Genomic DNA, 109,519 nt, shown 5'->3' on the forward strand with positions numbered 1-109,519 from the left:
ACAAGGGGGCGGAGCTCACAAAGACGAGCGAAATCCCTGCGATCCCGCCCCATCCAAACATCCCCGGTTACTGCGCAACAGGCCCACAAGGGGAGAAGGAAGGACGGTGCCGCTACCGCCCTTCGCGGTACCACATAGAGCCCATCGCCAAAAGCAGCAGGCCGAGTCCGAGGAAGCCACCGAACAGCGGCACGCGCGAGACGGCCTTGAGCACGCTGTCGTCGGTGGTGCGCAGGCCGATCCAGTCATTGCCGGAAGCCGCTCCCGAGGAGCGGACTGGAACGATCGAGGGCAGCGTGACCATGCTGGTGAGATTGCCAAGTGCCGAGGCCGGCGCCAGCCGGCGAACGCTGCCGCCGGTTGCCTCAGCCGGTGGTTTCAGCCGGTTCTCGGTGGAGACCACATCGGTGAATTCCGGGGCGTTGACCGGCCCGACATGGGCCAATGCCGTCAGGTCGCCATTGCCGACCTGGTAGAGACCGATTTCGCTGGTCTCGACGCTGCCGAGGAAGACACCTGGTTCGGATTTCTCGAGCCTGACGATCAGTGCCTTGCCGGATGGCGTGATGACTTGCGCCGGGCCGGGGTCGTCGCTCATTGTCTGGCGGCGGATTTCCAGCACCATGCCGCGGCCGTCGGCGGTCAGCCGCTCTTCCTCGAGTTCGGGCTCCTTCATCAGCCAGTGGGCGATGCGCCGGTAGAGCTGGACGTGGGGGCCACCGCCCTCGAAGCCGCGCGCCCACAGCCAGCCCTGGTCGGACAGAAGCATGCCGACGCGGCCTTCGCCCTTGCGATCGAGCAGCAGCAGCGGCCGGTTGTCGGCGCCCTTCATCACCACCTCGCCCTCGGGGTTCTCGACCCCGATGGTGCGGAACCAGCGGCTCCAGTGCGGCGGCTCGGTCGCGGAGCCGTCGAGCCCGCGCGTTACCGGATGACGCTGGCCGGTATCGGTGAGGCGCGGATAGAAGGCCTTGTCGATGACCTCGCCGGTCGGCATTGCCGGCAGCGCCGATATCAGCGGCGTGCGGGCGATCGAGCTTTCGCCGGCATATTCGGGGCCTGCCGCGATCAGCAGCGCGCCGCCCTTTTCGACATATTCGGAGATATAGTCGTAATAGAGGATCGGCAGTACGTCGCGGTGCTGATAGCGGTCGAAGATGATCAGGTCGAAATCCTTGATCTTCTCAACAAACAGCTCGCGCGTCGGGAAGGCGATCAGCGACAATTCGTTGATCGGCGTGCCGTCCTGCTTTTCCGGCGGGCGCAGGATGGTGAAGTGCACGAGGTCCACCGAAGCGTCGGATTTCAGCAAATTGCGCCAGGTGCGCTCGCCCGCATGCGGTTCACCGGAAACGAGCAGTACCCGCAGATTTTCGCGAATACCGTCGATCAGCGCGATGGCGCGGTTGTTGGTGTCGGTGAGTTCGCCCGGCTCGTGGTTGATGGCGAGTTCGACAATGTTGCGCCCGGCGCTGGGAATGGTCACCTGCAGCGGCATCGCCTGGCCGATGTTGGCGTGCTCGACCGATACCTGCTCGCCATTGACCGATACGCGGACATCGACCGGGCCGGTGTCGTTGTTGGTGGCGATGACGCGATAGGTCATGTCGAGCGGCTTGCCGACGAGGCCGAAGCGCGGCGCATTCTCGAAGCGAATGCGACGGTCCTTTTCATGCTCGTTGCCGGTAATCAGCGCATGCAGCGGGGCATTGAAGTCGGGTGTGCCGGACGGCGCGTCATGCACCTCGCCATCGGTGATCATGATGGCGCCGCCGATGCGCGATGGCGGCACGTCGCGGAAAGCATTTTCGAGCGAGGAAAACAACCGCGTCTCGGTGCGCTCGTCGGCGGCTTCGGACTTGCCGGCTTCGACGACACGGACGTCGAACTGCTTGAAGCGGCCGAGACGCTGCTGAAGCCCGGCTAACGCCGCGTCGGTCTGCTTGGTGCGGTCGCCGATATCCTGGCTCTGGCTGCGGTCGACGACGACGGCGACGATGCTTTTCAGCGGCTCGCGCTCTTCGTCGAGGAACACCGGATTGAGCAGCGCCGCAGCCAGGGCAATCAGGGCTGCCAGGCGGAAAATCGCACCGCGCTGGCGAAACCAAAGGCCGGCCAGCGCCAGCAGCAGCAGCGGCACCAGGACCACTGCGAGCAGCGGCCAGGTGATGAGCGGTTCGAAGGAGAGCGACCAGTTCATAGTCTACTGCCCCAGCCGTTCGAGCAGCACCGGGACGTGCACCTGATCGGACTTGTAGTTGCCGGTCAGCATGTACATCATGATGTTGACGCCGGCGCGCAGCGCATAGATGCGCTGCATCGGATCCGAAGGCACCGTCGGCAATAGCGGGTCGCCATTCTCGTCGACCGCCCAGGCGCCGGCGAAATCATTCGCGGTGATCATGATTGGCGAAACGCCGTCGCCGGTGCGCACCGGGCGGTTCTCGGTGTTGCTGGCTTCGAGCGATGCCTCGACCCAAAGCGGGCTGCCGGCAAAACGGCCAGGAAACTCCGGAAGAATGTAGAAGGATTTGGTCAGCACGTGGTCCGACGGCACCGGTTCCAGCGGTGGCACGTTGAGGTTGCCGAGGATGTCGCGCAGCCGCTCCGTAGCCGGGCTGGTCGAATCCGCACCAATGCCATTGGCGAACTGGTCACGGGTGTCGAACAAGACCGTTCCGCCCTGCTGCATATAGGCGTCGATGCGGGCGATGGCGGCCTCGCTCGGCATCGGGGCCGAGGGATCGATCGGCCAGTAGATCAGCGGGTAGAAGGACAGTTCGTCCTTCGAGATGTCGACGCCGGCGGGTGCTCCGGGTTCGAGCGCGGTTTTTTCGATAAGAAAGCGGGTCAGCCCTTCGAGCCCGGCGCGGCTGATCGAATCGACACCCGGTTCGCCGGTCAGCACGTAGGCGATCCGGGTCTTTGAAATGTCCCCGATCGCCTCTGTATCTCCCGGTTTGGCGTCGTCGGCACGCGCGACGTCCGCGTGGCCAATCAAGGCGCAGAGCGCAATCAGCAGGACGGCTGCCGTCGCCGCAGCGCCGGCACGGCGCGGCCGGCGCGACAACAGGCCGCCCATCCAGAATACGGCAAGCGTGTCGAGCACCATCAGCACCAGGGCGGCCGTGACAAGCGGACCTTTGAGGTTGCGCTGCTCGTCGAAGGCATACTGGATAGTGGTGACCGGCACCGTGATTTCAGGCCGGGCCAGCGGCGTGAATGCGCTGTCGCCACCGAGCAGATTGTGAGCGAACACTCCCGTCTCCGAGCCGTAGAGGCCGGGCGGGTTTTCCAGCGTCACCGGCAGCGGGCCGGCGCCGGGCACCAGAGGCCTGGCATCCGGCGTCGGCGGCACCAGCGTGCCGTCGGCGGCGATCATGCGATAGGGTGCCAGCGACGTGGCGGCTGCCTCGGCATTGGCGACCGCCGAGCCCTGGTTGCGCGACAATTGCACGATGCGCCGCAGCATCTCGACGAAGCTGCCGGAGATCGGCAGATTGGACCACGTCGCCTCGGGGGTGACGTGGAACAGTACGAGGGTGCCCTTGTCCTTCTTCATCCCGGTCACCAGCGGCGTGCCGTCGGCAAGCGTGGCCCAGGTGCGCTCGACAATGTCGGGCGTCGGCTCGGCCAGCACCTGCCTAGTAACGGTGACCTCGGTTGGCGGCGCGAGGTCGGCGAAGGGACCGGTTTTCGGGAATTCGGTGACCGGCTGCGGCGCCGTCCATGACAGCGCGCCGCCAAGCGATCGCTCGCCGGTGCGCAGCCGGACCGGCAGCAGATCGTCGTCATTGCCGGCAGCGGCCAGCCGCGAACCGGCAAAACGCACCAGTGTGCCGCCCTTGTCGACCCAGTCGACCAGCCTCTGCCGCGCCTGTTCCGGAATGGTGCCGACATCCGCCATGACGATCATCGCCGGTTTCTGGTCGAGCAGTTGCGGAATGGCGTCGGCGAGATCGACGCTCGACGGCTCGACGAGATCGGCGAAGGGCTGCAGGGCGCGGCGGATGTAGTAGAGCGGCGACAGCAGCGGTTGCGCCTGATCGGCCTCGGACTGCGACAGCAACCCGACGCGGCGGCGTTTTGAGCTCTCATCGAGCACGCGGACGGCACCGGCCTGGCGCTCGCCATCGAGCGCGATGTAGGCGAAGTCGTTGCGCAGTTCGAACGGCACCGCCATCGTGCCGGTTGCGGTGGTTCCGCCCGGGGCAAAGGTAAGCGTCGCGTCGGCAATGCGGCGGCCCTTGTCGTCGAACGCGCCGGCCGTCACCTGTGCAGGTGCTGGGTCGCCCGGTGCGCGAATGGCGGTCAGTGCGAAGCCGTCGACCTGGTTGTCGGCGCCGGTCAGGCCGGTCAGCGACAGCCGGTCGGAAACGGCCCAGACAACACGTGCCGCGTTCTTTGACAACAACGTGTCAAAGGCGGCTTCGTCGCCTTGCGCCGCCAAGCCATCGGCGAGCACTGCGACGCTGGCGCCCGGCAGCGAGTTCAGGGCTGATGCGACGCGGGCGTAGACGGCGGGGCGGTCGGTCGGGATCGGCCGCGGCTTTGCCGCGCGCAGCCGGTCGAGCGCGGCAGCGGCATCGAAGGGACCGATCTCGGCATTCGGCTTCTCGGCGGTAAAAGCGATGAGCACCGGCACGCCGTTCGAATTGGCATCGGCGATCAGCCGCTCGGCGGTGGCGACCCGCTTGCCCCAGTCGGCGGCACTTGCCCAGTCATTGTCGATCACCAGCGCCAGGGCGGCGCCCTCGGCCGGCAGCTTTTCGCGCGGGTTGAAGACGGGTTCGGCAAGTGCTGCCACGACAAGCGCGGCCATTAGCAGCCTGAGCAGCGTCAGCCACCAAGGGCTCTGCTGCGGCGTTTCTTCGCGCCTCAACACGCGGGCGAGAATCCTGAGCGGCGGAAACACCTCGGTTTGCGGCCTGGGCGGGGTCAGCCGCAGAAGCCACCAGATCACCGGCAGCGCCAGCAGGCCCCACAGCACCATCGGCGCCCCGAAGGAGAGCGGCAGCCAACTCATGCGCGGGCCCTCCCGGCAAAGCTGCCCTCGGCGGTCATCGCCATATGGATGCGCACCAGCGCCTCGGAGGCAAGGCGATCGGTATGATTGACGGTAAAGCTCCAGCCAAGCCGTTTGCACCAGGCGGCCAGTTCCTGGCGGCGGGCGGCATAAAGCAGGCGATAGCCCTCGCCCAGCATTTCGGCACGGCCGGCGGTCAGCTTGTCGCCGGTCTCAGGATCGGTGAATTCGGTGCGCCCGGCATAGGGGAAGCTTTCCTCGGCCGGATCGGCGACCTCGATCAGGTGTGCGCGCACGCCGTGGCGGGCGAGCACGTCCAGCCAGGCCATGGTGTCCTCGACCGGGTCGAGGAAATCGCTGACGAGGACGATGTCGCAGAAGCGACGAATGCCGGACAGGTCGGGCTTTGCCGGCAGGTCGCCGGCGTGCATCAGTTGCGCCGCGATGCGCTCGGCGCCATTGCGGGCGGTGAACGGGTCGGTCAGGCCGGGCCAGGCAATGCGCTCGCCGCTGCGCGACAAAAGCTCGGCCATGGCCAGCGTCAGCACAAGGGCGCGCGATTCCTTGGAAACGCTGGCTCCGGTCGATTTGTAGAGCATGGAAGGCGAGGGGTCGGCCCACAGCCACACCGTGTGGGCGGCCTCCCATTCACGGTCGCGGACATAGGTGTGGTCGTCGCGGGCGGAACGGCGCCAGTCAATGCGCGAGGAATCGCCTTCGACATAGGGCCGGAACTGCCAGAAGTTCTCGCCGATGCCGCGCTTGCGGCGGCCATGCCAGCCGGCAATTACCGTGTTGACGATGCGGCGCGCCTCGACCAGCAGGTCCGGCACCAGAGAAGCCCGCAACCGGCCTCTGGCGAGCGCATCGCGCGTCGCTGCCGGTACCTGCGCTTCACCGATGCGCGCCATCAAATCCCTTTCGCGAGCTTCGCCACGACGTCGCGAACCGTGGTGCCCTCGGCGCGGGCGGCGAAGGTCAGCGCCATGCGGTGCTGCAGCACCGGCTCGGCCAGTGCGCGGACGTCGTCGACCGACGGCGCCAGCCGGCCGTCATAGAGGGCGCGGGCGCGGGTGCACAGCGTCAGCGCCTGACTGGCGCGCGGGCCTGGGCCCCAGGCGACGTGCTTGTCGGTATCGGCGTTGCCCTGGCCGGGACGCGCAGAGCGCACCAGCTTGAGGATCGCCTCGACGACGCTTTCCGGCACCGGCATGCGGCGGATGAGCGTCTGGATGTCCTTCAGCCGCGCCGGCTGCAGCACGTTTTCAGCCTTGGCATCCTCGATACCGGTGGTTTCCAGCAGGATGCGGCGCTCCGCCTCGATCTCGGGGTAGAGGATGTCGACCTGCATCAGGAAGCGGTCGAGCTGTGCCTCGGGCAGCGGATAGGTGCCTTCCTGCTCCAGCGGGTTCTGTGTCGCCAGAACATGGAACGGTGACGGCAAGTCGTGGCGCACGCCGGCAATGGTGACGTGGTATTCCTGCATCGACTGCAGCAGCGCCGACTGGGTACGCGGTGAGGCGCGGTTGATCTCGTCGGCCATCAGCAGTTGCGCGAAGATCGGCCCGGAAATGAAGCGGAACGAACGCTTGCCGAATTCATCCTGCTCCATCACCTCTGAGCCGAGAATGTCGGACGGCATCAGGTCGGGCGTGAACTGGATACGGCGTGAATCGAGGCCGAGCACGATGCCCAGCGTTTCGACCAGCTTGGTCTTGGCTAGGCCGGGCACGCCGACCAGCAGTGCATGGCCGCCGGCCAGCAATGCGACGAGCGTGCGCTCGACGACGCTTTCCTGGCCGAAGATGACCCGGCCGACGCCGTTGCGAACCCTCGAAATGTCGGCCAGCGCTTTCTCGGCCTGCGCCACCATGTCCTTTTCGCTGATCGGGCTTTCCTTGATCATCACGCTCATGCAGCATCGATCCTTCTGGTTGGAAATACCGCTTGGCACAGTGGGTGCCGCAGAATGCCGCGATTCGGCCTCGCAGGGCGCCTGTCTTTGAATTTAAATCACAGACTTAGGCTGACAAGCGGAACAACAGTGACTATTTCGTGACCATGACGGAAGCCGCAGACAATCGTGAAGAGAGCCTGACGGCCGCGACCGAGGCGCGCGGGCTGCAAGCGCTGGTCTCGCGCGCGACGCGCGCCGGCAAGGGGCCGGCGCCGGTGGAACGCTGGAATCCGGCGTTTTGCGGCGATCTCGACATGGAAATCAAGCAGGACGGCACCTGGTTCTATCTGGGAACGCCGATCGGCCGGATGCCGCTGGTGCAGCTTTTTTCCTCGGTGCTGCGTAAGGACGAGGACGGCAGGACCTACCTGGTGACGCCGGTGGAAAAGGTTGGCATCCGCGTCGCCGATGCGCCCTTCATTGCCGTCGAGATGGACGTGTCTGGCGCGGGCGACGGACAAATCATCACCTTTCGCACCAATGTCGGCGACGTGGTCGAGGCTGGGGTGGGACACCCGCTGCGCTTCGTCGATGAGGACGAGACAGGTGGCCTGAAGCCCTATGTGCTGGTGCGCGGGCGGCTGGAGGCGCTGGTGGCACGGCCGGTGATGTACGAGCTGGTCGAGCACGGCGAAGAGATCGACATCAGTGGCAAGACGATGTTTGCCGTCCGTTCCAAAGGCGAGGTCTATCCAATCATGCCGGCTGAGAAACTGAAACGGCTGAGCGCATGATGGACCGCCTATGATGGATCAGGTGACGCAGTTGGCGTTTTCCGCTGCCGAGTTTCGCCAGCGCGTCGCGGCGCAGCCGCTGGCGCATGCCGGCGACGATTTTGGCGACCACCGCTTCAATCCGGGCCATCCCAGGCTGAAGCTGGCCAAGGCGCTGCGCGATGCCGCCGTTCTGATCCCGGTGGTCGACCATGGCCATGAAGCCACGGTCCTTTTGACCAGGCGGGCGGAGAAGCTGCGCAACCATTCGGGGCAGGTTGCTTTCCCCGGTGGCACCGTCGATCCAACCGATGCGAGCCCGGAAGCGGCGGCGTTGCGCGAGACATTCGAGGAGATAGGTCTCGATAGGGATTACATCGAGATCATCGGCCGTCTGCCGGACTACGTTTCCGGCAGCGGCTATCGCATCGCCCCGGTGCTCGGGATTGTGCGGCCCGGTTTCAGCCTGACGCTGAATTCCGACGAAGTCGATGCTGTCTTCGAGGTGCCGCTGGGTTTTCTGATGGACCCCGCCAACCACACCAGAGACAGTCGCATGTGGAACGACCTCGAATGGTTCTTTTACGAGATGCCCTATGGCGGCCAGCGCATCTGGGGCGTCACTGCGGGCATCATCCGAACGCTCTATGAAAGGCTCTATTCGTGAGCAATCCTGTGTCGATTGCTGGCAAGGCCGGCTGGCTCGGCGAAAGCCACTTGCAGCGCCTGCTCGCCGCGCTCACCGACGGCGGCGAGGAGGCGCGTGTCGCCGGCGGTGCGGTGCGCAACGCGCTCATCGGCCAGCCGGTCGCCGACATCGACATCGCCACCACGACAGTGCCCGAGGAAACCATCCGGCGTGCCGAGGCGGCGGGCTTCAAGACGGTGCCGACCGGCATCAAGCATGGCACGGTCACCGCGGTCGCCCAGGGCAAGGCCTACGAGGTCACCACGCTGCGTGCCGATGTCGAAACCGACGGCCGGCGCGCCAAAGTGTCGTTCGGCCGCGACTGGAAAGCCGACGCTGAGCGGCGCGATTTCACCATCAATGCACTCTATGCGGAAGCCGATGGAACGGTCGTCGATCTGGTCGGCGGTATCGCCGATATCGAGGCGCGGCGGCTGCGCTTCATCGGCGATCCGGAAGCGCGTATCCGCGAGGATTATCTGCGCATCCTGCGTTTCTTCCGTTTCTTCGCCTGGTATGGCGACGGCAGGCCGGATGCCGAAGGGTTAAAGGCTTGCGCCCGGCTGAAGCAGGGGCTCGACCAGCTCTCGGTCGAGCGCGTCTGGTGGGAATTGAAGAAATTGCTGTCGGCGCCGGATCCGTCGCGGGCGCTGCTGTGGATGCGCCAAGCCGGCGTTCTGACCGCCGTTTTGCCGGAAAGCGAGAAATGGGGCATCGATGCCATTCACGGGCTGACGAAGACCGAGAAGGACCTGGCCTGGGCGCCGGACCCGCTGCTCAGGCTGGAAGCCGTCGTGCCGCCGGATGCCGCGCGCATGAAAACGCTTGCCGAGAGATTGAGGCTTTCCGTGAACGAGGCAAGCCGTCTGCGGAATTGGGCGATCACGGCTGCCGTCGATCCGAAAACGACCGAAGGAGAGTTGGCGAAAGGGCTTTATTTTGGCGACCGCCAAGGCTTTGTCGATCGGCTGCGGCTGTTGCTTGCTTCCGCTCGAGCCCGCGCGGTCGAAGACAATGACGCACTGCTCGAAGCCGGTGGCTTCTCGCGCCTGCTTGCCTTCGCCGAAAAATGGCAGAACCCTGTTTTTCCGCTCAAGGGCGCCGATCTGACGACACTTGGCGCGTCACCGGGGCCAAAGCTTGGTGCAACATTGAAGAACCTCGAAAAGGAATGGGTCGAGTCCGGTTTTGCGCTCAACCGCGGCGCGCTGCTCAAGCGCGCCGCAGAGGCACTCGAATCCTGACCGTCACGCTGCGTCGCGGACCTTTTCGATGCGCGAGCGGATCGCCTCGATCATCGTCTCGCGAATCACCGTCTCGCCATGCGTCTCGCGCAGATGCTCGACGGCACGGCGCATGACCTCGGCCTCCTCCTCCGCGCGTGTGTGCCACTCGCAGCCGGGTACGAGCGACCCGCAATGGAATTCCTTCATCGGCTTCTCCTCATCTCCTCCTTGGAGCACCGCGCACTGACACGGAAGCTCCACACCTTTGATTGCGCGATCCGGAAACCGCGTCCGGTATCCGGGCTACATGCTGGCCAGGTTAGCATAACACGATCGAATGGTTTTGGTTGCCTTAGAGTGCCGTGCGTCCAAGCCGACCACGCGGTGATCGGGTTGCGAAAAGGCGGAGCATCGCTGCTCCGCCCTCTTACGCTACCTAGGAGTAAGACCTCGTCTTGCTCCAGCGGGCAGGACATCACTTCACGATCTTGACTGCCTCGGCAATTTTATCCTTGCCGCTCATATCCCACGTGACGCGGACCTTTTCGCCGACCTTCAGGCCAGGATCCTTGAAGGTCTGGGGCAACGTAAAGGTGGCTCCGTTATCCAGAACCAGGCTCATCGCCGTTCCATCAAAGCTTTTGATCGTGCCGGTGGTGTGCTTGGCCGCAGCGAATGCGGCAGTACCAGAGGCGAGAACGGCAGCGGCGGCTGCGGTCATAATAAGCTTGCGCATGGCATGCTCTCCTGGAAAATGCGGGCACCGCTTGGGAAAGGTGCCCCATTCAATCATGGGCCGTCCGGTCACGTCGGGTCGCGGCTCTCGGGAGTAACGAACCGCCGGCGTTTCCCGGCCCGACGCGACAAATAGCCCAATCTTTACAATGGTATATTAGACGAAAAAGATATTTTCTGGCGCGCCTTGCGCCACATTTGCCGTCAAATTCCGGGGATTTGGACCCGATTGCGGCTCACGTCGCGCTCACCGAGATTTTACGGCCATTTCACTTCTGGTGGCAGGCTGGACAGGATCGAGGCGACATTGCCGCCGGTCTTCAGCCCGAAGATGGTGCCGCGATCGTGAAGCAAGTTGAATTCGACATAACGGCCGCGGCGGATGAGCTGCTCGTCACGGTCGCCATCGGTCCAGTTGTCATTGAAGTTGGCGCGCACGAGATGTCCGTAGACGACGAGAAAAGATCGCCCGACGTCCTGGACGAAGTTGAAATCGGCGTCCCAGCCGCCTTTGTCCTCATCCGAATGCAGCCAGTCGAAGAAGATACCGCCGGTACCGCGTGGCTCGTCGCGGTGCGGCAGGTAGAAGTACTCGTCGCACCAGGCTTTGAATTTCACGTAGTCGGCGATCGCCGCGTTCTTCTCGCAGGCAAATTGCATCGCTCTGTGGAAGGCGATCGTGTCGGGGTCGTCCTGGCTGCGGCGGCGGTCGAGCACCGGTGTCAGGTCGGCGCCGCCGCCGAACCACTGGCGTGAGGTGACGACCATGCGCGTGTTCATATGCACGGCCGGCACGTTGGGGTTCCACGGATGGGCGATCAGCGAAATGCCGCTTGCCCAGAAGGACGGGTCCTCTTCGGCGCCCGGCATCTGCTTCCTGAATTCGGGCGAGAACTCGCCATGGACGGTGGAGGTGTGGACGCCAACCTTCTCGAAGACGCGGCCGTGCATCATCGACATGATGCCGCCGCCGCCCTTGCCGGCATCGCGTTGCCACGGCGTCTTTTCGAAGCGGCCGGGCGACCAGCTGGCCTGCGGCCCCCGCAGGTCCTGCTCGATCTGCTCGAAGCTGGCGCAGATGCGCTCACGCAACGTCTCGAACCACAGCCGTGCCTTCGTCTTCTTCTGTTCGATGTCGGCTGGCAGCCCCGCCGGTATTTCGGGTCGTTGCAAATCCTGTCTCCGGTTGCGGGCGTACCCCGACAAATGACTCGTCTTTTCCGGCCGCGATCCCTAATCTCTTAGGTGCAAGGGTCAAGTGTGAATGGAGTTCTTTCGTGCGCACCCCGGCAAGACCGCCGCTGGATGGCCTGAAAAAGAGGCTCGACCGTTCACGCGCCGAGAACGCGCGCATGCCGCGCGACGGTTTCCTGCGCGAGACCTTCGTGCTGCCGCGTTCCGACGCTCGTCTCAAGGCGAAGGAATGGTTCGAGCGCTTTCCCAAGCAGGCCTATTGGACCGAGATCGAGAGCTGGTTCGAGCGGCCGGGCGACGTCATCGAATTCACGATCAGGCGGCTGCCGGCGGCGGATTAACGCTCGATCAGCAAGCGCCTCGCGCCGGGCCCTCGGATGCTCAGCCGGTCGCCCTTATTCCGCAGCGGGCATTTGTCGATCGACATGCAGCCGCAGCCGATACAGTCGGTCAACCCGTCGCGCAGCTTCTTGAGCTGACTAATCTTCTGGTCGAGCTCGTCGCGCCAAGCCGTCGAAAGCAGGTTCCAATCCTCGCGGGTCGGCGTTCGTCCTTCGGGCAGCGATCGAAGGGCTGTGCCGATCTCGGCCAGCGAAATGCCGACCTCCTGCGCTACCTTGATGATCGCCACACGTCGCAGCACGTCGCGGCCGTAACGCCGTTGGTTGCCTGATGTGCGGTGGCTGCGGATCAGCCCGCGCGCTTCGTAGAAATGCAGCGCCGACACCGCCACGCCACTGCGCGTCGCCACTTGGCCGACCGTCAATTCCGTTGCCGCAGCCATCTCCGATTTTTCCGCTTGACCTCAAGCTAAGTTGAGCTTGTAGCGAAGAAGCCTCGAAGATGCAAACGGCAGGAGATGGCGATGGGCGTCTGGATTTAGAATGACCGGAGAGGACGCAGTGTTGCGTGAGGACGATGCCTTGGTCGCTGCGGCCGGCGATCGCGTACACGTCCTAGCGAAGCTGCCGGATCGCCTCGCCCGCCACCATCGCAACGGAAAGCGCGACGTTGATGCTGCGCGCTCCGGGCTGCATCGGGATGGTCAGGCACGCATCCACCGCCTCGTGGACGGCATCCGGCACGCCTGCGGATTCGCGGCCGAACAGGAGAATGTCGTCGCCGGCAAAGGCGAAATCCGTGTAGGCGGCAGCTGCTTTGGTCGACAGCAGCACCAGCCGCCGCTTGGCAAGCTTGCGCCAGTCCTCGAAGGCGTGCCAGTCGACATGCCGGGTGAGCGCCGCCATTTCGAGGTAGTCCATGCCGGCCCGTTTCAGCGCCCGGTGACCGAGCGGGAAGCCTGCCGGTTCGATGATGTCGACGCCGAGACCGAGGCAAGCGGCGAAGCGCAGGATTGTCCCGGTGTTGCCGGCGATATCAGGCTGGTAGAGCGCGATGCGGAGACGGTCGTTCATTTCCGCGTCTTTCTAATAAGTGGCAGATCAGCCACAGAGCTCTCGCGGTTTTGGAAATTCCTGGACTGGCGGGTGGTCATTTTCTGCGAAGTCGGTTATACGGCCAGCATTGTCAACCCGAACCGATGGAGGGGTAATTCATGATGGCCATGCACATCCACCACCTCTCTCGTGGGCTTACCAGCCCGACGGCGGTTTCGGTACGACGATTCTCCTGACCTTCTAGACTTCTAATCGCACCGATTCCCGCCGAAACCTTTTTCGGCCTTTGAAGGAATCCTGCGATGTTTTTCAAGCTGTGGAAGGGGCTGAACGCCCCGCCTGAACACAATTCGAGCGATGTCACCTTTGCCGCACCGCGCATGCCCGCGGCCTGGGTTGGCTCACCCTTCTATCTGCATCTTCAAGTGGAGGACGGACCGATGTTCGATCCCTGTAGAATACCCGGCTCAAGAAGCCTGCACGAGCGCAAGACTGCGACCTGGGCACTTTTGATCGGCGAGACCCACTCGTCGGCGGTTCACGCCGAGACCCGCCGGCGTCCGCATCGCGGCATGCTGCCGGACATCGATTTCTCGCGCGCCGTTCCGGACTATAGCCGGCCGTCGTTGGTGCGCCGGATCATCAGGCTGATCCGGCCTGGTGCAAAAACCGGCGCGAAAATCCGGATTGTCAAAACGTCGTCAGCATTGTCAAGCGAGACTGTCGGCGAAAGGCCCGCGACAACCTATATAGCGCGAAGCAGGGCCGGCGAGGCGGACGATACCGTATCGCCGGTTCTTGACGCCATGCGGTCTGGGCACCTCGTCCGTTCGCGTGCCGCGTGAGCGGGAAATTGTGAGCATCACTATGTTTAGCTGGTTTGAAAAAAGGCTCGATCCGTTCCCTGCCAAGGAGCCGGTCGAGCCGCCGCGGACACTGATCGCCTTCTGCGTGCATTACACGCGCGGCGCATGGCCCTACATCGCTCTCGATGCGGTACTGGTGACGGCCATCGCCCTTGCCGAGGTGTGGATGTTCGGCTTCATGGGCCGGATCGTCGACTGGCTGTCCGGACAGAATCGCGAGACGTTCCTGCAGACCGAAGGCTTGAAGCTGGCCGGCATGGCCTTCATCGTGGTTTTCGCGCTGCCGGCAACCGTCTGGTTCCATTCGCTGCTCAACCAGCAGACGCTGATGGGTAATTATCCGATGCGTATCCGCTGGCAGGTGCATCGGTACCTGCTCAAGCAGTCGATGAGCTTCTATCAGGACGAGTTTGCCGGGCGCATCGCGACCAAGCTGATGCAGACAGCGCTCGCCGTGCGCGAGTGCGTCATCAAGCTCATCGATGTGCTCAATTATATCGTCGTCTATTTTCTCGGCATGCTGTTCATTGTCGGCTCGGCAGACTGGCGGCTGGCTGCGCCGCTTGCCGTCTGGCTTGCCGGCTATGTCCTGCTGTTGCGCTATTTCATCCCGCGGCTGGGCAAGGTCGGCGAGGAGCAGGCCAATGCGCGCTCGACCATGACTGGCCGTGTCGTCGACAGCTATTCCAATATTCAGACGGTCAAGCTGTTCTCGCATGCGCGGCGCGAGGCATCCTTCGCCAAGGACGGTATGGCCGGCTTTCTCGACACCGTTTACCGATCGATGCGGTTGGTGACGCAACTCTACGGCCTGCTCTACGTCCTGAATTCGCTGCTGTTGTTTTCGGTCGCCTCGATCTCGCTATGGCTGTGGCTCGGCCAAGCCGTGACGATCGGCGCTGTCGCCCTGGTCATCGGCCTCGTGCTGCGGCTCTGGGGCATGTCGCAATGGATCATGTGGGAGATGTCCACGCTGTTCGAGAATATCGGCACGGTGCAGGACGGCATCGCCTCGATCTCGCTGCCGCGCCTCGTCGAAGACCGGCCTGGCGCCAAGGATATTGCCGTGACCAAGGGCGAGATCCGTTTTGAGGACATCCGCTTCCACTACGGCAAGCAGAAGGGTGTGATCGAAAGCCTGTCGCTGACGGTGAAGCCGGGCGAGAAGGTCGGCATTGTCGGTCGTTCGGGTGCCGGCAAGTCGACGCTGGTCAATCTTCTGTTGCGCTTCTACGACCTCGAAAGCGGCAAGGTCCTGATCGACGGCCAGGACATTGCGGCAGTGACGCAGGACTCGCTGCGCGCCCAGATTGGCATGGTCACGCAGGACACCTCGCTGCTGCATCGCTCGGTACGCGAGAACATCCTCTATGGCAGGCCGGACGCCAGCAACGAGATGCTGATCGAGGCGGCGCGGCGCGCCGAGGCGCTGGATTTCATTGCCGGCTTGTCGGACTCGAACGGCCGTAAGGGTTTCGACGCGCATGTCGGCGATCGCGGCGTCAAATTGTCCGGCGGCCAGCGGCAACGCATCGCCATAGCCCGTGTCATGCTGAAGGACGCGCCGATCCTCATTCTCGACGAGGCGACCTCTGCCCTCGATTCCGAGGCCGAGGCGGCCATCCAGGAGAATCTCTACAGACTGATGCAAGGCAAGACCGTCATCGCCATTGCGCACCGGCTGTCGACGATCGCGGCCATGGACCGGCTCGTGGTCATGGACAAGGGCCGAGTCATCGAGGAAGGTTCGCATGAGGAACTCGTTGCCAAAGGCGGGCTCTACGCCCAGCTCTGGCAACGTCAGTCGGGCGGATTCCTGCTCGACGACGGCCCTTCTTCCAACGATGCAGCCGCCAACGATGCAATCGCCAAGGGTGAAGCCGCCGAATGATGACTGCCATCTACCGCTGGTTCGAGAACTGGGTCTATCCATTCCGGGAGCCAGCGGACCTTCGGCCACCTGCTGGCGTCAGGGGTTTCCTCTGGCATTATGTCGGGCAGGCGAAGATCGCCTTCTTCGCCATGCTGGTGATCGGCGGCATCGCGCCGCTGGTCGAAGCCGGACTGTTCTATTTCGTCGGGCGGCTGGTCGACATCCTCGACCAGCTTCCCGGCGAACGCAGCTGGCACGCGCTGTGGACTGCCGCCGGCCCGGAGCTTGTCTTCATGATCGCGGTGGTGCTGGTCATCCGCACCATTGTCGTCGGCCTGTCGGCCCTGGTCGACGAGCAGACGATCACGCCGGGTTTCTATAATCTGGTGCGCTGGCAGGCGCATCGCCATGTCTCGCGCCAATCCTACGCCTTCTTTCAGAACGACTTTGCCGGGCGTATCGCGACCAAGGTCTGGCAGGCGGGACAGGCGACCGGCGATCTGATGGAAAGCTTCATCGAGGTCGTCTGGTTCATGGTCGTCTATACGGTGACGACGCTGGCGCTGGTCGCCGGGCTCGATCTCCGGCTGGCGGTGCTGGTGGTGATCTGGATTACCGCCTTCGGCTTGCTGGCCAGGCGCTATTTGCCGGCAATCCGCAAACATGCCGAAGCGACCGCCGAAGCCGGCTCGATGATCACCGGCCGCCTTGTCGATTCCTATTCGAACGTGCAGACGCTGAAACTGTTCTCGGCCGATGGCGACGACCATTACATCAGGAACGGCTTCGACATCTATCTCGACGCGCTGCGCCCGTTCACCCGCCGGCTGACAGGCGTGCGCATGGCGCTGACGATGCTGTCGGGCATCATGATCACGGCGATCGCCTGCTTTGCCGTTTATCTCTGGGTCGAGGGTTCGATCACAGTCGGCGCCGTGGCCTTCACGCTGTCTTTGGTGCTGCGGCTGAACATGCTGCTCGGCCGGCTGATGATGCAGCTCAACGGCATCTTGCGTAACCTCGGCGTGCTGGAGAACTCCAAGGCGCTGATCTCACAGCCGCTCGGCCTGACCGATGCGCCGGACGCGAAAGAGCTTGTCGTCGGCGGCGGGCGCATCGATGTCAGCAATGTCGAGTTCCACTACGGCAAGGGGTCCGGCGTGCTCAACGGCATCGACCTCGTCGTGCGGCCGGGCGAAAAGGTCGGCCTGGTCGGCCCGTCCGGCGCCGGCAAGACAACCTTGGTCAATCTGATCCTGCGCCTCTACGACCTCGAGAGCGGCAAGATCACCATTGACGGGCAGGACGTCTCCACGGTCACGCAGAATTCGCTGCGCGCCAATATCGGCGTCGTCAGCCAGGATACGGCACTTTTCCACCGCTCGCTGCGCGACAACATCAAGCTCGGCATGCCGGAAGCGACCGACGCCGAGGTGGTCGCGGCAGCGAAGAAGGCCGAGGCGCACGAGTTCATCCTCGGTCTGCGCGACAATCGCGATCGTATCGGCTACGAGGCCTATGTCGGCGAGCGCGGCGTCAAGCTCTCCGGCGGCCAGCGCCAGCGCGTGGCGATCGCCCGCGTCTTCCTCAAGGATGCACCGATCCTGGTGCTCGACGAAGCGACCTCGGCGCTCGATTCCGACATCGAGGCGGCGATCCAGGAAAATCTGGCAAGGCTGATGGAAGGCAAGACGGTCATCGCCATCGCGCATCGGCTGTCGACCATTGCGGCACTCGACCGGCTTGTGGTGCTCGACGAGGGCCGCATCGTCGAGCAAGGCACGCATGACGAGCTGGTCGGGCTCGACGGGCTCTATGCCAGGCTGTGGAAGCGGCAGTCCGGCGGCTTCCTGTTCAACGAGGAGAGCGCGCTGGCCGAGACCCGGCCGGCGGAGTAGTTTCTAAAAACCGGAGTAGACCATGGCGGTGAGAATGCCATCGAATTTCGGACGGTCCGGCGCGCAGGAGAGCGCGTTGGACCTGCTTGGCCATGAAATCCTCGGCGAGAAGGCGGCCGCGCTCGGCCGCGCCGGCCGGCGCGTCGAGGAAACATTGACGAGGCTGCGCGAGAATTGCGACAGTGTCGACCGTGCCCGGCTGCTCAGGGATGCAGCCGAAGCAGTGCACGGGTATTTCATCCAGCGTGAACTCTGCGGCCTGCGCAAGCACGACGCGGTGATCCGGGAATACAATATTCCCAAGGCCGTGCTGGCCAGGCTCGGCGCCAGCGCATGATCCGAACCGGAACTGGTTTGGAAAGTGTTATTCCAGCCACTCGGTGATGAAGCTGCCGTTCTCGTGTATGTCGGTGGTTTCCAGCGGGCCTGGCCCGAGATTGGTGAATTTGTGCGGCGTGTTCGGCGGTACGACCAGGATCTGGCCGGCTGTGGCCTCGATCTGCCGGTCGCCGACGGTGAACAGACCGGTCCCGGTTCGGATGATGAAAATCTCGCAATAGGGATGGCTGTGCAGCCTCGGGCCGCCGCCGGTCTCCGGCAGGTAGTTAAAGATCAGGCAACTGTTGGAGCCGTAAGGCCCGCATTGCAACTCGCCTTGCCAGTGGTCGGGCAACTGGTCGGGCGCTTTGGCCCATTTGTCGCGGTCGATGACATGCGCCATGGGGCGAGGATAAACCGGGCGAGCGTCCGCTGTCGAGGTGAACGCAGCCGTTTGGTTTTGCTGCTGTTTTCCAATCGTTCAGCTGGGCAAACTATGTCCCCGCGACAATCTGCCCTTGTGCCTTCGCCCGTCTGGACAAAAACAGGCTTCACGCATAAACCCAAGTCCCAAATGCCGGAGGAATTCGCTAGCCTGTTCGCCATGCGCTGTCGGGCCGGCGCGATTGAGCGGGGAACAAGCTCGGCCGCCGGCACGGAAGAGGCGAAAGGATCAGGCACCCGTGAGCGCAACCGACACCCAGGATCCCAACCGTCGTGATTTTCTCTACGTCGCCACCGGCATGGCCGCGGTGGTCGGCGCGGGCGCCGTTGCTTGGCCGTTCATCGACCAGATGCGTCCGGATGCCTCGACGCTGGCGCTTGCCTCGGTCGAGGTCGACGTCTCGTCGCTGACGCCAGGAATGTCGCTCGTCGTGAAGTGGCGCGGCAAGCCGGTGGTCGTACGCAACCGCACCGAAAAAGAGATGAAGGACGCCGAGGCGGTCAATCTCGCCGAACTCAAGGACCCAATCGCCCGCAATGCCAACCTGCCGGCCGATGCGCCGGCAACCGACGCCAATCGAACCACGCCGGGCAAGGAAGCCTGGATGGTGATGGTCCAGGTCTGCACCCATCTCGGCTGCATCCCGCTCGGCCAGGAAGGCGATTTCGGCGGCTGGTTCTGCCCATGCCACGGTTCCGTATACGATACCGCCGGCCGCATCCGGAAGGGGCCGGCGCCGGAGAACATGGCGGTACCGGTGTTCCAATTCGTTTCTGACACCAAGATCCGTATCGGCTGAGGCAGGGGATATTTCCATGAGCGAGGGACACTCGACCTATACGCCCAAGTCCGGCATCGGACGCTGGTTCGATTCGCGCATGCCGCTGCCGCGGCTGGTCTATGACAGCTTCATCGCCTATCCGGTGCCGCGCAACCTGAACTATGCCTGGACCTTCGGCGGCATCCTTGCGCTTATGCTGGCGGCGCAGATCCTGACCGGTATCGTGCTGGCCATGCACTATGCAGCCGACAGCACTCTCGCCTTCGATTCAGTCGAGAAGATCATGCGCGACGTGAATTCGGGCTGGCTGCTGCGCTATCTCCATTCCAACGGCGCGTCGTTCTTCTTCGTCGCCGTCTACATCCATATTTTCCGTGGCCTCTACTACGGCTCCTACAAGGCGCCGCGTGAGCTGCTGTGGATCCTCGGCTGCATCATCTACCTGCTGATGATGGCGACCGGGTTCATGGGCTATGTGCTGCCCTGGGGCCAGATGAGCTTCTGGGGCGCCACCGTCATCACCGGCTTCTTCACCGCCATTCCGCTGGTCGGCGACTGGATCCAGCAGCTTCTCCTCGGTGGCTTCGCGGTCGACAATCCGACGCTGAACCGCTTCTTTGCGCTGCACTACCTTTTGCCGTTCATGATTGCCGGCGTCGTCGTGCTGCACATCTGGGCGCTTCACGTCGTCGGCCAGAACAATCCGACCGGCATCGAGGTCAAATCGAAGACCGACACGCTCGCCTTCACGCCTTACGCGACCATAAAGGACGGGTTCGGCATGATCGTGTTCCTGTTCGCCTTCGCCTATTTCGTGTTCTACCTGCCGAATTATCTCGGCCATCCCGACAATTACACCGTGGCCAACCCGCTGAAGACGCCGGCCCACATCGTGCCGGAATGGTACTTCCTGCCGTTCTACGCGATCCTGCGCGCCATCACCTTCAATATCGGGCCCATCAACTCCAAGCTCGGGGGCGTGCTCTGCATGTTCGGCGCGATTGTCATGCTGTTCCTGGTGCCGTGGCTCGACACCTCGAAGGTGCGCTCGGCAGTCTACCGGCCCTGGTACAAGCTGTTCTTCTGGCTGTTCGTGGCCGACGCCATCCTGCTCGGCTGGCTGGGCTCGCAGCCGGCCGAGGGCAGCTATGTATTCATGGCGCAGATGGCGACGCTGTTCTATTTCGCCTTCTTCCTGGTAGCGCTGCCGGTGCTCGGGCTGATCGAAAAGCCGCGGCGGCTGCCGAATTCGATTACCGAGGCGGTGCTCGAGAAGAACAAGGGCGGCGGCGGACATCCGGCCGGTGCCACGACCGCGCCGGAAACCAAGGGCTGAGCATGATCCCGAAAAGTGGAAACCGGTACTCGGACAAGGTCATGCTCGAGACGATGACAGCGCGTCAGAGAATCTCAAGGGGAATTGGCATGAAAAAGATTCTCTCCTCGCTGGCGCTGCTTGGCCTTGTGGCCGCGGGCATGGGTGCCGCAAGCACTGGAGCCAGCGCCCAGGAAGAGGCGCACAATGAGGCGGCGCCGACGCATTTCCCGATACACGAACCGAAGGAAATGGACTGGAGCTTCGCCGGGCCATTCGGCACCTACGACAAGGCCCAGCTGCAGCGCGGACTGAAGGTCTACAAGGAAGTCTGCTCGGCCTGCCATTCGATGAATTTGGTGGCGTTCCGTACGCTGGAAGGCCTTGGCTATTCGGATGCGCAGATCAAGACGCTGGCGGCCGAATATACGATCCATGACGGCCCGAACGATGCCGGCGACATGTTCGACCGTCCCGGCAAGCCGTCCGACCATTTCCCGGCGCCATTCGCCAATGTCGAAGCGGCGGCGGCGGCAAATGGCGGCGCAGCACCGCCCGACATGTCGCTGCTGGCCAAGGCGCGCGGCGTCGAGCGCGGCTTCCCGCGCTTCGTGTTCGACATCTTTACGCAATATGCGCAGGGCGGCCCCGACTACATCCACTCGCTGCTGACCGGCTACGACCAGCAGCCGCCGGCTGGCATGGTCATACCGGAAGGCACGCACTACAATCCGTACTTCCTGTCCGGCGTGTCGCTGAAGATGCCGAAGCCGCTCTCCGACGGCCAGGTTACCTATGATGACGGCGCGCCGCAGACGGTCGACCAGTATTCGCGCGACGTGTCGGCCTTTCTGATGTGGGCGGCCGAGCCGCACCTCGAGGACCGCAAGAAGACCGGCTTTCGCGTGCTGGTCTTCCTGCTGCTGTTCGGTGCGCTGGTCTACCTGACCAAGCGCAAGGTGTGGGCCGGCGTGGCGCACTGAGCCCTGCGATATACGAGAATGCGAGGGCGTCGAAAGGCGCCCTTTTCATTGCAGGCATGTCGATTGATCGTAGCCGACGCTGAGCAAGGCTCTTTGCCGGACAATTTTCCGTCAGGCATCACATGGCGGTAGCCGGACTTGGCGGCGCCGGGTTACGATTGGCCCATTCCTTTCACGCCTTTCAGCCGAATCTGAATAGCCCGGAGAGCCGCTCGATGAAATCCTCGCTCGAAGAGACGCTGCTTGCCGCGATCCGCACCATTCCGGATTATCCCAAGCCGGGCATCCTGTTTCGCGACATCACCACGCTGCTCGGCAATGCGCGGGCCTTCCGCCGCGCCATCGACGAACTGGTGCATCCCTATGCCGGCCTGAAGATCGACAAGATCGCCGGCATCGAGGCGCGCGGCTTCATCCTCGGCGGCGCCATCGCCCACCAGCTCTCGGCCGGCTTCGTGCCGATCCGTAAAAAAGGCAAGCTGCCTTACGAGACAGTGCGGGTCGCCTACAGCCTGGAATACGGGCTGGACGAGATGGAGATGCACAAGGACGGTGTTTCTCCAGGCGAGAAGGTAATCCTCGTCGACGATTTGATCGCCACCGGCGGCACGGCCGAGGCGGCCGTCAAGCTATTGCGGCAGATCGGCGCCGATATCCTCGCCGCCTGCTTCGTCATCGACCTGCCGGACCTTGGCGGCCGAGAGAGGTTAGAGGCGCTCGGCGTACCGGTGAGGACGCTGATCGGGTTTGAGGGGCATTGAGCGTTTCTTCCTTCTTTCCTGTGGGAGAGGGGAAGAACTCCGCTCACTCCACCTTCACCAGCACGGCACTTTCGAATTCGATGACCTTGTCGCCGGTCGAATCGAAGGCCTCCGAGCGGAGCGTCAGCAGCCGCCAGCCCGGTCGCGAGGCGATGGGGCGATGGGCCAGCGCGGTGCGGGTGAAAGTCACGGTTTCCCCGGCATAGACAGGTTTGGGCCATTTGAGATTCTTGAAGCCGGGCGAGGGACCGAATTCCGGCACCGGCCCGGGGCCGGGCCAGCGGGCGACCTCTGCCTCCATGCCAGCCTGGAGGTTCAATTTCATCCAGGTGGCGGCGGTGTGCCAGCCCGAGGCGCAGAGCCCGCCGAATATGCTGTTCCTCGCCGCCTCTTCGTCGACATGGAATATCTGCGGGTCGTATTTGCGGGCGAACGCCTTGATCGCCTCCGGTTCGAATCGATGTGAACCGAGCGTGACGGTGATACCGATGCAGAAGAATTCGTCGAGGCTCACGCACTGCCCTCGCGGGTGAGGAACATGACGGTGTTTTCGAGCTCGAAAACACCTTCGCCGCGCTGGTTGAACAACTCGCTGCGCATGGTCACCAGGCCAAGGCGGGGCTTCGATCTGGACAGTCGCTTGGCAAGGACGGTGGTGCTGCCGCTCAACAGGTCACCGGCCAGGACCGGCCGTTTCCATTTGACCTGGTCGACGCCTGGCGCGCCCTGGGAGGTCGAGTCGAGCAGGAAGGCATCGCACAGCATGCGCATGAACATGGCGCAGGTGTGCCAGCCCGAAGCCGCCAGCCCGCCGAGGATGCTGGCCTTGCCCGCGGCCTCGTCGAGATGCATCAGCTGGGCATCGAACTCGTCGGCGAATTCTATGATTTCGGCGGCGCTTACCAGCTTGGTGCCGAGGTCGAGCGAAGCGCCCTCGACAAAATCCTCATAAGCCCAGGTCTTTGTGGTCATGGTCTGGAAATCCTGTTCAGGATTGTACAATCGCTACGCGTCGGCTCCCGGATGCAGGCAGGGCGGCATTTGGTCAAGCAATTTCTGGTGCGCCAGCCTGCTGTGCCCAAGCCGTAGCGCGCATTGACGACCCTATAGCCAGCCGCGACGGCGGAAATACCAGAAGGGCAGGATTGCCGAAAGCACCATCATGCCGATGGCGAAGGGATAGCCAAAGTGCCATTTGAGCTCAGGGATGATGTCGAAATTCATGCCGTAGATTGAAGCGACAAGCGTCGGCGGCAGGAAGATGACAGCGGCGACGGAGAAGATCTTGATGATGGCGTTCTGCTCGATCGAGATCATGCCCAGCGTCGCGTCGAGCAGGAAGCTGATCTTCTGCGACAGGAAGGTGGCGTGGTCGGCAAGCGACAGCACGTCGCGCGACAACGTTTTGATGCGGGCGCGGGTATCCTTGCTCATCTTGGTCTGAGTGGAGGCATGGGCGAGGAAGCCGGCAAGGCGCTGCAGCGAGATCAGGCTGTCGCGGACTGAGGAGGCGAGGTCCTCCTTGCGGCCAATGCCTTTCAACAGTTCCTGGAAGTCACGGTTGCGCTTGGAAACCTTGGTCGAGCGTGCCTCGAAGATGTCGCGCGAGATCGCCTCGACGTCGCGGCCGGCGCGCTCCAGAATGTCGGCGAGGCGGTCGACGATCGCCTCCAGCAGGCCAATCAGGATGGTGTCGCCGCTGGTGCAGCCGGTCGCCACCTTCTCGGCCCGCAGCGGAAAGGTCTTGAACGCCTTCGGCTCGTGGTAACGCACGGTGATCAGCCTACTGCCGGCGAGCACGAAGGTGACCGGCGACATCAAGGGATCATCCAGTTCGGTCTGAGCCGGCAGAATGGCGGTCATGAAGTAGGCGCCGTCCTCGACGTAGAGACGGCTCGAGATCTCGATCTCCTCCATCTCTTCCCGGGTCGGAACGGCAATGCCGAGCCAGGTCTCGATCGTGGTCTCTTCTTCCTTTGTCGGGCTGAGAAGGTCGACCCAGACGACAGCATCGCTGTTTTGCAGGAGATCGTCGACAAGGCGCAGGCGATCATTGTCGACGACGAAGGCCTTGATCATCGCCGGTCTCCCTTGCTGTTGCTAAAGAGGGTTTCGTTCGGAAGGGGCGCGTCACTCAGATCGCACTGACATGGCCATGTGAGGCTCGAGACCAGCGCAGAGGCCCCTTAGACCGGGCGTGACGTGCCGTCAAGCAGCGGCAAGACGCCGCCGCGATGCCTGTTATGACGTTGTGACCGAGCAACAGCCATTGTGGAGGCCGGGCGGGTCTCGCCGGGTCAGGTGTTGAATTTGAACAGCATGATGTCGCCGTCCTGGACGACATACTCCTTGCCTTCGTCGCGCGCCTTGCCGGCCTCCTTGGCCGCTACTTCGCCGCCCAGCCTGACGAAGTCGTCATAGGCGATGGTCTGGGCGCGGATGAAGCCGCGCTCGAAATCGGTGTGGATGACGCCTGCCGCTTGCGGCGCCTTGGCACCCTTGTGCACGGTCCAGGCGCGCGTCTCCTTGGGGCCGACGGTGAAATAGGTGATGAGCTGCAAAAGCTCGTAGCCGGCGCGGATCACCTTGTTCAGGCCGGGTTCGTCCAGGCCGAGCGTTGCCAGGAATTCCATTTCCTCTTCGTCCGAGAGCTGGGCGACTTCGGCCTCGATCGCCGCTGAGATCACGACAGTGCGGGCACCTTGCGCGGCGGCCATCTTCTCGACCGCCCTGGTATGCGCGTTGCCGGTGGCGGCGTCGGCTTCCGCGACGTTGCAGACGTAAAGCACCGGGTGTGAGGTCAAGAGATTCAGCCCCTGCAGGATGCGCAGATCCTCACCCGAGATGCCGTTGAGCAGGATGCGGGCGGGCTTGCCGGCCTGCAGCAGTTCGAGCGCCGCTTCCATCATCGGAAGTACGGTCGCTGCTTCCTTGTCCTTGCCGGCGGCACGCTTGCGGATCTGCACGATGCGGCGCTCGAGGCTGTCGAGATCGGCAAGCATCAATTCGGTCTCGACGGTCTCGGCATCGGCGACAGGATCGATGCGGCCCTCGACATGGGTAATGTCGTCATCCTCGAAGCAGCGCAACACATGGACGATGGCGTCGACCTCACGGATGTTGGCGAGGAATTGGTTGCCAAGCCCTTCGCCTTTCGAGGCGCCACGCACCAGGCCGGCAATGTCGACGAACGAGATGCGGGTCGGGATGATCTCCTTCGACTTGCCGATCGCGGCGATCTTCTGCAGGCGCGGGTCGGGCACCGCCACCTCGCCGGTGTTCGGTTCGATGGTGCAGAACGGATAATTGGCGGCCTGTGCCGCCGCCGTTCTGGTCAACGCATTGAAGAGCGTCGACTTGCCGACATTGGGCAAGCCAACGATGCCGCATTTGAAACCCATTTTTGTCTGGTCCTATCGGGAAATCGAATTTGATCAGGGCTATGGGCGAAAGCGCCGATGATCGTCAAGCCCTGAGCACTCATGCCCGCGGCGCTGACGGCGCCATGGCTCAGTCCTTGCCGCCAAAAAGCTTCTTCAGCATGGCCGCCATCGGGCCGGTTTCGGGCAGCTTGGCCGCCGGCTGCTGCGGCCGCGCCTGGCGGACGTGGCTTTGTGCCTTTGGCGCCTTGGGCGGCGGGCGGTCGTCGTCGCCCGTCGGCGTGAGCTTGTCGCGCAAGGCCAGCGTCACGCGGTTCATGAAGGAATTGTCGTCGCCCTCGGCAAGCAATCCGGCACCGTCGGCGATTGCGTCGAGCAGCACGTCCAGCCATTCGCGGTCGGCCTTGGCGAAATCGCCGAGCACATGGCCATGCACCATTTCCTTGACGCCGGGGTGGCCGACGCCGATGCGCACACGGCGAAAATCCTTGCCGACGTGCTGGTCGAGCGAGCGGATACCGTTGTGGCCGCCGGAACCGCCACCGACCTTGACACGCACCTTGCCGGCAGCAAGGTCGATCTCGTCATAAAAGACAGTCAGCGCCGAAGGGCCGAGCTTATAGAAGCGCAAGGCTTCGCCGACCGACTGGCCGGACAGGTTCATGAAGGTCTGCGGCTTGATCAGGATCACCTTTTCGCCGGCAAGCATGCCTTCGGCGATCAGACCCTGGAATTTCTTCGACCAGGGCGAAAAAGAATGGCGGCGGGCAATCGCGTCCGCCGCCATGAAGCCGACATTGTGCCGGTTGTTGGCGTATTTCGCGCCCGGATTGCCGAGGCCTGTAAAGACAAGCATCGTCGCCTCCGGGCGGGAAGGGGTTACTTCTCTTCGGCGGCAGGAGCCGCTTCGGGCGCAGCCGCTTCAGTCGTCTCTTCCGCTGCCTCCGGCTTCATCGCCGAGGAGCCGGCAATGGTCGCGATGGTGAAGTCGCGGTCGGAGATCACCGGCTTGACGCCGGCCGGCAAGGTGACGGCCGAAATGTGGATGGAATCGCCGATATCGGTGCCGGTGAGATCGATGGTGATGAAATCCGGGATCGCATTGGCCGGGCAATGGAACTCGACCTCGTGGCGCACGATGTTGAGCACGCCGCCGCGCTTGATGCCGGGCGACTTGTCTTCATTGATGAAGTGCACGGGCACGTCGACATTGACTTCGGTGTCCTTGCCGATGCGCAGGAAATCGACGTGGACCGGAAAATCCTTGACCGGGTCGAGCTGAAAATCCTTGGGCAAAACCTGGATCTTGTTGCCGTCGACATCGATCGTGGCGACCGTGGTCAGAAACCCGCCGCCATGGATCTTGTAATAGATGTCCTTATAGGTCAGCGCAATCGCCAGGGGAGGCTGCTTGTCGCCGTAAATCACTGCAGGCACTTTACCGTTGCGGCGAACTGCACGGGCGGACCCCTTACCGACCTGTTCGCGCGCTTCGGCCTTGAGCTCGTAAGTATCGTGGCTCATGGCATTTCCTTTCGCGTTGTTCTGGAGCGTTCGCGGCCAGCGTGGCTGGGCCGTAAACGTCGAAAGCCGCCGGGCCTGCATATCCGAAAGCGGCAGCCGCATAAGCAAGCGGACCTTTGTTCGGGATCACAAGGGAAGGCAGCCTTCCGCCGCGTTGCCTCCAAGGGTGTCTACGCGGGTGGCGGCTCTATAGCCGAAGGCGGGAAAGGGTGCAAGTCATGGCAGGCAAGGTCATGGCAGGCAGGTCTACAAGGGTTTCCCATGGCATGGCGATCACCCATGCCGGTGTCATCAGCGCCGACCTGCTGGCCTTCTTCAGGCCTTTAAGAACGTGACAAAAAACTGCCTTCTGGCGAGTGTCTTTTTTTGTCACGTCGTGCCGATGTCAGGCGATGCTCAAGCCGCCATCGATCAGCATTTCCGCTCCGACCATGAACGGGCATTCGTCCGAAGCAAGAAAAACCACTGCATTGGCAATTTCCTCGGCGGTTCCGAAACGACGGGCAGGCACCAGGCCGACCACAGCTTTCGCGCGCGCCTTCGCCGCTTCGGGGGCCAGCCCAAGTTTGTCGTTTAGCGGCGTGTCGATCGGACCCGGGCTGATCACATTGGCGCGAATACCCCGTTCTATCAGTTCGCCCGAGAGCGTCCGGGCGAGCGAAATCATGCCGGCCTTGGCCAGCGCATAGACGTGCGTTCCAGCCATTCCCATATGTGCGTTGACCGAGCCGCTGAGGATGATCGACGACGGGTTCGAAAACAGCGGAACGAGCGCCTTGACCAGGAAGTAGGGCCCCTTGAGGTCGACATCGATGCTCCTGTTAAACGCGGCCTCGGTCCAGTCGCCAAGCGGGCGCAGGTCGGCGATACCGGCATTGAGGAAGAGAATGTCGAGCTTGCCGAAGGTTTCCTCGATCCGCCGCGCTATGTCGTTCTGGGCAGCGGCATCTCCGGCGTCAGCGGCAATGACAAGTACGTCACTGCCGAGGGTGGTGCGCGCCTCCTCGAGACGGCTCGCATTGGTTCCGGTGATAGCGACGCGCGCACCTTCCTCGATGAAACGTTGTGCCGTCACTAGGCCGATGCCGCTGGTGCCGCCGGTAATCAATGCGGCCTTGCCTTTTAGTCTGGACATAAGCGAATTGCCTTTCCTGGCGCGGAGCGCTGCGCAGCATCAGGGGTAAGCCCGATATGTTCAACTTGGAAGCGTTGCTGACCACAATTTTGCCTTCAGGGGTGACCCTCTCTAATAGGCTTTTCACCCGGCGTATGGTGAAAGAATCATCAAGGGCGCGGCAACTGCCACGCCCTCCTATCAATTCCGAAAGATGAACTGACGTTTAGCTGGCCGCCGCCTCCAGCTTCGTCGCTGCCTTCATGTTAGGCAGGAGGACCGTCAGTAGCCCGAGCAGCGGCAAATACGAGCAGACCTGGAAGACGAAATCGATGCCTTTCAGGTCGGCGACGACGCCAAGCACGGCGGCGGCGATGCCGCCCATGCCGAAGGCGAAGCCGAAGAAGATGCCGGCGATCATGCCGACGCGGCCGGGCACCAGTTCCTGGGCGAAGACGACGATGTTCGAGAAGGCCGAGGACAGGATCAGGCCGATCAGCACGGTGAGAACCATCGTCCACTCGAAATTGGCGTAGGGCAGGGCCAGCGTGAAGGGCAGCACGCCGACGATCGAGAACCAGATCATCGCCTTCTGCCCGTAGCGGTCGCCGAACGGGCCGCCGAGCAGGATGCCCAGGGCAGAGGCGCCGAGGAACAGGAACAGCATGACTTGCGACATCTGCACCGAAACACCGAACTTATGAATGGAATAGAAGGTGTAGTAGCTGGCAAGGCTGGAAATATAGGCGTTCTTGGTCAGTACCAGCAGCGTCAGCACCAGCAGCGCTCCCATCACCTTGCGGCGCGGGAAGGGCGAGACGAAGCTTGCCGCCTTGCGGGCGCCCTGCGCGGCACGCAGCCGGCTGTACCAGCCGCCGACCTGCCACAGCACGATGATGCCGATCAGCGAGCCGCCGGCGAACCAGGCGATGCTGGTCTGGCCGAAGGGCACGACGATGAAGGCTGCCAGCAGCGGCCCCATAGCCTGGCCGAAATTGCCGCCGACCTGGAACAGCGACTGCGCAAGACCGAACCGGCCGCCGGAGGCGAAGCGGGCGATGCGCGAGGATTCCGGATGGAAGATCGCCGAGCCGATACCGATCAGCGAGGCGCCGATGAGGAGCAGGAAATAGTGTCCGGCGTAGGCCAGCACGACCAGTCCGATCAACGAGGAGGCCATGCCGTAGGGCAGCGAATAAGGCATCGGCCGCTTGTCGGTGATCGTGCCGATCACCGGCTGCAGCAAGGATGCCGTCACCTGGAAAGTGAAAGTCAAGAGGCCGATCTGCCAGAAATCGAGACCGTAATTGGCCTTCAGCAGCGGATAGATCGCCGACAGCAGCGACTGCATGATGTCGTTGATGCAATGACAGAAGCTCACCGCCAGGATGACGGTGAAGGCCGTCGCCTGAGCTGAGATGTGGCCGGCCGCTGCCGGCTCGCCCTCGGCGATTGCTGTGGTATCTGTCAAGGCATGCTCCGTGGTCTTTTTGGCGGGCACTTCCGCACGCGGTCTTATGGGGCCGCCTGCCTTATACGTCGCTTGTCACGCGACTTCTTTCGTGGTTTGGTCCAATAGTTTCGCAAGTGGGCCATAGCTGATGCCGCATGGCAAGGAAATGTTCAAGGCGGGCGACGCTGATCTCGGGCTGCTGCATGAGCGTCGCTGGCAATGGCTGGAGCAGGCCGTAGGGCCGGCAGTGGCGCTGCCGACCGAATATCCGGACGGCTACCATGTGCCACGGCACCATCACAGCCGCAGCCAGTTGCTGCACGCGCTGGTCGGGGTCGTGCTGGTAACGACGCGGCATGGGCGCTGGATGGTGCCTCCGGACCACGCGATGTGGATCCCCGCCGGCACCGAACATTCCGTCGAGATGCTGGGCGACGTCAGCATGCGGTCCGTCTATGTGATGCCGGAGGCCATTCCCGGCCTACCGGACGGGTTGCGTGTCGTGGGCATCACCGACCTGATGCACAGCCTGATCGTGGAATCGGAAAAGCTGCCGCAGGGCGCCGAGCTGGAGGGCCGGGGCGGACTGATCATGAAGCTCCTGCTGCACGAAATCCCGAACCTGCCGGAACGGCCGCTCGGCCTGCCGTTCCCGTCCGATGCAAGGCTGGCGACGCTGTGCCGGCGCTTCGTCTCGGCACCGTCACCGCATGCGACGATCGACCAATGGGCCGCTATCGTTGGCATGAGTCGCCGCTCTTTCACCCGCGCGTTCCACCGCCAGACGGGATTGTCGCTGTCGACCTGGCGTCAGCAGGCCTGCCTGTTCGCGGCGCTGCCACGGCTGGCCGACGGCGAGCCGATCACAAGGGTGGCGCTCGATCTCGGCTATGACAGCGTGCCGGCGTTCATCACCATGTTCAAGCGCATGCTGGGAGCCTCGCCACGCGGTTACATGCGCGGCGCCCGTGATCCTGGCGAAGGTGCGGCGAACAAGCGGTCCGGCTCGGCCTGAGTCGCAGCCCTGAAGGCGTCGCGTTCGACCCGCCTCATGCGATGCGCTTTAGGTTCTTGTTTTTATGCATGTCGTTATCGGAAAACCGCTGCACAGTTTTGCGCGACACGCATTAATCGAACAGGCTCGACACCGATTCCTCGGTCGCCGTGCGTGAGATCGCCTCGCCCATCAGTTCGGCGATGGAGATGACGCGGATATTGGCGGCGTCGAGCACTGCCTGGGTCGGCTGGATGGAATCGGTGATGACCAGTTCCTGCAGTTTCGAGGCGCCGATGCGGGCGATGGCGCCGCCGGACAAAACGCCATGAGTAGTATAAGCGGTGACGCTGGTGGCGCCGTCGGCAAGCAGCGCATCGGCTGCATTGCACAGTGTTCCGCCCGAATCGATGATGTCGTCGATCAACAGGCAATCCTTGCCGCGCACGTCACCGATGACGTTCATGACTTCCGATTCGCCGGGGCGCTCGCGGCGCTTGTCGACGATGGCGAGCTGGGCATCGATGCGCTTGGCGAGGGCGCGGGCGCGGACCACGCCGCCGACATCCGGCGAAACCACCATGACATTGGCAAGCTGCTTGTATTTCGCCTTTACATCGCGGGCCATGACCGGCACGGAAAACAGATTGTCGGTCGGGATGTCGAAGAAGCCTTGAATCTGGCCGGCATGGAGATCCAGGGTCAGCACCCTGTCGACGCCCGCCCTCGTGATCATGTTGGCGACCAGTTTGGCCGAGATGGGTGTGCGGCCCGAGGCGCGGCGATCCTGCCTGGCATAGCCGAAATAAGGAATAACCGCAGTGATGCGCTTGGCCGAAGAGCGCATGAAGGCGTCGATCATGATGAGCAGTTCCATCAGATGATCGTTGGTCGGGAACGAGGTGGACTGCAGGATGAAGACGTCCTCGCCGCGCACATTCTCCTGGATCTCGACGAAGATTTCCTGGTCGGCGAAGCGCCTGACGCTGGCCTTGCCCAGCGGAATGTTGAGGTAGCGGGCGACTGATTCGGCCAGCACCCTGTTGGAATTGCCCGCGAAGAGCTTCATGCACCGTTCCTGGCGAAGGATTGAGAGACTCCGATAGCACTCCAGCCTCTTAGTCGGGCTTTTAGCGGCCCGCGCCGGTATTGCAAGCGTCGTGAATGGGAATCCGCCGGCTAATCTCAATAAACGCTTACGGCTTGACGATGCGGCGATAGGTCCACTGCGATGCCGACGGAATCGGGGATAGCTCTATCTTTCAGTCTGAGCATGGTCTTTTCCGAAAACCGGATTCCACTTTTCGGAAATCATGCTCCAGGTCAGCCGGCGCCGCCGCCAAGCCAGGTGGCGAACTGGTCGATTGTCTGGTCGGCAATTGCCTGCATGGTCGCCGGCGCCACCGCCGCCCAGCCTTCACCGCCGCCGACGGAGGGTGCCTTCTGCTGGCCATTGATGCGATGCAGCCGGTTGCCGGCCGGGTCATAGATGTCCCAGACGTAGATGACGGTGGTGTCCTTGCCTTCCGTCATGGTCGAGAAATAGCCCTTGAGCACATGCGTTGGGGTCTGGTCGGTGCTGCCGGCCAAGGTGATGCCGCGCTGCCTGGCGCGTGTCTGAAGCTCGGCGGTCAGCGGTGTCGCGGCTTCTACCGAGGCGCCGACGATCGGCGCCACCTGCAGCCGGGTCCGCGCAATGGCAGCCGCGCTTTTGGCGGGCGGCACGGCTACTGCAGCCGAAGGCTGCGCTGTATCTGCAGTTTGCGCGGTGCCGGCAGGCCGAGCCGGAGTTGCGGGGGGCGTTGCGGCACTTCCGGCTCCGGAGAGCGATTGCGTCGATTGCGGGGCAATGGCCGACGGTTCGAGAACGTCCTTCGCATTGGTGCAGGCCGCCAGCGCCAGCGCCACGAGCAATGACACGGTCGTCACATGCGATCGTCTCATTAGCCTGAAAACTCCTTGGCGATGAACGCCCCTCACACTCTTTGCATTATGGATTCACTGCACGATCAAGTCGAGATCATGGCGGGACAGCGGCTTCGGCTGGGATTCGGTCGTCAGATAGGTGCGGCCAAGCGTCATCGCGGTTTCGGTTTCGGAGTCCATGATGATCATATGGGCGAACAGCGTCATGTTCGGCGCAATCGGTTCGGGATTACCCTGATAGAACATCGGCATATCCATCCAGGACGGGGTGAAGCGGGCGCCGAGCGAATAGCCGCAGGCATTAAGCCGGTGCTTGGTCAAATTGTGGACTTCGAGGGTGCGGGCATGGGCGTCGAACACGTCGCCGAACGTATTACCGGGCGTCATCGCCTTCTCGACTGCAAGTAGCGCGGCGCGGGCGGCATCGAACAATTCCTGGTGGCGTTTCGATACCTTGCCGGTCAACACCGTGCGCATCATTGCCGCATGGTAGTGGTGGAAGACACCGGCCCATTCGAGCGTCAGCTGGTCGTTCTTGGTGAGCTTGCGGCGGCCGGCTTTGTAGCGGCAAAGCAGGGCGTCGACGCCGGAGCCGATGATGAACTCGTTGGCCGGATAATCGCCGCCGCCGGCAAAGATGGCACCTTGCATGGCGGCGAGGATCAGCGCCTCATCGCCGCCCTGCTTGATCAGCGGCAGTGCTGCGTCCAGCGCGTCGTCGGCCAGATTTGCGGCTTTTTCCGCCTTGGCGATTTCTGCCGGGCTCTTGAACAGCCGTAGCCGGCTGACAATGCCGGAGGCATCCGCGATCTGCCCGAAGGTCTGCAACTGCTCGTCGAGGCGCCGGCCATTATAGGCGGTCAGGCCGTGGGTGTCGTATTCGACGCCGATGCGGGCACCGAGCAGGTCGAGTTCGTTGAGCAGGTTGCGCAGGTCTACCGCCGGATTGGCGCCGTTGCGGTCCGTCCACAAAACGATGTTGTCGATGATCGAGGTGTGGCGCGCCTGGCGCAAGTCGGCCGAACGCGTCAGCAGCACCATCGAGCCGTCGGCCTTGACCACCAGGCACTGGAAAAAGCAGAAGCCGAAGGTATCGTAGCCGGTTAGCCAATACATGCTTTCCTGGGCAAACAGCAGGACGGCGTCGAGCTTCTTTTCGGCGATCTCGATCATCAGTCGATCGCGCCGCGCGTCGAATTCCGAGCGTTCGAAATGCAGCGCCATCAGTCAGCCTCCAAAACGATTGCCGAAACCTGCCGCCCGTAGTCGGGCTCGTTGCGATGCGTGCTGCGCCGATAGGAGTAGAAAAGCTCTTCCTCGGCATAGGTGCAGCGGCCAAGTCCTTCGGCGTTGACGCCAGCCTTGGTCAGCCGGTCAACCGTGTAGCGGTTGAGATCGAACATCGCGTGTCCGGCATTTGCGGAGGGCGCGAAATAGCGAGCATTGCAGGCATCGGCGTCGACGAAACGGGCGACGAATTCCGGTCCGACTTCGTAATTCCGTGTGCCGATCGAAGGACCGAGCACTGCGACGATGCAGTCGCGCCGGGCGCCGAGGCTTTCCATTGCCGCGATGGTGTTTTCCAGCACTCCGGTGAAAGCGCCTTTCCAGCCGGCATGGGCGGCGCCGATAATGCGCGCCTCGGCGTCGGCGAAGAGGACCGGTCCGCAGTCGGCGGTCGAGGCACCGACGGCAATGCCCGGCCGGTCGGTGACAATGGCGTCGGCCTTGGGCCGCTCGCCGGCAAAAGGCTCCCTGGCAATGACGACGTCCGGCGAATGAACCTGGTGAGCGGTCAGCAGATGGTTTGCGGGCACGCCCATCCATTCGGCGACCCGGCGGCGATTTTCGCGCACCAGCGTCTGGTCATCGTTCGAACCGGCCCCGATGTTGAGGCCCCGGTAGATGCCGCTGGAAATGCCGCCGACTCGCGTGAAGTAGCCGTGGCGGATGCCTTGCGCCGTTTCCAGCAAGGGCGACCGAACGGGATCCGGTTTGGTCTGATTCAGCATGGCGGCTTTGTTGTCCGTATGGGCGATTTCGTCAAGCGAGTTGAAGGGGCGCAGTTGAAGGCTGGGCGGTTGAAGGCTGGCGAAGTTGATGTCGGGCGCTAGTCGGAGACGGGAGAGTGAAAGAGGCGGCAGCGAAAAGTCAATCCGTGCTTGGAAACGGCGGAACGGCAATGCCGGCAGGGAGGACGGCAAGCACCTTGAAGAGTTCGCCCATGGCCTGCGGGCCGGCGAGGCGCTCGACGTCGGCCGCGATCTTTTCGCGAGCTGCCTCATCGGCGTTGGCGCCGAGCCGGCCAGCCCGTTCGAGAAGCCCCATCTTGAGCAGGAATTCACCTTGCGTTGAGAGGTGGGCATCGAGGCCGTGTGCCCGAACGGTTGCCGCGAGGGGAGCGAAATCGACATGGGCTGTGAGATCGGCCTGCCCCGGATTGGCCAGCACGTCCTCATGACCGTGCTTGCGCAAGGCCTGCAAGGTGTCGCCGATCCCGGGCTGGAGATGACCGTAGTCGAGAAACAGGCCGGCTCCGCCAAATCCGGCAAGTCGCCCGGCGATGGCCGCCATCAGGGCGGCGCGGGCTGGCGCCACCTCGACGATGGCACCTTGCGTCGCATTCTCGGCACCCTCCGGCAGCAGCATCGGGTCAAGCGAGCCGGCGCCGACGAAAAAGCGCAGCCGGTTCGCGTCGTCGAGACCGATCATCCGTTCGCTCCAGCCGGCTCCAGCGCGGACGAACTGGCGGATGGGCACGGCGTCAAACAGCTCGTTACCAACAATCAGAAGCGGCCCCTGCGGCAGCGTGTCGACGGCCTCATGCCAGGCGATGGTGGCCGACGTCCCGGCAAGCGTCCGTTTCTGGACCTCGGTCAACCGCGGACTGGCCTCGATCAAGGCGAACGATGCGCTGGCGGTAAGCGTCGGATCGAGCCGCGAAAGCGTGCGCAGCATATCTCTCATCAGCGTGCCGCGGCCGGGGCCGATTTCGGCGATGGCGACCGGCGTCGGCCGGTCGATCGCCAGCCACGCCTGGTAGAGCCAGATGGCGACCAGCTCGCCAAACATCTGGCTGATCTCCGGCGCGGTGACGAAGTCGCCGGCGGCGCCAAACGGCTCGCGTGTCGTATAATAGCCGTCCTGCGGATCGAACAGGCAGAGCGCCATGTATTCGCTGATGGGGATCGGTCCTACCGCACCGATCAGCTCGGCGATGCGGGTCTTCAGCCGCGTCATGCCGGCTGCGGTTTTGTCACCGGCTTGGCTGTAGCCATCGCCCAGATGCCGGCCAGCACCATCGGCAGTGACAGCACCATTCCCATGGTCAGCCAGCTCGTGCCAAGGAGGTAGCCAAGCTGCTGGTCGGGCTCGCGGAAGAATTCGACGAAGATGCGCGAGGCGCCATAGCCGGCGATGAAGGCGCCGCCGACGAAGCGCGGCGTCTTCAGCTTGAGCCTGGAATGGGTGAGGAAGCGCAGGACCAGGAACAGCACCAAGCCTTCGAGCAGCGCCTCATAGATCTGGCTCGGATGGCGTGCAAATGGGCCGCCATTGGGGAATTCGAATGCCCATGGCACGTCGGTCGGCCGGCCCCATAGTTCGGAATTGATGAAGTTTGCCAGGCGAACGAGGCCAAGCCCTACCGGCACGCCGGCGGCAACCACGTCGAACAGCGACCATGTGCGGATGCCGCGAGACCAGGAAAACAGCGTCATGGCGAGAATGACGCCGAGTAGGCCGCCATGAAACGACATGCCGCCCTGCCAGACGGCGACGATATCGAGCGGATTGGCAATGTAGCGCGGCAGGTCGTAGAACAGCACGTAGCCGGTGCGTCCGCCGAGCACCACACCGATGGCTGCCCAGACGATGAAGTCGTCGAGGTCGATGGGCTTCATCGGCAGGATGCCGTCGGGCCAAAGTTTGGGGTTGGTGACGAGGCGTTTGGCATACCACCAGGCGAACAGAATGCCGACGATATAGCCGACGCCGTACCAATGCACCGCCAGTGGTCCGATCCGGACGATGACCGGGTCGATGTTGGGAAAGGGCAGGGCGGCCAGCGGCAGCAAATATTCGCTCAACAGGGTCTCCGGGTTCCAATCAGGTTCGGGCGCGGACCATGCGGCAGGCTTTTGGCGCGGTCAAGGCAAGCATATGCTTGCATTCCGAATGGTGCGCCACTACGTCAATTCAACCAAGCGAGGATTTGCCATGGCGACTGGACCGAACCGCATTCTCGATGAATTCGCCAAGCTGATGACCGATGCAGCCGGTGCCGCGCAGGGCGTGCGGCGCGAGGTGGAGACCGCCTTCAGGGGCCAGGCCGAGCGCATACTCAACTCCATGGACGTGGTGCAGCGCGAGGAATTCGACGCTGCTCGCGACATGGCGGCGAAGGCCAGGGAAGAAAACATCCGGCTCGCCGCTCGCATCGAGGCGCTCGAGGCCAGGCTTGCCGAATTGACCGGTCAAGCAGCGCCTGTGGCTGCGGCAAAGCCGCGTGCAAAAAAATAATCAGAAATAAATCGTTAAACTTTTCCACAAAGCCGGATCGTAAAAAGCGCTTTGTCGTGAATCGCTTACCGGTACTGCGTGAATCTTTGTGACATCGCCTTTCCACATGCGAATGACGCAGTGCGAAAAATTTGGCTGGTCACGCGACTCCCGATCAATAGACTGAATTTGTTGCATGATTCGGAGCAGGGTCATGCGCCGGGCGGTGGGGTCCGGTCCGGGGTCTTTGCGTTGACGAAGTCCTGGCCGTCCGAGTTCTAGGCAGAATTGTTCGAGTGTGCCTCTCCCGCGGAGCGTGTGGTGGCGCTCCCAGAACGACAGGAAGCATTTCATGGAACTTCTCGAACTCGAATTCTCCCGCGAAATCCATCCGGTGGATGTTATCGAGCAGGTGGCGCACAACAACGACTGGTCCTTCGAACGGGCCGGCGACGACGAGATCTCGATTTCGGTTGCCGGGAGCTGGACCGACTACCACGTTTCATTCTCCTGGATGGAGGACTACGAGGCGCTGCACCTGGCCTGCGCCTTCGACATCAAAGTCCCGGAGACGCGCGCGCTCGAGGTGATGCGGCTGCTTTCGCTGATCAACGAGCAGATGCTGTTTGGCCATTTCGATCTCTGGGAGCAGGAAGGCGCCATCATGTTCCGCCAGTCGCTGCTGCTGGCCGGTGGGGTCGAGCCGTCAAGCCAGCAGGTCGAGGTGCTGCTGTCGTCGGCGCTGGAAGCCTGCGAATGCTATTTCCAGGCGTTCCAGTTCGTCGTCTGGTCGGGGACTTCGGCCAAGGATGCGTTGGCCGGCGTGCTGTTCGAAACCTACGGAAACGCCTGACCGTCGATGAGTTCGAGCAACAGGCGAAAACCCGAGATCAGCTTTGCCGATTTCGACCGTATCGACATCCGCGCCGGCACGATCGTAGAGGCCGAGCCTTTTCCCGAGGCGCGCAAGCCGGCGATCAAGTTGAAAATCGATTTTGGTCCCGTGATCGGGGTGAAGAAATCCTCGGCCCAGATCACAAAATACTATACGCCCGAAACCCTGATCGGCCGGCAGGTGTTCGCTGTAGTCAATTTCCCGCCGCGCCAGATCGGGCCATTCATGTCGGAAGTGCTGACGCTAGGCTTTCCCGATGAAGAGGGCGCCGTCGTGCTTGGCGCGATCGAGCGCAAGGTGCCGGACGGAGGCAGGTTGTTCTAGCTGCGCTGTTGCTCACGCAGCCAGTTTACGCGTGGTGCCCAGCGCCTCTTCAACCGTTTTCATGAACATTTCCGCGCAGGCCTTCCAGCTGTAGCGCATCGCGCGTTGCCGCGCCTCGGCGCGGTCGACGTGAAGGGCGGCGAGCGCTGCTTGCCGCAGGTCGTCCGATACCGCGCCGCCGATGCCGTCTCCGATGATGTCGATCGGTCCGGTGACGGGATAGGCTGCGACCGGCGTGCCACTGGCCAGCGCCTCGATGATGACGTTGCCGAATGTGTCGGTGCGGCTGGGGAAGACGAAGGCATCGGCCGAGGCGTAGATCTCGGCCAGCTCGTCATTCGGACGATGGCCGAGGAAATGGGTATCGGGATATCTGGCCTTCAGCTTCGCCAATTCCGGCCCTTCGCCTACGACCACCTTGCTGCCCGGCAGGTCGAGGTCGAGAAAGGCCGGCAGGTTCTTTTCGATCGCGACGCGGCCGACGCAGAGGAAGATCGGTCCGGGAAATCCCAGGTCCTTTCTTTTATCCGGCCGAAAATGATCGGTGTCGACGCCGCGCGTCCACGGCCGGAGCTTGGTGAAGCCGCGCGCCGCAAGATCGTCGGCAAGCGACTGGGTGGCGACCAGCGTGCCCTGTCCTGAATTATGGAAATCGCGCAGCCAGCGATAGGCCCATGCTTCAGGCACCGGCAGGCGTGCGCTCAGATATTCCGGAAAACGTGTGTGATAGCTGGTCGTGAACGGGCGGCCGGCGTTGCGGCAGTAGCGCCGGGCCATAATGCCGAGCGGTCCTTCGGTGACGATATGAACGTGGTCCACCTTGCGCGCCTCGATCAGCCGCGCCACGCGGTGCGGCGTCGTCAGCGCCAGCCTGATATCGGGATAGGTCGGCAGAGGCAGGGTGCGAAAGATGTTGGGTGTCAGGAAATCCGTCTCGACATCGAAGGATTTCAGGGTCTCCGAGAGGCGCTCCAGCGTGTGGACGACACCGTTGACTTGCGGGCGCCAGGCGTCGGTGACCATCAGGATGCGCATGGCGGTCCCTTGGCGGAGAGCTTGATTGCCTTGCCGCGATGCCTGAGCGGCGACCACGCCGCAGCTCTGGCGTCGCACCGGCGCACCCGGGCAGGCGCGGGGTCGAAATGAGGCCGCAGGGCCGAATCAATCAGGATCGCGCGCTTCATTGGCGCTCTTCACCATGGTTTCATGACGGGCGAATGAAGGCCGGGTCTCGCTGCCGTCAAGCCGGAACCTTGATCACCGCCCGCAAGCCGCCGAGCGGGCTGCGTTCGAGGACGATGTCGCCGCCATGGCTGCGGGCAATGTCGCGTGCGATGGAGAGGCCAAGGCCGGTGCCGCTGGCGTCGAGGTTGCGGGCCTCGTCGAGCCGCACGAACGGCTTGAATACATCCTCCCGCTTTTCGGGCGGAATGCCCGGACCGTCATCGTCGATGGTGACGAGCAGCGAACCGCGTCCATGATTGGCGTTGATCTCCACCGTCTTGGCATAGCGGAATGCATTGCCGACGACATTGGAGAGCAGCCGGGCAAAGGCATTGGGGCGCACGTGGACGTGCGGATCGCCGGCAAGCACGGTCGACAGCTTGCGCTTGCGCAGCACGGCTTCCTCGCGAAGCTTTTCGAAGAAGGCTTCGAGGTCGAACCGGCCGGCGTCTTCCGATGCTTCGCCGCGTGCAAAGGCAAGGTAACCTTCCAGCATCGACTGCATGTCGTCGATGTCCTGGTCGAGTGCCTGGGTGTCGGCCGCCTTGGTCCCGGCCAGCGCCAATTGCAGCTTGAAGCGGGTGAGGATGGTCCTCAGATCGTGGCTGACGCCGCTCAGCATGGCGGTGCGCTGCTCGAGCTGGCGTTCGATGCGTTCGCGCATCTGGATGAAGGCAAAGCCGGCGCGGCGGACTTCCTCGGCGCCGCGCGGGCGAAAATCGCGCGGCATCGGCCGGCCTTTGCCAAAGCTCTCGGCCGCCTCGGCCAGCGTCAGAATCGGCCGGATCTGGTTGCGCAGGAAGGGAATGGCGATCATCAGCAGCACCAGTGAGGTGCCGACCATCCAGATCAGGAAAATATGGGTGTTCGATGCATAGGCCTGGCTGCGGCGCACGAAGACGCGCAGCACCTTGTTCTCAAGCTGGACGCGGACCTCGACGATATTGGAATTGCCGACCGTATCGATCCAGAACGGACGGTTGATCTGGCGGGTGATCTCGGACGAAAGGATCTCGTCGAGGATCGAGAAGAACGGCTTTGGTCCGGGTGGCGGCAGCGGGTCGGGGGGGAGGAGGTCGACCTTCAGCTGCATGCGATCCTGGGCGATGCGGATGATGTTCGCGTAGTCGGCGTCATGCGGATAGGTCTCTATCAGGTCGATGATGGCGGCGATGTCGCGCACCGTGGCCTGTGACAGGCGTTGCGTCACGGTCTGCCAATGGCGCTCCATGAAGACAAAGGCGACGACCGACTGCAGCATGATCATTGGCGCTATGACGATGATCAGCGAGCGGGCATAGAGCCGCTTCGGCATGTAAAGCGACACCAGGCGCCAGAAACGGTTCCAGGCGCGCGGCACGGCCTTCAGCGCCCGCGTCGCGCGGGCGCTGAAGCCGCCATCTCCCGGCCGTTCGAGGTGCGTGGTCGCCATTCGTCTTTTCGCTCACCGGGACACGGCAAGGTCCGCTGTCGGCGGCATTCTATTCCACGCTGAGCCGATACCCAATACCGCGCACGGTCTGCAGCCAGACCGGATTGGACGGATCGCGTTCGATCTTGCGGCGCAGCCGGTTGATCTGGACGTCGATCGTGCGCTCGCCGACCTCGGATTCGTCGCCGACAAGCTCATGCCGCGGTATCGTCTCGCCGGCACGGGCAGCGAAGATCGCCAGGATTTCCTGCTCGCGGTCGGTCAGCTTGAGCGCCTCTCCGCCGCGCTTCAGCTCACGCCTGGCGATCTGGAACGTATAGGGACCGAAGACCAGCTGTTCGACCTTGGGCGTCGTCGCGGGGCCGCCGCGGCGCAGGATATTGTTGATACGCAGGATCAGCTCACGCGGGTCGAACGGTTTAGGCAGATAGTCGTCGGCGCCGGCCTCGAGCCCGGTGATCCGGCTGTCGGTTTCGGACAGTGCGGTGAGCATCAGGATCGGTACGTTTTTCTCCGCCCGCAGCGCCTTGGTGAGATCGACGCCGCTTTCACCCGGCATCATGACGTCGAGCACGATCAGATCGAAGTCGAGGCCGGCGAGCTTGCGCCGCGCCTCGCCGGAATTTCCGGCGACGGTGACGCGAAAACCGTTTTCGGTCAGATACTGTTTCAGAAGATTGCGGATTCGGGTGTCGTCGTCGACCACCAGCAGATGCGGCGCGTCGTCTTCCGGTGCTGTCGGATGATCAACCCTCTCAATGGTCTCCATGGCTTTTCCCTGACATCTTTGCGGGCACAATGTCGATCTGCGCCCTTAGTTCCGGATTGACCATCGCTTCAAGGAACCGTTCGATAACGGCGCGTTCGGTGGCTCCGGAATCTTCCAATGCAGCATGGATGCGGCGCGACTGTGGCCGCGCCAGCGCCAGCGCCAGCGCACGGCCCTTGGCCGTCGGATAAAGCTCGCGCTGGCGGCGGTCGCGGGGGCCCTGCAATTGCACGATATGGTCGGTGTCAATCAGTTGCTTGAGCACGCGCGCCAGGCTCTGCTTGGTGATCTTGAGCACGTCGAGGAGCTCGGCGACCGTCAGGCCGGGCCGGCGATTGACGAAATGCAACACCCGATGATGGGCGCGGCCAAAACCGTAATCGGCCAGGATCTGGTCCGGATCGGAGGTAAAGTCGCGATAGGCGAAGAAGAACAACTCGATGATGGCGAAATCGATGCCGTCCTCGTCGGTGATCGCCGTCCTGATCGGCTCTGCGGCTGCGTGGCTCGTCATCTTTTCTCCGTGTGAAGCAGGAAATTATGTCAGCACTATTGACGTATTTTCCGCGCGATGGTAATTTTTGGCAAGCTTTTCGGCGGATTGCGAACGAAAAGGCAAGCGAAGCCGTTATTTCCGGAACTTCCTGAGTTTGCCAGCCCTTAAATATCCGCCTACGCTTTGAGACAATGGCCGCCCGCAGCGGCCGAGGCGAAACACGCAACGACACTGTGCGGGCTGCCGCCCGCGGGAGGTTACCATGGCATCCGTTCCCTTCGACCAACTGGACGGCTTTATCTGGATGAACGGCGAATTCGTCAAATGGGCCGACGCCAAGATCCACGTCTTGACCCACGGGCTGCACTACGCCAGCGCGGTATTCGAGGGCGAGCGCGCTTATGGGGGCGAAATTTTCAAGCTGACCGACCACACCGAACGCCTGCATGAATCGGCGCGCCTGCTTGGCTTCAAGATACCCTACTCGGTCGCCGAGATCGACGACGCCTGCCGCACGCTGTTGAAGAAGCAAGGTTTCCAGGACGCCTATGTCCGGCCGATCGCGTGGCGCGGCAGCGAACAGATGGGCGTTTCCGCACAGAACAGTCGGATCAACTGCGCCATCGCCATCTGGCAGTGGCCGAGCTATTTCGACCCGGCGCAGAAGCTCAAGGGCATCCGCCTCGACATGGCCGAATGGCGCCGCCCCGACCCGCGCACCGCACCGTCGAAATCGAAGGCGGCCGGCCTCTATATGATCTGCACCATGTCCAAGCATGCCGCCGAGGCCAAGGGCTATGCCGACGCTATGATGCTCGACTGGCGGGGCCAGGTTGCGGAAGCGACAGGCGCCAACATCTTCTTCGTCAAGGACGGCAAGATCCATACGCCCAAGCCCGATTGCTTCCTCGACGGCATCACCCGCCGCACGGTCATCGGCCTTGCCAAGGACCGCGGTTTGGAGGTGATCGAGCGCGCCATCATGCCGGAAGAGCTTGAAGGCTTCCAGCAGTGCTTCCTCACCGGGACGGCAGCCGAGGTGACGCCGGTTTCGGAGATCGGTCCATACCGATTCGAGGTCGGCGAAATCGCCAAGACGCTGATGAATGACTATTCTGCGGCCGTTCAGCCCAAGCACGCAATCGCTGCAGAATAACGAAAGTCACAGCTTTTTTAACTAGTAAGGGCGGTTTTCGGGCCGCCCTTTTTATTTAAGCGCTTCTGCATTTGACTTTCACACAATTCGGCGTCTCATGATGGGGTCGGCCCGGGAGGCTGGCAGCTATGGAGGGACTGGAAATATGGATATGAACACGCTTCTTCCGATCATTATTCAGGTGATTACGGGTATCATCGGTGGTCAGGCGGTTGGCGCGGCTATCAAGACGGCGGCGATGGGGCAGCTTACCAAAATCCTGGGCGGCGCTGTTGGCGGCGTCGGCGGTGCGGCCATCCTCAACAGTCTGCTGGGTGGCGCGGTCGACCCGACAGCCGCGGCCACGGCGGCAGGGGCAGGCAGCGCGTTGAACATTTCAAATATCGTTGGCGGTGCCGGCGGCGGCGCCATCCTGACCGGCATCATCGGTGCGGTCATGAACGCGATGAAGAAATAAGCTTTGACGTTTCAGGGTTTTAAATGGGCGGCTTCGGCCGCCCATTTCGTTTTCCGTTTTCCGTTTTCCGTTTGTGGAGCGGTGGACGCCGTTCGCGTGTGTCTCTACATCAGGGTAAAGGTTAGGGCTTTCCTGACGCGTTCGAGAGGGCGCGCAGCGCTCCGACAGCGTGAAAGGACGAATATGGGTCAGCTCAACGCCGGCATCGTGCCGGTCACGCCGTTCCAGCAGAACTGCACCATTCTCTTCGACATGGACGACAGGCAAGGCGTTGTCGTCGATCCGGGCGGCGACATCGACAAGGTGCTGGCGGCGCTCGAGGACAATGCGATCACTGCCGGCGCGATCTGGATCACGCATGGCCATATCGACCATGCCGGCGGGGCCATGGAGCTGAAGGAGGCGCTCGGTATCGAGATCATCGGCCCGCATGCCGCCGACCGGCCGCTGCTCGCCAATCTCGAGAACCAGGCGAAGCGCTACGGCATCACCGATCCCGTGCGCAACTGTGTCCCCGACCGGTTCCTTGCCGAAGGCGAGACCGTTTCGTTCGGCTCACACGTGTTCGAGGTGCTCCATTGTCCGGGCCACGCACCCGGCCACGTCGTCTACTATGACCGGGCGGCGAAGTTCGCGCATGTCGGCGACGTGCTGTTCCGCGGTTCGGTCGGCCGCACCGACCTGCCGGGCGGCGACCACGCCGCGCTGATCGCCTCGATCAAGGAGAAGCTTTTGCCGTTGGGCGACGACATCGGCTTCATCTGCGGCCACGGTCCCGGCGGCCGTTTTGGTGAGGAGCGGCGGAGCAATCCGTTCCTGATCTGAACCGCTTGCCGGAAACAAAAAAGCGCGGCCTGTGCGACCGCGCTTTTTTCCGGCAGGAAACTGCCTCCGTTAATTGGCGGTGCAGAAATGCTGTTCGCCGTCATAGCCTGTGAACGTGCCGGTACGCGCGTTGAAGCTCCGGTAGCGGTCCGAGCAGTATTCATACCAGCCGCGGGTCCAGGGCTCCGCATAGCTTTCGGCATAGGCCACTCGCGGCTGCACGTAATAACGGCGCACCGGGGCAGGCCGGTAGTATTCATCATCATAGGCCGGGTCGTAATAGCGGGGCTGCGGGCTGGCGAGCGCACCGCCGATCAGGGCACCGGCCGCAAGGCCGAGCACGCCTGCCGCAACGGCGTCGCCGTTGCCGTGGTGCCGGCGGTGATGGCGCCATTCATCGGCATTGGCCGCGGGCAAGGTCGCAAGCGTGGTCGCAACGACCGCGGCGGACAGGATGGCAGTCTTGAAAATTCGGTTCATGTCGGTCTCCTTCGTGCCGGCCCGGGTCGTTTTCGGGGGATGCGGTCCGGCTTTAACGAAGATTAATATGGGACCGTGGCTGAACGGGGGCTGAACGAAATTTGGCCAGGCGGGTTCATCCAACCGGGCGATTCAAGCGTGCGGCAAACACCGCAGGCCAGACCGGCCCGCGTCCATTCTGTCCAGGGCCGGTTCAGCCGATCGACAGGTTGACGGCTTTCGGACCCTTGCCGCGCTTGTCCGGCTCGGTGTCGAATGTCACTTTCTGCCCATCCTCAAGACCGGGAAGACCCGACGCCTGCACGGCCGAAATATGGACGAAGACATCCTTTGCCCCGTCGTCCGGCGTGATGAAGCCGAAGCCCTTGGCGTGATTGAAGAATTTGACGGTGCCGGTCTGCGGCATGGGAAGCTCCTTTGATCCCACAAGTCCAGTCTCGGGCCGGCAAATGCCCGGACGGAAATTTGTCCTTTATTTTAGTGCCATCGGCAAGAGAAAGTTTTGCGGGTGCCGGCAAGCATCCCAGAACACAAAAGGCGCGACGAAAACCGCCGCGCCTTTATAAAATTCACGTCACACCAAAGCCTTGCAGCATCCTCACACCCGAAAGGACGCGCGGCACGCCGCGGTTCAGGCGGCGCGGAGATTGACCGCTTTCGGACCCTTGCCCATACGGTCGGGCTCGACATCGAAGGTGACCTTCTGACCGTCGACGAGCGTGCGCAGCCCGGAAGCCTCGATCGCCGAGATGTGGACGAACACATCCTTGGCGCCGCCATCGGGCGTGATAAAGCCGAAGCCTTTGGTAGCGTTGAAGAATTTAACGGTGCCGGTCTGGGCCATTGGGGAAACTCCTTCACCCGTGTCAGTCTTGGTGGTTCCGCCCGCCGCCTGGCGCCGTGGGCAAGTCCCGGTGGTTGCTTCGGCAGTCATGCACTGGCGCATGGTAAAACCCCCCGCCGAAAACGGGGCTGTCAGAGATTCACAGTATCGGGGAAAGGTCGTCCAAAACGTTCCGCTCTCCGGGTCGCAAATGCCCGAACACAAAATTTATCGCACGGAAACGTGATGCTTGCAAGATAGAGCCGCGGGCGGCCCAACAGGCGCATCCCGACGCATCGCACCGATAGTCCCGGTTCTCCGCGCGGTCATCGGCCAGACGCAGCCCAGGCATGGTCCAGCAAGCGGGGCCGGTGCTGTTTTGCCTTTGCGCCGGCATACCGCCTTGGTTGGCCATGCCGCCCGTTGCAAACAGGGGTTGCATTTGGCGGCGGAATGACGAGGATCGGCCGGACGCAGGCACCATTTGTGCAGGCACGAGCTTCGAGGGAGGGAACATTCATGCGGTTTCTTGCGGCAATCTTCTCGCGGCAGGGTTTTTCCATCCTGTTCCTGTCGGCAATTCTCGCGGCCTGCACCGTCGTGGTCGATGAGGGGCCGGGGCCGCGCCCGCCACGGCCGGGACCGCAATTCTGCACCAGGCAATATGACCCGGTCTGCGCCAGGCGCGGCGGCGACCGCCAGACCTTCGCCAACGCCTGCCTTGCCGAACGCGCCGGATACCGCATCATCCGTGAAGGCGAGTGCCGTCGCGGTGGTGGCGGCGGGGGGCAGACATTCTGTACCCGCGAATACCGCCCGGTCTGTGCCCGTCGCCATGGCGAACTGCGCACGTTCCCCAATGAATGCGAGGCCCGCGCGGCTGATTATAGGGTCGTCGATGATGGGCCGTGCTAGCGCACCGGCCTCACTGTTCGTCCGGATAGGCACCATCGGCGGGGCCGACGTAGAGCTCGGCGCCGTCCTCGTTGGAGATGCGCAGGCGATCGGGGATCTGCGGCATCATCAACGTGTGAAGCAGCGTGGCGGCGCCTTGCAGGGCGGCGCGCAGGTTCGGCGCCTCCAACGACACCCGGTCGAGTGTCGCTTCGTCGGCATCGCGCGAGCGGTAGAACTCGATGACGAAATTCAAGCACGCCTCCAGCAGATTGTCTGCGATCGACCCTAGCCTTTGGACTTGGGTTTCGTACCGGTCTCCGCCTGCTTGACCGCCGAGCCGAACGGCGAGGCCGGCTTTGCAGCCACCTTGTCCTTCTTGGGCTTGCGTGTCTCGCGGTTGCTTCGCTGTTGACCCTTGGCCATTTCTGATCCCTCGTGCGTGGGTGGTAATGTCGAGAGTGCTATCGCTCAGCCGGCCGGGTTGTCGACCGGTTCGAGATTGTCTTCCGTGGTGACCCGCTCGTGGGTCTCCTGCTCGCTGCGGATGCGGTATTGCGGAGAGCCGTCCTTGACCGGCAGCCGGCTCTTGATCTGGAACAGCTCCGCGGTCTTTTGGACAAGGCCGATGCGGCTCTTCATGCGGACGGTCTGGCCGACGGTGAAGATATGCGACGGCGTATCCGTGCGCCGCGCACTCTGCTGGAAGCGGATCATGTAACATTCTCCTGATCGTGCCGAAGCGCTGCTTCGAGTTCGGCGTGGTCGACGGCGACAAGCTGGCTGGTCGGGCTTTTCACCGTCCTTGACGGCAGGTGGATGAAAGTGGCGACGCGGCGCCAGGCAAGCCACGACATGCCGTCGATCAGTTCCTCGTCGTGGTCGATGTCATACTCGCCGGCCGGCTGCACGCCATCTAGCCCGCCAAGCACGAAAGGTGCCGCGAAATGCGCGATGGAATGAGTGGTGCGGGCAGACATTCCTGTGCCTTGAAGTTTCTTTCCGGCCTGGCCCTGAAAACGGGGCCTGCATTGCGGTACCGGGTATCGGCGATTTGTATGAGTTTTGACGGGCCGAGAACCCCTGACGCCGCGAGGGGACCAAGCACGGCCCAAAAACGGTTCCATACCAATATTCTGAAAATGCGGCTTATTCAAGAAGATTCCGGCTTTTTGCCGCTACCAACGTAAAATTACTTTTCTATGGTTATTTGCGAAACGATGATACGGTGCCCAGAACCTCAAAAATGTTTGAAGAAGTTCCGGAAGAGTTCCTCCGGCATTTGTGTTTATTTAGGTATGAAGGGAATAGAGTCATGAGTTCCGCAAGAACACCGGATGTCCCGATAGTTGCAGTCGATCCTGTCGTCAAGCCGACAAAGGTCATGTCGCCGCGCCTCACGATAAGAAGCGACGAGGCGGCAAGGCGAAGGATTGCCGACACCGACGGCACGGTGCGGCGGGCGCGCCAGCTTGCCGAAAGCAACCGCCTTATTTGACGCGCAAGCCATGACACTCAATTTTCCCAATCCCAGCCGCTCCTACGACGCTGCGGCCAAGCGCGTTCGTTTCGTCGGGCATGACGGCATGTTCGAAGTCCCGTTCTTTATCGAGGTTACGGCACTTTCGACGGTAAACCCGGCTGCAAGCGGAGCCGAAGCCGAATTCCTCAGTGCCTTCGACGCCAAGCGTTCGTCGATCCACGATATTGCGCGCGAAGCCTACTCGCACGGCCGCAAGAACATGTATGTGCTGACGCCGGCCGACTTTCGGTAAGTTCCCCGGGTTCGGAGGTTTGCTTCGTAGCGACCGCCGTCTGCTCTTGCACGTGCCGCAGCGATGGCCTAGATCGCGGCAGGCGGACAACACGGCAGGTTTCCAATCAACAGAGATCCGAGACAACCGGCAGGCGCACGTTACGGCTCAGGCGGACAGCCGCCGCTGGGGCTTGACCAGTACGTGCAGCGGGCGCTGCAGCTGCACCAGGCGGGGCGCCGGCAGGAAGCCGAGGCGCTTTACCGTCAGGTGCTGGCGCAAAAGGCCAACCACCCCGCTGCTGCGCATTTCCTCGGGCTTCTGCTGCACCAGACCGGGCGCAGCGCCGAGGGGCTGGCGCTGATCGAACAATCGGTGCGTCTGCAGCCGAACAATCCGGATTTCCTCAACAATCTCGGCACCGTGCTGCGCGACCTCGGCCGGGTGGCGGCCGCGGCCGATCTCTTCCGCAAGGTGGTGGCGATTCGGCCGGACCAGTTGGCGGCGCGCGACAATCTCGGCTCGTCGCTGAAGCAGCTCGGCCAATTCGAAGGCGCCGAAGATATTTATCGCGGCACGATCGGCCGCAACCCGTTCCATGTCCGCGCCCGCGTCGGGCTTGCCGAAACGCTGCAGGAAGCGGGCCGGCTGGATGAAGCACTGGCTGTTTTTCGCGAGGCGCTGACGATCCGGCCGAAGGATGCCGATCTTTTGCACGGCCTGGGCGTCGGGCTGATGGAAAAGGGCAATCTCGACGAGGCTGCGGATCTTTTCAGGCAGGCGCTGGCGGTGGACCCCGGCATGGCCAGGGCCTGGCTGATGCTCACCCAGGTCAAGCGCCAGAAGGAGCGCGACGCCGAGCTTGCCCGCATGGAGGCGGAGCACGCCAAGGCGCCCCAAGGCAGCCTTGCGCGCATGCAGCTTTCCTTCGGCCTCGGCAAGGCCAACGACGACCTTAGTGATTATGGCCGCGCTTTCGACTATTTCACCGAAGGCAACGCGATCCGCCGCCAGGGCATCGACTACGACGCCGGCAAGACGCGCGGCGAGTTCGAGGCGATGAAGGCGGTATTCGACAAGGCCTTTTTTGAAAAACACAGGCCGAGCGGGATCGCCGACGACACGCCGATCTTCGTTGTCGGCATGCCGCGATCCGGCACCACGCTGGTCGAGCAGATCATCGCCAGCCATCCGCAGGTCTATGGCGCCGGCGAGCTCAGCATATTGAAGACGGCGGTCGGTAAGCAGTTTCCGCTCAGCATGAAGGGCGGCTTTCCCTGGGGCATCGCCGACATGCCCGACAAGGCCTATGCTGAGGCCGGCCAGGCGTATCTCGACATGCTGCGCGCCCGCTATCCAGGTTTTCGGCACGTCACAGACAAGATGCCCGGCAACTTCCTCTTGGTCGGCTTCATCCATATGGTGCTGCCGAAGGCCAAGATCATCCATTGCGCGCGCGATGCGGCGGCGACCTGCCTGTCGATCTACAAAGTGCATTTCCGCGGCGACAGCCACCGCTACGGCTACGACCTCGGCGAGCTCGCCGATTTCCACAATCTCTACACCGATATCATGGCGCACTGGCACGCCGTGCTGCCTGATGTCGTGCACGACGTTCGCTACGAGGATTTCGTCGCCGACCAGGAAGGCCAGTCGCGGGCGCTGATCGCCCATCTCGGCCTGCCCTGGGACGACGCCGTGCTGTCGTTTCACCAGACCGACCGGCCGGTGCGCACGGCGTCGGCCGCGCAAGTGCGCCAGCCGATGTATCAGGGCTCGGTCGATCTGTGGAAGCGCTATGGCGACCGGCTGAAGCCGCTGCTCGACCGACTAGCGTAATGCGTTGCGGGCCTACAGCTCCAAAAACGGCTGGAAGCCGCCAAAGATCATGCGCTTGCCGTCGAACGGCATGGTCTCCCAGTCCGGCTTGAGACGAGGATCGGCCATCACCTTGGCCATCACCGCGTCGCGGCTCTGGCGCGATTCGTAGACCACCCATGAGAAGATGACGACCTCGTCTTCCTTGGCCTGCACGGCGCGCGGGAACGAGGTGAGCTCGCCATAGGGTACGTCGTCGCCAATGCATTCGACATAGGCCAACGCGCCATGCTCCTTCCAGACGGCGCCGGCCGTCTGCGCCATTTTCTTGTAGGCATCGAGATTTGCCTTGGGCACGGCCAGCACGAAACCGTCGACATAGGACATCTGACTTCCTCCATGTGATCGTTTTCCTCTCCCTTTATAGCGGGGAGAGGTGATTTCAGACACAGCCTGTGTTGGATGTTAAGCTGCTTTCACCGGTGCGTTCATTGCCCATTCGACGCCGAACGGATCACGCATATTGCCCCAGCGGTCGCCCCAGAACATCACCTGCAACGGCACGACTGCCTCGCAACCCGCCTCGATGGCCCGCTTCCACCAGGCGTCGATGTCGTCGCTGCCGAGATGGAGCTGCATGGTGTAGCCCTGCGGCTTCACAGCGGCCATTCCATGCTCGGGATAGAAGTCGGAAAGCATCAGGGTCGAACCGTTGATGTGGAGATGGATATGCATGGTGCGGCCCTGTTCATCCGGCGGATAGGCAAAGACCTGCTCGGCACCGAAGGCCTTTTGGTAAAATTCTGCGGCTTTGAAAGCGCCGTCCAGCTGAAGGTAGGGCGTCAATCCGCCAAGCACTTTGGCGGCGGACTGGGTCTGCGGCTGATCATTCATGTCATGCTCCTCTTTGCGTCTGGTTGGCCTTTGCGAACCACAGGACGAACTCAACGGCGAAGATCCTACACGGCCGATGGTTTGGATTCGAAATGGCGCCTGCCGCGACGGCCAACTGCCACCTTTCAACCTTCGATGCGAATCCGCGGGCTGTTTTGCGCGTCGACGACGATTTCCGGCCAGCCGATATCTTTGCGCAACTCGATCGGCAATGAAAGGATGGCGCGTTCGCTGCGATAACGGGCGCGAGCCGCCGAGTAACGCGTCACGGCGTGACCTATGGATGACAGAATAGACATGATGCTTTCTCCTCGATTGGCGCCGGCATCACCGTGTCGGCGTCCCAAGGACGTGGCATGCGATCATCATCCGACAGAGCGCCGGATTTTTTTCCGCAATTTTTTAACCGCCCGCTTCGGCTACCTCCTGGAAGAAAGCTTCCGGGCTATCGATCTCGGTCAGCCGCCGTTTCTCGATCAGCCAGAAGCGGTTGCCAACCGCGCGGATGAAGGAGCGGTCGTGCGAGGCGAGCAGACAGCTCGCCTGACGTTCCAGCAATTCCGCTTCCAGCGCCTCCTGGCCATCAATGTCGAGGTGGTTAGTCGGCTCGTCGAGTAAATAGAAATTGGGATTGGCGAGCCTCAGCGCCAGCATCATCAGCCGCGCCTTTTGCCCGCCGGACAGCACGCCGATCCTGCGCTCCTGCATGTCGATGCTGACGCCGGCGCCCGCCAGCAGCGAGCGGGCGCGCTGCTCACCGACATCGAATCTGCGCGAGAGCATCGCCAGCGGCGTGTCGTCGCCGCCGATGCCCGACAGCGCCTGGTCGCTATAGCCGAGCACCGTCGACGGCGTCACCTTCACGCCTTGCGCCGCCGTTTGCGGCTCGACGATGGCATTCCGGATCAGGCCGATCAGCCGTGATTTGCCGACGCCGTTACGGCCGAGCAGGACAATGCGGTCGCCTTGGCAGATATGGCGCTTGCCGGTGCCGAACAGAACCGTGCCGTCAGGCGTTCCGACCACCAGATCGTCGAGCGTGATCAACACCTTGGCATGGCTGCCGCGATTGGCGAGCTTGATCGTGCCCGCCGATCTTTCGCGGTGCGCCGGCGCTGCCGCGTCTTCCAGGCGCTCTGCCCGCTGGTTGAGCTGCTTGGTCTTGACCGTCAAAAGGTCGCAGCCGGAATTGATGCCGATATTGTTGAGCTTGGCCGCTTGCCGGCGCAGCTGCTGCGCCACTTTCATGTCGCGCTGGAACTTGCGTTCGGTCGAGGCGTCGACCTCGTCCAGCGCAAGCCTCGCCCGCGAATAGGGCAGCGAAAACACCGGCGATTGTTCGGGACGCAGGAACAGCGTGCGGTTGGTCGTGGCGTCGAGGAACGCCCTATCATGGCTGGCGATCACCACCGGCACCTCGCGCGGCAGCGCGTTCAACCAGGTTTCGAGCTGGCTGATCTTGCCGAGGTCGAGATGGTTGGTCGGCTCGTCGAGAAGCAGGACGTCGGGGTCGGTGACCCAGACGCGGGCGATCAGCGCCAGCCTTTGCCAACCACCGCTCAAGGCTCGCATCGGCCGCTCGCGCATCGGCTGCGGCACATCGAGTGAATCGAGGACCACATCGACGCGCCATTGTTCGCTTTCGGCCTGCTCGGCCGGCAAGACGTCGGCCACGACTTCATGAAAGCTGCGCCCGGCGAGCGCTGCGGGGATGATTTGCTCGACATAGCCGACGCGCAGGCCACGCGTGCGGGTGATGTCGCCTGTGGTGGCTTCGAACTCGCCTGTCAGGCACCTCAACAAAGTGGATTTGCCGCGACCATTGGCGGCGACGATGCCGAGCCGGTCGCCGGTGCCGATGCTGAGGTCGAGGTTGGAGAAGAGCGGCGCACTCATGGTGACGCCGAGGGACTTGAGGCTGATCAGGGCCATATCGATTTCTCTGGTCTGGCCGGAGTGAGCTCCGGTTCAATGCACTTTGACGGTGCGCAGGCTGGCAATCAGGCTCAGCGTTGCAGCACCACGAAGGGCAGACCAAGAAAATCGAAGCGGGAAGAAGAACCCGGACCGTCTCTGATCAGCCCTGCAAGCAAGCTCGCAGGGCAGAGACAGGGCCGCGCTGACGGTGGTGAGAAAATAACACGCAGCCCTCCTTTCAAGACGTTCAAGTTGTAGAAACTGGCTACACCAAGGGTAGGGCCCATGGCAAGTGGCTAGGCTCCCCCTTCTCCCCTTGCTTGGTGGGAGAAGGTGGCCGAGCGAAGCTCGGTCGGATGAGGGGTGTTCCAGCTTGGCATCGACGGCGCTCCGTCCAACACCCTCAACCGTCTCGGCGCTGCGCGCCGATCCACCTTCTCCCAAGCGGAGAAGGGAAGCTCTCTACCGTCCCGGCCGACCAGTTTTGCCGGGGCGGCGCTTTTCGCGGCGAGAGTCGGCGGGATCTTCGTAGGAGCCGATGCCGGCGCGCTGACGGACAATGGGTTTGGCGGAAACGTCGTGTTCCTTCGCGCCCCCCTCTGCCCTGCCCTCTTTGCCACCACTTGGCATCTCCCCCACGAGGGGAGAGATTGGCTGTGGTTTCGCCGGCGCTTTTCCCTCGACCGGCTTCTCGGTCCGCCGCACCGTCATCTCGTCCAGTGAGTTCTTCCTGAACAGCGGCTTGGTCGGTTCACCCGGTATACCGAAATCCGAACCGTGCGCTTCCTGCGCCGACTGTTTCTTGAACAGCGAACGGGAGACCGCGCCTGACGGCGTCGGCATGTCGGTCCCAGGTCCCATATCGTCCAGCGAAGGTTTCGCGAACAGCGGCTTCTTGACCGGCACGGCGCCGTCGGCGCCCATTTCGTCGAGCTCCGGCTTGCGGAAGAGGTTGGGCCGGGCAGCCTTGGCCGCCTCTTCGGCGGCATGTGCCTCGTCGAGCTTCCGGAAACGCTCCTGTTCCTCTGCTGTACGATGTTTGGCCACGCCCTTGTTGTGCTTGCCCTTTTCGCGGCCCGAAACCGGGCTTTCCATGTCGGCATATTTGGCCAGCGGGTCGTCCGAGATGGACAGTTCCATCTCGCGCAGCCGCTTGATCTCGTCGCGGATGCGGGCCGCCTTTTCGAAATCGAGGTTGGCGGCGGCGTCGCGCATCTGCTTTTCCAGGGCGTCGAGATGCGCCTTCAGATTGTTGCCCATCATCGCGCCGGCGCTGTCGGTGAACTGCGAAATGTCGGCGCGGACATGATCCTTCTCGTAGACCGAATCCAGAATGTCCGAAATGCGCGACTTGACCGATTCCGGGGTGATGCCGTTGGCCGCGTTCCACTCCATTTGCTTTTCGCGACGGCGGTTGGTCTCGGCCATCGCGCGCTCCATCGAGCCGGTGACCTGGTCGGCATAGAGGATGACCTTGCCGTCGACGTTTCTGGCGGCACGGCCGATGGTCTGGATCAGCGATGTCTCGGAGCGCAGGAACCCTTCCTTGTCGGCGTCGAGAATGGCGACGAAGCCGCATTCGGGAATGTCGAGGCCTTCGCGCAGCAGGTTGATGCCGACCAGCACGTCGAAAGCGCCGAGGCGCAGATCGCGCAGGATTTCGATGCGCTCCAGCGTGTCGATGTCTGAGTGCATGTAGCGGACGCGAATGCCTTGCTCATGCAGATATTCGGTCAAATCCTCGGCCATGCGCTTGGTCAGCACGGTGACCAGCGTGCGGTAGCCGGCCCTCGTGGTCTCGCGGATTTCGCCGACTACGTCGTCGACCTGTGTCTTGGCCGGGCGCACTTCGACCGGCGGGTCGATCAGGCCGGTCGGGCGGATGACCTGCTCGGCGAAGACGCCGCCGGACTGCTCCATCTCCCAGGCGCCGGGCGTCGCCGAAACCGCGACGGAGAGCGGGCGCATGGCGTCCCATTCCTCGAAGCGCAACGGCCGGTTGTCCATGCAGGACGGCAGGCGGAAACCATACTCGGCCAGCGTCGCCTTGCGGCGAAAGTCGCCGCGATACATGCCGCCGATCTGCGGTATGGTGACGTGGCTTTCGTCGACAAAGACCAGCGCATTGTCGGGAATGTATTCGAACAGTGTCGGCGGCGGATCGCCCGGCTTGCGGCCGGTCAGATAGCGCGAATAATTCTCGATGCCGGCGCAGGAGCCGGTCGCCTCCAGCATCTCCAGGTCGAAGCGGGTGCGCTGCTCAAGCCGCTGCGCCTCAAGCAGGCGGCCAGCCTTTTCAAGCTCTTGCAGCCGATATTTGAGTTCTTCCTTGATAGACTTGATGGCTTGATTCAAGGTCGGGCGCGGCGTGACGTAGTGCGAATTGGCGTAGATCTTGACGCTCTTCAGCTCGCCGGTTTTCTGGCCGGTCAGCGGATCGAATTCGGTGATCGCCTCGATCTCGTCGCCGAACAGCGAGATGCGCCAGGCGCGGTCTTCCAAGTGGGCCGGGAAGATCTCGATCGTGTCGCCGCGCACCCGGAACGAGCCGCGGACGAAGTTGATTTCCTGGCGCTTGTATTGCTGGGCGACGAGGTCGGCGAGCAGCGCGCGCTGGTCGAGCCGGTCGCCGATCTGCATCTGGAAGGTCATCGCCGTATAGGTCTCGACCGAGCCGATACCGTAGATGCAGGACACCGAGGCGACGATGATGACGTCGTCGCGCTCGAGCAGCGAGCGCGTCGCCGAATGGCGCATGCGGTCGATCTGCTCGTTGATCGAGGATTCCTTCTCGATGTAGGTGTCGGTCCGGGGCACATAGGCCTCGGGCTGGTAGTAGTCGTAGTAGGAGACGAAATACTCGACGGCGTTTTCCGGGAAGAATTTCTTGAACTCGGAATAGAGCTGCGCGGCCAACGTCTTGTTGGGCGCCAGGATCAGAGCAGGGCGTTGCGTCTCCTCGATCACCTTGGCCATGGTGAAGGTCTTGCCCGAGCCGGTGACGCCGAGCAGCACCTGGGTGCGGTCGTTGCTGTTGACGCCCTCGACGAGATCCTTGATCGCGGTCGGCTGGTCGCCGGCCGGCTCGAAATCCGAGACCATCCTGATGGCGATGCCGCCTTCGGACTTCTCCGGCCGGGCAGGGCGGTGCGGCGTCCACAGCACGCCGTCCTTGTGCAGCGGATTGCCAGATTCGATCAGCGCCGACAGCGCCGCGACGGTGGCGGTGACGCCGCCCGAGGCCATGGTCTCGGCGTCCTCCAGCGAAATGTCGAGGCCGGCGACAGGATTGAGACCGGCCGCAGTGCGCTCCCGCGCCGAAGCCGCGCCGCCCATCGAGGTGCCGCGTGCAGTACGGCCGGGGGAAGAGGAGCGCTCCGGGATCTTCTTGGCAGACTTGGCGCCTTCCCTCCCCCTCGAGGGGAGGGTGGCGGCGGAGCCGCCGGGTGGAGTCGGTGCGGCAGTGCTCTGCGACCCTTCATGCCGAGCGCTTCCTTTGCCGACCTCCTCTGTCGCCTTCGGCGACATCTCCCCCTCGATGGGGGAGATTTGACGCCCTTCCTTCTCGGCTTCCCGCTCGATCTGCTCGGCCCAGTCGGCAATCGAGCCGGTCAGCGGCGCGCCGGTGAACTCGGCCTGCGGCGCCTCGGCAAAGCCGCCCTTGTACAGGGGCTCCGAGGCATCGAGGAAATCGGTCAGCGGACTGCGCCGCTTGGGCGGCGAAGCGCGCTCGTCATTCGCCGGCGGCGGCGTTTTCTTGTCGGAGAGTCTGGCCATGGCCCGAATATGGGAGGTATCGGCCAAAATGGAAAGAGCGGAGTGGCGGGTAGCGCGAGGCGCAATTTGGCTGCTGACAGCAGGCTGTCAGGAGCACCCTCCAGGTTTCGTCCTCAGTTAAACCAAAGCGCGAACGTCAGAAACCCGGCGCCGCCGAACTGGCGCTGGATCTGGTTGAACTCCTCGCTTGTGAGAATCTTGCCGCGTTCGAGATAGGGCGCGATGGCCGGCCCGGTGATCGACAGCACCAGGTCGAAGGTTTTTGGCTCATCAAAGAAGCGCTTCATGTTGATGCCTTTGTCGGCGATGCGGAAATGCGGCAGCAAGGTGCGGCCTTCCAGAAGATCCTCGGCCATATCAAGGGCGGCGAGCCAGGCCTGCACCTGCTCCTCGCCGACTTCAAGGCCCGTCAGCGGGCTGGCGCCTTTCTGCTGCGGCCCGGGCAGCCATTCGCGGTCATTGTCGGTTTCGGCGCGGATGGCTTTCCAGTCTTCGCGCGACAGTCGGATCATCTCCATCAGATGGCGGCGCGCCGCTTGCCGGCGCTCAGGCTCGACCACTTGCCAGTTGATGAGATGCACCAGGGAGATGAAGTCGGCGAGGCGCCATTCGGACGTCAGGATGCCGCCATTCATGCCAGCGTCCAGCGGCACGAGCGTATCCTGCAGCGGCAGTTTTGCGCGCGGGAACAGCATGTGGAAGGAGCCGTCGAATGTGTTTTTGAAATCATGCGCCAGCCAGAAGTCTGCCTGCGCCATCAGGAACTCGGCATAGCCCTGCAGCCAATAACCGTCGGCGCGGTCGAAGCGGAAGGTGAGGGCGGGTGCGGCCGCGTCTGGCACACCGCCGCCGCGTGACAGAAACGCCATGATCGCGGCGGCACTTTCGTCCGGCGCGATCTGGCCATCCTCGTTGAGATCGATGCCGAGGCGGGTGAGGTCGATGACCGTGCCGATGTCCGCATCGGCGGGCACCGAACCCAGCGTGGCTGCGGATTTCTCCAACCGATCGCGGAAGGCGACGAGAATGGCGCGGAATTGTTCGTAGGTCAGTGGCTCGGGATTGGCATTGTCCGGCACCGGCAGCCGCATCAGCGGCAGCATGAAGGATTGCGGGCTTTCGAAACCGTGGCGATGCAGGCCGCCGGCCAGGATCTCCAGCGCGGTGAAGAATTCGCCGGCGCCGGCGGCGTAGGCGGCTGCCGGATCGCCTGGCGCGGCGGTTTCAAGAGCGGCAAGAGCGCCGTTACGCTCGGCCACGGTTTTTGCCTCGAACAGGGCCGCGGTATCCGGCACAGCGCCGCCGGCCGAAGACAGCGGCAGGAAAAGAACGATGGCGCATGCCATCAGCCTGGAAAAACGCGTCATCGTGATCACCCCTTTTGTCGCTCCGCAGTGGATCATACACGCATTTGGTTCGCGCGCCTGTAGCCCTGTGGTTCAACGATAACAGTCAGCGCTTCAATCAATCCGGCTGGCGGGCTACACAAGGCAAACCATTGGGCCGTCGCGTGTCGAATTATCCGCTTTCCTACAAACTGTCCTGGCTGCCACGCTTCCTCCGGCCTTCGCTCAATGGCGACGCGCGCGGCTTTGCTCCGGCGGACGCAGCCCTGCTCGACCCGCCGCCGGCGCGGACGGTGCGGCTGGCTTTCGTCGGCGATATCTCGGCGGTGGCCAATCGCAGCGCGCCGGACTGCGATCCGGCGATTGCGGCACTGCTTGCCTCGGCCGATCTCGTGGTCGGCAATTGCGAAAGCCCGGTGGTGGAACGGCCGAGCGCTGTTTTGGGTACGAGGTTTGGCACGCACCACGCGATGAACGAGCGGTTCCTTGCCGAGGCGCTGGCCGCTGCCGGCATTTCGCGCGAAAAACTGGTGCTGTCGCTGGCCAACAACCATGTGCTCGACCAGGGCATCGCCGGCTTCGACGAGACGGTCGCCGTGCTGGAGCAATTAGGCATCCGCACGATCGGCACTGCGGCTCCGGTCGAGCGGTTTGCGGTTGGTTCGCTGACCATAGGCCTTGCCGCCTTTACCTTGTGGCGCAATGCCGACGCGGCTCAGTTCGCGGGCCGTGTCTCGATGCAAGGCGATCCGGCGCAATGGCCGCGCGATGCCGCTTCGGGTGTCGACCTCCTCTGCGCGGTGCCGCATTGGGATTGGGAATTCCGGCATTTTCCACGTGCGAGGACGCGGGCACTGGCGCGGCTTCTGGCCGAACATGGCGTCTGCCTGATCGCCGGGCATCATGCCCATGTCGTGCAGCCGATCGAGCGGATCGGCAAGACGCTCGTCGCCTATGGACTCGGCGATTTCTTCGGCACCGCCTTCGCGCGCCAGCCTTGGCCTGGCCGCATCGGCGCCATTTTCGTCGTCGACATCAGCGCCGATTCCGGCACGCGCGGCGCCATTGCCGCCTACCGGCTGCATGCCTTCATGCGGCTGCGCGCCGGCGATCACGAGCGGCTGGTGCGGGTTGAAATGTTGAAGGGAAAATCAAGGCAAAGGGTTCTGGACCGCCTCGATGCGATCTTCAGTGCCGGGCGCTGACGGCTGCGCTGACGCGGTCCACCAAACCGTTTATCATGCCCAACGCGGGCAGGCTTGTGGCGGCGGTGGGTGATGGAAACTGCGGATTTCATGCCGAGCGAAGCGGTGATCGCCGGCCTCAGGAAGAACATCGAGGCCTATGAGGCCGAAAGAGCTTCGGCCCATCGCCGGACGCGCTTGCGGGTCCCACTTTTCATCGGGCTGGTGCTGGCGTTCGTGGTGTTTGTGGCCTGGCTCTTCAACGGGGTTGCCGACCCGAACGAGCAGTGGGTCTCGACCCCGCATGTGTTCCTCTATGTCGGCGGACTCCTGGCAGCGATCTTGCTCTATTTCCGGGCGATCAAGCCAGCGAGCAAATTGCAGCAGTCGTTTCGCAGCACGCTGTTGCCGACCATCTTCGGTTTCATCGAGGACATGCGGTATCGGCACAACGTTAAGCCGAATTCGTTCGACCGACTGCCGCGTGAGACGGTTGGTTCGTTCAACCGACAGTCTTTCGACGATGTTTTCTCCGGCCGCTACGAAGGGTTTCCATTCGAGCTGTACGAAGCAGATCTACGGGAAGGGACGGGCAAGAGCACGACGGCAGTGTTCAAGGGCGTGATCGTCGCCTTCGAGACGATCGTGCCGTTCCCCGGCACGTTGGTGGCCGCGCGCCGGACCAACAAGGTCGTCGGCTTTCTCCGCGGCATCTTCGGCAGCAAGATGCAGGAACTATCCAGCGGCGTGCCGGAGCTCGATGCCGCCTATGAGTTCCGCACCGACAATATCGAGGCGGCGCGGCCGCTGGTGACGGGCCGGCTGGCGCAGGCGCTGCAATGGCTCGGCGAGACCCGGCCGAACGATCCGGCACGCGTCGCGCTCAACGGCAGCGACGGCTTCCTCCTGCTGCCTCAGGAAAGGAATTTCTTCGAGCTCCCGGATAGCTCCACGCGCCTCGACTACACCAAGCATGTCGCGCCGATGATCGCCGACATGGGCGCGATGCTGGCGACGGCGGCTTTGGTGCGCAAGATCGGGGCGAGGGACGAGGAGGCGGGGTAGCCCGGCTGGGCAGTCAGCAATCGAAGCCGCGTTGGCTACGCATGTAGTCGACTTCTTCCTTCGGCATCGACTTGAACATCACACAGACGGTGAAACTGCCAACCTGGTGACCGTTTTTGGTGTATCCCCAGTCGGAAATATCGTCTCGGTTGAATTCTACATACTGGCCAGCCACGACGTTGTGAACACTATGTGGCTCATTCGCCAATATCCCCACGAATCCGGTTTCGTTCCGCTGGAACGGGATGACCCAGAAGTGTTCGGTCACATGTCCGTCCTTGATCATCACCTTCAGTTTGAATGTCTCCGTTCCAGGTGGCGGTGTCTGGGATAATGCCAGGAATGCGTCCAGGGTGGCACGTGCCTGTGCAGTCGCCGCCGCCATATCTGGATCGTCAGGCGCGACTGCGACGACGCTGTCGTCGCCCTGACTGGAGTCGTGAGCCTCGGCGCATATCGGAGCAAGCTCTAGCATCAGGGACAGTATCGCGCGGGACACGAGCTTCATGGAATGGGCGCCCATACAATGGTCAGCATCATCATGGATCCGTTCGGATCTTCAATCATAGCGCGAAGCATACCTTAATTGCAACCATAAGAAGATGCTCCTGATGCCGCAACTGCCGCTAGTTCTGCTACGCACTCCGGCTCTGGTTTTTGCCGGAAACCCGCGCTATCCCTGAGGCAGCGAGGGGTGTCATGGTCGAAGAACGCAAGGGGTTTCGCCTGTCGCGGCGGCTGCTGCTGGGTGCGGCAGTGGTCGGCGGCGCGATGGTCTGGGGCGGGACGACAGTGGCGCGGCTGGCGCGCGGTCCGTCGGGGCAGAAGAATTCCGGGCGCATCGACGACATTGACGGCATCGATCTGGCGCAGAAGCCGCTGGAGGGCCCGCCAGCCTACGATCCGTCGCTGCCATGGCTGACCAAGGGCGGCGACATCAACGATGCCAGCGGCCTGTCAATGACGCCGGTCTACGGCGTTGTCGAAGTCAGCGAGGAAGACCACGTTGCGAGCGCGCTGGCCTTTGCCCGCACCAATGGCCTGAAGGTCTCGGTCGCGGCTGTGCGCCATTCGATGGGCGGACACGCTTTCGACGACAACGCACTGGTCCTCGACATGCGCAAATTCAACAAGGTCAGCGTCGACCCGGCTGCGAAGACGATGACCTTGCAGCCGGGCGCGCGCTGGCACGACATCCAGAACCTTTTGCACCCGCGCTTTGCGGTGAAGGCGATGCAATCGACCGACATCTTTTCGGTCGGCGGCTCGCTGTCGGTCAACGCGCATGGCATGGACCACCAGGCCGGCTCTGTCGCCGGCTCGATCCGATCGATGCGGGTGATGCTGGCGGACGGTTCGGTGACAACCTGCTCACCGGCCGAAAACACCGAGCTGTTCCGCCACGTCGTCGGCGGCTACGGCCTGTTCGGCGTGGTGCTGGAGGCGACGCTCGACATTGTCGACAATGCCGTCTACCGGACCTCGCGCGAGATCATCAAATCGGACGACTTTCCAAGGTTCTTCGCCGAGGTGCTGGAGCCAAACAGGGCGATCGGTCTGTGTTATGGGCACCTGTCGACAGCGCCGGGTAATTTCCTCGAGGATATGATCGTCTACCGCTATGACAAGGTGGCCAACCAGCCGCCGGCCGACCAGCCGGCAATCGGCGAACCGGGTTCAGTCGGGCTCAAACGGGTGATCATCAACCTGGCGAAATGGGGAAGCCTGTTCCAGGAACTGAAATGGTTCACCGAAAAGACGCTGGAGCCGCAATTCGAGAGCTGCACGGTGGCGCGCACGACGGCAATGGCCGAAGGCGAGGCCTGCCTCGTCACCCGCAACAATCCGATGCACGATTCAGTGCCCTATCTGTTCAACGATCTGCTCGATGAGACCGACATCCTGCACGAGTATTTCATCCCGCGCGCCGCTTATAACCCGTTTATCGCCGAAGCGCGCGAGATCCTGCGCAACCAGAGCCTGCCGGTGCTCAACGCGTCGGTGCGCGTCGTCCACAAAGAGGATGTGGCGCTGAATTATGCGCCGGAGCCGGCCTATTCGCTGGTGCTCTACATCAATCAGCCGACCGACGCCGACGGCAATGCCAGGATGCGGGCGCTGACAAGGGCGCTGATCGATGTGACGATCAAGCATGGCGGGCGTTTCTTCCTGCCCTACCAGCTCCACTACACGGGCAAGGAACTGCTTGCGTCCTATCCGGAACTGCCGTCCTTCCTGGCGAAGAAGCGGCAATACGATCCGGATGAGCTGTTTTCGTCGACTTTTTATCGCGCCATCAGGGCATTGATCGGCACGGCCTGAGCGTCGGTTACAGACCGTCAGGCAGTTTCGCCGCCAGCCAGTTCGCCGAGCGCTTGGCGATGCCGATCGTTGCCGCTGCGGCGCGGCCGAGATCGGTCTTGACCACGGCGTAACCCGCCTTCGTGCGGTAGAGCACCGCGCGGCCGCCATCGACCGCCGCTTCATAGGCGACTGGCCGGACGGTTTCCGTTTCCGTCGCCGTTGCCTGCGTTCCGACGGCAGCACTGGGCCGATGGCTCAGTTCCGGTGGCAGCGGGTCTGTCGCGGCGGTGCTGGCCGTCGTCAATTCGGGCTCCGAAGCGGTCGCCGCGAGCTGAGATGACGAGTTCTGTGTCCGGCAGATGCCGGAGACCAGCGGATAGTCAAAATTGCGCTCGTGCAGCATCTGGCTTTTCATCGCCGCTTCGCATTCGGCGATGGTCGACCATTTGGCGGGCGTCTCGCCGATATATTCGCAAAGCCTGGCGTCGCAATCGCAGCCGACGATGGTCATGGCGACAAGGGCGGTCTTGATCACAATCTTGTCCCTCCGAGTTGCCTGGCGATGTGCGCAAGACAAAGTGCTGCGGGGTCATCAATCGTTGCGGAACAAGGCGGGATTTGGCCGCGATTGTGGAATGAGCGTGGCGGAGCATCACGCAACGTCTTGCCGGGGCCGGCTGTGGCCGAAAGGCCTCAGTAATCGTAGACGTGCTCGAGCCTGGCGCCCGCCGTCATCAGCGCCGGCAGCACGATGTGCAGCTTGCGCACGGCGACGGTCAGGCCGGTGCGTCGCGTCGAAGGTTCCGCCGGAAGCGGGTAGCTGAACAAGGTGCGTGCACCTTCGGGAACATTGATTTCGTCGTTGGAAAGCATGGTGACCATGATCTCGTCATTGCCGCCGATCTCGACGAAGGAGATGCCCTTGCCGATCAGGCGCGGGATCATGTCGGTGAACACCTGATAGCGCCTTGTCACGAAGACCATGCCATCGGCGCCGAGATCGCGCTCCAGCAAGGTGTCGGGCTCGTTGCGCGTCACCTCGCTGACCGGACCCTTGGCCCAGACGTGAATGTCGAGCAAGGCCGGGTCGGTGGTGGCGGCGAGCGCCGACTTGATCAGATCGGCGTAGCCTTGCTTGATGGTGTCGGCGAGGCCGAAGGCGAGCTTGCGTTCGCTGGTGCGGAAGGCGCTGTCGTCCGCTGCCGGCTGAACGGCGAACAGGCCGGCACGCTTTTCGGCATAGGGAAACTGGTACCACGGCACCTGGTCGAGAAAACCGGCATAGTCCGCCGCCACCTTGGCCTGGTAGATATCGACGGCGGTGCGCTTGCCGGCGGTCGCTTCAGTGACGCGGCCGACCGTATTTTCATAGGCCCACTGGATGGCGTGCTCGATCGTGTGGCTGGTGCCGATGATCACCAGCATCTGGTGGTTGTCGAGGTTGAACTTGTAGGCGGAGCTGGCGCGGATGACCGTCGCATAGTCCTGCCAGAAACGGCCGATATAGGAGAGATAGGGAAAACCGCTCGGCTGGTTCTTGTCGACGAAGCCGGCATATTCGCGGGCGGCGTAGACGATGGCCCATTCCGGATAGGTGAGAAAGGTCGATTCCTCCGTCCGCTGGTAGCCGGGGATTTCGGCACGGATCTTGTCGGCCAGCGCCTTCGGCGGGGCACCCTCAGCGACGCCCGACAATGGCGTTGTGTCCAGCGACGGCGTCGTGAGAAAGCCGTAGGCCAGCCCGGCGATCGGGATCAACACGACAATGACGACGAGCCAGAGGATCGCCTTGATGATGCGCTTCAGCCAGCGGAACAGGAACATGGCCGGTCAGGCCGTGGCGAAATGGTCGTACACACGTTTCGACAGCCAGAACCCGACATAGACGGCGAAGCCGCCGATGACGATGTGCGGCAGGTTGGCGAAGAAGCGGGCCGGGAATTCGATGTCGTTCAAGGAGCGGAAGCCGTTGATGAAAATGCCGCCATCGAGGCAACCGGAACCGGTGACCAGGCCGAGCACGCCGTCGAACAGATAGACCGAGCCGAACAGCTTGAAATAGAACACGGCCTGGCGGTGCGAGATGAAGGCGGCCGCCAGCGCCCAGACGCCGGAGAAGGCGTGCAACAAATCATCATACCATTGCAGCGAGAACAGGCCGAACAGATTGCCGCCGGCATCGTTGAAGGCCGGCACATAGCCGATGGCAACAACGCCGAAGAACAGGAAAGCATAGGCAACAGCAAGCTTCTGGATGAGCGTCATGAAATGTCCCCCTGCCGTCAGCCCTTTTAAGCGGCCCCCGACGGCAAATGGATAGTAGCTGATTTTGGCGCAGGGTGAAGCGTCGCCGACAAAATCGTCAGGCGGGGCCACAAAGACAGTCGGCGCCGGGATTTCTCCCAGCGCCTCCCTGTCAGATCAGGACACGGTCGCGGCAGCAACTCCCGAAAGGTGTCGCGCCATGCCGGCCTTGATTTTGACGGTCCTGCCAGTCGCCACCCGAGGGTAGCGTCCGTTCCGGACCACGCCGGTCTCCGCTCTTGCGAGCTTTGCCCAGCGCGCCATCGAAGGTTTTTGCCGTCCTTCATGGCAGCATCGGTCCGCCGTCGGCGTTCGCACGCTTTCCGCGGCCCCGTAGCTCTCGGCTTCCATCCCTCCAACAGGCAAGCCTGTTCTCGTTCAGGGCCGTACGGGCCTCAGGAAATCTGCCGTTCCGCTTTGCCTTTCGGCGTCGCGATCGGTAGCCGCCTGAGATGGGTTTAATGTATGTCGGATAAGTGTTTGGCGGAACTGCCGCATGCCTGTGGATAGCGGGATTATCGGGGACTGACCCTGCCAAAACAGCGACTGCCGCCGCCGGTCGGGATTTTGCCGCCTCGAAGCCGAAACCGCATTGTCGGACATTCGATCTTGCCCCGCGGGCCGGCGCGGGCTTCAATGCCGGCAAATGATTGGAAGGCGTGTTCGATGGCCTTGGGGAGGCGGGCTTGAAGGTCGCGGTGGTTCTCAATCCGATCGCCGGCGGCGGCAGGCTCAAGCGGCATTGGCCCGAGGTTGCGGCGTCGCTGAAAAGACATTTCGGCGATTTCGAGCTGCGTGAAACGCAGGCCGAGGGCGATGCCGAACGGCTGGCGCTCGACCTTGCCGCCATCGGCTTCGAGCTGGTGATCGCGGCCGGCGGCGACGGCACCGCCAGCGAGGTCGCCGACGGGCTGCTGAAAGCTTTCCGGGAAAGCGGCCGGACGGCCGAGCTTGGGCTGCTGCCGTGCGGCGCCGGCATCGACTTCGCGCGCGGGCTCGGCCTGTCGAACAATGTCGACCTGACACTGAAGCGGATTGCCGAGGCCAAAGGCCGCAAGGTGGATGCCGGGTGCATTAGCTATGTCGACGACCACGGCGCGCTTGCCAGCCGCCATTTCATCAACATCGCCAGCCTCGGGCTCTCCGGCGCCACCGACCGGGCCGTCAACGCCGACAAGCGCAAGGGCAAGGTTTCCGCCAAGGCGATGTTCTACTGGCGCACGGTCTGGGAGTTCCTCCGCTACCGCTTCCAGGACGTCGCAATCACCATCGACGACGGTGCCCCGGTCGAGGCGCGCATGGCACTGGTGGCGGTGGCCAACGGCAAATTCTTCGGCGGCGGCATGATGATCGCGCCCGACGCCGAGCTTAACGACGGCGAGTTCGACATCGTCATTCTGCGTGCGGCCGGCAAGCTGAAGCTGATCTGGGACATCCGCCTGCTCTATGGCGGGCGGCACCGCAACCATCCGGCGATCACCATCCTGCGCGGCAAGAAAGTGGTTGTCGAGCCGCTCGGCGATGTGCAAAAGAACGCCGCGCTGATCGACATAGACGGCGAATCGCCGGGTCGCATACCGGCGACCTTCGAGATCCTGCCCGGCGCCTTGACGCTAAGATATTGAATCAAGGCATTGAGGGGTTGATTCAAGTTCTTTCGGCGGTGATTCCGGCGATCCGGCCAATGTGCTGAAATCGCGTGAGAATTGCCTGATGTCAGGCCTCGAGCTTGGCCGGGAAACCAGGCGCGCGAAGATCGGTTCCGATCGCATCTTCCAGAAGCCTGACGATCATGGTCGACCAATTCCTTGAAACAGTGATTTTGGCAGGTGGCGGCCCATCGGCAGCGAACGTCGGTCGTTCCTGTCGGTGGTAAATCGCAAACCCTGGAGATTGGCCGAATCCCCCCAACTTCGTCATCCCAGGGCGAAGCAGGAGCGAAGCTCCATCGCGGAGACCCTGGGATCCATGCCGTAACCTTGATCAAAGAGTGCAGCGGAGCAGAATTTTGCACCGCAGCAGCGCTCTGAAGTCGCGGCATGGATCCCGGGGTCTGCGCCGCGTCGCTCCGCTCCTTGCTCCGCCCCAGGATGACGAAGCGATGGGCGTTTGCGCTAATCGCCAAGGCATGCGGTCCGTCAACGCAAGCGACCCGTCAAGTCCTCTGTGCCGAGGAACCAGGCGCCGGGCCGCGGTCGTAGACGGCGACGGCAAAAGCCGTTGCGGATCAGGCTGGCGCTCACGGCATCAGCGGGGTCTGCATCATCTGCAAATGCAGGTCCTTGCCGGTCCAGGGATGCGCTTCGCAAACGGCTTCATCGAGTTCGACGCCGAGGCCGGGCTCCTTCGACGGGATGACATTGCCGTCCTGCCATTCGATCTTCTTCTTGAGCAGCTTCTCGTGAAATCCGCCCCACTGCTTCAGCGATTCCAGAATGAGGAAGTTGGGCAGCGTCACCGCGAGCTGGATGTTGGCGGCGCCGACGATCGGCCCGCAATAGCAGTGCGGCGCGATCTGGATGTGATAGGCTTCGGCCATGGCGGCGATCTTCTTGGTTTCGAGAATGCCGCCGGAGCGGCCGAGGTCCGGCTGCAGAATGGTCGCCGCGCGGTTCTCGATCACACGCGCGAATTCGAACTTGGTCGTCAGCCGCTCGCCGGTGGCAATCGGGATCGAGGTCGCGCGGGCGACCTGCGCCATCACCTCGGGCATGTCGGGCGGCACCGGCTCCTCGAACCACAGCGGGTCATAAGGCTCGATGGCGCGCGCGAGGCGCAGCGCACCCGAAGCTGTGAACTGGCCGTGCGTGCCGAACAGGATATCGGCGCGGGTGCCGACCGCCTCGCGGATCGCCTTGACCATACGGGCGGAGAGATCGATGTCGACGAGGCGCGGCTGGTGGCCGTCGAAGGCGGTGTAGGGGCCGGCTGGGTCGAGCTTGACCGCGTTGAAACCCTGCTCGACATATTCGAGCGCGCAGGCGGCGGCCAGATCGGGGTCGTTGTAGACGTTCTTGCCGCGGGCGTCCTCGGAGTGGACGCTGCCGCTGTGCGGGTAGAGGTAGGTATAGGAACGCAGCGTTTCGTGCACCTGGCCACCAAGCAACTTGTAGACCGGCTTGCCGGCCTCCTTGCCGATGATGTCCCAGCAGGCGATTTCGAGCGCCGAGAAACAGCCCATGCCCGACACGTCGGGGCGCTGGGTGAAGCCTGACGAATAGGCGCGGCGGAAGAAGTTTTCGACGTCGTGCGGATCGCGGCCGACGAGATAGCGCTCTGCCATGTCCTCGACCATTTTTGCGGTGACATGGGCCGAGAAGGTGGCGTTGTAAGCTTCGCCATAGCCGACGACGCCGCCATCGGTGGTGAGCTTGACGAAGATGAAATACTTGCCGCCGATGCCGGGCGGCGGATTGCCGACCACCCAGGTCTTGACGTCGGTGATTTTCATTGCTGATCCTCCAGAACCAGTTCGGCGCCCTTCCATCCGGTCATGATCGCGGCGGCGTTGGTGTTGCCGGTGATGTTGTCGGGAAAGATCGAGGCGTCGATGACGCGCAGGGCTTCGATGCCGTGCACCCGCAGGCGCGGGTCGACGACGGCGCGCGCGGCGTCAGGCCCCATGCGGCAGGTCGAGACCGGATGATAGACGGTGCCCGAGCGCTTCCTGAAATCCTGGATGAGATCTGCATCGGAGGTGATCGAGGGACCGGGCAAAACCTCCTCCTCGATGATCTCGGCCATCGCCGGCATCGATGCGATCTTTCTGACGAATTTCACCGCTGCCAGCATTTCGGCGACGTCTGCCTCGGTTGAAAACGCGTTGGCGACGATTTTGGGATAATCGCGCGGATTGGCGGAGCGGATCATGATTTCACCGCGGCTCGACGGACGGCAGTTGGACAGCCCGATGGAAAAGCCGGGCCACGGATCGGGCGTCAGGATCGGCCGCTCGCCGCTCTTCGGAATGACGGTCGAGAAGGCCTGGAAATAGAGCTGCATGTTGGGCCGTGCCGCGGCCGGATCGGTGCGGAAGAAGCCGCCGGCATTGTTCATCGACAGCGACAGCGGGCCTGAGCGCAAAAACACGTACTGCATGCCGACCAGCAGCTTGCCCCACCACGGGCGCAGGACCTGGTTGAGCGTCGGCAGCCTGCCCTTGAAGGTGTAGTTGATGCCGACATGGTCCTGCAGGTTTGCCCCGACATTCTCGTTGGCGTGAACGACAGGAATGCCGAGCGCGCCAAGCAGCGCCGACGGGCCGATGCCGGAGAGCTGGAGAAGTTGGGGCGAATTGACCGAACCCCCCGACAGGATGATTTCGCGGCCGGCGCGGGCGGTTTTCGTGGCACCATTCTGGAGATACTCGACGCCGATGGCGCGCTTGCCCTCGAAAAGGATTTTGGTCGCCAGCGCGTTGATCTCGACGCGGACGTTTTTGCGCTTCATCGCCGGGCGCAGGAAGGCGCGCGCCGCCGACATGCGGCGGCCGTTCCTGGTGGTGATCTGGTAGACGCCGACGCCTTCCTGCGAGGCGCCGTTGAAATCCGGGTTGAGCGGCATGCCGGCTTGATTGGCGGCCGCGAGATAGCGCTTGGTGAGCGGATGGACGGAGGTCGAGCAGTCGGTGATATGCAGCGGCCCACCGACGCCGCGCCATTGGTCGGCGCCGGCCTGGTTGTCCTCCAGCGCCTTGAAGGCGGGCAGCAGGTCGTCGAAGCCCCAGCCGGGATTGCCGGCGTCCCGCCAGGCGTCGAAATCCTCGCGCGCGCCCCTTATCCAGACCATGGCGTTGATCGAGCTCGAACCGCCGAGCAGCTTGCCGCGCGGCCAGTGGTCGACATTGCCGGCGAGACCCGGGTCCGGCTCGGCCTTGTAGTTCCAGTTGACTGCCGGATCGAAGAAGGTCTTGCCATAGCCGAGCGGCATCTGCACGTAGAAGCGGCGGTCGCTGCCGCCGGCCTCGAGCACCAGCACCGAGAAGCGGCCGGAAGCCGACAACCTTTCGGCCAGGACCGAGCCGGCCGAGCCGGAACCGACGATGATGAAGTCATAGGTCTGCATGGTGGATAAAGATGGCCCTGAATTTCGCCCAGCCTAGACGCCGCGGACCGCCGCCATCACGGAGCTTCCGGCATCGCTTGTGAAAAAAGCGACTGGCGCGCGCTGCTCACGCTATGACGCGACTGCTTTGCGGAAGGCGCGGCTGGAAATTGAAATCGTGTTATCGCATGGGTCATGGGCGTTGGCGAAAACATAGCCGCCCGCCTCATGCAGGGCGCCGAATAGCAGGCCGTCGCTGGCGCGTTGCGCAGGAAACGCCTGGACGTCCTCGACATCGAAACCAGTTTAACGGTCGATTTGTCCCGACCGCTGTCCTTTGCCAGCCTGGTGGAGCATCAGGCGTGTGCCTCCGGCTGGACTGACCAATTCGATAATACGGTCACCGTCCTCTCGATGCGCTTTGAAACCGAAATGCTTTTCGTAGAAGGCGACTGTCGCTTCCAGGTTCTTGGCGTAGAGAACAATTCGATTGAGCGCTAAAGCCAATTGTTCCTCCACCAACCGATCCGAGCATCACAGGCGATGATCGGCAATCTGCTTGAAATCATAGCGCATGATCGGGCGGGCCGGGGTCCTGCGGGCGACGACCCTGAACCCGGCGCGCGCGAAGGTGGAGGCATATCCGCTGCCGGAAGCGCTCGGCGATACGTCTGCGTCGAAAGGATAGGCTTCGAGCGCCGGAGCATTTGCGTGCCTTGCGACTTCCAGGGCCTGTGCAATCAGCTGGGATGTTACGCCCCGCCGGCGGTATTGTCTTCGCACGTAGAGGCAGGACAGGGACCAGACCGGCCTGTCATCCACGCGCTTGAGCCGAAATAGCCGATCGAGCCAGGGCAGAGCATCTCGCGGTGTCACCTGGCACCAGCCGATAGCCATGTCGCCGTCGAAAGCAAGCAAACCCGGAGGCGGACCATGCTGGACGGCTTGCCGGAACGCTGCCTTGTTTTCCTCACCGGATCGTTTTCGATAAGAACGACCGATCCGCCCGTACATACACCAACAACGACTGCAGACGGCGCTGTCACCGAACAGGTCCTCGAGTGCCGGCCACAGATCGGGCGTCAGTGGGCGAAAGGTAAGCTTCATGTCAGCCGTCATCCGCTACCTATCTTGCCCAGTCTAGCCTGCACTGCGCGCTAGCGCATCATAGATTGCAGTTCATGCGGGTGATGTTCGAAAAGGGGATTTCGCTCAGCATCCCCGCCGTTCTCCGGCTCGGCGCAGAAAATTGATTGCTGCCTAATCTGCAGCAGTTAACTGCATCCCATCGCTATTCCCGCTGTTTATGAGGCGCATTATTGATGTCGCAAGGAGTTCGCCGTGAACAGCGCCGACCCGCCCGAAGGTCTTCCATTTCCATGGAGTGGTCCGAGCGGTCGGCATCCGCCCTGCGGCGATCCCGTACCCTGCGCCCAGCTTTCAGCTGCAATTCGAAAGACAAGACCATGAATATCAACCGTCGAACGTTCGGTATCGGCACCTTTAGTGCCGGCGCCCTGCTACTTCCCCCGATCAGCCTCTTTGGGAGCAACGCTGCGGCTATCGCCGCCCCGTCTCCGGCTTCGCTTGCGAGCGCCCACAGGTTCATGCTCGGCGACCTCGAGATCACAGCACTGAGCGACGGCTACCTCAATCTCGGCCTCGAACTCTTCCCTTCCGCAGATACCGCTGCCGCCGAAGCGCTGCTGGCAAAGGCATTCCTGCCAAAACCACTCCCGACCTCGGTCAATGCTTACCTTGTCACCAAAGGCGACAGACGGGTACTGATCGATACCGGCACGGCATCGGCGCTGGGGCCCATACTGGGACATATACCCGAGGCGCTCGCCGCCGCTGGCGTCGGGCCGGAAGAAATCGACACGATAATCATCACCCACCTCCATCCCGACCATGCCAACGGCCTTGTCGGTATTGGCGGCACGGCCGCCTTCCCGGCAGCGGAGGTCGTGGTTGCCGCGCCGGAATTCGCTTTCTGGCACGATGACGGGATACGGTTCAAGGCGCCCGACCAGATGAAGCCGTACTTCGAAATAGCGCGCAAATCGCTGCTGCCTTACCATGGCAAGGTCCGGAAGATCAAAGGCGAGGTCGAGATCGCGCCCGGGATCAGCGCGTTGCCTGCGCCTGGACACACGCCGGGGCATCTCGCGCTTCGAATTGGCTCTGGTGATGCCAACCTGCTGCTCTTGACTGACGTAATCCACGCCTCCGCGCTGCAATTTGCGCATCCGGAATGGGCAATCGCCTTCGACGTGGACCAGGAGGCCGCAATCGCCACGCGCAAGAAGGTGCTCGACATGGTGTCGGCGGATGGCCTGCTCGTCGCGGGTATGCACCTGCCCTTCCCAGGCATCGGTCATGTCATCCGCGACGGCAACGCCTACGCCTACGTCCCGACACCCTGGCCCGCTTTGTGAAGCACGGCTATCGGCGAGGGCTTGGTTCTGTCGCGCCATCGGGCGCGCCAGCCTTCTCACCTCGGCCATAGAATGCAATCCTACTGGTTGGGCTCGTCTAGCTGCGCACAGCATCCTTTCAACACCGTCGACCGATACCCGAACTGCAGGCCGCGACACCATTCAATGGCGTTGACCTGTCCGTGCCGCGACGGTACGGGGTCTGGGCGATCGGTTCGAGAGGATTGGCCAATGGTGCATTATGCGGACGGGCGGCCGATCGGCGATCTTACGCTCAGGACGCTGGCTATGCCTTCGGACGCCAATGCGGCAGGCGACATTTTTGGCGGCTGGGTGATGGCGCAGATGGATCTCGCCTGCGGCATCCGCGCCGCCGAGCGCGCCAAGGGCCGCGTGGTGACGGCGGCGGTGAAGGAAATGTCCTTCGCCAAACCGATGAAGATCGGCGACACGCTGTGCATCTATACGCATGTCGAACGCGTCGGCCGCACCTCGATGACGCTCAAGGTCGAGGCCTGGGCGCAGCGCTATCTCTCCGACCTGATGGAGAAGGTCACCCATGCCGACTTCGTCATGGTGGCGCTGGACGGCGAAGGCAAGCCGAAGGCGGTTCCGGCCGAAGGCTGACCCGGCCTGATTCCAGAAGACGGATTTAGACAGCAGTCTCTCCCGCGCGGGGGATGCGGACAGCGATCCCGCGTGGTCTTTGACCGACGGGTTCCCGCATGCGCGCCTGCAGCGCGACCGACGGGATCTTGGGAGGAAAGACAATGCGTCAACACATGCTGAACGCTGCCCTGGCGAGTGCCTTTGCAGCCTTGCTCTGCCTGTCGTCAGCAAGCGCCTTTGCCGAGGTCAAAAAAGGCGATCCAGGCGCCACCTGCACGTCGGAAAATCGCACAATCAACGGGCAGGCGGCCAAGTGCGAGATCTGCTCGGCGACGAAATGCGACACCAGCGGCACGACGGTGAGCAATTGCCGCAAGGAGACGACCACGACCTGCACGATTGGCGGCAAGGTGGTCAGTCCCAACCCGAAATGGAACCGGATCGAGAAGCTGCCGAAGAGCAAGATGCAGTTACAGCAGTAGGGCTCGTCCGGAGCATCCCCGACAGCTTCAAACCCTTGCAGCGCAAGGGTTCAGCTGTGCATGGCGTCGAATTTTTCTCGCGCGGCCTTGACGCGCTCCGTGTTCTTGCGTGCCCATTCGCCGAGCGCATCGACCGGCACCAGCAGCTCGTAGCCAAGATCGGTCAATTCGTAGTCGACCCGCGGCGGGATGGTCGGGAATACGGTGCGGGTGACGAAGCCGTCGCGCTCGAGCCCGCGCAAGGTGGTGGTCAGCATCTTTTGCGAAATGCCGCCGACCGCGCTGCGCAACTCGTTGAAACGCAGCGGCCCGTTGCCGAGTTTGCCAACGACGAGCACAGTCCATTTGTCACCGACGCGCTGCAGGATTTCCGAGACGGCGCGGCAGTCCTCGGTGCGGTGCGGGTGCCTTGGTAACAAAAAAGTGCCTCCTTGCACATTGAGCGGCCGGTTACTCATATAGCTCAGGTATCTAAACGATACCAGTATTGCTGTAAGGAGAGCCCCTCTATGTCAAAACCCAAAATCGCCATCGTCATTGGTTCGACCCGCGCCGCGCGCTTTGCCGACGTCCCGGCCCAATGGATTGCCAGGATCGCCAAGTCGCATGCCGATATCGACGTCGAAGTCGTCGACCTGCGCGATTTCCCGCTGCCGTTCTTCGATGAGGTCGCATCCTCCGCCTGGGCGCCGTCGCAGAACGAAGTGGCGCAGCGCTGGCAAAAGAAGGTCGCCGGATTCGACGGCTTCATCTTCACCGCCGCCGAATACAATCATGGCCCGACGGCCGTTCTGAAGAACGCCATCGACTACGCCGCCAACGAGTGGAACAAGAAGCCGGCCGGCTTCGTCGGGTATGGCAGCGTCGGTGGCGCGCGCGCGGTCGAGCAGCTGAGGCTGCATGCGGTCGAGTTGCAGATGGCGCCGGTGAAGTCCGCCGTACACATCTCCTGGGCCGATTTCCTTGCGGTCAAGCAAGGCGACAAGAAGCTCGACGAGTTCGAGCACCTCAACCAGGCGGCAACCGCGCTGGTCAACGACATTGCATGGTGGGCGAGGGTGCTGAAGACGGCGCGTCAGGCCGATGCCGTCGCCGAGGAAGTCAAGGCGGCCTGAGCATAGGTTCGAACAGTCCTCCCAAGGATTAATTCTCCCAAGCATTGGGGCGGCGCATGCGCCGCCCCTTTTGTTTCACACGGCATGGGCGTCCTGCGCTTGCCGTGGCCTGATGATGCAATCGGCAAGGCGGTCCATCTCGTTCAGCTCGTCGGCGTGATGCTGGCCCCACTTGCAAAGTGCCAGCAGGATCGGCTCGAGGCTGAGGCCGAGCCGCGTCGCCGAATACTCGACGCGCGAGGGGATCTCGGCAAAGATCTCGCGGCGGACGAGGCCGTGCTCTTCCATTTCGCGAAGCTGCTGGATCAGCACTTTCTGGGTAATGCCGGGCATCAGCGCCTGCAGCGCCGACAGCCGCCGGGGCCTGTCGAAGAGATGGTACAGGATGACGGCCTTCCAGCGGCCCGAAATCACTTTCAGCGCGCGCTCCGCCGGCAGCATCGGCAGCCTCTTGATCAGCTTGGTCATGGTCACCTCCCGGTCAGCAGCGGACAAATCGGTGTGTAGTCGAAGCCAGGCAGATAGTGGCAAACAGCGGCCGATGCCAACAGCAATCGGTGCCTGCGATGAGAGCTATTCAACTGAACCGTTTCGGCGAGGCCGACGTTCTCGAGATAGTCGCGGTGCCGAAGCCTGAGCCGCAAGCCGGCGAGGTCCTGGTCCGCGTTCATGCGGCCGGGGTGAATTTCTTCGAAGTGCTGATGCGCGCGGATCGCTATGCGGTGACGCCGCAGCTGCCGATGATCCCTGGTGTCGAGGCCGCCGGGATCGTGGAGGCGCTTGGGCATGGGGTGGAGGCTTCCTTGCTCGGCATGCGCGTCGCTGCGCCGTTGTTCGCCTCAAGCCAGCCGTTTGGCGGCTATGCCGAGTATGTGACGATCGACGCAAGCCTGGCCGTGCCGCTGCCGGATGCGCTCTCGTTCGAAGACGCGACGGCATTGATGGTGCAAGGGCTGACGGCGCTGCATCTATCGCGGCAAAGCCGGCCGGCCGGCAAATCGGTGCTGGTCGCCGCTGCCGCGGGTGGCGTCGGTTCGTTGCTCGTCCAGCTTGCCAAGCGCGCCGGCGCGAGCCGTGTCATCGCGGCAGCCGGCAGCAAGGCCAAGCTCGATCTTGCTTTGTCGCTGGGAGCCGATGCCGCCGTCGACTACAGCAACGCGGATTGGCCCGAGCACGCCCGGGCAGCGACAGGTGGCGCTGGCGTCGACATCATCTACGACATCGTCGGCGGCCCGCTGACGGCGGCCGCGCTCGAGGCCCTGGCGCCTTGCGGAGAGCTGGTGTTTGCCGCCCTTGGCAGATACGCGCTCGGCGCCCCGGAGATGGAGGCGATGATCGGCCGCAACCAGTCGCTGAGGGGTTTTGCCCTGCTTCCGTTGCTGTCTACGGACGGGCTCCGTGACGGCCTTTTGGAACTTTTCGATCTGGCCGCTGGTGGTCAGCTTGTGGTGACCAAAGGTGGCCGCTTCCCACTCGACCAGGCCAGCCACGCACACCGCCTGCTGGAGGAGCGCGGCGCAACCGGCAAGGTCGTCTTGATACCTTAGCAGGTGGTCGGCAAGGAGCCGAGGATCCGGGCTTGTGCCGTACAGGCCGTCAGCGAACCCGGTAGAACGGATTAGGCAGCAGGAACAGCTTCTCGGCATGCCCCCCGAACAGGTCGGATGGCTGGTCACCGACATTGGCAATTATCGTGTAGCCGGCCTTTTCGATTTCGGCCCTTATGGGTGCCTTGAAATCTGCTGCGGAGCCGTATTTGGCCCCAGGCTGGACCATGTAAAGGTGCTCATAGCCGGCATAGCCGGCCGACTGCAGGTTCTGTTCGGTTGCCTGACGTTGGTCCTCCGGACGTCCGGTGATGAAGAACACCGCGACTTTCGCCGTTCGCGCCTGCCGGAAAACCTCCAGCACAGGGTCGATAGCCGGATCCTTCGCAAGCTGATCCCAGGCGGCCCAGCCACAGGGGCCGTCGATTGCGATGTCGCAGGCGCCGCCGATCGGGCGGCCGAAATTGTCACGTGTGATCACTTCCCAGTTGGCCAACGCCGTCTCGTCGATGTCGAGCACCAGTGCGGGGCGAGGCACCTCCATTGCGCGCTTGACGACCCAGTCGCCTGCCTGCTTCGCCACAGCGGCAAGGTCGCGATCATAGTCGCCGGAATCATGATAATTGGCAGCCGCCAGCATCGCATCGCCGACATTGGCTGGCTGGGACGGGCTTGTGAGAAGGAGCGAGTCGGAACGCGCCGGCCCAGGAACATTTGTGCCGATCATCAGCACGATTGCCCCGACACGCGCAATTCTATTCCAACCAATCGCCCGCATCACGAGACTTTGCAGTCACGAGAAGTCGGCTGTCAAGCGAGGTCTTCCACAGGTCCTCGAGACTGCGACGCTGAATTGGACATTCCAGATGCCGAATGTCTCTATGGGTTGCTGCACGCTACACGATTTCCGCCGTCGCGGTCTTTGCCCCCGACAGGTGACGCACCGCCGGAACCGCCGGTCGAAATGCGTCACCCGAAAAATCATGCCGTTACGCGCTTTGCCGTGCCTACGCCGCCTGAACGATCTCGACCAGTTCAACGTCGAACACCAGATCCCGTCCCGCCAAAGGATGATTGCCGTCGAGCTTGACGCTGGTGTCGTCCACGCCGACGACTGTTACCGGCATCGGGCGCCCCTCTGCGGTTCTGACCTGCAATCGAGTGCCGATATCGACGTTGATGTTGTCTGGCACGCGGGCGCGGTCGACGGTCATCACCGCTTCGGGGCGGTGGGGGCCATAGGCGGCGTCGGCGGGAATGGTGACGGTGCTTTTCGCGCCCACCTCCATACCCTCGACATGGGTTTCGAGACCGGCGATCACTTGTCCTTCACCCAACGTGAATTGCAGCGGTTCGTTGCCGGAAGAATCGAACTGAGTGCCGTCAGCCAGGCGGCCATTGTAATTGATGCGCACGGTGTCGCCATTCTTGGCCTGTGTCATGATAGCCATCCTTTGAAAGTTTCGAGGGGCCGGCCAGAGCTCACAGTCCCGTCCTCGATCATCCACGCACTCGGGTGCGCGGCGCGAAACGCTAAAACTAGGGACCTGGCTGCCGATGTAAACCCCGATTGGGCTACGCCGGCATGATCCGCCAGCGTTCGTCGCCTTCGGCAGGAGTGCGCCGGACTAGCGGGTCATGCCGACTCAACCCATTCAGGCGGCGTGCAAATGGCGGCTAGATCAGGTTATGGCCGCCATCGATGCGGATTGTCTCGCCGGTCGTGAACTCGCTTTCCATGAGGTAGACATAGGCGGCGGCGACGTCCGCAGCGGTCGGAATTTTTCTCGACGGCAACCGGGCAGCCATGTCGGCAAAGAAGCTGGATTTGGCTTCTCCAACAATGTCCCACATCGGTGTGTCGACCCATCCGGGAGACACGACATTGACGCGCGTCGGGGCCAGTTCGAGCGCCAGGGCGCGGGCGAAGTAGCTGAATGAGCCGGCAATCGCTGAGACGACCGAGCCTCCCGGCACTGGCGGCTTGTCCTTGTTGATGCCCGAGGTGAAGGTCATGGAGCCACCGGCCTTCAGGGTGCGCACAGCGTGCTTGGAGAGCATGACGGCCCCAATCAGCTTGTTGTCGACGAAGCCTCGCACAGCCTCCATGTCGGTACTGCCGATCGGATCGCCGGGCGGCAGTGTTCCGGCGGTCGATACCAGGTGGTCGAAGGGACCGATCTCCTCGAACAGGCGAGCGACGTCCGCTTCGTCGGTCATATCGGCAACCAAGCTGGTCACGTGCCCCGTATTGAGCGTCCGTTCGGCCGCCTGCAGTTTCGCGGGCGACCGGCTGACGATCACGACCTTCGCTCCGCAATTGAGAGCAGCTTCCGCGACGCCGAGACCGATGCCGGAGCTGCCGCCGATGACGATGACTTTCCTGTCCACGAGCGATGTCATGGGAGGTCTCCATTCGTTTGCGATTTCGGTGAGGGTCAAGCTTTGCCGTCGTAGGCGGCTTCGAGGTCGGCGATGATGATCTTGCGCATCCCGTACATCGCCTGCCGGACGCGGTTGGCCTTTTCGCGGTCCGGGTCGGCGCTGAGCCGCGGCAGGATTTCCGGGATGACCTGCCAGTAGACGCCGAACTTGTCGGTGAGCCAGCCGCAGGGTTGTTCCCTGCCGCCGCCGGCGGTGAGCGCCTCATAGTAGTAGTCTGTCTCGGCCTGGTCCCTGGTCTCGATGTAGAGTGAGAGCCGCTCGTTGAAAGGCGGCTGCGGCCCGGCATTGAGCGCTGTAAGGTGCAGACCCTCGAGCTCGAAATCGAAGGTGGCATGCGGGACCGTCTTGTTGGTTCCGGACACCCAGTCGGTGTATTCGAGCGTCTGGAGCGCTTTGCTGTTCTTGAAGACCGAGAGGTAGAAATCGCGGGCCTCCTTGGCGTCGGTGTTGAACCAGAGGAATGGGTGGATGGTGGCCATGTCCGTTCTCCGTTAATTCCTTGCGGCAGCGATTTTTGGCGAAGAGCCTGTCCGCTGTTGCTTTCATTCAGGCTTAGCGGTAGTCCGACGGCCGATAGACCGAGCCGTCCCAGTCGCGGGCAAACCCGAGGTCTTCGAGCCGGCGGGTCGAGAAGCGTGCAATCTGCCGCTCGGTCCGGCGCCGGCTGCTCGAGGCGAGGATGCGGCCGGCCATGCCGGTCAGGACGTCGACGATGGGTTCAACTCGTTTGGCGTTCATGGTGCTCTCCCAGAGTGGCGGCAGTTTTGGTTTCAGCAGTTGCCCCGCGACTTTCGTCAGCGAGAGTATAAGTCACATCAAATCGCCTTTTGCAGCGGCGGTGAATGACTGAATACGCGAGCAAACATGCCGTCTTCCGGCCTGGACGACAAACGACTTATCGGCGACAATGTGTGAGCATCGCTCACATATAGGTATCGATCCATGCCCCGGAAGCTGCCTCCCCTCACCACCTTGCCGAGCTTCGAAGCGGCGGCGCGCCTGTTGAGTTTCTCCAAGGCGGCAGAGGAACTTCATGTCACCCACGGTGCGATCAGCCGGGCGATCAAGAACCTTGAGGATCAGCTCGGTGTGCAGTTGTTCGAGCGCGGTACGCGTTCGGTGAGCCTGACCGCCGTCGGCGAGCCCTATGCGCGGGCGGTGCGCGAGGTGCTCGACCAGTTGGCCGCCGCCACTGCTGCGGCAACGGCCCGCTATTCGAGCTCGACACTGAACGTCAGCACCTCCGATGGCTTCGCGGGGAGATGGCTGGTGCCACGCCTCTACCGCTTTCACCGTGCGCATGGCGACATCGATGTACGGGTTTCGACGAGCGGGAAGCTGACCAACTTCCTCGGCGACGGCATCGATGTCGCCGTCCGTTATGGCAGCGGAAACTATCCGGGGCTCACGTCGGAGTTCCTCACCGGCGAGGAGGTGTTTCCAGTGTGCAGCCCAAAGCTTCTTGAGGGTGCGCATCCGCTGCGCACGCCTCAGGACCTCAGACACCACACGCTGATCCGTGACAGCTTTCCGATCGACTGGGCGACCTGGCTGGCGAGCGCCGGGGTCGAGGGCGTGGACCCGCAGAGCGGGATTACCTTCGACTCTGCCACCTTTGCCATGGAGTCGGCTGCACAAGGCGAGGGGGTGGTGCTGGGTCGGACCATGCTCGTTGCGGCCGACCTCGCCGCCGGGCGGCTTGTCCGCCCCTTCGGCCACGCCCTGAAATCCCCTTCCAGCTTCTATCTCGTCTACCCGCCGGAGGCGATCCGTCAGCGCAAGGTCAAGGCTTTCAGGGATTGGCTGCTTTCAGAAGTCACGCCGCAAATGGACTGACAGGAAGGCCGAGAGAACAGGATCGTCTACGGGTCAATCGCCCGGTGACTGTCGGCTCGCCCGAACTGCGGTGATGATCCAGGCGCGCGAGTCGAAAAGCACACCGTCCGCGGTCAAGTGCGCGTCGAGCAGATCGCGCAACCGCCGTAGCGCCGCGTCGACATCCACATCCGCGCGGGCGAGCGGATCCTTGACCAGTTGCAGGCCAAGCAAAGCGTCATAGGCCGCATCGACGTCCTGGCCGTAGAAGACCGGCTCACGCACTTCGGCAAAGTCGACCGAAACAAAACCGGATGCACGCAAGATCTCCGCGGTGATGGCGGGGTCGCCAAGCGAAAACGGGGTGGCGGCGCCCGCCGATATGGCGGTCCCCGGCGCAATTGCCCCCTGAATGGCAGTTGCCCACTCATTACGGTCCTGGCATTGCCATACCATCCACACAAGACGTGCCCCTGGTCGCATCGCCCGGCCGATATTGGCGAACGCCGCCGCCGGATCGGCAAAGAACATCACGCCAAATCGACTGATGCACAGATCGAAGCCGGCAGGCGGAAATACCAGCAATTGCGCATCGCCGCGCTCAAAGGCGACGTTTCGCAATCCTTCTTCGGCGCTACGGCTCCGGGCGATCTCGAGCATCTGCGCCGATACATCCACGCCGAGCACGCTCCCTTCCACCGCGACACGGGCGGCATCACGAGAGGATTGTCCCGAACCGCATCCGATATCGAGCACGCAATCGCGCGTTCCCGCCTTGACCGCAGCCCTGAATACCTCGTTGTGCCGCCGCAGTTCGGCGTCGTAAAACTCAGCGCAGTTCAACACCATCGCACGCCTGTCTGGAGGTGGGCCGGCAGCATTTCCGGCCGCTCTGCCCTGATCTTTTCGCGTCGGGCTAACCCCGAACTGTCAGCCGCGCCGCGCCGCCTCGATCGCTGCAACGTCGATCTTTTTCATCTCCATCATCGCTTCGAATGCGCGCTTTGCTTCATCGCCGCCGGCGGCCATCGCTTCGGTCAGCACGCGCGGCGTGATTTGCCAGGAGATGCCCCATTTGTCCTTGCACCAGCCGCAGGCACTTTCCTGGCCGCCATTGCCGACGATGGCGTTCCAATAGCGGTCGGTCTCCTGCTGATCGTCGGTGGCGATCTGGAAGGAGAAGGCTTCGTTGTGCTTAAACGCGGGCCCGCCATTGAGGCCGAGACAGGGGATGCCGGCGACCGTGAACTCGACCGTCAGCACGTCGCCTGCCTTGCCGGACGGGTAGTCGCTGGGAGCGCGGTGGACGGATTTCACCGAACTGTCGGGAAAAATCTCGGAATAGAAGCGGGCCGCAGCCTCGGCGTCCTTGTCGTACCAAAGGCAGATCGTGTTCTTGGCGATTGTCATTGCTGGTCCCTTTGCTTTCGAAATCAATCGGGGCTTTTGAAATCAACCCGGGTTTTTCACAGCTGGCCTCGGCGTTGCACCGGACATGGAAATGCGCTCGTGCCATCGACGTTCCGGCAGCAGCAGCTGCCCGGAATCAAGGTACCACGGCTGGTGCTTTCAGGACCAGATGCGGGCAGTGACTCGAACCGGCGATGGTCCGCCTGGTCCGACCGGCGGCCTCACTCTTTGCGTAGGGCAGCGCCGCTTTGCTCAAGGTCGCGCTGGCTTTCCGTTGGCGCGCCGTTGCCTCAGAAGGCGCATGAGCAAGTTCCGTCTGTCCTTGCGCGGGACGAGTTCGATATCGCTGACAAGTTTTGCGCCGCCCTTGTGCCGCTCCAATGTGATCTTGCGGCTGTGGAAGGCCTCCAGCTCGGCGCGGTGCGCTACGCTTATGATGGTGACCTTCGGCAATTCGCGAATAATCATCTCCATCATCTTGTCCTGGCTCTTCTCATCGAGTGCCGACGTTGCCTCGTCCAGCACGATGATATCGGGGCGGTGCAGCAGAAGACGCGCAAAGGCGAGGCGCTGCTTTTCGCCACCCGACAAGGTCTGGTCCCATGGCGCGTCCTCCTCGATCCGGTCGTTGAGGTAGTCGAGCCCCACCTTGTCGAGGGCAGCCTTGATCTTATCCAGCGTCCAGTTGTCGGCGGCGCCTGGATAGGCGACAGCGCGGCGAAGCGTCCCGGTCGGGATGTAGGGCCGTTGCGGCAACATGAACAACCGTCTGTCGGCGCGGATGTTGACGCTGCCGCTACCCCATGGCCACAGACCCGCGACGGCCCGCACCAGCGTACTCTTGCCCGAGCCGGATTCGCCGGCGACGAGCACCCGCTCGCCTGGTTCGATCACGACCTCGGTTTCCTTGACCACGGCGGTGCCGTCGTCGAGCGACACGGAGAGATTGTTCAGGCTGAGCATCGCATCGCCGCCGGTCTCGCCGCGCTTTATGCGTCCCAGCGTGTTGCTCTGTTCCGCCCGCTCGAGCCCGTCGAGCGACATCATCAGCGAGGCGATGCGCCGTGCACAGGCGTTCCAATCGGCGAGACGGGGATAGTTGTCGACCAGCCATCCGAACGCGCCCTGCACGATGGCAAAGGCCGAGGCAGCCTGCATGACCTGTCCAAGTGTCATGCTGCCTTCGAGGAACTTTGGAGCGCAAAGCAAGACCGGCACGACAGGCGCAAACAGGCTCGACCCCTGAGACACCAGTGCCGTGCGCATGTGCTGGCCTGCAAGGAGCGCCCATTGCCTGAGCACATGGGCAAATGTCTTGTCCATGCCGCTGCGCTCCTCCTCCTCGCCGCCGAGCAATGCGATGCTCTCGCCGTTTTCCCGCACGCGCGTCAGCGTGTAGCGGAACTCGGCTTCCGCCTGATTTTTTTCCTCGGAGAGGTGGACGAAATGGCGGCCAATGACCGCCATCGAAGTGGACGTGATCGCGGAATAGAGCACTGCGGTGATGACCAGGAAGCCGGGAATGGTGACGGTCGAACCTGCAATCGTCAGGGTCAGGGCGCCGCCGATCGTCCAGAGCACCACGATGAAGGTCGAGGCCGACAGAAATGCGACGATGACACCGGCGATGAAATCGACGGGCGATTCGGTGGCAATCCGCAAATCCTCGGCGATGCGGGCTTCGGGGTTGCTATGATCGCCGCCGACGAGGTTCAGCTGATAGTAGCGGCCGCTTGCCAGCCAGCGCGCGATGACCGCGGTGGTGAGCCAGGACCGCCAGCGGCGCTGTATCCTCATGCGAAAGAAGACTTGTGCCACCACAAGGCTGGCGCTTCCGATCACGAGTGGCAGGAATACGGCGCTCAGCCAATATACGGTGTGGGCATTGCGTTGCTCAATGGCGTCGAAAATTGCGCGATTCCAGACATTGATCCCATACTGGAAGCCGACATTGGCGACGATCAGGACCAACAGCCCGATCGTCAACGGCCAGGCGACCCTGTCGCCACTGCCGCTCCAGTAACCGCTCGCGCTGATCCAGAAGCGCTTAAGCAGGTATCTCTTGCGCGCCCGCTCTGCCTCTTCAGGTGTCAGCTCAGGATCGGGTTCGGTGACATCCGGCGGCGGCGCGGGCTGGCCGACGACCTCTGACGCGACTTCGACAGTCGATTGTTTCTCGCGGCGCGACTTCTCGGCATCGCGCGTTCGGGCGCCGTCAACCGATTTCAGCTTAAATTTAGCCTCGGGCATCCGGCGATAACGGCTTAAAAATCAGAAGGTTTCATAGCGTCCGCTCGAGATCCGAGATGCCAACAACGCCAAGGCTTCGCAGCTGTTCCGGTGCTCGCAGCAGCCTATGGTCGTTCTCGATGACAGGCTTTGATCGTTGCGGGGCAGAATTCGCTCAGGCTCTCAAGATTTGTCCGCATGCTGCATTCGAAGAGGCTGGACGCAAGCGGCGCGAAAAGTGCCATCGGCCCGAGTCAACAGGATCGAGGAGGAGAGATCATCTCGATTGCGATTGCGAGCATTTGCTGCCCAGCCGGACCGCGCCAGCCCCGAATTCCGGAACAAGGGTGCGATTTTGCCGTTGAGCCAGAAACCGGAAGCGACCCGCATGTCCGAATTGCCGAATGAAGAGATCGAAGGGCGGCTGAACGCCCAGCGCGAGACTCTGGCGCTGGTCGTTGCGCTGCTTGCCAGCAAGGATACGGCACCCGAGCGAATATGGGCCGAACTGGAGGCCCGTTTTCAGTTTCAGAACAGTCAGGAGGACCCTGGCGTCCTGCCAAGCCGCGCATTTGCCATCGAAGCTACGAAGATGCGGGAGTTCAAGCTGATCGCCGAAGAGGCGCAGGCGCGCAATGCGGAATGGAACGGCAGGGACAAGCCACAGGGCGCCAGCTGAAACCCCGGAGAGTGGATGCAGGACCGGCCATTTTACGATGACTGAGCAAGCGTCAGCTTTGCTGCAAAAGTGTACGTGCCAACTCTTGCCATTCCTCGTCAAGCGTTAAGGTCGACGGCGCCGCGTTGCTGCGGCGATACCAATATTCCGCATTCGACTGGTCGCCTTCCTTGCGGTGGAGATAGGCATGCACGTGCATGCCCGCCGTATTGTCGCGCTGCTGCGCGCACTCGTGCGCCTTAGTCCAATCGCCCTTTGCATCCCACCACAACGCCTGCAGGGCAGGGCTCAAGCCGGCTGGCGGCTGTGGTTTTGCAATCGAATCCCTGAAGGTTTGCAGATCCATTTTTCCACCATAGCGACGTTCAGGGCGCCGATAATACCCGCACCGGCAGCCGACCGGAAGCGTGCTTTGGGCGGGACGACCGGAATGGGGGGACGTCCGATAACCGAACGGCCAGACGGTTGATTCGATGACGTGCATGAAATAGTGCGCACCACAACACCATGACGCCTGAGACAGCGAGGATGAGCCGATGACAGCCCCCGACAAGCCGCGCCAATTCTACCACGGCACCCGGGCCGACCTTAAACCGGGAGACCTGATCGAAGCCGGTTACAGCTCCAATTACGGGGCGCGAAAGCAGGCAGCCTGGGTCTATCTAACCGGCACTCTGGATGCCGCTATCTGGGGTGCAGAACTGGCCGCCGGTGACGGACGCGAAAGGATCTACATCGTGGAACCAACCGGCCCGGTCATGGACGACCCCAATCTTACGGACAAGAAATTTCTCGGCAATCCGACGCAGTCCTATCGCTGCCGCGAGCCGCTCAGGATCACGGGCGAGGTCACCGAATGGCAGGGCCACTCCCCCGAGCGGCTGAAAGAGATGAAGGACCATCTCGAACGGCTGAAGGCACAAGGCATCGAGGCGATCGATTGAATTGCCAAGTTTGGCCCTAGCCTACGGTCGGCAGCAGTCCCCGCGAAATACGGCTCCACGTCCGCAATGGGTCCGCGAGTTGTCGTTGCTTGCAGGGCTGGAGAGCGGATGCTCCTTTTCATCTCGTCGCGAACGTGATGATCTCTGGGCTCGAAGGGCCAAGTGGGCTGCCGTCAAAGCCGCCGAATTGCTGTTCGATCCGTAGCCCCGCGTTCCCCAGCAGGCTCGATAAGGCGTCCGTCTCGAGGAATCGCAAGGTGCTGCGACTAACTTGCGGAAGGCTCGGATGCTTTCCGCCGAACCTGTGGGTGAATGTCACCGTCTGTCCATCGAACGGCATGATCACCTCTGTTGTGATCTGCACCAGCGACCCGTCAGGCAGCTCAACGACGACCGCATTTTCGGGTGTCCAGTGCTCCCACGCCCGCACCGAAGGGTTCCGCGTTTCGAACGCGAAGCATCCGCCTGGCACAAGGGCATGTCGGACAGCCGCCATGAAATCCCTCAGGTCTTCGTCGCTGACAAGGGCCTGGAATGCGTGCCCCGTCATCACAATGAGATCAAACTCAGCTGTCCAGCCGGCCGATTGGAGATCGCCGAGAACCCATTCGATATCCGCGCGTGTTCGTGCGCGATTCAACACGCCGGGTGCCGGGTCGATGCCGCAGAGCCGCCCTGAATGTCCGGCCAGGCGTGCCTCGTGAAGGAGGGTGCCCGTTCCACATCCGACATCAAGCACCGCGTCTGCTGTTAGAATGCGGGGCAGGTAGAAATCATAGTCGTCGCGCGCAGATCTCGGGTGCCAGGCATCGTAGACGGCAGCGAGATATGGGTCGGCGAAAAGGTGGTCGACCATAGGCGGTATTCCCAATCAACTTTGACTGTGCGAGCGGTGTCGCCGCGAGCATATAGCCCATAAGTCGCGTCGATCGTTTACCGCACGACCTCGCGGTGGCGGCCGGGCAGGCGGGTGGCGATGAGCTTGTCGATGCGGCGGCCGTCGAGGTCGACGACCTCGAAGCGCCAGCCTTGCGCGTCGACACATTCGCCGGTCGCCGGCAGATGGTGCAAATGCGACAGCACATAGCCGGCGACGGTTTCGTAGTCGCGGTTCTCGGGCAGGTCGATGCCGAGGACCTCCGCCATCTCGTCGGCCTGCATGTAGCCGGCAAGCAGCCATGAGCCGTCCTCGCGCTTGACGGCGTTTTCCTCTTCGCCGGCATCGAGATCCGAACGGAAGACGCCGGTAATCGCTTCCAGTATGTCGGCCGGGGTGACGATGCCTTCGAAATGGCCGTATTCGTCATGTACCAGCGCCATCGGCACGTCGGATTCCTTCAGCGTCGCAAGCACGTCCAGCGCATCGGCCTGGTCATGCACGATTGGGGCCGTGCGCACGTGCCGGCGCGGGTCGAGAGCGCGGCCGCCGAGCATCGCCGCCAGCACGTCGCGGGTCTGGACGACGCCGATCATGGCGTCGACGCCGCCGTCGCCGGCCGGCAGGCGCGAATGCTGGGTGTCCATCAGCAGCTTTCTGATGGCCGCCTCGTCGGATTGCAGATTGATCCAGTCGACCTCGGTGCGCGGCGTCATCACCGCGCGCACGGCACGGTCGCCGAGCCGCATGACGCCGGCGATCATCCGCCGTTCGTCGGATTCGATGGTGCCGTGGTGCTCGGCTTCGGCGACCAGCATCTTGATCTCCTCGTCGGTGACCTTGTCCTCGCTCTGGCCGCGCTGGCCAAGCAGCCACAGGAGGGCGCGGCCGGAAAAATCGAGCAGGAAGACCAGCGGCGCCGAGACGCTGGCGAGGATGGTCATTGCCGGGGCGACCCTGACGGCTACCCGTTCGGGGTCGCGCAATGCGATCTGCTTGGGCACCAGTTCCCCGATGATCAGCGAGCCATAGGTGATGAGGGCGACGACGATGCCGACGCCGAGCGGATCGGCGAGGCTTTCGCGGATGCCGGCCGACGCCAGGGAGGTGGCCAGCCGCTCGCCGAGCGTGGCGCCGGAAAAGGCACCGGACAAGACGCCGACCAAAGTGATGCCGATCTGCACCGAGGACAGGAATTTTCCCGGATTGGCGCCGAGCGCCAGGGCCCGGCCGGCGCCCTTGACGTTGCGGTCGATCATCGTCTTGAGGCGCGCCGGCCGCGACGAGACGATGGCGAGTTCGGACATCGACAGAAGGCCGTTCACGCAGATGAGGACGACCACGATGGCAATTTCAGCATAAAGCATGCCGGGTCCATAGCATTGCCGCGCGGTTTTCGAAAATAGGACGGTCGCGCTTTTTAAATTTAGCGAGCCGGGCAATCAGGCGGCATCCATGCCGCATCCCAGGGCGGCGCGGAAAAATGCTCGATCAGGGCGTCGACGACGACGCGCACCTTTGGCGCGAGATTGCGTGTTACCGGCCAGATGGCATGCACCACGGTGTTTTCGACAAGACAGTCCGACAGAACCATTTCGAGCTCGCCGCGCCTGATGCTGTCGGCCGTCAGCCATGTCGGCAGATAGACGATGCCGCAGCCGGCCAGTACCGCATCGAGCATCGGTTCGCCGTGGCCGAGCACCAGCCGCGCCTTGGGCGCGAATTTTTCGAGACGGCCGTCGACATGCCTGACGGTCCAGGGGTGGACCGTGCCGTCGCGGCCGTAGCCGATGAGGCTGTGCCTGGCCAGGTCCTCGATCGATAGCGGCCTGCCATGGGCGTCGAGATAGGCGGGGGCGGCGCAGATGGCCGAACGTTGGGCATAGATGCGGCGCGCGGCGATCGACAAGCTGTCGTCGAGGTCGCCCATACGCACCGCCAGGTCGATGCCTTCCTCGATCAGGTCGACGCGCCGGTCGTTGAACGAGATTTCCATCGTCAGGTCCGGGAATTTTTTGGAAATGTCGAACAGAACCGGGGCGACGCACCGCCGGCCGAAGGCCAAAGGCAGGTCGACGCGCAGCCGCCCGGAAGGCACCTGCTTGCGCGAAGCCAGCAGTGACTGCGCGGCTTCGATCTCGGCCAGTGCCCTGACGCAGGCTTCGTAATAGCTCAGGCCCTCACTGGTCGGGCTCAGGCTGCGGGTGGTGCGGTTGAGCAGGCGAACGCCCAATCGCTGTTCCAGCTGCGCGATCGACTTGCCGACCGCCGATTTCGTGACATGCAGCCGCGCGCCGGCGCCGGTGAAGCTGCCGGCCTCCACCGCGTGAACGAATGCGACGATGCCTTGCAAATCGGCCGATTCCAATGAAGCGCTCCTATTGTAGAGTTTTGCTCCTTAATCTGTTGCATAACATGCCACATGGAAGCACTTTTCTCCATAGTGAAACGGCATAAATGTCTCGCGCACCATCAACCACGGAGCGCGAACCAAATGAGCACCCAAAACAGATCCTGGCAGATGACCGGTTTCGGCCTGTCCAGTTTGAAACCGGCCGAGGGAAAGCTGCCCCGACCCGGGCCGCATGATCTTCTGGTACGCGTCACAGCGGTATCGCTGAATTACAAGGACAGGATGATCGTCGATGGCGTGCTGATACCGGACCTCAGCTTGCCGTTCGTGCCGACATCGGACGCGGTTGGCGAAGTTGTCGCCACCGGCAGCGAAGTCAGCCGCTTCGGCATCGGGCAGCGCGTGCTCGGTCAGGTGATCGCCGACTGGCCGGACGGCAACGCCCCGCCGGTGCTGCACAAGCATACGCTTGGTTCGTCACTGCCCGGCATGCTGTCCGAGCATGTGCTCTTTCACGAGGATGCCGCCGTGGCGGCGCCGCCGTCGCTCAGCGATGTCGAGGCATCGACGCTGCCGATCGCGGCGCTGACGGCGTGGTTCGCGCTGGTCGAGGCGGCCAAGCCTATCCCGGGTGAGACCGTTCTCATCCAAGGCACCGGCGGCGTGTCGCTGTTTGCGCTGCAGTTCGCCGCCGCTTTCGGCCTGCGCGCCATCGTCACCTCGAGCAGCGACGAGAAGCTCGAGCGGGCAGAAGCGCTCGGCGCCTGGAAGGGGATCAATTATCGCAGCCATCCGGCATGGGACGAGGTCGCCCGCGAGCTGACAGACGGCGCCGGCGTCAGGCACGTGCTGGAGATGGTCGGCGGCGACAATGCGCGGCGCTCGCTCAATGCGCTGGGCGCCGACGGCAGGCTGTCGCTCATCGGCCTTCTCGGCAGCATGGAGCTCAGTTTCCCGATCATTCCGTTCCTGCGCAACCGGATCGTCGTGCAGGGCATATCGATCGGCCACCGCCGCGCCTTCGAACGAATGAACCAGGCGATCGAGACGCTCGCGATCAGGCCGGTGATCGACAGGGTGTTTGGCTTCGACGAGGTGCCGCAGGCATTCGAGCGTCTGGAGACCGGACCGTTCGGCAAGATCGTGATCACCGTCCCCTGAGCCCATCGGGCGAAATGGCTGTCAGACGGGCCGATTGCGCGCCTACGGCAGTTGCAGCAGTACGCCGATGATGGCCTTGCCGTCGGTGAAATAGGGATCGCCTTCGCCGTTGCGCCCGGTCTTTGTGGCGCCGACCCCTGGTATGTCGCTGGTCGAGATCAGCATGCCGGCGGCGGACAGGTCGCGCATCAGCCCATCGCGCTCGGCGTCGATGTCGGGGCCGATGTGATGAGTGATCGCGCCGGTGTCATGGCTGAGGCCGACGCCGCGGTCAAAGCTTGCCGAGCCAAGCCAAAGCGGCCGGCCGTCGTCTCCGGTCGCAGCGGTCTGCCAGAAGCGGACGTGGTGGCGCCGGTCGGCGCTGTCGCCGACCGGCTTTTCGAAGGCTAGGTCCTGGGCGCGGCCTTCGAACAGCAGCCGGCTGACCGGCGCGTCGGGATAGGGGCGGTCAAACAGCACGCTTTCGCCGATCTCGATCGCCGTCTTCAGCGAGACCGCGTCTGCCGTATCCCAGCCGGCGACGGCAAAAGCATGGACAAGCTCCTTCTTGGTGCCGACAAGGCCGACATTGATCGGATCGCCCGGAATGCCTTGCGGCGTGTGCGTCACCATCTCGAATTGCTGATTGCGAAAATTGCGGTCCCGTAACGTCCAGAACTCAGGCGCGGCGAAATAGGCGAGCGAAAGATAAGCGGCACAGCATGCCACCAGCCAGGTCGTTGCACGTCGTCGAAGGCTTCGTTGGCTCATGCATTGGCTCGAACTGGCAGGCCCGTCGGGCCGTCGAAATCCTTGGCAAGCGGCGCGCAGCCGGTCTATCCTCATATTTTAGCATGAAATGGCGTAGAACCGGCTAGCACGAATGAGGGCGTGATGGAGGGTAAACCGGCGCGCGGCACTGCCATGGCGTTGACCGCCGACCTTATCGCGCTGGTCGAACGGGTCGAGCCGGATCCCGGCCCCGAGCCGGGGACGACCGAGCATAGCGACGCGGAGTTCGATGATCTTGTCGAGCAGCTGCTTCTGGAATACCGGCGCCAAAGCGCTCTGGGTCTTTGCCTACGGCTCGCTGATCTGGACGCAGACGCTGGCGCGGGCAGCCGGACATTGGGGTTCGTCCGCGCAGTATCTGTTCCGCACCGTCAGCATGCTCGAGGAAAGCGGAATCCGCGACAGAAACTTGTGGCACGTCCAGGACCTGGTGGCGCAGCATGGCTTCCACCGGCGGCACACAACGCGGCTGATCCAGGCGCTGTTGCACGAAATAACTTGTCGCATTTCATCTGAAAACCGGAACGGTCAGCGGCAGGCGCGGTAGCCGTTCTTGCGATTCTTGATGTCGAAATGGAAATGGTTGCGGTGGTCGTAGTTGTAGCCGGGGCCGAGCACGGTGGTGAAATACTGGCAGCCGTCGGCCCGCACATTGTTGAGGAAGCCGCGCGTGCGGAAGGCGAACAGGCCGGGCTTGCGGACGTCGATGTCGTCGCCATTGTTAAGCTCGATGCTCATCACGTCGAGCGCATTGCCCTTGCCGTGTTCCGACAAAACACCTTCGCCGGCGATCCTGCGGCAGGAATAGCTCGAGCCCTGGTGGATGGTCTTGACGCCTGAAAAATAGCGCCAGCGGGCCGACGGGACGAGTTCATTCCTGGTCCAGCCGGCAAAGCTGGCGGCCATGTCGCAGGTCAGCGTCGCGGCCGGCTTCATCGCGACGCTGCCGATGGCCGAGACCCTGACCGGATAATCGATGCCGCATTGGCCTTCATGGATCGGCGCGACGTCGGTGTAGACGACGCCGAGGCGTTTCAGCTCCTTGCGGCAATCGATCTCTGCGGCCGGCATCTGTTCGGCCGGCGACATCGGATTGTCCATGCGCGGATAGGCGGCCGTCATATAGGGGTTGGATGGGACGAGGCGCTGCATGCCGGAATATTCTGGGCCGGAATCTTGCTGGCCGGAATAGGGCGGAACGGCAGCGGTCTGGCTCCCGACGTCGACGGCCGGCTGCAGCGACAGCACGCTGCCGGTGTTGCAGGCGGAGACCGCCGCAATGGCAATCACGACGGCAAGCCTGCCGGCCATGCGCGCGCGTCCTGTGTGCCGCGCAGCGACAAGCGCAGCGCGAATTAGCCCGGCCATCGGAAGGGTTCCTGTCCCCAGATGGCACAGACTCTAAACCTGAAGAGTAAAGGAAAAATCAGCGGCGCCGTTCACGTCTGCGGCAAAATTGCGGCGCCCGCTATCGGCGGCCGGCGTTATTGGCAAAACGTGCCGCCATTGCGGCGCGGTTCGAGGTCGAAGTGGAGATGCTGCGAATGATCGGCGTCGCTGCCGGGGCCAAGCACGGTCTTGAACGGTCCGCAGGCTGCCTTGCGCACTGTGTCCAGGAATTTCGCGTCCTTTTCCGGCGGCGCCGGGCCGACATCGATCTCCTTCCCGTCCGAAAGCTTGAAGCTGGCGATATCGAGCGCATTGCCGAAGGCGTGCTCCGACAATTTGCCGCCACCATTGCGCGACCGGCAGACGAAGGCGGAGGCCTGGCCGATCGATTTGAGGTCCTCGCCAAACTCCGCTTTGGCCGCAGGCTGGATGACGGCAGCAGCAAAGCGTGCGGCGGCCTCGGCCATCTGGCAATTGAGCTCGGGCTCCGGACCGATGGCGATGGATTTGCCGAGCGTCTTCAGCACGATCGGGTAGGGGATCGAGCAACCGACCGCCGCATCGCGCTCGGGCTTGCGCTCCGCGAAATCGACGCCCATCGATTTCAGCCGCCTGCGGCAGGCCAATTCCTCGGCCGGCATTTCTTTCTCGGCAATTGCGACCGATCGAGGATCGGGAAGGATTTCTTGCTCCGCCTTTTTGTCTGCCTCGGCCGGGTTTGGTGGCGCGACCGATGGGTTTGCCGGCGGCTCGGCCTGCGCCGGCTTTTCAGGCGGCTGTGGTGCGATCGCCGGCGGCTTCGGCTGCTCGGTCCTGGACTGGCCATTTTGGGGCTGATCGTTTTGAGGCTGACCGTTTTTGGGCCGCTCAGCCTCCGGAGCGGGGCGTGGTTCGGGGACCGGGATCTCGGTTGGTGCTGGCGGAGTGACTTGCTGGTTGAGTTGCGGAACCGGTGCGGTTGGCGGCAACTCGGGCGCCTTGGCTGAAACGGGTCCCGCCAGCGGCGTAGCCGCAACGGCCAGCAGCAATCTGCCCAATCTGAAAAAGCCAAACGCCGCCATTGTATCGCAACGGCCAGAATGCAGGGAAGTTGCCTTGGGCGAGGGGGGCTGGCGATCACAATCGGTAACCGCGCTGTTACGCGCCGATCGCTTCCAGCCCCTCCTCGAGCCAGTCCGCCAGCAGCGGCATGCCGAGTAGATATTTTGCCGTGCGCTTGTTGGCGCGCTCGCGGGCGGCGGTCAGCGCGTCCGTCCATTCCGTCGCGTCATAGTCGCCGCGGCCAACCCAGGCCAACGCAATCAGTTCGGCCGCTTCGTCGACATTGAGATCGTCGATCAGCTCGCGCAGTTCTTCCTCGGTGAGATCTTCGGAGCTTTCCTCGGCAAGGCCGTCATGATGGTGGTTGTCGTGCGCGTTGCCGTCGAGCTCTACCTCGTGCTCGGCGCCGTCGGCATAGTCTTCGTTGACGGCGGCGCTGAGCGCCTTCGCCTTCAGGATGAACAGGCGCACGGTGTCGGGACCGATCGAAAGCTCCCAGTCTCGTTCAACGCGTTGCTGCACCGGCCGTCTCCCTGCTTCGTGCTCGGTCGGCCCGATGATAGCGGATTTGCATCGCTCGTCACGTTCTCTTGCGCGTGGGCGTTAATCGTGAACCATGATTTATGATGCCCTCTCTTCCCGGAATAAGATGGCCTTGCTGGGAGAGATCGCGGTTTTGAGATAGGATGACATTTCCGGGACGAAACGGCTTTGGCCCGGCGTTAGTGTTGCATTGTCAGGTTCAGAGGAGAGTGTAATGCGCAGACGATTGCTGATTTACGCCATGGCCATCGCCGCCCTGCCGCTGATTGCGGCTCCGGCGTTTTCGGCTGGTGAAGGCGGGGGAGGTGGTGGCGGCGGCGGCAATGGCGGCGGCGGCCAGAGCCAGTGCAAGAAGGGGGAGGCCTGGGACAAGAAGCAGAAGAAATGTGTCTCGCCCAAGCAAGGTATGCTGGATGACGACAGCATCTATGATGCCGGTCGCGCGCTGGCGATGGATGGACGCTATGACGAGGCGATCGCCGTGCTCAGCCTCGCCGCCAACAAGCAGGACCCGCGCATCCTCAACTATCTCGGCTATTCGCACCGCCATTCCGGCCGCGTCACCGTCGGCCTCGGCTATTACGAGGAAGCGCTGCGCATCGACCCGAACTACACGCTGGTACGCGAATATCTCGGCGAGGCGCACCTGCAGATCGGCGACCTTGCCGGCGCCCAGGAACAGCTCCGCGAAATCGAGAGGCGCACGGGCAAGGGATCTCGCGAATACGGCATGCTGTCGGAGCAGATCGATCATTTCATGAGGAGCTGATCCGACCTCCGGACGCTGCTCATACCGGCTGCGGCGATCGCAGCCGGTTTTTTGCTGTGCTCACATGCTGCTCCGAACTGGAATTTGGCATCACGGTACACGTGATGCGCTCCTTGACGTTAGGTCAGCCGCGCAATCGGTGGATGATTTTTCAAAATCCGACTTTTTGGACGTGAAAAACCCGCGAAGATTGCTATATCTTGCAAAGATTGTGGTGAGACGGTTCCGTTAGCGAGGCTGCCGGACCGTTTTCTTTTTGTACCATCGACAAGGTCGCTCCCGATTGCGGGGGCGGCGGCAGGAAAGGTCAGGCATCATGAACAAGGTCCCGATGACAGGCGAGGGGTTCGCGTCATTGAAGGAAGAACTGCGCTGGCGCCAGCAACAGGAGCGGCCGCGTATCATCGAGGCGATTTCCGAAGCGCGCTCGCATGGCGACCTCTCCGAAAATGCCGAATATCACGCGGCAAAAGAGGCACAGAGCCTCAATGAGGGCCGGGTCAACGAACTCGAGGACCTGATCGCGCGGGCCGAGGTGATCGACGTCACCAAGCTCAGCGGCGACAAGGTCAAGTTCGGCGCCACCGTGGTGCTGGTCGACGAGGATACCGAGGAGAAAAAGACCTACCAGATCGTCGGCGACCAGGAAGCGGACGTGAAGTCCGGCCGCATCTCGATCTCCTCGCCGATCGCGCGCGCCCTGATCGGCAAGGAAGTGGGCGATGCCATCGAGGTCAACGCACCGGGCGGCGCCAGGGGTTATGAGATCGTCCAGGTGCAATTCATTTAGAACCTTTTGATAATTCTACTCTGGCGGCCGACTAGCGCGGTTTTCTGCGCTTCCGGTGCTCACGTACTTTAAGTACGCTCCGCTCCGGTTCTCGAAAACCACGCTATTCGACTCGCCAGAGCGAATTCTGAAAAGGTCCTATGCAGAGCCTTGTAATTTAAGCGCCAGCAATCTCTCTGCTTCCGCCATCACCTCCGGCGGCGTGACGCTGCGGCCAGGCGCGGCCAGTAGCGTCGATGAGAACGGCCCGCGCGGGCCGGTCAGGCCGGGCTCCGTCGCCAGGAATACAGCCACCGTCGGCACGCCGACAGCGCTGGCGAGATGGGTCAGGCCGGTGTCGGCGCCGATGACCAGCGTCGAGCCGCCGATGACGGCGGCGATCTCGGCAAGCGGCGACCTGGGAACCACCACGGTTTGCGAAACGGCGCGGGCGATCGCTTCGGCAACCGCCTGTTCCCGGTCGTTCGACCAGGTGGTGACCGGGGTCATCCCTCGTGCCACGAGAAGCCTGGCGATTTCGACCCAGTCCGCGACCGGCCATTTCTTGTCCTCGCGGCTGGTGCCGTGCAGCAGGAAGGCTGTCTTTTCGCCGACAAAAGTCGATTTTGCGGCTGGCGGCACGATGCCTGATTCGAGCCGGGAAAAATCCGGCTCGTAGCCGAGCGCCAGCCCGAACAACCGCCGCGTCCGTTCGATGGCGTGCAGGTCGCGCGGCACCGAGTATCGCCGGTCGTAGAACATTGTCGCCGACGGTTCGCGTGCGCTCGAGCGGTCGAAGCCGGCAATTGGTGCTGCCGCCAGCCGCGCCACCAGCGCCGATTTCAGCAGCCCCTGCGCGTCGATGACGAGGTCGTAGCGGGACGCGCGCAAGGCGCTGCGCAGGCCGACCACTTCCCGCCATGTGCCGGGCTCGAGCAGCTTCCCGCGCCAGCGCCGGATCGCCACGCTGTGGATGGTTTGGATGGCTGGATGCAGCGCCGCGATGCCGGCAAAGGCCTCTTCCACGCACCAGTGGAAGGAAATATCCGGGCGAGCGCGGTGCGCGTCCTCGACTGCGGGAAAGGTGTGGATGACGTCGCCCATCGACGACGTCTTGACGATCAGCACCTTCATGCGGCGGCCGGCATTTCCAGCAGCCGCTCCGCCGCCGCCACGACACGTTCGACCTCCAACGTCTTCAGGCAGTTGAGATGACCGAGCGGGCAGATTTTTTTGTGGCAGGGCGAACAGGACAGGCCGAGCCAGACCAGTTCGCGGCGCTCGGCGAGCGGCGGCGTGTTGTCGGGCGAGGTCGAGCCGTAGACGGCGACGACCGGCGTGCCGACGGCGGCGGCGACATGCATCAGCCCGCTGTCGTTCGAGACGGCGAGCCTCGCCGCGGCGATCAGGTCGATGGCATCCTCCAGCCGCGTCTGGCCGGCAAGGTCGGAGGCGCCCGGCGCCTGCGCTGCGATTTCAGCCGTCACCTCAGCGTCGTTCTTCGATCCGAACAGCGCGACGCCAAACCCTTTGGCCATCATCTCGCGGGCAAGGCCGGCATAGTGTTCGCTCGGCCAGCGCTTGGCCGGGCCGAATTCTGCGCCGGGCATCAGTGCCACGAATTTCCCCGCCGTCAGCCCGAAACGGCTGAGCAGTGCCGCCTGGCTGGCTTGATCGACAGCGAGCTTCGGCGCCTGGAAGGCGCCGCCGCGGGCAAGGCTGAAATAGGCCTGCGCGGTGCGCCGTTTCAGGCGATCGGGCAACGGCACGATGTCGGTCAGCAGCCCGTAGCGCATTTCCTTGAGATGGCCGACACGGCGCGGAATGCCGGCAAAGAACGGGATCAGCGCCGACTTCCAGCTTCCCGGTAGGACAAAGGCCATGTCGTAGCGGCCGCGCAGCAGGCGGCCGAAGCGCCTTCGGACGCGGAATTCGAACGCGCCGGATGGCAGCGGCAGGTCGATCTGCTGGCGGATTTCGGGCATGCGCTTGACCAGCGGTGCTGCCCACCCCGGCGCCAGCACGTCGATGGCGGCGTTCGGATGAAGCTCCCTCAGCGCCTGGAACAGGCACTGCGCCATCACCATGTCGCCCACCCAGCGTGGGCCGATCACGAGGATCGTTGGGCTTTCAGCCATTCGACATAGTCTCTGACGCCGGTTTCCACTGTGCGGAACTGGCCATTGTAACCGGCTGCGCGCAAGCGGGACATATCAGCTTGCGTAAAGCTCTGGTAGCTGCCCTTGAGGTGGTCGGGAAACTCGATGAATTCGATCTGGCCCTTGCCGAGCGTATCGATCACCGTTTCGGCAATGGCGCGAAACGGCTGGGCCTTGCCGGTACCGCAGTTGAAGATGCCGCTGGAACCGCGTTTCCACAGCCACAGATTGACGTCGGCGACATCGCCGACATGGATGAAGTCGCGGCTCTGCTCGCCGGGCCCGAAACCGCCATAGGCGCCGAACAGCTTGGGGTTTTCGCCGCGTTCGACCTGGTTGAACAAATGGAAGGCGACAGAGGCCATGGCGCCCTTATGCGCCTCGCGCGGACCGTAGACGTTGAAATAACGCAGGCCCGCCACCGGCGAATGGTCGGTATCGAAAACGGTGCGGCGGACATAGTCGTCGAACAGCTTTTTCGAATAGGCATAGACGTTCAGCGGCCGCTCGCATTCCGGCTCCTCGCGAAACTCGGCGCCGCCGCCATAGACCGAAGCGGACGAGGCATAGAGGAAGGGTACGCGCAAGGCCAGGCAGGCGTGCAGCAGGTGCTTCGAATAGGTGTAGTTGACCTCCATCATGAACTTGCCGTTCCATTCGGTGGTGGTCGAGCAGGCACCCTGGTGGAAAACCGCCTCGATGCGGCCGAGGTCACCGGCCTCCATCCGCGCCAAAAAGTCGTCCTTGTCGAGATAGTCGGCGATCTCGAGATCGGCGAGATTAGCGATCTTGTGGCCGTCGGTGAGGTCGTCGATGACGAGGATGTCGCTGAAACCGTCAGCGTTGAGCGCAGCGACGATGTTGGAACCGATCATGCCGGCGCCGCCCGTGACGATGATCATGAAATCCTCTGGTACCTTGTGCCGGTTGTAGCCCTCGTCGGATTCTGGCCTTATAGGGGAGGCGGGCCGGGCTGTCGACAAAGCAGGTGGCGGGGCGGTTGGATGAGCGCCACAGTGCCGCCGCAAACGTCACGTTTCAGTCGGCCTGCCGGCCAACCGGCGACAGGAGCAAGGTAATGCCGTCAACCGAACTGCTTGTCGCCTTTTTCGCCACCACGGCGATCTTCGCCTATATCCCCGGCCCCGCCATGCTCTATGCCGCTGCGCAAACCATGGCGCGCGGCCGCTGGTCCGGCCTGATGGCGGCGCTCGGCATCCATCTTGGCGGCTACGTTCATGTCTTCGTCGCCGCTGTCGGCCTGTCGGTGCTGTTCCATGCCGTGCCGGTGCTTTACATGGCGGTCAAGCTGGTCGGTGCGCTGTATCTGATCTGGCTCGGTGTTTCGCTGTTTCGCGCCAAGGCGCAAAGCGACGTTGTCTTGCCGGGAATTCAGCCGAAATCCGCCCGCCGCGCCTTTTTCGAGAGCGTTGCCGTCGAGGTGCTCAACCCCAAGACGGCGATTTTCTTCATGGCGTTCCTGCCACAATTCATCGATGCCTCAGCAGCGTTTCCGGTCTGGCTGCAGTTCGTCGTGCTTGGAACGATCGTCAATTTGATGTTCTCGTCGGCCGACATTGTTTGCGTGGTGCTGGCCGGCGCAGTGATCGCCAGGCTAAGGCAGTCGAGCCGGGCGCAGCGCCTGATGCGGCGCGCCGGCGGTGCGGTGCTTGTCGGACTGGGCGTGCATGTCGCGTTGCAGAAAAGCTGACGCATTGCCTCGCCACCGCGATCGGTCGAAGGCCTGCCGTTGCGTCGGCTGAAATTGCGGTATATCGGCATCGCCATGAACGGCCGGCCCTGCCAATCGAATTCCCCGTCACCGAAAATCGGCCCTCCCGCGCGTTAACATGATCAAGCTGCCCTCTCCTGAACCACTTCACCGCGCCATTTCGCGCTTCGGCAGCGCCACCGTGCTGGTGGTCGGCGATTTCATACTCGACCGTTTCGTTAACGGCGTGATCGAGCGCATTTCGCCGGAAGCGCCGATCCCCGTGCTGCACGGGCGCGGCGAAACGCTGGCGATGGGCGGCGCCGGCAATGTCGTCGCCAATATCGTTTCGCTCGGCGCTGCCGTCATACCGGTCTCGGTGATCGGCGCCGACGAGGCCGGCAAGAACCTCATGCGCATGCTCGGCGAATTTGGCGTCGACACCGGTGGGCTGGCACAGGATGCCGATCGCATGACGTCGTCCAAAAGCCGCTTCAGCGCGCTCAACCAGCAGGTGCTGCGTTTCGACGAAGAGGAAATCAAGCCGCTGGGCGATGCCGAGCACGCGACATTGGTCGGGCATTTTCGCGAAGCGCTGGTGCGCGCCGACATCGTCATCCTGTCCGACTATGGCAAGGGCGTGCTGCTCGACGGCGTCGCCGGTGAGCTGATCTCGATCTGCCGGGAAGCGGGCAAGCCGGTGCTGGTCGACCCGAAGGGTAGGGATTATGCGCGTTATGCCGGCGCGACGGCAATCACGCCCAACCGCAAGGAACTCGGCGAGGCGGTCGGCCGCGCAGTGTTTGCCGATGACCAGATCGAGGCGGCGGCGCGCAAGCTGATTTCGGCGCACGGTTTCGATTTCGTCGTCGCGACGCGCAGCGAAAAGGGCATGAGCGTCGTCGGTGCGGACGACGCCCGCCATATCGCCACGCAGGCGCGCGAAGTGTTCGACGTTTCGGGCGCCGGCGACACGGTAATCGCGACCTTCGCGCTGGCTCTTGCAGCAGGGGCTGATCGTGTGATGGCCGGATCGATCGCCAACGCCGCCGGCGGCGTCGTCGTCGGCAAGCGCGGCACCGCGCGGCTGACGATCGAGGAACTCACCGGTGCGCTGTTTCGCTCGCATGGTCCGGTCGCCCACAAGGATGCGATCCTCGATGCCGCCGCCGCAGCACGGCTGGTGGCTGCGTGGAAGGACGAGGGCTTGAGCGTCGGCTTCACCAATGGCTGTTTCGATATCCTGCATGCCGGCCATGTCAGCCTGTTGCATGCGGCGCGCAGCCAGTGCGACCGGCTGGTGCTCGGCCTCAACAGCGATGCCTCGGTGCGCCGGCTGAAAGGGCCGGGACGCCCGGTCAACGACCAGCATGACCGGGCCTGCGTGCTTGCAGCACTTGCCTCGGTCGACGCCGTCGTCATCTTCGAGGAGGATACGCCGCTTTCACTGATCGAGGCGCTGAGCCCCGACATACTGGTCAAGGGCGCTGACTATACGGTCGATCAGGTGGTTGGCGCCGATGTCGTGCAGAAGGCCGGGGGGCGCGTCGTGCTGGTCGATCTCGTCGCCGGCAAGAGCACGACCGGCACCATCGGCAGACTGCGCGCCGGGAACTGAGGGTTTCATGTCCGAACTGAACGATTACCTGGCCCGCTCGGCGGCCGCGATTTCGGCGATGATCGAGCGCGACCTGACCAGCGAGATGGAGCGGGCGGTCAGCGCCGTCGTCGCCGCGCTTTCGCAGGGCAAGGCGCTGCTGATAGCCGGCAATGGTGGTTCGGCCAGCGACGCCATCCATATCGCCGGCGAGCTGGTCGGCCGCTTCCTCAGGGAGCGCAAGGCCTACAACGTCATCGCGCTGCCGGCCAACGCGGCGGTGCTGACCGCCTGGGGCAATGATTACGGCTTCGACACGGTGTTTGCGCGCCAGGTCGAGGCGCATGGTTCGGCAGGCGCCGTGCTGCTCGCCATCTCGACCAGCGGCAATTCGCCAAGCATCCTCGCCGCCGCCCAGCAAGCGCGCATGATGGGCATGACGGTGGTCAGCCTGACCGGCGACACCGGCGGCAAGCTGAAGCCGCTCTCCGACATCCTGCTCAACGTACCCTCGACCTCGACGCCGATCATCCAGCAGGGGCATTTGTGCCTTTACCACCATCTCTGCGAACTGGTCGAAACGCGCCTCTGCGACGCAGGGTGATTGCGCCAGGCCAGTAGAGGCCGTCAATTGTCAACGAGGAGAAGTAGCCGCAACGCTGGCGACCCCTCCCCCGTCCTTCACGGGGAGGGCAAGGTGAGGGCAGCGCCAGTCTGTAGCGATTATTATTTGACGCATAGCCACATTTTGTTCTTGCTTTGTGCCGGCAGCTATGCTACTAATTTAACTGTGGTGATGATTCCCACCGACGATCCGCCCGCCGAGGCGGGTTTTTTGTTTCCGGATTTTGTTTCTCCGGCGCTTTGCCTGGTCTCAAGCCGAAAACGCCACCAGCCCTTCGTCCTTGACCCGGCGGATGGTCAGCGCGGTTCGCACCGTGTCGACATTTGGGGCCGAGGCCAGTTCCTCGATGACGAAGGTCTGGAAGGTGCCGAGATCGCTCGCCACGCAATGCAGCAGGAAATCGGATTCGCCCGACACCATCCAGGCATCGCGCACGATCGGCCAGCCGCGGGTGCGCTCGGCGAAGGTCTTGAGCTCGGCATCAGCCTGGTGATGCAGGCCGATCAGGCAGAAGGCGACGACGTCGAGGCCGAGTGCCGGAGCGTTGAGCAGGGCACGGTAGCCGCGGATGATGCCGGCTTCTTCCAGCCGCCGGACGCGGCGCAGGCACGGCGGCGCCGAAATGCCGACGCGGCTCGACAGTTCGACATTGGTCATGCGTCCGTCCTGCTGAAGCTCGCGCAGGATCTTCCAGTCGATGGCATCGAGATCGGCCTTGATCGGCATGGCGGCTTCCGTGGTGACGCGAAAGAATCTTTCGCGACTTTGTAGTTAAACGACTTTGCTGTCTATTCCATCCGCTGGATCGAGGATTTTCGCATCATCTCGCTGCGGTTGCTTGTCGCCGTCGCCGGTGCCGAAGCTTTCCGGGGACGAACGGCAACTTGCCTTGCTGGCGTCGCAGGCAACACTTACATTACGCGCAACAATCGACGAGAGTTTATGCCACAATCCATGGCTGCTCCCCGCAGAGGCTTTTCATGATCACCAAGCACGCGCCTGTTCTCATCATCGGCTCCGGCCCCGCCGGCTATACAGCGGCAATCTATGCCGCCCGCGCCATGCTCAAGCCAATGCTGGTCGCCGGCCTGCAGCAGGGCGGGCAACTGATGATCACCACCGACGTCGAAAACTATCCGGGCTTCGCCGAACCGATCCAGGGTCCATGGCTGATGAGCGAAATGCTCAGGCAGGCCGAGCATGTCGGCACCGACATCGTCAACGACATCATCACCGAGGTCGACCTGAACGTGCGGCCGTTCCGCGCCAAGGGCGATTCCGGCACGATCTATACCGCCGACGCGCTGATCATCGCCACCGGCGCGCAGGCGAAATGGCTGGGCATTCCGAGCGAACAGACCTTCATGGGTTTTGGCGTCTCCGCCTGCGCCACCTGCGACGGCTTCTTCTATCGCGGCAAGGATGTCGCGGTGATCGGCGGCGGCAATTCGGCTGTGGAGGAAGCGCTCTATCTCTCCAACCTGGCCAAGAGCGTCACCGTTATCCACAGGCGCAGCGATTTCCGCGCCGAGCGCATCCTGCGCGAGCGGCTGCTGCAGAAAGACAATGTCCGCATCATCTGGGACACGGTGGTCGACGAGATCACCGGCAGGCCCGGCAAGGCGCCGCTGCCGCCGTCGGTCGAAGGGCTGAAGCTGCGCAACGTGGTGACCGGGCAGGAGATGCATCTGGTGGTCGACGGCGTGTTCGTGGCGATCGGCCACGCGCCGGCGGTCGAGCTGTTTGCCGGCAAGCTGAAGCAGAAGCCGAACGGCTATCTGTGGACGGCGCCGGATTCGACCCGCACCGATATGCCGGGTGTGTTCGCCGCCGGCGATGTGACCGACGACATCTACCGCCAGGCGGTGACGGCGGCCGGTCTCGGCTGCATGGCCGCGCTCGAGGCGGAAAAATATTTGGCGGGGATCGAGGTTCACCGCGAAGCGGCGGAGTGATTGTTGAACAAGCGGCTGAGACAAGCCGCGCAAAAGCCTGATTTTTCATTCAGACGCCAAAACAGGCGGACGCCAGAAAACAGGACGAGGGGAAATCATGGCGTTGGATTGGGACAAGCTACGCGTGTTTCACGCCGCGGCGGAAGCGGGGTCGTTCACCCATGCCGCGGAAACACTGCATTTGTCGCAATCGGCGATCTCGCGGCAGGTCAGCGCGCTCGAGCATGACGTCGGCGTGCCGCTGTTCAATCGCCATGCCCGCGGCCTGGTGCTGACCGAGCAGGGCGAGATGCTGTTCCGCACGGCACACGACGTGCTGATGAAGCTCGAAACCATCAAATCACGATTGACCGAAACCAAGGACCGGCCCTCCGGCGTGCTCAGGGTGACGACCACGGTCGGCCTCGGCGCCGGCTGGCTGACCGAGCGCGTGCAGGAATTCATCGAGCTCTATCCCGAGGTCAGCCTGCAGCTCATCCTGGCCAATGAGGAGCTCGATCTCACCATGCGCCAGGCCGACTGCGCCATCAGGCTGCGCCAGCCGCAGCAGCCGGACCTCATCCAGCGCCGCCTGTTCACCGTGCATTTCCATCTCTACGCGGCGCCCTCCTATGTGAACAAATACGGCAAGCCGAATTCGATCGCCGAGCTGAAGGCCCATCGCATCGTCACCTTCGGCGTGCCGGTGCCGGCGCATCTGTCGGAACTGAACTGGCTGGAGACGGTCGGCGATTTCGAAGGTGGGCAAAGGGTGCCGACGCTGCAGATCAACGACATTCTGTCGATCAAGCGAGCGGTGCAGGGCGGCGCCGGCATCGCCATGCTGCCGGATTATGTGGTCAGCAAGGATTCCGGGCTGGTGCAGTTGTTGCCCGAAACCGAAGTGCCGTCCTTCGATACCTATTTCGCCTATCCCGACGCGATGAAGAACCAGGCGAAGCTGCATGTCTTCCGCGATTTCATCATCGCCAAGGCGCGCAGCTGGTCGTTTTAGTTACCAGTGCCGCTCGTCGACTTCTGAGCAACGTCGGGCGATGGCGAAGGCTTCGGCGAATTCGTCCTTCTTCCCGTCACTATACGTGGAGAAGATGGCGGCAGCCAGAGAAGGGGCAGCGCCAGCCTTCGTCGCACTTGCCCTTCGATGGGCAGTCCTGATGCCCCCCCATCGCCCTGCCGGGCACTTCTCCCCGTATGGTGACGGGGAGAAAGGAGCTGTCTCACCGGTTTCGCCAATTGTCGGCGTCCAGAAATTAGCCGCGCCAAGGCGTCAGCCGGGGCAGCCAGCCTGGTACGGCCCGGCGGTAGGCTTCGTATTCGGCGCCGTAGCGGCGGGCAAGCGTCGGTTCCTCATATAGTTTTACGAAGGAGATCATGGCGGCCGCGGCGATGACTAGATAGGCGGCGACCGTCCCGCTCGAAAACAGCAGTGCCTGGCCGAGGACGATCGACAGCACGGCGACGTACATCGGGTTGCGGACATGGCGATAGATGCCGCCGACGACCAGCCTCCCGGTCGGCGCGACCGGGGCTGGCGTACCCAGGCCCTCCAGAGCAAAACGGGCAAAGGCGTGCAGCAGCACGATTGTGCCGGCCACAATCAGCAGCCAGCCCACAGGAACGAAACCGAGCAGTCTCGACCAGGGCAGGCGATAGCGATCGGTCAGCAGCCAAGGCAGCAGTCCGGCGACCACGCCGGGCGCTGCCGCAAGGAAGATGACGCTGCCGGCGATCGCCGAAGTGGCTCGCATATAGCTCTCCTTACGGGTGCGGCCTTGAACGGTCTCCTGCAAAGCGCTTCAGGTCTTGTCCGGCATGTAACCCAAACCGCTACACCCTCAGGTCAAGCTCGATGGCGGGCTTTTTGGGCGGCATGCACCAGCAAGGTCTGGCTGCCGAAAAAACAAACGCGTGCTGCACGATTCCACGTCATTCTGCGTTTTTCGACTTTCCGAGCAGGAATCGCTGCTGATTCGCGGCTGCGGATCGATTTTTGCCTTGCCGCACGCTGTATTTCAGCGATTCAACTGGTCCTATTGCGCTTCGGGACGGATTAGACCACAGCCGGCGCCTTTTTGCATGTGAGTGTTGCAAAATAGATGCTTGTTTCTTGGGCATGAAGAGCACATATATAGATCATCTCCTGAGCGCGTTCTCCTCCCATTAGCGCTCTCGAGTGTTCCCCTCTGGAGGTTAGCCTTAACAGGCACTTCCAATCAAACTCAGCCGGGTCTTCATTGATCCGGCTTTTTTGTTGCCCGAAACCAACACTTCGCCGGAAAATCGGCCGGAACTGGCGCGTAACAGTGACATGTAACCTCGGGTAACATGCGTTGGCACGCCAAATCGGGTAAGCAGAGCATAGGACGCGGTGTGGCTCGTCCGGGGGATGGGGGCATCACTCGGACGACCCGGGCTCAGGCAGCTACCGCGTCCGAACCATCCTCCGCCGCCAGACACCGGCGGCAAGCATGCGGCGGACCTGCCGTTTCGCCTCCCACGAAGTCGGTCCGCAACGAAACGGCGCCCGAATGATCCGGGCGCCGTTTCCTTGTTTGCTTCCTTGTGTTCTGGCCGCCGCAAGCTGCTGTTCAGGCGGCCTTGCCGTTGGCGTTCAGCGCTTCGTCGGCCAACCGCCCGGTGAGTTCGGCCATGTGGTCGAAGACGGCCCGATAGCTGGCGACACCAGCCGTGGCCGAGCGCAGCTCGATGATGAGGTCGCCGATCTCGGCCTGCGGCATGGTCGCCTCGACCACGTCCCATCCCGGCCAGTCGGGCCGCGCGTCGTAGCCGAGGATCTGGCCGCGCCGCTGCGGGATCAGCGCGATGATCTTCGACGTCGCATCCGACGGCGTGACGATCTCGACCTTCATCACCGGTTCGAGCAGCACCGGCGAGCAGGCGGCCATGCCTTCCTTCATCGCCAGCTTCGCCGCCATCTGGAAGGCCATGTCGGAGGAATCCACCGCATGGTAGGAGCCGTCGGAAAGGTTGACGGCAACATCGACGACCGGAAAGCCGAGCGGGCCGGATTTCAGGTAATCGCGCACGCCGGTCTCGACCGACTGGATGTACGTCTTCGGCACGACGCCGCCGGTGATCGTATCGGTGAACTGGAAACCTGACCCGCGCGGCAGCGGCTTGATCTCCAGCACTACGTCGCCGAACTGGCCGTGGCCGCCCGATTGTTTCTTGTGGCGGCCGCGCTGCTGCGTCGCTTTTCGGATCGTCTCCCGATAGGGCACGGCCGGCACATGGCCTTCAACCGGGATCTGGTTCTTGCCTTCCAGCCGCTCGCGCACGACGCGCACATGCATCTCGCCATGACCGGACAGCACGGTTTCGGCTGAATCCTGGTTGTGATGCAGACTGAGCGAGGGATCTTCCTCGGCCAGGCGCTGGATGGCCGCCGACATCTTGACCTCGTCCTTGCGCTCTTTCGGCCGCAGCGCGAAGGCGAAGACCGGTTGCGGCGGGGTCAGCGTGACCAGCGGCTTGATGCCGCCCTTGGTCGAGCTCAGCGTCTGGCCGGTCCTGACGGCGTCCAGCTTGCCGAGCGCCACCGTGTCGCCGGCCTTGGCCGACGTCAGCTTGACCTGGTCCTTGCCGAGCATCTTGTAGATGCCGGAGACCTTTGCCGTCTCGCCGCTGGGAAGGAACAGCTCGGCGGCGTCGGCGACCTGACCGGACAGGATGCGCGAGACCGACAGCTTGCCGCCATGCGCGGTGTGGATGGTCTTCATCACCTGGACCACGGTGGCATTGCCGTCGGGAGCGCCGAGACGCTGGCGCGTCGCCGCGATATCGGGTGCGTCGTGACGGATCGCCTTCAACAGGCGCAGCACACCGTTGCCCTTCTCGGCGGTGCCGATCAGCACCGGGGTCACCGTGCCGTCGCGCAGATCCGCGGCGAGGTCATCGAAGATCGCGTCCTTTGGCGGTTCGATCTCGTCCAGCAATTGCTCCATCAGGCGGTCGTCATGGTCGGCGAGCGTCTCCAGCATGGAAAAGCGCGCCTCGAGCTCGCGCGCCTTGTCGTCGCTCGGGATCTGGGCGACCTCGCTCTCGGCATATTCGCGATAGATGTAGGCACGCTCCAGAGCGAGGTCGATCGAGCCGATGACGACGCCGTCCTTGCGCAGCGGGATCTGGCGCAGCAGCAATGGCACCGTGCTTGCCGGCTGCAGCATCTTCAGCGTGTCGCGCACGCCTGATATCGCCTTGTCGACCTTGTTCAGGAACAGCATACGCGGCACGCCGAGATCGTCGAGCTTGCGCATGATCAGCTGCAGGGCAGGGATCTTCTTCTCGTCAGCCTCGGCGACGACCACGGCGACGTCGCAGGCAGCCAGCACCGGCTCGGCTTCGAAGGAGAATTCGATGGAGCCGGGACAATCGACGAAGGTGAACGGCTCGCCCATGAAATCGGTGGTGGCGAAGGTCGCCTCGACACTCATGCCGTGAGCGCGCGCTTCGGGCGAATGATCGGAAACGGTATTTCCGGACGAAACGGGATTCTGGCGGGGAATGGCGCCTGTACGGGCGAGTATGGCTTCGAGAAGTGTCGTCTTACCGCTTGCAAAGGGACCGACTATGGCAATGCATTTCGGTCCCGTGCGTCGTCCTCCGGCGCGAGTACCCATGGCTGACCTCCACTCAGGCGTTTCCCTGTGAGCGGCGGCCGGCCTGTCGGCCGTCGCGGGCGAGGCTTTTTTCAATTTGCCACCTACCCAAAGGGCATCGTCCCACGGGCAGGCCGGGAGGGCAAGGGATTTGAGGTTGAAGGGATTTGAAGTTGGGGCCGGTTCAGCCGGTGCCGGTTCGGCGCGACGCCAGTGGCGTTGCGTCGACGCGCTGTACTGCCACCGTCTCGGCAAAGCGCGCGAGCAACGGGTTGAACAGGTCCGCACGCTCCCAAAAAGGCGCATGCCCGGCACCGGGAATGATGTGGCAATGCTCCCACAGCGAGCCGCAGGCGAGCGTTTCAAAATAACCGAGCCGGACGAACGGATCGTTCTCGCCATTGACGATAGCGACCGGAAACGCGGCTTGCTCGACCACTTGTCTCTGGTCGGCGCCCTTGCCGGTGAGCATGCCGCGCGTCACCGCGGCGCGCAGCCGGCCGTCGGTGCGCAGGATGGTTTTGCGAAAGGACGGGTCGGCGGTATCGCCGAAGCAGAGCGTTTCGAAGCGCTCGGCATCGCGTTCGGAATACGTCTTTTTTGACGCCAGCAGCATGTCCCAATGCGCGTGGAAGCCGCGCAGCATGCCGAAAGGGCCCTTCGATACCGGCGGCGCGCCGGTCAGCATCAGCCCGCCGACGGCGCGGTGAAAACTCGCGAGCTCGATTGCCACGTGCCCGCCAAGAGACCAGCCGAAGACAACGGCGCGACCGATGCCCAAGGCATCGAGGAGCTGAGCCGCCGATTGGGCAAGGCCGGCGATGGTATAGTCCGTCGCCGGATCGCGGGCGTCCGACGATTCGCCATGGCCGGGCAGGTCGAAAGCAATCAGCCGATGGGCGGCGGCCAACGGGCTGTCGAACTGGCGGGCGAATACGGTGCGCGAACTGCCCGAGCCGTGGATCAGGACAAGCGGGATGCCGGGTCCCGACGACTGGCTGAGGCGCAAATCCGCTTGCGGCGTGCGGATCGTGCGGTGGGAAACGGCCATATCCGGTTGGACCTTCGAATTGTCTCGAGGTCAACATCGCATGCTGAGGTCACCATGTTGTTTAGAACGGTGGTTAAGAAATGATTTCTCGGTTTCTGCCGGCTATGATGGCCGAATCCACCACAGCTAACCCCCGGAGCCTGATGATGGAATCCACGCTCGACCTTC

118 protein-coding genes and 1 pseudogene (1 of these 119 cut by a window edge) are annotated in these 109,519 nt (G+C 63.0%); 45 read left to right on the plus strand and 74 right to left on the minus strand.

Annotated features, from left to right (window positions below; genetic code table 11):
• Nucleotides 1–112 precede the first annotated feature (112 nt).
• Genes NKI63_RS14810 through NKI63_RS14825 form a run of 4 tightly spaced genes read right to left on the minus strand, consistent with a single transcriptional unit; the run spans nt 113 to nt 6,941 of the window.
• Nucleotides 113–2,200: a hypothetical protein gene (locus tag NKI63_RS14810; RefSeq protein WP_352508158.1), complete on the minus strand. Its 2,088-nt coding sequence runs from the start codon at nt 2,198–2,200 to the stop codon at nt 113–115.
• A 3-nt stretch (nt 2,201–2,203) separates the two neighbouring features.
• Nucleotides 2,204–5,026: a DUF4159 domain-containing protein gene (locus NKI63_RS14815; RefSeq protein WP_352751877.1), complete on the minus strand. Its 2,823-nt coding sequence runs from the start codon at nt 5,024–5,026 to the stop codon at nt 2,204–2,206.
• Nucleotides 5,023–5,937 carry a DUF58 domain-containing protein gene (locus NKI63_RS14820; protein ID WP_352687913.1) on the minus strand — a complete coding sequence of 305 codons (915 nt, stop codon included), beginning with the start codon at nt 5,935–5,937 and terminating at the stop codon, nt 5,023–5,025. Before NKI63_RS14820 ends, NKI63_RS14815 begins: the two co-directional genes overlap by 4 nt.
• On the minus strand, nt 5,937–6,941 hold the full coding sequence (locus NKI63_RS14825; protein ID WP_254819166.1) for an AAA family ATPase: 1,005 nt from the start codon (nt 6,939–6,941) through the stop codon (nt 5,937–5,939). The genes NKI63_RS14820 and NKI63_RS14825 overlap by 1 nt, the downstream gene beginning before the upstream one ends.
• A 146-nt stretch (nt 6,942–7,087) precedes the next feature.
• Between NKI63_RS14825 and NKI63_RS14830 the strand changes: the two genes are divergently transcribed.
• The 3 genes from NKI63_RS14830 to NKI63_RS14840 are packed head-to-tail and all read left to right on the plus strand — an operon-like array spanning nt 7,088 to nt 9,628.
• Entirely contained in the window at nt 7,088–7,717 is a 630-nt protein-coding gene (locus NKI63_RS14830) for a DUF1285 domain-containing protein (protein ID WP_352687911.1), read from the plus strand.
• Nucleotides 7,718–7,730: 13 nt separating this feature from the next.
• Complete coding sequence (locus tag NKI63_RS14835; RefSeq protein ID WP_352687909.1) at nt 7,731–8,363, plus strand: CoA pyrophosphatase; 633 nt, start codon at nt 7,731–7,733, stop codon at nt 8,361–8,363.
• The gene (locus NKI63_RS14840) at nt 8,360–9,628 is read left to right on the plus strand and encodes a CCA tRNA nucleotidyltransferase (protein ID WP_352822046.1); all 1,269 of its coding nucleotides are present in this window, start codon (nt 8,360–8,362) and stop codon (nt 9,626–9,628) included. Before NKI63_RS14835 ends, NKI63_RS14840 begins: the two co-directional genes overlap by 4 nt.
• A gap of 3 nt (nt 9,629–9,631) precedes the next feature.
• Here NKI63_RS14840 and NKI63_RS14845 read toward each other — a convergent pair whose 3' ends face one another.
• From NKI63_RS14845 to hemF, 3 genes are all read right to left on the minus strand, one after another.
• Complete coding sequence (locus NKI63_RS14845) at nt 9,632–9,817, minus strand: DUF1059 domain-containing protein (protein ID WP_023679490.1); 186 nt, start codon at nt 9,815–9,817, stop codon at nt 9,632–9,634.
• Nucleotides 9,818–10,085: 268 nt separating this feature from the next.
• Nucleotides 10,086–10,346: a DUF1344 domain-containing protein gene (locus NKI63_RS14850; RefSeq protein WP_254819169.1), complete on the minus strand. Its 261-nt coding sequence runs from the start codon at nt 10,344–10,346 to the stop codon at nt 10,086–10,088.
• Between the two features lie 257 nt (nt 10,347–10,603).
• Nucleotides 10,604–11,518, minus strand: a complete 915-nt coding sequence (gene hemF, locus NKI63_RS14855; protein ID WP_352737725.1) for an oxygen-dependent coproporphyrinogen oxidase — start codon at nt 11,516–11,518, stop codon at nt 10,604–10,606.
• Nucleotides 11,519–11,622: 104 nt separating this feature from the next.
• Between hemF and NKI63_RS14860 the strand changes: the two genes are divergently transcribed.
• Nucleotides 11,623–11,880: a hypothetical protein gene (locus NKI63_RS14860; protein ID WP_023679487.1), complete on the plus strand. Its 258-nt coding sequence runs from the start codon at nt 11,623–11,625 to the stop codon at nt 11,878–11,880.
• Here NKI63_RS14860 and soxR read toward each other — a convergent pair.
• The gene (gene soxR, locus NKI63_RS14865) at nt 11,877–12,323 is read right to left on the minus strand and encodes a redox-sensitive transcriptional activator SoxR (protein WP_352477990.1); all 447 of its coding nucleotides are present in this window, start codon (nt 12,321–12,323) and stop codon (nt 11,877–11,879) included. The genes NKI63_RS14860 and soxR overlap by 4 nt on opposite strands.
• A gap of 172 nt (nt 12,324–12,495) precedes the next feature.
• The gene (locus NKI63_RS14870; RefSeq protein ID WP_352822050.1) at nt 12,496–12,954 is read right to left on the minus strand and encodes a tRNA (cytidine(34)-2'-O)-methyltransferase; all 459 of its coding nucleotides are present in this window, start codon (nt 12,952–12,954) and stop codon (nt 12,496–12,498) included.
• Nucleotides 12,955–13,238: 284 nt separating this feature from the next.
• Here NKI63_RS14870 and NKI63_RS14875 point away from each other — a divergent pair, with 284 nt between their 5' ends.
• From NKI63_RS14875 to NKI63_RS14890, 4 genes are read left to right on the plus strand one after another with little or no spacing between them, the layout of a single operon-like run.
• Nucleotides 13,239–13,781: a hypothetical protein gene (locus NKI63_RS14875; RefSeq protein WP_352822053.1), complete on the plus strand. Its 543-nt coding sequence runs from the start codon at nt 13,239–13,241 to the stop codon at nt 13,779–13,781.
• A gap of 22 nt (nt 13,782–13,803) precedes the next feature.
• A complete protein-coding gene (locus NKI63_RS14880; RefSeq protein WP_254819175.1) occupies nt 13,804–15,693 on the plus strand; it encodes an ABC transporter ATP-binding protein in 1,890 nt (629 codons plus the stop codon).
• Nucleotides 15,690–17,573 carry an ABC transporter ATP-binding protein gene (locus tag NKI63_RS14885; protein ID WP_352806503.1) on the plus strand — a complete coding sequence of 628 codons (1,884 nt, stop codon included), beginning with the start codon at nt 15,690–15,692 and terminating at the stop codon, nt 17,571–17,573. The genes NKI63_RS14880 and NKI63_RS14885 overlap by 4 nt, the downstream gene beginning before the upstream one ends.
• Nucleotides 17,574–17,595: 22 nt before the next feature.
• A complete protein-coding gene (locus NKI63_RS14890; protein ID WP_023679480.1) occupies nt 17,596–17,910 on the plus strand; it encodes a DUF6665 family protein in 315 nt (104 codons plus the stop codon).
• A 27-nt stretch (nt 17,911–17,937) separates the two neighbouring features.
• Here NKI63_RS14890 and NKI63_RS14895 read toward each other — a convergent pair whose 3' ends face one another.
• Nucleotides 17,938–18,294, minus strand: a complete 357-nt coding sequence (locus tag NKI63_RS14895) for a cupin domain-containing protein (protein ID WP_352822056.1) — start codon at nt 18,292–18,294, stop codon at nt 17,938–17,940.
• 280 nt (nt 18,295–18,574) lie between these two features.
• Between NKI63_RS14895 and petA the strand changes: the two genes are divergently transcribed.
• The 4 genes from petA (at nt 18,575) to NKI63_RS14915 (ending at nt 22,176) form a co-directional block, all read left to right on the plus strand.
• Nucleotides 18,575–19,135, plus strand: coding sequence for a ubiquinol-cytochrome c reductase iron-sulfur subunit (gene petA / locus NKI63_RS14900; RefSeq protein ID WP_352477980.1), 561 nt, complete (start codon nt 18,575–18,577; stop codon nt 19,133–19,135).
• Nucleotides 19,136–19,151: 16 nt separating this feature from the next.
• Nucleotides 19,152–20,453, plus strand: a complete 1,302-nt coding sequence (locus NKI63_RS14905) for a cytochrome b (RefSeq protein WP_352822059.1) — start codon at nt 19,152–19,154, stop codon at nt 20,451–20,453.
• A gap of 89 nt (nt 20,454–20,542) precedes the next feature.
• Nucleotides 20,543–21,415 (plus strand): cytochrome c1, encoded by an 873-nt coding sequence (locus NKI63_RS14910; protein WP_352822062.1) that lies wholly within the window; start codon nt 20,543–20,545, stop codon nt 21,413–21,415.
• Between the two features lie 215 nt (nt 21,416–21,630).
• Entirely contained in the window at nt 21,631–22,176 is a 546-nt protein-coding gene (locus tag NKI63_RS14915; protein ID WP_254819181.1) for an adenine phosphoribosyltransferase, read from the plus strand.
• A 43-nt stretch (nt 22,177–22,219) separates the two neighbouring features.
• On the opposite strand, the gene NKI63_RS14920 is transcribed toward NKI63_RS14915, so the two are convergent.
• The 8 genes from NKI63_RS14920 to NKI63_RS14955 all read right to left on the minus strand — a co-directional run bounded on the left by NKI63_RS14920 (nt 22,220) and on the right by NKI63_RS14955 (nt 29,665).
• Complete coding sequence (locus NKI63_RS14920) at nt 22,220–22,690, minus strand: MaoC family dehydratase (RefSeq protein ID WP_352687887.1); 471 nt, start codon at nt 22,688–22,690, stop codon at nt 22,220–22,222.
• Complete coding sequence (locus NKI63_RS14925) at nt 22,687–23,148, minus strand: MaoC family dehydratase (protein WP_352822065.1); 462 nt, start codon at nt 23,146–23,148, stop codon at nt 22,687–22,689. Before NKI63_RS14925 ends, NKI63_RS14920 begins: the two co-directional genes overlap by 4 nt.
• Nucleotides 23,149–23,280: 132 nt before the next feature.
• The gene (gene corA, locus NKI63_RS14930; RefSeq protein WP_352477971.1) at nt 23,281–24,255 is read right to left on the minus strand and encodes a magnesium/cobalt transporter CorA; all 975 of its coding nucleotides are present in this window, start codon (nt 24,253–24,255) and stop codon (nt 23,281–23,283) included.
• 218 nt (nt 24,256–24,473) lie between these two features.
• A complete protein-coding gene (gene ychF, locus NKI63_RS14935; protein WP_352822068.1) occupies nt 24,474–25,577 on the minus strand; it encodes a redox-regulated ATPase YchF in 1,104 nt (367 codons plus the stop codon).
• Nucleotides 25,578–25,686: 109 nt separating this feature from the next.
• Nucleotides 25,687–26,412 (minus strand): aminoacyl-tRNA hydrolase, encoded by a 726-nt coding sequence (pth, locus tag NKI63_RS14940; protein ID WP_352822071.1) that lies wholly within the window; start codon nt 26,410–26,412, stop codon nt 25,687–25,689.
• Between the two features lie 23 nt (nt 26,413–26,435).
• Nucleotides 26,436–27,080, minus strand: coding sequence for a 50S ribosomal protein L25/general stress protein Ctc (locus NKI63_RS14945; RefSeq protein ID WP_352489001.1), 645 nt, complete (start codon nt 27,078–27,080; stop codon nt 26,436–26,438).
• Between the two features lie 385 nt (nt 27,081–27,465).
• Nucleotides 27,466–28,215 carry an SDR family oxidoreductase gene (locus NKI63_RS14950; protein WP_352822074.1) on the minus strand — a complete coding sequence of 250 codons (750 nt, stop codon included), beginning with the start codon at nt 28,213–28,215 and terminating at the stop codon, nt 27,466–27,468.
• Nucleotides 28,216–28,420: 205 nt separating this feature from the next.
• Complete coding sequence (locus tag NKI63_RS14955; RefSeq protein ID WP_352822077.1) at nt 28,421–29,665, minus strand: MFS transporter; 1,245 nt, start codon at nt 29,663–29,665, stop codon at nt 28,421–28,423.
• Between the two features lie 130 nt (nt 29,666–29,795).
• Between NKI63_RS14955 and NKI63_RS14960 the strand changes: the two genes are divergently transcribed.
• Nucleotides 29,796–30,662: an AraC family transcriptional regulator gene (locus NKI63_RS14960; protein ID WP_352822079.1), complete on the plus strand. Its 867-nt coding sequence runs from the start codon at nt 29,796–29,798 to the stop codon at nt 30,660–30,662.
• A gap of 112 nt (nt 30,663–30,774) precedes the next feature.
• Here the strand turns inward: NKI63_RS14960 and NKI63_RS14965 are convergent, their stop codons facing one another.
• From NKI63_RS14965 to lgt, 6 genes are all read right to left on the minus strand, one after another.
• Nucleotides 30,775–31,710 (minus strand): ribose-phosphate pyrophosphokinase, encoded by a 936-nt coding sequence (locus tag NKI63_RS14965; RefSeq protein ID WP_254819191.1) that lies wholly within the window; start codon nt 31,708–31,710, stop codon nt 30,775–30,777.
• A gap of 254 nt (nt 31,711–31,964) precedes the next feature.
• On the minus strand, nt 31,965–32,585 hold the full coding sequence (locus NKI63_RS14970) for a hypothetical protein (protein WP_352508129.1): 621 nt from the start codon (nt 32,583–32,585) through the stop codon (nt 31,965–31,967).
• Between the two features lie 54 nt (nt 32,586–32,639).
• Nucleotides 32,640–33,791: a M24 family metallopeptidase gene (locus NKI63_RS14975; RefSeq protein WP_352508128.1), complete on the minus strand. Its 1,152-nt coding sequence runs from the start codon at nt 33,789–33,791 to the stop codon at nt 32,640–32,642.
• Nucleotides 33,791–34,579, minus strand: a complete 789-nt coding sequence (pgeF, locus tag NKI63_RS14980; protein WP_352508127.1) for a peptidoglycan editing factor PgeF — start codon at nt 34,577–34,579, stop codon at nt 33,791–33,793. The genes NKI63_RS14975 and pgeF overlap by 1 nt, the downstream gene beginning before the upstream one ends.
• Before the next feature lie 139 nt (nt 34,580–34,718).
• Nucleotides 34,719–35,807: a class I SAM-dependent methyltransferase gene (locus NKI63_RS14985; RefSeq protein WP_352508126.1), complete on the minus strand. Its 1,089-nt coding sequence runs from the start codon at nt 35,805–35,807 to the stop codon at nt 34,719–34,721.
• On the minus strand, nt 35,804–36,655 hold the full coding sequence (gene lgt, locus NKI63_RS14990) for a prolipoprotein diacylglyceryl transferase (RefSeq protein ID WP_352508125.1): 852 nt from the start codon (nt 36,653–36,655) through the stop codon (nt 35,804–35,806). The genes NKI63_RS14985 and lgt overlap by 4 nt, the downstream gene beginning before the upstream one ends.
• Nucleotides 36,656–36,785: 130 nt before the next feature.
• Here lgt and NKI63_RS14995 point away from each other — a divergent pair, with 130 nt between their 5' ends.
• The 3 genes from NKI63_RS14995 to NKI63_RS15005 all read left to right on the plus strand — a co-directional run bounded on the left by NKI63_RS14995 (nt 36,786) and on the right by NKI63_RS15005 (nt 38,286).
• The gene (locus NKI63_RS14995; protein WP_352508124.1) at nt 36,786–37,088 is read left to right on the plus strand and encodes an accessory factor UbiK family protein; all 303 of its coding nucleotides are present in this window, start codon (nt 36,786–36,788) and stop codon (nt 37,086–37,088) included.
• A gap of 331 nt (nt 37,089–37,419) precedes the next feature.
• Nucleotides 37,420–37,920 (plus strand): type III secretion system chaperone family protein, encoded by a 501-nt coding sequence (locus NKI63_RS15000; protein ID WP_352822085.1) that lies wholly within the window; start codon nt 37,420–37,422, stop codon nt 37,918–37,920.
• 6 nt (nt 37,921–37,926) lie between these two features.
• Nucleotides 37,927–38,286 carry a tRNA-binding protein gene (locus NKI63_RS15005; protein ID WP_352687875.1) on the plus strand — a complete coding sequence of 120 codons (360 nt, stop codon included), beginning with the start codon at nt 37,927–37,929 and terminating at the stop codon, nt 38,284–38,286.
• Nucleotides 38,287–38,298: 12 nt separating this feature from the next.
• Here the strand turns inward: NKI63_RS15005 and NKI63_RS15010 are convergent, their stop codons facing one another.
• The 4 genes from NKI63_RS15010 to NKI63_RS15025 form a co-directional block, all read right to left on the minus strand.
• Nucleotides 38,299–39,321 (minus strand): glycosyltransferase family 4 protein, encoded by a 1,023-nt coding sequence (locus NKI63_RS15010; protein WP_352687873.1) that lies wholly within the window; start codon nt 39,319–39,321, stop codon nt 38,299–38,301.
• Between the two features lie 205 nt (nt 39,322–39,526).
• A complete protein-coding gene (locus tag NKI63_RS15015; RefSeq protein ID WP_352687871.1) occupies nt 39,527–40,942 on the minus strand; it encodes an ATP-binding protein in 1,416 nt (471 codons plus the stop codon).
• Nucleotides 40,943–40,991: 49 nt separating this feature from the next.
• On the minus strand, nt 40,992–41,711 hold the full coding sequence (locus NKI63_RS15020) for a response regulator (protein ID WP_023678415.1): 720 nt from the start codon (nt 41,709–41,711) through the stop codon (nt 40,992–40,994).
• On the minus strand, nt 41,698–42,225 hold the full coding sequence (locus tag NKI63_RS15025; RefSeq protein WP_023719182.1) for a MarR family winged helix-turn-helix transcriptional regulator: 528 nt from the start codon (nt 42,223–42,225) through the stop codon (nt 41,698–41,700). The genes NKI63_RS15020 and NKI63_RS15025 overlap by 14 nt, the downstream gene beginning before the upstream one ends.
• Before the next feature lie 244 nt (nt 42,226–42,469).
• Here NKI63_RS15025 and NKI63_RS15030 point away from each other — a divergent pair, with 244 nt between their 5' ends.
• The 3 genes from NKI63_RS15030 (at nt 42,470) to NKI63_RS15040 (ending at nt 44,645) form a co-directional block, all read left to right on the plus strand.
• Entirely contained in the window at nt 42,470–43,363 is an 894-nt protein-coding gene (locus tag NKI63_RS15030) for a branched-chain amino acid aminotransferase (protein WP_292661281.1), read from the plus strand.
• Between the two features lie 145 nt (nt 43,364–43,508).
• Complete coding sequence (locus NKI63_RS15035; protein ID WP_254819202.1) at nt 43,509–43,820, plus strand: hypothetical protein; 312 nt, start codon at nt 43,509–43,511, stop codon at nt 43,818–43,820.
• A 183-nt stretch (nt 43,821–44,003) separates the two neighbouring features.
• Nucleotides 44,004–44,645: an MBL fold metallo-hydrolase gene (locus NKI63_RS15040; protein WP_352687869.1), complete on the plus strand. Its 642-nt coding sequence runs from the start codon at nt 44,004–44,006 to the stop codon at nt 44,643–44,645.
• A 69-nt stretch (nt 44,646–44,714) separates the two neighbouring features.
• On the opposite strand, the gene NKI63_RS15045 is transcribed toward NKI63_RS15040, so the two are convergent.
• The 3 genes from NKI63_RS15045 to NKI63_RS15055 all read right to left on the minus strand — a co-directional run bounded on the left by NKI63_RS15045 (nt 44,715) and on the right by NKI63_RS15055 (nt 45,969).
• Nucleotides 44,715–45,125: a BA14K family protein gene (locus tag NKI63_RS15045; RefSeq protein ID WP_352687867.1), complete on the minus strand. Its 411-nt coding sequence runs from the start codon at nt 45,123–45,125 to the stop codon at nt 44,715–44,717.
• 193 nt (nt 45,126–45,318) lie between these two features.
• Complete coding sequence (locus NKI63_RS15050) at nt 45,319–45,531, minus strand: cold-shock protein (protein ID WP_006202521.1); 213 nt, start codon at nt 45,529–45,531, stop codon at nt 45,319–45,321.
• A 225-nt stretch (nt 45,532–45,756) separates the two neighbouring features.
• Nucleotides 45,757–45,969 carry a cold-shock protein gene (locus NKI63_RS15055; protein ID WP_006202520.1) on the minus strand — a complete coding sequence of 71 codons (213 nt, stop codon included), beginning with the start codon at nt 45,967–45,969 and terminating at the stop codon, nt 45,757–45,759.
• Nucleotides 45,970–46,467: 498 nt separating this feature from the next.
• On the opposite strand from NKI63_RS15055, the gene NKI63_RS15060 reads away from it, so the two are divergent.
• Complete coding sequence (locus tag NKI63_RS15060; protein ID WP_352687865.1) at nt 46,468–46,863, plus strand: Kazal-type serine protease inhibitor family protein; 396 nt, start codon at nt 46,468–46,470, stop codon at nt 46,861–46,863.
• 10 nt (nt 46,864–46,873) lie between these two features.
• On the opposite strand, the gene NKI63_RS15065 is transcribed toward NKI63_RS15060, so the two are convergent.
• Genes NKI63_RS15065 through NKI63_RS15080 form a run of 4 tightly spaced genes read right to left on the minus strand, consistent with a single transcriptional unit; the run spans nt 46,874 to nt 47,822 of the window.
• Nucleotides 46,874–47,098, minus strand: coding sequence for a hypothetical protein (locus NKI63_RS15065; protein WP_254819206.1), 225 nt, complete (start codon nt 47,096–47,098; stop codon nt 46,874–46,876).
• A 32-nt stretch (nt 47,099–47,130) separates the two neighbouring features.
• On the minus strand, nt 47,131–47,268 hold the full coding sequence (locus NKI63_RS15070) for a hypothetical protein (protein ID WP_254819207.1): 138 nt from the start codon (nt 47,266–47,268) through the stop codon (nt 47,131–47,133).
• A gap of 45 nt (nt 47,269–47,313) precedes the next feature.
• Nucleotides 47,314–47,559, minus strand: coding sequence for a hypothetical protein (locus NKI63_RS15075; RefSeq protein ID WP_352687863.1), 246 nt, complete (start codon nt 47,557–47,559; stop codon nt 47,314–47,316).
• Nucleotides 47,556–47,822 carry a hypothetical protein gene (locus tag NKI63_RS15080; RefSeq protein WP_352687861.1) on the minus strand — a complete coding sequence of 89 codons (267 nt, stop codon included), beginning with the start codon at nt 47,820–47,822 and terminating at the stop codon, nt 47,556–47,558. The genes NKI63_RS15075 and NKI63_RS15080 overlap by 4 nt, the downstream gene beginning before the upstream one ends.
• A 335-nt stretch (nt 47,823–48,157) precedes the next feature.
• On the opposite strand from NKI63_RS15080, the gene NKI63_RS15085 reads away from it, so the two are divergent.
• The 3 genes from NKI63_RS15085 (at nt 48,158) to NKI63_RS15095 (ending at nt 50,435) form a co-directional block, all read left to right on the plus strand.
• Entirely contained in the window at nt 48,158–48,340 is a 183-nt protein-coding gene (locus NKI63_RS15085; RefSeq protein WP_352687860.1) for a hypothetical protein, read from the plus strand.
• A gap of 10 nt (nt 48,341–48,350) precedes the next feature.
• Nucleotides 48,351–48,617 carry a DUF1488 family protein gene (locus tag NKI63_RS15090; protein WP_254819211.1) on the plus strand — a complete coding sequence of 89 codons (267 nt, stop codon included), beginning with the start codon at nt 48,351–48,353 and terminating at the stop codon, nt 48,615–48,617.
• Between the two features lie 183 nt (nt 48,618–48,800).
• On the plus strand, nt 48,801–50,435 hold the full coding sequence (locus tag NKI63_RS15095; RefSeq protein ID WP_352822092.1) for a tetratricopeptide repeat-containing sulfotransferase family protein: 1,635 nt from the start codon (nt 48,801–48,803) through the stop codon (nt 50,433–50,435).
• A gap of 12 nt (nt 50,436–50,447) precedes the next feature.
• Here NKI63_RS15095 and NKI63_RS15100 read toward each other — a convergent pair whose 3' ends face one another.
• The 6 genes from NKI63_RS15100 to NKI63_RS15125 form a co-directional block, all read right to left on the minus strand.
• Nucleotides 50,448–50,801 carry a DUF1428 domain-containing protein gene (locus tag NKI63_RS15100; RefSeq protein WP_352687856.1) on the minus strand — a complete coding sequence of 118 codons (354 nt, stop codon included), beginning with the start codon at nt 50,799–50,801 and terminating at the stop codon, nt 50,448–50,450.
• Between the two features lie 78 nt (nt 50,802–50,879).
• Entirely contained in the window at nt 50,880–51,308 is a 429-nt protein-coding gene (locus NKI63_RS15105; RefSeq protein WP_352646563.1) for a VOC family protein, read from the minus strand.
• 125 nt (nt 51,309–51,433) lie between these two features.
• Nucleotides 51,434–51,607 (minus strand): hypothetical protein, encoded by a 174-nt coding sequence (locus NKI63_RS15110; RefSeq protein ID WP_023719167.1) that lies wholly within the window; start codon nt 51,605–51,607, stop codon nt 51,434–51,436.
• 103 nt (nt 51,608–51,710) lie between these two features.
• Entirely contained in the window at nt 51,711–53,240 is a 1,530-nt protein-coding gene (locus NKI63_RS15115; protein ID WP_352687854.1) for an ABC-F family ATP-binding cassette domain-containing protein, read from the minus strand.
• Between the two features lie 447 nt (nt 53,241–53,687).
• A complete protein-coding gene (gene uvrB / locus NKI63_RS15120) occupies nt 53,688–57,002 on the minus strand; it encodes an excinuclease ABC subunit UvrB (RefSeq protein ID WP_352822097.1) in 3,315 nt (1,104 codons plus the stop codon).
• Nucleotides 57,003–57,115: 113 nt separating this feature from the next.
• Nucleotides 57,116–58,369 (minus strand): hypothetical protein, encoded by a 1,254-nt coding sequence (locus NKI63_RS15125; protein WP_352687850.1) that lies wholly within the window; start codon nt 58,367–58,369, stop codon nt 57,116–57,118.
• A gap of 143 nt (nt 58,370–58,512) precedes the next feature.
• Between NKI63_RS15125 and NKI63_RS15130 the strand changes: the two genes are divergently transcribed.
• Together NKI63_RS15130 and NKI63_RS15135 are read left to right on the plus strand one after the other, a co-directional pair.
• Entirely contained in the window at nt 58,513–59,553 is a 1,041-nt protein-coding gene (locus NKI63_RS15130) for a CapA family protein (protein ID WP_352822100.1), read from the plus strand.
• A 72-nt stretch (nt 59,554–59,625) separates the two neighbouring features.
• The gene (locus tag NKI63_RS15135) at nt 59,626–60,597 is read left to right on the plus strand and encodes a hypothetical protein (RefSeq protein ID WP_352822103.1); all 972 of its coding nucleotides are present in this window, start codon (nt 59,626–59,628) and stop codon (nt 60,595–60,597) included.
• Between the two features lie 13 nt (nt 60,598–60,610).
• Here NKI63_RS15135 and NKI63_RS15140 read toward each other — a convergent pair whose 3' ends face one another.
• Nucleotides 60,611–61,105 carry a YegJ family protein gene (locus NKI63_RS15140; protein ID WP_352822106.1) on the minus strand — a complete coding sequence of 165 codons (495 nt, stop codon included), beginning with the start codon at nt 61,103–61,105 and terminating at the stop codon, nt 60,611–60,613.
• Between the two features lie 191 nt (nt 61,106–61,296).
• Between NKI63_RS15140 and NKI63_RS15145 the strand changes: the two genes are divergently transcribed.
• Nucleotides 61,297–62,919: an FAD-binding oxidoreductase gene (locus tag NKI63_RS15145; RefSeq protein WP_352822108.1), complete on the plus strand. Its 1,623-nt coding sequence runs from the start codon at nt 61,297–61,299 to the stop codon at nt 62,917–62,919.
• Between the two features lie 7 nt (nt 62,920–62,926).
• Here NKI63_RS15145 and NKI63_RS15150 read toward each other — a convergent pair whose 3' ends face one another.
• The 3 genes from NKI63_RS15150 to NKI63_RS15160 all read right to left on the minus strand — a co-directional run bounded on the left by NKI63_RS15150 (nt 62,927) and on the right by NKI63_RS15160 (nt 65,166).
• On the minus strand, nt 62,927–63,436 hold the full coding sequence (locus tag NKI63_RS15150) for a hypothetical protein (RefSeq protein WP_352737741.1): 510 nt from the start codon (nt 63,434–63,436) through the stop codon (nt 62,927–62,929).
• A 158-nt stretch (nt 63,437–63,594) separates the two neighbouring features.
• The gene (locus tag NKI63_RS15155) at nt 63,595–64,725 is read right to left on the minus strand and encodes a hypothetical protein (RefSeq protein WP_352737742.1); all 1,131 of its coding nucleotides are present in this window, start codon (nt 64,723–64,725) and stop codon (nt 63,595–63,597) included.
• A 6-nt stretch (nt 64,726–64,731) separates the two neighbouring features.
• Complete coding sequence (locus NKI63_RS15160; protein WP_023719157.1) at nt 64,732–65,166, minus strand: DUF4383 domain-containing protein; 435 nt, start codon at nt 65,164–65,166, stop codon at nt 64,732–64,734.
• 725 nt (nt 65,167–65,891) lie between these two features.
• Here NKI63_RS15160 and NKI63_RS15165 point away from each other — a divergent pair.
• A complete protein-coding gene (locus tag NKI63_RS15165; protein ID WP_352777025.1) occupies nt 65,892–66,830 on the plus strand; it encodes a diacylglycerol/lipid kinase family protein in 939 nt (312 codons plus the stop codon).
• A gap of 614 nt (nt 66,831–67,444) precedes the next feature.
• Here NKI63_RS15165 and NKI63_RS15170 read toward each other — a convergent pair.
• From NKI63_RS15170 to NKI63_RS15185, 4 genes and pseudogenes are all read right to left on the minus strand, one after another.
• Complete coding sequence (locus tag NKI63_RS15170) at nt 67,445–68,656, minus strand: mandelate racemase/muconate lactonizing enzyme family protein (RefSeq protein WP_352777026.1); 1,212 nt, start codon at nt 68,654–68,656, stop codon at nt 67,445–67,447.
• Nucleotides 68,653–70,269, minus strand: a complete 1,617-nt coding sequence (locus NKI63_RS15175; RefSeq protein ID WP_352777028.1) for a GMC family oxidoreductase — start codon at nt 70,267–70,269, stop codon at nt 68,653–68,655. The genes NKI63_RS15170 and NKI63_RS15175 overlap by 4 nt, the downstream gene beginning before the upstream one ends.
• 111 nt (nt 70,270–70,380) lie before the next feature.
• Nucleotides 70,381–70,755: pseudogene (locus NKI63_RS15180) on the minus strand (VOC family protein).
• A 27-nt stretch (nt 70,756–70,782) separates the two neighbouring features.
• The gene (locus tag NKI63_RS15185) at nt 70,783–71,355 is read right to left on the minus strand and encodes a GNAT family N-acetyltransferase (protein ID WP_352777029.1); all 573 of its coding nucleotides are present in this window, start codon (nt 71,353–71,355) and stop codon (nt 70,783–70,785) included.
• 359 nt (nt 71,356–71,714) lie between these two features.
• Between NKI63_RS15185 and NKI63_RS15190 the strand changes: the two genes are divergently transcribed.
• The 3 genes from NKI63_RS15190 (at nt 71,715) to NKI63_RS15200 (ending at nt 73,777) form a co-directional block, all read left to right on the plus strand.
• On the plus strand, nt 71,715–72,686 hold the full coding sequence (locus NKI63_RS15190; RefSeq protein ID WP_352737747.1) for an MBL fold metallo-hydrolase: 972 nt from the start codon (nt 71,715–71,717) through the stop codon (nt 72,684–72,686).
• A 231-nt stretch (nt 72,687–72,917) separates the two neighbouring features.
• Nucleotides 72,918–73,313: an acyl-CoA thioesterase gene (locus NKI63_RS15195; RefSeq protein WP_023678380.1), complete on the plus strand. Its 396-nt coding sequence runs from the start codon at nt 72,918–72,920 to the stop codon at nt 73,311–73,313.
• Nucleotides 73,314–73,411: 98 nt separating this feature from the next.
• The gene (locus NKI63_RS15200; protein WP_352777030.1) at nt 73,412–73,777 is read left to right on the plus strand and encodes a hypothetical protein; all 366 of its coding nucleotides are present in this window, start codon (nt 73,412–73,414) and stop codon (nt 73,775–73,777) included.
• Between the two features lie 50 nt (nt 73,778–73,827).
• Here NKI63_RS15200 and NKI63_RS15205 read toward each other — a convergent pair whose 3' ends face one another.
• A complete protein-coding gene (locus NKI63_RS15205) occupies nt 73,828–74,196 on the minus strand; it encodes a winged helix-turn-helix transcriptional regulator (RefSeq protein ID WP_254819229.1) in 369 nt (122 codons plus the stop codon).
• A 90-nt stretch (nt 74,197–74,286) separates the two neighbouring features.
• On the opposite strand from NKI63_RS15205, the gene NKI63_RS15210 reads away from it, so the two are divergent.
• Nucleotides 74,287–74,892: an NADPH-dependent FMN reductase gene (locus tag NKI63_RS15210; protein ID WP_352477902.1), complete on the plus strand. Its 606-nt coding sequence runs from the start codon at nt 74,287–74,289 to the stop codon at nt 74,890–74,892.
• A gap of 75 nt (nt 74,893–74,967) precedes the next feature.
• Here NKI63_RS15210 and NKI63_RS15215 read toward each other — a convergent pair whose 3' ends face one another.
• Entirely contained in the window at nt 74,968–75,360 is a 393-nt protein-coding gene (locus tag NKI63_RS15215; RefSeq protein WP_352646532.1) for a winged helix-turn-helix transcriptional regulator, read from the minus strand.
• A 98-nt stretch (nt 75,361–75,458) separates the two neighbouring features.
• Here NKI63_RS15215 and NKI63_RS15220 point away from each other — a divergent pair, with 98 nt between their 5' ends.
• Nucleotides 75,459–76,439 (plus strand): quinone oxidoreductase family protein, encoded by a 981-nt coding sequence (locus NKI63_RS15220; protein ID WP_352822115.1) that lies wholly within the window; start codon nt 75,459–75,461, stop codon nt 76,437–76,439.
• Nucleotides 76,440–76,488: 49 nt separating this feature from the next.
• On the opposite strand, the gene NKI63_RS15225 is transcribed toward NKI63_RS15220, so the two are convergent.
• From NKI63_RS15225 to NKI63_RS15245, 5 genes are all read right to left on the minus strand, one after another.
• Nucleotides 76,489–77,166: an HAD family acid phosphatase gene (locus tag NKI63_RS15225; protein ID WP_352506708.1), complete on the minus strand. Its 678-nt coding sequence runs from the start codon at nt 77,164–77,166 to the stop codon at nt 76,489–76,491.
• A gap of 280 nt (nt 77,167–77,446) precedes the next feature.
• Nucleotides 77,447–77,881, minus strand: coding sequence for an FKBP-type peptidyl-prolyl cis-trans isomerase (locus NKI63_RS15230; RefSeq protein WP_352506709.1), 435 nt, complete (start codon nt 77,879–77,881; stop codon nt 77,447–77,449).
• 235 nt (nt 77,882–78,116) lie between these two features.
• Nucleotides 78,117–78,881: an SDR family oxidoreductase gene (locus tag NKI63_RS15235; protein WP_352506710.1), complete on the minus strand. Its 765-nt coding sequence runs from the start codon at nt 78,879–78,881 to the stop codon at nt 78,117–78,119.
• Nucleotides 78,878–79,363 (minus strand): VOC family protein, encoded by a 486-nt coding sequence (locus tag NKI63_RS15240; RefSeq protein ID WP_254819234.1) that lies wholly within the window; start codon nt 79,361–79,363, stop codon nt 78,878–78,880. The genes NKI63_RS15235 and NKI63_RS15240 overlap by 4 nt, the downstream gene beginning before the upstream one ends.
• A 73-nt stretch (nt 79,364–79,436) precedes the next feature.
• The gene (locus tag NKI63_RS15245) at nt 79,437–79,622 is read right to left on the minus strand and encodes a DUF1127 domain-containing protein (RefSeq protein ID WP_352506711.1); all 186 of its coding nucleotides are present in this window, start codon (nt 79,620–79,622) and stop codon (nt 79,437–79,439) included.
• A gap of 204 nt (nt 79,623–79,826) precedes the next feature.
• Between NKI63_RS15245 and NKI63_RS15250 the strand changes: the two genes are divergently transcribed.
• Nucleotides 79,827–80,720: a transcriptional regulator GcvA gene (locus NKI63_RS15250; RefSeq protein ID WP_352506712.1), complete on the plus strand. Its 894-nt coding sequence runs from the start codon at nt 79,827–79,829 to the stop codon at nt 80,718–80,720.
• Nucleotides 80,721–80,753: 33 nt separating this feature from the next.
• Here the strand turns inward: NKI63_RS15250 and NKI63_RS15255 are convergent, their stop codons facing one another.
• From NKI63_RS15255 to NKI63_RS15265, 3 genes are all read right to left on the minus strand, one after another.
• Nucleotides 80,754–81,548, minus strand: coding sequence for a class I SAM-dependent methyltransferase (locus NKI63_RS15255; RefSeq protein WP_352506713.1), 795 nt, complete (start codon nt 81,546–81,548; stop codon nt 80,754–80,756).
• Between the two features lie 81 nt (nt 81,549–81,629).
• Nucleotides 81,630–82,103: a VOC family protein gene (locus NKI63_RS15260; protein ID WP_352450557.1), complete on the minus strand. Its 474-nt coding sequence runs from the start codon at nt 82,101–82,103 to the stop codon at nt 81,630–81,632.
• A 258-nt stretch (nt 82,104–82,361) separates the two neighbouring features.
• Nucleotides 82,362–84,359, minus strand: coding sequence for an ABC transporter ATP-binding protein/permease (locus NKI63_RS15265; RefSeq protein WP_352751904.1), 1,998 nt, complete (start codon nt 84,357–84,359; stop codon nt 82,362–82,364).
• Nucleotides 84,360–84,726: 367 nt separating this feature from the next.
• On the opposite strand from NKI63_RS15265, the gene NKI63_RS15270 reads away from it, so the two are divergent.
• A complete protein-coding gene (locus NKI63_RS15270; protein WP_352506715.1) occupies nt 84,727–85,017 on the plus strand; it encodes a hypothetical protein in 291 nt (96 codons plus the stop codon).
• Nucleotides 85,018–85,069: 52 nt separating this feature from the next.
• Here NKI63_RS15270 and NKI63_RS15275 read toward each other — a convergent pair whose 3' ends face one another.
• Nucleotides 85,070–85,363, minus strand: coding sequence for a hypothetical protein (locus NKI63_RS15275; protein WP_352704151.1), 294 nt, complete (start codon nt 85,361–85,363; stop codon nt 85,070–85,072).
• A gap of 190 nt (nt 85,364–85,553) precedes the next feature.
• Here NKI63_RS15275 and arr point away from each other — a divergent pair, with 190 nt between their 5' ends.
• Nucleotides 85,554–85,961 (plus strand): NAD(+)--rifampin ADP-ribosyltransferase, encoded by a 408-nt coding sequence (gene arr, locus NKI63_RS15280; protein ID WP_352506717.1) that lies wholly within the window; start codon nt 85,554–85,556, stop codon nt 85,959–85,961.
• Nucleotides 85,962–86,079: 118 nt separating this feature from the next.
• Here the strand turns inward: arr and NKI63_RS15285 are convergent, their stop codons facing one another.
• The 3 genes from NKI63_RS15285 to NKI63_RS15295 form a co-directional block, all read right to left on the minus strand.
• Nucleotides 86,080–86,817 carry a class I SAM-dependent DNA methyltransferase gene (locus NKI63_RS15285; RefSeq protein ID WP_352684361.1) on the minus strand — a complete coding sequence of 246 codons (738 nt, stop codon included), beginning with the start codon at nt 86,815–86,817 and terminating at the stop codon, nt 86,080–86,082.
• A gap of 77 nt (nt 86,818–86,894) precedes the next feature.
• Nucleotides 86,895–88,205 carry a hemolysin family protein gene (locus NKI63_RS15290; protein WP_352777033.1) on the minus strand — a complete coding sequence of 437 codons (1,311 nt, stop codon included), beginning with the start codon at nt 88,203–88,205 and terminating at the stop codon, nt 86,895–86,897.
• A 59-nt stretch (nt 88,206–88,264) separates the two neighbouring features.
• Entirely contained in the window at nt 88,265–89,206 is a 942-nt protein-coding gene (locus tag NKI63_RS15295; protein ID WP_352704158.1) for a LysR family transcriptional regulator, read from the minus strand.
• A gap of 126 nt (nt 89,207–89,332) precedes the next feature.
• Here NKI63_RS15295 and NKI63_RS15300 point away from each other — a divergent pair, with 126 nt between their 5' ends.
• Nucleotides 89,333–90,352, plus strand: coding sequence for a zinc-dependent alcohol dehydrogenase family protein (locus tag NKI63_RS15300; RefSeq protein WP_352506720.1), 1,020 nt, complete (start codon nt 89,333–89,335; stop codon nt 90,350–90,352).
• Between the two features lie 42 nt (nt 90,353–90,394).
• Here NKI63_RS15300 and NKI63_RS15305 read toward each other — a convergent pair whose 3' ends face one another.
• Nucleotides 90,395–91,102, minus strand: a complete 708-nt coding sequence (locus tag NKI63_RS15305) for an LssY C-terminal domain-containing protein (RefSeq protein WP_352506721.1) — start codon at nt 91,100–91,102, stop codon at nt 90,395–90,397.
• A gap of 250 nt (nt 91,103–91,352) precedes the next feature.
• Here NKI63_RS15305 and NKI63_RS15310 point away from each other — a divergent pair, with 250 nt between their 5' ends.
• Complete coding sequence (locus NKI63_RS15310; protein WP_352506722.1) at nt 91,353–91,670, plus strand: hypothetical protein; 318 nt, start codon at nt 91,353–91,355, stop codon at nt 91,668–91,670.
• Here the strand turns inward: NKI63_RS15310 and NKI63_RS15315 are convergent.
• The 3 genes from NKI63_RS15315 to NKI63_RS15325 form a co-directional block, all read right to left on the minus strand.
• Entirely contained in the window at nt 91,652–92,491 is an 840-nt protein-coding gene (locus tag NKI63_RS15315) for an extensin-like domain-containing protein (RefSeq protein WP_352506723.1), read from the minus strand. The genes NKI63_RS15310 and NKI63_RS15315 overlap by 19 nt on opposite strands.
• Before the next feature lie 116 nt (nt 92,492–92,607).
• Complete coding sequence (locus NKI63_RS15320; RefSeq protein ID WP_352822126.1) at nt 92,608–93,573, minus strand: extensin family protein; 966 nt, start codon at nt 93,571–93,573, stop codon at nt 92,608–92,610.
• Between the two features lie 76 nt (nt 93,574–93,649).
• The gene (locus NKI63_RS15325; RefSeq protein ID WP_254819248.1) at nt 93,650–94,075 is read right to left on the minus strand and encodes a DUF3775 domain-containing protein; all 426 of its coding nucleotides are present in this window, start codon (nt 94,073–94,075) and stop codon (nt 93,650–93,652) included.
• Between the two features lie 235 nt (nt 94,076–94,310).
• On the opposite strand from NKI63_RS15325, the gene NKI63_RS15330 reads away from it, so the two are divergent.
• A complete protein-coding gene (locus NKI63_RS15330; RefSeq protein WP_352822129.1) occupies nt 94,311–94,865 on the plus strand; it encodes a tetratricopeptide repeat protein in 555 nt (184 codons plus the stop codon).
• Nucleotides 94,866–95,181: 316 nt separating this feature from the next.
• Nucleotides 95,182–95,655, plus strand: coding sequence for a transcription elongation factor GreA (greA, locus tag NKI63_RS15335; protein ID WP_023719113.1), 474 nt, complete (start codon nt 95,182–95,184; stop codon nt 95,653–95,655).
• Between the two features lie 138 nt (nt 95,656–95,793).
• On the opposite strand, the gene waaC is transcribed toward greA, so the two are convergent.
• From waaC to rfaD, 3 genes are read right to left on the minus strand one after another with little or no spacing between them, the layout of a single operon-like run.
• Complete coding sequence (waaC, locus tag NKI63_RS15340; protein ID WP_352822131.1) at nt 95,794–96,768, minus strand: lipopolysaccharide heptosyltransferase I; 975 nt, start codon at nt 96,766–96,768, stop codon at nt 95,794–95,796.
• A complete protein-coding gene (gene waaF, locus NKI63_RS15345) occupies nt 96,765–97,772 on the minus strand; it encodes a lipopolysaccharide heptosyltransferase II (RefSeq protein WP_352822134.1) in 1,008 nt (335 codons plus the stop codon). The genes waaC and waaF overlap by 4 nt, the downstream gene beginning before the upstream one ends.
• On the minus strand, nt 97,745–98,695 hold the full coding sequence (gene rfaD, locus NKI63_RS15350; protein WP_352822137.1) for an ADP-glyceromanno-heptose 6-epimerase: 951 nt from the start codon (nt 98,693–98,695) through the stop codon (nt 97,745–97,747). Before rfaD ends, waaF begins: the two co-directional genes overlap by 28 nt.
• A gap of 176 nt (nt 98,696–98,871) precedes the next feature.
• Here rfaD and NKI63_RS15355 point away from each other — a divergent pair, with 176 nt between their 5' ends.
• The 3 genes from NKI63_RS15355 (at nt 98,872) to NKI63_RS15365 (ending at nt 101,705) form a co-directional block, all read left to right on the plus strand.
• Nucleotides 98,872–99,504, plus strand: a complete 633-nt coding sequence (locus NKI63_RS15355; protein ID WP_352506727.1) for a LysE family translocator — start codon at nt 98,872–98,874, stop codon at nt 99,502–99,504.
• 139 nt (nt 99,505–99,643) lie between these two features.
• Nucleotides 99,644–101,122, plus strand: coding sequence for a D-glycero-beta-D-manno-heptose-7-phosphate kinase (gene rfaE1 / locus NKI63_RS15360; RefSeq protein WP_352506728.1), 1,479 nt, complete (start codon nt 99,644–99,646; stop codon nt 101,120–101,122).
• A 7-nt stretch (nt 101,123–101,129) separates the two neighbouring features.
• The gene (locus NKI63_RS15365; protein WP_254819255.1) at nt 101,130–101,705 is read left to right on the plus strand and encodes a D-sedoheptulose-7-phosphate isomerase; all 576 of its coding nucleotides are present in this window, start codon (nt 101,130–101,132) and stop codon (nt 101,703–101,705) included.
• Between the two features lie 270 nt (nt 101,706–101,975).
• Here the strand turns inward: NKI63_RS15365 and NKI63_RS15370 are convergent, their stop codons facing one another.
• Entirely contained in the window at nt 101,976–102,452 is a 477-nt protein-coding gene (locus NKI63_RS15370; protein WP_023678347.1) for an Lrp/AsnC family transcriptional regulator, read from the minus strand.
• 254 nt (nt 102,453–102,706) lie between these two features.
• Here NKI63_RS15370 and trxB point away from each other — a divergent pair, with 254 nt between their 5' ends.
• Together trxB and NKI63_RS15380 are read left to right on the plus strand one after the other, a co-directional pair.
• On the plus strand, nt 102,707–103,681 hold the full coding sequence (gene trxB / locus NKI63_RS15375; RefSeq protein ID WP_254819256.1) for a thioredoxin-disulfide reductase: 975 nt from the start codon (nt 102,707–102,709) through the stop codon (nt 103,679–103,681).
• 97 nt (nt 103,682–103,778) lie between these two features.
• Entirely contained in the window at nt 103,779–104,675 is an 897-nt protein-coding gene (locus NKI63_RS15380; RefSeq protein WP_023719100.1) for a LysR family transcriptional regulator, read from the plus strand.
• 256 nt (nt 104,676–104,931) lie between these two features.
• On the opposite strand, the gene NKI63_RS15385 is transcribed toward NKI63_RS15380, so the two are convergent.
• From NKI63_RS15385 to NKI63_RS15395, 3 genes are all read right to left on the minus strand, one after another.
• The gene (locus tag NKI63_RS15385) at nt 104,932–105,429 is read right to left on the minus strand and encodes a methyltransferase family protein (RefSeq protein ID WP_352506730.1); all 498 of its coding nucleotides are present in this window, start codon (nt 105,427–105,429) and stop codon (nt 104,932–104,934) included.
• Nucleotides 105,430–106,269: 840 nt separating this feature from the next.
• On the minus strand, nt 106,270–108,321 hold the full coding sequence (locus tag NKI63_RS15390; protein ID WP_352506731.1) for an elongation factor G: 2,052 nt from the start codon (nt 108,319–108,321) through the stop codon (nt 106,270–106,272).
• Nucleotides 108,322–108,484: 163 nt separating this feature from the next.
• Entirely contained in the window at nt 108,485–109,351 is an 867-nt protein-coding gene (locus NKI63_RS15395) for an alpha/beta fold hydrolase (RefSeq protein WP_352477851.1), read from the minus strand.
• Between the two features lie 146 nt (nt 109,352–109,497).
• On the opposite strand from NKI63_RS15395, the gene NKI63_RS15400 reads away from it, so the two are divergent.
• Nucleotides 109,498–109,519, plus strand: partial view of a methyltransferase family protein gene (locus NKI63_RS15400; protein ID WP_352687802.1) — the beginning only. It continues 575 nt past the right edge of the window; only the first 22 of its 597 coding nucleotides appear in the window; the start codon lies at nt 109,498–109,500; its stop codon lies beyond the right edge, outside the window.

Source organism: Mesorhizobium sp. M0410, from assembly GCF_040321435.1.
GTDB lineage: Bacteria > Pseudomonadota > Alphaproteobacteria > Rhizobiales > Rhizobiaceae > Mesorhizobium.

Bases quoted from the DNA above. Each gene is read 5' to 3' on its own strand.
- NKI63_RS14810 (WP_352508158.1), bottom strand. From the start codon at position 2,200: ATGAACTGGTCGCTCTCCTTCGAACCGCTCATCACCTGGCCGCTGCTC.
- NKI63_RS14815 (WP_352751877.1), bottom strand. From the start codon at position 5,026: ATGAGTTGGCTGCCGCTCTCCTTCGGGGCGCCGATGGTGCTGTGGGGC.
- NKI63_RS14820 (WP_352687913.1), bottom strand. From the start codon at position 5,937: ATGGCGCGCATCGGTGAAGCGCAGGTACCGGCAGCGACGCGCGATGCG.
- NKI63_RS14825 (WP_254819166.1), bottom strand. From the start codon at position 6,941: ATGAGCGTGATGATCAAGGAAAGCCCGATCAGCGAAAAGGACATGGTG.
- NKI63_RS14830 (WP_352687911.1), top strand. From the start codon at position 7,088: ATGACGGAAGCCGCAGACAATCGTGAAGAGAGCCTGACGGCCGCGACC.
- NKI63_RS14835 (WP_352687909.1), top strand. From the start codon at position 7,731: ATGGATCAGGTGACGCAGTTGGCGTTTTCCGCTGCCGAGTTTCGCCAG.
- NKI63_RS14845 (WP_023679490.1), bottom strand. From the start codon at position 9,817: ATGAAGGAATTCCATTGCGGGTCGCTCGTACCCGGCTGCGAGTGGCAC.
- NKI63_RS14850 (WP_254819169.1), bottom strand. From the start codon at position 10,346: ATGCGCAAGCTTATTATGACCGCAGCCGCCGCTGCCGTTCTCGCCTCT.
- soxR (WP_352477990.1), bottom strand. From the start codon at position 12,323: ATGGCTGCGGCAACGGAATTGACGGTCGGCCAAGTGGCGACGCGCAGT.
- NKI63_RS14870 (WP_352822050.1), bottom strand. From the start codon at position 12,954: ATGAACGACCGTCTCCGCATCGCGCTCTACCAGCCTGATATCGCCGGC.
- NKI63_RS14875 (WP_352822053.1), top strand. From the start codon at position 13,239: ATGTTTTTCAAGCTGTGGAAGGGGCTGAACGCCCCGCCTGAACACAAT.
- NKI63_RS14880 (WP_254819175.1), top strand. From the start codon at position 13,804: ATGTTTAGCTGGTTTGAAAAAAGGCTCGATCCGTTCCCTGCCAAGGAG.
- NKI63_RS14885 (WP_352806503.1), top strand. From the start codon at position 15,690: ATGATGACTGCCATCTACCGCTGGTTCGAGAACTGGGTCTATCCATTC.
- NKI63_RS14890 (WP_023679480.1), top strand. From the start codon at position 17,596: ATGGCGGTGAGAATGCCATCGAATTTCGGACGGTCCGGCGCGCAGGAG.
- NKI63_RS14895 (WP_352822056.1), bottom strand. From the start codon at position 18,294: ATGGCGCATGTCATCGACCGCGACAAATGGGCCAAAGCGCCCGACCAG.
- NKI63_RS14905 (WP_352822059.1), top strand. From the start codon at position 19,152: ATGAGCGAGGGACACTCGACCTATACGCCCAAGTCCGGCATCGGACGC.
- NKI63_RS14910 (WP_352822062.1), top strand. From the start codon at position 20,543: ATGAAAAAGATTCTCTCCTCGCTGGCGCTGCTTGGCCTTGTGGCCGCG.
- NKI63_RS14915 (WP_254819181.1), top strand. From the start codon at position 21,631: ATGAAATCCTCGCTCGAAGAGACGCTGCTTGCCGCGATCCGCACCATT.
- NKI63_RS14925 (WP_352822065.1), bottom strand. From the start codon at position 23,148: ATGACCACAAAGACCTGGGCTTATGAGGATTTTGTCGAGGGCGCTTCG.
- corA (WP_352477971.1), bottom strand. From the start codon at position 24,255: ATGATCAAGGCCTTCGTCGTCGACAATGATCGCCTGCGCCTTGTCGAC.
- ychF (WP_352822068.1), bottom strand. From the start codon at position 25,577: ATGGGTTTCAAATGCGGCATCGTTGGCTTGCCCAATGTCGGCAAGTCG.
- pth (WP_352822071.1), bottom strand. From the start codon at position 26,412: ATGCTTGTCTTTACAGGCCTCGGCAATCCGGGCGCGAAATACGCCAAC.
- NKI63_RS14945 (WP_352489001.1), bottom strand. From the start codon at position 27,080: ATGAGCCACGATACTTACGAGCTCAAGGCCGAAGCGCGCGAACAGGTC.
- NKI63_RS14950 (WP_352822074.1), bottom strand. From the start codon at position 28,215: ATGTCCAGACTAAAAGGCAAGGCCGCATTGATTACCGGCGGCACCAGC.
- NKI63_RS14960 (WP_352822079.1), top strand. From the start codon at position 29,796: ATGCCGCATGGCAAGGAAATGTTCAAGGCGGGCGACGCTGATCTCGGG.
- NKI63_RS14965 (WP_254819191.1), bottom strand. From the start codon at position 31,710: ATGAAGCTCTTCGCGGGCAATTCCAACAGGGTGCTGGCCGAATCAGTC.
- NKI63_RS14970 (WP_352508129.1), bottom strand. From the start codon at position 32,585: ATGAGACGATCGCATGTGACGACCGTGTCATTGCTCGTGGCGCTGGCG.
- NKI63_RS14975 (WP_352508128.1), bottom strand. From the start codon at position 33,791: ATGGCGCTGCATTTCGAACGCTCGGAATTCGACGCGCGGCGCGATCGA.
- pgeF (WP_352508127.1), bottom strand. From the start codon at position 34,579: ATGCTGAATCAGACCAAACCGGATCCCGTTCGGTCGCCCTTGCTGGAA.
- NKI63_RS14985 (WP_352508126.1), bottom strand. From the start codon at position 35,807: ATGACGCGGCTGAAGACCCGCATCGCCGAGCTGATCGGTGCGGTAGGA.
- NKI63_RS14995 (WP_352508124.1), top strand. From the start codon at position 36,786: ATGGCGACTGGACCGAACCGCATTCTCGATGAATTCGCCAAGCTGATG.
- NKI63_RS15000 (WP_352822085.1), top strand. From the start codon at position 37,420: ATGGAACTTCTCGAACTCGAATTCTCCCGCGAAATCCATCCGGTGGAT.
- NKI63_RS15005 (WP_352687875.1), top strand. From the start codon at position 37,927: ATGAGTTCGAGCAACAGGCGAAAACCCGAGATCAGCTTTGCCGATTTC.
- NKI63_RS15010 (WP_352687873.1), bottom strand. From the start codon at position 39,321: ATGCGCATCCTGATGGTCACCGACGCCTGGCGCCCGCAAGTCAACGGT.
- NKI63_RS15015 (WP_352687871.1), bottom strand. From the start codon at position 40,942: ATGGCGACCACGCACCTCGAACGGCCGGGAGATGGCGGCTTCAGCGCC.
- NKI63_RS15020 (WP_023678415.1), bottom strand. From the start codon at position 41,711: ATGGAGACCATTGAGAGGGTTGATCATCCGACAGCACCGGAAGACGAC.
- NKI63_RS15025 (WP_023719182.1), bottom strand. From the start codon at position 42,225: ATGACGAGCCACGCAGCCGCAGAGCCGATCAGGACGGCGATCACCGAC.
- NKI63_RS15030 (WP_292661281.1), top strand. From the start codon at position 42,470: ATGGCATCCGTTCCCTTCGACCAACTGGACGGCTTTATCTGGATGAAC.
- NKI63_RS15035 (WP_254819202.1), top strand. From the start codon at position 43,509: ATGGATATGAACACGCTTCTTCCGATCATTATTCAGGTGATTACGGGT.
- NKI63_RS15040 (WP_352687869.1), top strand. From the start codon at position 44,004: ATGGGTCAGCTCAACGCCGGCATCGTGCCGGTCACGCCGTTCCAGCAG.
- NKI63_RS15045 (WP_352687867.1), bottom strand. From the start codon at position 45,125: ATGAACCGAATTTTCAAGACTGCCATCCTGTCCGCCGCGGTCGTTGCG.
- NKI63_RS15050 (WP_006202521.1), bottom strand. From the start codon at position 45,531: ATGCCGCAGACCGGCACCGTCAAATTCTTCAATCACGCCAAGGGCTTC.
- NKI63_RS15055 (WP_006202520.1), bottom strand. From the start codon at position 45,969: ATGGCCCAGACCGGCACCGTTAAATTCTTCAACGCTACCAAAGGCTTC.
- NKI63_RS15060 (WP_352687865.1), top strand. From the start codon at position 46,468: ATGCGGTTTCTTGCGGCAATCTTCTCGCGGCAGGGTTTTTCCATCCTG.
- NKI63_RS15070 (WP_254819207.1), bottom strand. From the start codon at position 47,268: ATGGCCAAGGGTCAACAGCGAAGCAACCGCGAGACACGCAAGCCCAAG.
- NKI63_RS15075 (WP_352687863.1), bottom strand. From the start codon at position 47,559: ATGATCCGCTTCCAGCAGAGTGCGCGGCGCACGGATACGCCGTCGCAT.
- NKI63_RS15080 (WP_352687861.1), bottom strand. From the start codon at position 47,822: ATGTCTGCCCGCACCACTCATTCCATCGCGCATTTCGCGGCACCTTTC.
- NKI63_RS15085 (WP_352687860.1), top strand. From the start codon at position 48,158: ATGAGTTCCGCAAGAACACCGGATGTCCCGATAGTTGCAGTCGATCCT.
- NKI63_RS15090 (WP_254819211.1), top strand. From the start codon at position 48,351: ATGACACTCAATTTTCCCAATCCCAGCCGCTCCTACGACGCTGCGGCC.
- NKI63_RS15100 (WP_352687856.1), bottom strand. From the start codon at position 50,801: ATGTCCTATGTCGACGGTTTCGTGCTGGCCGTGCCCAAGGCAAATCTC.
- NKI63_RS15105 (WP_352646563.1), bottom strand. From the start codon at position 51,308: ATGAATGATCAGCCGCAGACCCAGTCCGCCGCCAAAGTGCTTGGCGGA.
- NKI63_RS15110 (WP_023719167.1), bottom strand. From the start codon at position 51,607: ATGTCTATTCTGTCATCCATAGGTCACGCCGTGACGCGTTACTCGGCG.
- NKI63_RS15115 (WP_352687854.1), bottom strand. From the start codon at position 53,240: ATGGCCCTGATCAGCCTCAAGTCCCTCGGCGTCACCATGAGTGCGCCG.
- uvrB (WP_352822097.1), bottom strand. From the start codon at position 57,002: ATGGCCAGACTCTCCGACAAGAAAACGCCGCCGCCGGCGAATGACGAG.
- NKI63_RS15125 (WP_352687850.1), bottom strand. From the start codon at position 58,369: ATGACGCGTTTTTCCAGGCTGATGGCATGCGCCATCGTTCTTTTCCTG.
- NKI63_RS15135 (WP_352822103.1), top strand. From the start codon at position 59,626: ATGGAAACTGCGGATTTCATGCCGAGCGAAGCGGTGATCGCCGGCCTC.
- NKI63_RS15140 (WP_352822106.1), bottom strand. From the start codon at position 61,105: ATGAAGCTCGTGTCCCGCGCGATACTGTCCCTGATGCTAGAGCTTGCT.
- NKI63_RS15145 (WP_352822108.1), top strand. From the start codon at position 61,297: ATGGTCGAAGAACGCAAGGGGTTTCGCCTGTCGCGGCGGCTGCTGCTG.
- NKI63_RS15155 (WP_352737742.1), bottom strand. From the start codon at position 64,725: ATGTTCCTGTTCCGCTGGCTGAAGCGCATCATCAAGGCGATCCTCTGG.
- NKI63_RS15160 (WP_023719157.1), bottom strand. From the start codon at position 65,166: ATGACGCTCATCCAGAAGCTTGCTGTTGCCTATGCTTTCCTGTTCTTC.
- NKI63_RS15170 (WP_352777026.1), bottom strand. From the start codon at position 68,656: ATGAAAATCACCGACGTCAAGACCTGGGTGGTCGGCAATCCGCCGCCC.
- NKI63_RS15175 (WP_352777028.1), bottom strand. From the start codon at position 70,269: ATGCAGACCTATGACTTCATCATCGTCGGTTCCGGCTCGGCCGGCTCG.
- NKI63_RS15185 (WP_352777029.1), bottom strand. From the start codon at position 71,355: ATGAAGCTTACCTTTCGCCCACTGACGCCCGATCTGTGGCCGGCACTC.
- NKI63_RS15190 (WP_352737747.1), top strand. From the start codon at position 71,715: ATGAATATCAACCGTCGAACGTTCGGTATCGGCACCTTTAGTGCCGGC.
- NKI63_RS15195 (WP_023678380.1), top strand. From the start codon at position 72,918: ATGGTGCATTATGCGGACGGGCGGCCGATCGGCGATCTTACGCTCAGG.
- NKI63_RS15200 (WP_352777030.1), top strand. From the start codon at position 73,412: ATGCGCGCCTGCAGCGCGACCGACGGGATCTTGGGAGGAAAGACAATG.
- NKI63_RS15210 (WP_352477902.1), top strand. From the start codon at position 74,287: ATGTCAAAACCCAAAATCGCCATCGTCATTGGTTCGACCCGCGCCGCG.
- NKI63_RS15215 (WP_352646532.1), bottom strand. From the start codon at position 75,360: ATGACCAAGCTGATCAAGAGGCTGCCGATGCTGCCGGCGGAGCGCGCG.
- NKI63_RS15220 (WP_352822115.1), top strand. From the start codon at position 75,459: ATGAGAGCTATTCAACTGAACCGTTTCGGCGAGGCCGACGTTCTCGAG.
- NKI63_RS15225 (WP_352506708.1), bottom strand. From the start codon at position 77,166: ATGATCGGCACAAATGTTCCTGGGCCGGCGCGTTCCGACTCGCTCCTT.
- NKI63_RS15230 (WP_352506709.1), bottom strand. From the start codon at position 77,881: ATGACACAGGCCAAGAATGGCGACACCGTGCGCATCAATTACAATGGC.
- NKI63_RS15240 (WP_254819234.1), bottom strand. From the start codon at position 79,363: ATGGCCACCATCCACCCATTCCTCTGGTTCAACACCGACGCCAAGGAG.
- NKI63_RS15245 (WP_352506711.1), bottom strand. From the start codon at position 79,622: ATGAACGCCAAACGAGTTGAACCCATCGTCGACGTCCTGACCGGCATG.
- NKI63_RS15250 (WP_352506712.1), top strand. From the start codon at position 79,827: ATGCCCCGGAAGCTGCCTCCCCTCACCACCTTGCCGAGCTTCGAAGCG.
- NKI63_RS15255 (WP_352506713.1), bottom strand. From the start codon at position 81,548: ATGGTGTTGAACTGCGCTGAGTTTTACGACGCCGAACTGCGGCGGCAC.
- NKI63_RS15265 (WP_352751904.1), bottom strand. From the start codon at position 84,359: ATGCCCGAGGCTAAATTTAAGCTGAAATCGGTTGACGGCGCCCGAACG.
- NKI63_RS15270 (WP_352506715.1), top strand. From the start codon at position 84,727: ATGTCCGAATTGCCGAATGAAGAGATCGAAGGGCGGCTGAACGCCCAG.
- NKI63_RS15275 (WP_352704151.1), bottom strand. From the start codon at position 85,363: ATGGATCTGCAAACCTTCAGGGATTCGATTGCAAAACCACAGCCGCCA.
- arr (WP_352506717.1), top strand. From the start codon at position 85,554: ATGACAGCCCCCGACAAGCCGCGCCAATTCTACCACGGCACCCGGGCC.
- NKI63_RS15285 (WP_352684361.1), bottom strand. From the start codon at position 86,817: ATGGTCGACCACCTTTTCGCCGACCCATATCTCGCTGCCGTCTACGAT.
- NKI63_RS15290 (WP_352777033.1), bottom strand. From the start codon at position 88,205: ATGCTTTATGCTGAAATTGCCATCGTGGTCGTCCTCATCTGCGTGAAC.
- NKI63_RS15300 (WP_352506720.1), top strand. From the start codon at position 89,333: ATGAGCACCCAAAACAGATCCTGGCAGATGACCGGTTTCGGCCTGTCC.
- NKI63_RS15305 (WP_352506721.1), bottom strand. From the start codon at position 91,102: ATGAGCCAACGAAGCCTTCGACGACGTGCAACGACCTGGCTGGTGGCA.
- NKI63_RS15310 (WP_352506722.1), top strand. From the start codon at position 91,353: ATGATCTTGTCGAGCAGCTGCTTCTGGAATACCGGCGCCAAAGCGCTC.
- NKI63_RS15315 (WP_352506723.1), bottom strand. From the start codon at position 92,491: ATGGCCGGGCTAATTCGCGCTGCGCTTGTCGCTGCGCGGCACACAGGA.
- NKI63_RS15320 (WP_352822126.1), bottom strand. From the start codon at position 93,573: ATGGCGGCGTTTGGCTTTTTCAGATTGGGCAGATTGCTGCTGGCCGTT.
- NKI63_RS15330 (WP_352822129.1), top strand. From the start codon at position 94,311: ATGCGCAGACGATTGCTGATTTACGCCATGGCCATCGCCGCCCTGCCG.
- greA (WP_023719113.1), top strand. From the start codon at position 95,182: ATGAACAAGGTCCCGATGACAGGCGAGGGGTTCGCGTCATTGAAGGAA.
- waaC (WP_352822131.1), bottom strand. From the start codon at position 96,768: ATGAAGGTGCTGATCGTCAAGACGTCGTCGATGGGCGACGTCATCCAC.
- waaF (WP_352822134.1), bottom strand. From the start codon at position 97,772: ATGGCTGAAAGCCCAACGATCCTCGTGATCGGCCCACGCTGGGTGGGC.
- rfaD (WP_352822137.1), bottom strand. From the start codon at position 98,695: ATGATCATCGTCACGGGCGGCGCCGGCATGATCGGTTCCAACATCGTC.
- NKI63_RS15355 (WP_352506727.1), top strand. From the start codon at position 98,872: ATGCCGTCAACCGAACTGCTTGTCGCCTTTTTCGCCACCACGGCGATC.
- rfaE1 (WP_352506728.1), top strand. From the start codon at position 99,644: ATGATCAAGCTGCCCTCTCCTGAACCACTTCACCGCGCCATTTCGCGC.
- NKI63_RS15365 (WP_254819255.1), top strand. From the start codon at position 101,130: ATGTCCGAACTGAACGATTACCTGGCCCGCTCGGCGGCCGCGATTTCG.
- NKI63_RS15370 (WP_023678347.1), bottom strand. From the start codon at position 102,452: ATGCCGATCAAGGCCGATCTCGATGCCATCGACTGGAAGATCCTGCGC.
- trxB (WP_254819256.1), top strand. From the start codon at position 102,707: ATGATCACCAAGCACGCGCCTGTTCTCATCATCGGCTCCGGCCCCGCC.
- NKI63_RS15380 (WP_023719100.1), top strand. From the start codon at position 103,779: ATGGCGTTGGATTGGGACAAGCTACGCGTGTTTCACGCCGCGGCGGAA.
- NKI63_RS15385 (WP_352506730.1), bottom strand. From the start codon at position 105,429: ATGCGAGCCACTTCGGCGATCGCCGGCAGCGTCATCTTCCTTGCGGCA.
- NKI63_RS15390 (WP_352506731.1), bottom strand. From the start codon at position 108,321: ATGGGTACTCGCGCCGGAGGACGACGCACGGGACCGAAATGCATTGCC.
- NKI63_RS15395 (WP_352477851.1), bottom strand. From the start codon at position 109,351: ATGGCCGTTTCCCACCGCACGATCCGCACGCCGCAAGCGGATTTGCGC.